The 115343-nt window shown below is 67.9% G+C and carries 94 protein-coding genes (2 of these 94 running past the window's edge); 58 read left to right on the forward strand and 36 right to left on the reverse strand.

Going from position 1 to position 115343, the window contains the following annotated elements; genetic code table 11:
- The 10 genes from E1J61_RS14740 to E1J61_RS14785 form a co-directional block, all read right to left on the reverse strand.
- On the reverse strand, positions 1-3780 hold the 5' portion of the coding sequence (locus E1J61_RS14740) for a cellulose synthase subunit BcsC-related outer membrane protein (RefSeq protein WP_133094800.1). The gene continues 72 nt to the left of window position 1, outside the view; 3780 of the gene's 3852 nt are visible here — the first part of the coding sequence; it begins with the start codon at positions 3778-3780; the stop codon falls past the left edge of the window.
- Entirely contained in the window at positions 3765-4979 is a 1215-nt protein-coding gene (bcsZ, locus tag E1J61_RS14745) for a cellulose synthase complex periplasmic endoglucanase BcsZ (RefSeq protein WP_133094801.1), read from the reverse strand. Before bcsZ ends, E1J61_RS14740 begins: the two co-directional genes overlap by 16 nt.
- Position 4980: 1 nt before the next feature.
- A complete protein-coding gene (gene bcsB / locus E1J61_RS14750) occupies positions 4981-7296 on the reverse strand; it encodes a cellulose biosynthesis cyclic di-GMP-binding regulatory protein BcsB (RefSeq protein WP_133094802.1) in 2316 nt (771 codons plus the stop codon).
- Between the two features lie 327 nt (positions 7297-7623).
- Complete coding sequence (locus tag E1J61_RS14755) at positions 7624-8286, reverse strand: hypothetical protein (protein WP_133094803.1); 663 nt, start codon at positions 8284-8286, stop codon at positions 7624-7626.
- Between the two features lie 22 nt (positions 8287-8308).
- On the reverse strand, positions 8309-9295 hold the full coding sequence (gene surE, locus E1J61_RS14760; protein ID WP_133094804.1) for a 5'/3'-nucleotidase SurE: 987 nt from the start codon (positions 9293-9295) through the stop codon (positions 8309-8311).
- Positions 9296-9385: 90 nt separating this feature from the next.
- On the reverse strand, positions 9386-10411 hold the full coding sequence (gene dmpG, locus E1J61_RS14765; RefSeq protein ID WP_133094805.1) for a 4-hydroxy-2-oxovalerate aldolase: 1026 nt from the start codon (positions 10409-10411) through the stop codon (positions 9386-9388).
- A gap of 11 nt (positions 10412-10422) precedes the next feature.
- On the reverse strand, positions 10423-11322 hold the full coding sequence (locus E1J61_RS14770) for an acetaldehyde dehydrogenase (acetylating) (RefSeq protein ID WP_133094806.1): 900 nt from the start codon (positions 11320-11322) through the stop codon (positions 10423-10425).
- Positions 11323-11381: 59 nt separating this feature from the next.
- Positions 11382-12164: a 2-oxopent-4-enoate hydratase gene (gene dmpE, locus E1J61_RS14775; protein WP_133094807.1), complete on the reverse strand. Its 783-nt coding sequence runs from the start codon at positions 12162-12164 to the stop codon at positions 11382-11384.
- 59 nt (positions 12165-12223) lie between these two features.
- Positions 12224-13792, reverse strand: a complete 1569-nt coding sequence (locus tag E1J61_RS14780) for a DUF1302 domain-containing protein (protein WP_133094808.1) — start codon at positions 13790-13792, stop codon at positions 12224-12226.
- A 122-nt stretch (positions 13793-13914) separates the two neighbouring features.
- On the reverse strand, positions 13915-14706 hold the full coding sequence (locus E1J61_RS14785) for an SDR family oxidoreductase (RefSeq protein WP_133094809.1): 792 nt from the start codon (positions 14704-14706) through the stop codon (positions 13915-13917).
- A gap of 129 nt (positions 14707-14835) precedes the next feature.
- On the opposite strand from E1J61_RS14785, the gene E1J61_RS14790 reads away from it, so the two are divergent.
- Genes E1J61_RS14790 through E1J61_RS14805 form a run of 4 tightly spaced genes read left to right on the forward strand, consistent with a single transcriptional unit; the run spans position 14836 to position 17593 of the window.
- The gene (locus E1J61_RS14790; protein WP_133094810.1) at positions 14836-15708 is read left to right on the forward strand and encodes an alpha/beta fold hydrolase; all 873 of its coding nucleotides are present in this window, start codon (positions 14836-14838) and stop codon (positions 15706-15708) included.
- Positions 15709-15748: 40 nt separating this feature from the next.
- Positions 15749-16534, forward strand: coding sequence for an SDR family NAD(P)-dependent oxidoreductase (locus E1J61_RS14795; protein WP_133094811.1), 786 nt, complete (start codon positions 15749-15751; stop codon positions 16532-16534).
- 18 nt (positions 16535-16552) lie between these two features.
- Positions 16553-16930, forward strand: a complete 378-nt coding sequence (locus tag E1J61_RS14800; RefSeq protein WP_133094812.1) for a nuclear transport factor 2 family protein — start codon at positions 16553-16555, stop codon at positions 16928-16930.
- A gap of 24 nt (positions 16931-16954) precedes the next feature.
- The gene (locus tag E1J61_RS14805) at positions 16955-17593 is read left to right on the forward strand and encodes a TetR/AcrR family transcriptional regulator (protein WP_133094813.1); all 639 of its coding nucleotides are present in this window, start codon (positions 16955-16957) and stop codon (positions 17591-17593) included.
- 335 nt (positions 17594-17928) lie between these two features.
- On the opposite strand, the gene E1J61_RS14815 is transcribed toward E1J61_RS14805, so the two are convergent.
- From E1J61_RS14815 to cysD, 4 genes are all read right to left on the reverse strand, one after another.
- Positions 17929-18399 carry an SRPBCC domain-containing protein gene (locus tag E1J61_RS14815; protein ID WP_133094815.1) on the reverse strand — a complete coding sequence of 157 codons (471 nt, stop codon included), beginning with the start codon at positions 18397-18399 and terminating at the stop codon, positions 17929-17931.
- Positions 18400-18662: 263 nt separating this feature from the next.
- Positions 18663-19802, reverse strand: coding sequence for a helix-turn-helix transcriptional regulator (locus tag E1J61_RS14820; protein WP_133094816.1), 1140 nt, complete (start codon positions 19800-19802; stop codon positions 18663-18665).
- A 175-nt stretch (positions 19803-19977) separates the two neighbouring features.
- Positions 19978-21900, reverse strand: coding sequence for a sulfate adenylyltransferase subunit CysN (gene cysN, locus E1J61_RS14825; RefSeq protein WP_133094817.1), 1923 nt, complete (start codon positions 21898-21900; stop codon positions 19978-19980).
- A complete protein-coding gene (gene cysD, locus E1J61_RS14830) occupies positions 21900-22796 on the reverse strand; it encodes a sulfate adenylyltransferase subunit CysD (protein WP_133094818.1) in 897 nt (298 codons plus the stop codon). The genes cysN and cysD overlap by 1 nt, the downstream gene beginning before the upstream one ends.
- Before the next feature lie 211 nt (positions 22797-23007).
- Between cysD and E1J61_RS14835 the strand changes: the two genes are divergently transcribed.
- The 4 genes from E1J61_RS14835 to E1J61_RS14850 are packed head-to-tail and all read left to right on the forward strand — an operon-like array spanning position 23008 to position 27142.
- A complete protein-coding gene (locus tag E1J61_RS14835) occupies positions 23008-24117 on the forward strand; it encodes a DUF1214 domain-containing protein (protein ID WP_133094819.1) in 1110 nt (369 codons plus the stop codon).
- Positions 24114-25283: a sulfotransferase gene (locus E1J61_RS14840; RefSeq protein WP_133094820.1), complete on the forward strand. Its 1170-nt coding sequence runs from the start codon at positions 24114-24116 to the stop codon at positions 25281-25283. Before E1J61_RS14835 ends, E1J61_RS14840 begins: the two co-directional genes overlap by 4 nt.
- 29 nt (positions 25284-25312) lie before the next feature.
- Complete coding sequence (locus tag E1J61_RS14845) at positions 25313-26104, forward strand: SDR family oxidoreductase (RefSeq protein ID WP_133094821.1); 792 nt, start codon at positions 25313-25315, stop codon at positions 26102-26104.
- 33 nt (positions 26105-26137) lie between these two features.
- On the forward strand, positions 26138-27142 hold the full coding sequence (locus E1J61_RS14850; protein WP_133094822.1) for an acetyltransferase: 1005 nt from the start codon (positions 26138-26140) through the stop codon (positions 27140-27142).
- Here the strand turns inward: E1J61_RS14850 and E1J61_RS14855 are convergent.
- Genes E1J61_RS14855 through E1J61_RS14865 form a run of 3 tightly spaced genes read right to left on the reverse strand, consistent with a single transcriptional unit; the run spans position 27108 to position 30034 of the window.
- Positions 27108-28229, reverse strand: coding sequence for a 3,4-dihydroxy-2-butanone-4-phosphate synthase (locus E1J61_RS14855; protein ID WP_133094823.1), 1122 nt, complete (start codon positions 28227-28229; stop codon positions 27108-27110). The two genes, E1J61_RS14850 and E1J61_RS14855, sit on opposite strands and share 35 nt — an antisense overlap.
- The gene (locus E1J61_RS14860) at positions 28226-29179 is read right to left on the reverse strand and encodes an alpha/beta hydrolase (RefSeq protein WP_133094824.1); all 954 of its coding nucleotides are present in this window, start codon (positions 29177-29179) and stop codon (positions 28226-28228) included. The genes E1J61_RS14855 and E1J61_RS14860 overlap by 4 nt, the downstream gene beginning before the upstream one ends.
- A gap of 45 nt (positions 29180-29224) precedes the next feature.
- On the reverse strand, positions 29225-30034 hold the full coding sequence (locus tag E1J61_RS14865; protein WP_133094825.1) for an SDR family oxidoreductase: 810 nt from the start codon (positions 30032-30034) through the stop codon (positions 29225-29227).
- Between the two features lie 449 nt (positions 30035-30483).
- Here E1J61_RS14865 and E1J61_RS14870 point away from each other — a divergent pair, with 449 nt between their 5' ends.
- Positions 30484-31671, forward strand: coding sequence for a LuxR family transcriptional regulator (locus E1J61_RS14870; protein ID WP_133094826.1), 1188 nt, complete (start codon positions 30484-30486; stop codon positions 31669-31671).
- Positions 31672-31679: 8 nt separating this feature from the next.
- On the opposite strand, the gene E1J61_RS14875 is transcribed toward E1J61_RS14870, so the two are convergent.
- Positions 31680-32024 carry a VOC family protein gene (locus tag E1J61_RS14875; RefSeq protein ID WP_133094827.1) on the reverse strand — a complete coding sequence of 115 codons (345 nt, stop codon included), beginning with the start codon at positions 32022-32024 and terminating at the stop codon, positions 31680-31682.
- A 215-nt stretch (positions 32025-32239) separates the two neighbouring features.
- On the opposite strand from E1J61_RS14875, the gene E1J61_RS14880 reads away from it, so the two are divergent.
- From E1J61_RS14880 to E1J61_RS14920, 9 genes are all read left to right on the forward strand, one after another.
- Positions 32240-33391, forward strand: a complete 1152-nt coding sequence (locus E1J61_RS14880; RefSeq protein WP_133094828.1) for an LLM class flavin-dependent oxidoreductase — start codon at positions 32240-32242, stop codon at positions 33389-33391.
- Positions 33392-33583: 192 nt separating this feature from the next.
- A complete protein-coding gene (locus E1J61_RS14885; protein ID WP_133094829.1) occupies positions 33584-34777 on the forward strand; it encodes a flavin-dependent monooxygenase in 1194 nt (397 codons plus the stop codon).
- 27 nt (positions 34778-34804) lie between these two features.
- Positions 34805-36559 (forward strand): FAD-dependent oxidoreductase, encoded by a 1755-nt coding sequence (locus E1J61_RS14890; protein WP_133094830.1) that lies wholly within the window; start codon positions 34805-34807, stop codon positions 36557-36559.
- Positions 36556-37080 (forward strand): flavin reductase family protein, encoded by a 525-nt coding sequence (locus E1J61_RS14895; RefSeq protein ID WP_133094831.1) that lies wholly within the window; start codon positions 36556-36558, stop codon positions 37078-37080. Before E1J61_RS14890 ends, E1J61_RS14895 begins: the two co-directional genes overlap by 4 nt.
- Before the next feature lie 17 nt (positions 37081-37097).
- Positions 37098-38798, forward strand: a complete 1701-nt coding sequence (locus E1J61_RS14900) for an FAD-binding protein (protein ID WP_133094832.1) — start codon at positions 37098-37100, stop codon at positions 38796-38798.
- Positions 38782-39546, forward strand: a complete 765-nt coding sequence (locus E1J61_RS14905; protein ID WP_133094833.1) for an SDR family oxidoreductase — start codon at positions 38782-38784, stop codon at positions 39544-39546. The genes E1J61_RS14900 and E1J61_RS14905 overlap by 17 nt, the downstream gene beginning before the upstream one ends.
- A gap of 28 nt (positions 39547-39574) precedes the next feature.
- Complete coding sequence (locus tag E1J61_RS14910) at positions 39575-40618, forward strand: ferredoxin--NADP reductase (protein WP_133094834.1); 1044 nt, start codon at positions 39575-39577, stop codon at positions 40616-40618.
- Between the two features lies 1 nt (position 40619).
- Complete coding sequence (locus E1J61_RS14915; protein ID WP_133094835.1) at positions 40620-42260, forward strand: FadD3 family acyl-CoA ligase; 1641 nt, start codon at positions 40620-40622, stop codon at positions 42258-42260.
- Positions 42261-42276: 16 nt separating this feature from the next.
- A complete protein-coding gene (locus E1J61_RS14920; RefSeq protein ID WP_133094836.1) occupies positions 42277-42723 on the forward strand; it encodes a nuclear transport factor 2 family protein in 447 nt (148 codons plus the stop codon).
- 77 nt (positions 42724-42800) lie between these two features.
- Here the strand turns inward: E1J61_RS14920 and E1J61_RS14925 are convergent, their stop codons facing one another.
- The gene (locus tag E1J61_RS14925; protein WP_133094837.1) at positions 42801-43667 is read right to left on the reverse strand and encodes an SDR family NAD(P)-dependent oxidoreductase; all 867 of its coding nucleotides are present in this window, start codon (positions 43665-43667) and stop codon (positions 42801-42803) included.
- A gap of 232 nt (positions 43668-43899) precedes the next feature.
- Between E1J61_RS14925 and E1J61_RS14930 the strand changes: the two genes are divergently transcribed.
- The 3 genes from E1J61_RS14930 to E1J61_RS14940 are packed head-to-tail and all read left to right on the forward strand — an operon-like array spanning position 43900 to position 45957.
- The gene (locus E1J61_RS14930; protein WP_133094838.1) at positions 43900-44319 is read left to right on the forward strand and encodes a nuclear transport factor 2 family protein; all 420 of its coding nucleotides are present in this window, start codon (positions 43900-43902) and stop codon (positions 44317-44319) included.
- Positions 44316-45173: an SDR family NAD(P)-dependent oxidoreductase gene (locus E1J61_RS14935; RefSeq protein WP_133094839.1), complete on the forward strand. Its 858-nt coding sequence runs from the start codon at positions 44316-44318 to the stop codon at positions 45171-45173. The genes E1J61_RS14930 and E1J61_RS14935 overlap by 4 nt, the downstream gene beginning before the upstream one ends.
- A 25-nt stretch (positions 45174-45198) precedes the next feature.
- Complete coding sequence (locus tag E1J61_RS14940) at positions 45199-45957, forward strand: SDR family oxidoreductase (protein WP_133094840.1); 759 nt, start codon at positions 45199-45201, stop codon at positions 45955-45957.
- A 42-nt stretch (positions 45958-45999) separates the two neighbouring features.
- Here E1J61_RS14940 and E1J61_RS14945 read toward each other — a convergent pair whose 3' ends face one another.
- Together E1J61_RS14945 and E1J61_RS14950 are read right to left on the reverse strand one after the other, a co-directional pair.
- Positions 46000-46899 carry an NAD(P)-dependent oxidoreductase gene (locus tag E1J61_RS14945; protein WP_133094841.1) on the reverse strand — a complete coding sequence of 300 codons (900 nt, stop codon included), beginning with the start codon at positions 46897-46899 and terminating at the stop codon, positions 46000-46002.
- 56 nt (positions 46900-46955) lie between these two features.
- On the reverse strand, positions 46956-47786 hold the full coding sequence (locus E1J61_RS14950) for an SDR family NAD(P)-dependent oxidoreductase (protein ID WP_133094842.1): 831 nt from the start codon (positions 47784-47786) through the stop codon (positions 46956-46958).
- Positions 47787-47997: 211 nt separating this feature from the next.
- Here E1J61_RS14950 and E1J61_RS14955 point away from each other — a divergent pair, with 211 nt between their 5' ends.
- The 22 genes from E1J61_RS14955 (at position 47998) to E1J61_RS15060 (ending at position 71750) form a co-directional block, all read left to right on the forward strand.
- Positions 47998-49185 carry a helix-turn-helix transcriptional regulator gene (locus E1J61_RS14955; RefSeq protein WP_133094843.1) on the forward strand — a complete coding sequence of 396 codons (1188 nt, stop codon included), beginning with the start codon at positions 47998-48000 and terminating at the stop codon, positions 49183-49185.
- A 205-nt stretch (positions 49186-49390) separates the two neighbouring features.
- Positions 49391-50107, forward strand: a complete 717-nt coding sequence (locus E1J61_RS14960; RefSeq protein WP_133094844.1) for an EthD domain-containing protein — start codon at positions 49391-49393, stop codon at positions 50105-50107.
- Between the two features lie 105 nt (positions 50108-50212).
- Entirely contained in the window at positions 50213-51109 is an 897-nt protein-coding gene (locus tag E1J61_RS14965; RefSeq protein WP_133094845.1) for a VOC family protein, read from the forward strand.
- A 5-nt stretch (positions 51110-51114) separates the two neighbouring features.
- Positions 51115-52008: a CoA transferase subunit A gene (locus E1J61_RS14970; protein ID WP_133094846.1), complete on the forward strand. Its 894-nt coding sequence runs from the start codon at positions 51115-51117 to the stop codon at positions 52006-52008.
- 35 nt (positions 52009-52043) lie between these two features.
- Positions 52044-52844, forward strand: a complete 801-nt coding sequence (locus E1J61_RS14975; RefSeq protein ID WP_133094847.1) for a CoA-transferase subunit beta — start codon at positions 52044-52046, stop codon at positions 52842-52844.
- Positions 52845-52851: 7 nt separating this feature from the next.
- Positions 52852-53742, forward strand: coding sequence for an enoyl-CoA hydratase (locus E1J61_RS14980; protein ID WP_133094848.1), 891 nt, complete (start codon positions 52852-52854; stop codon positions 53740-53742).
- A gap of 8 nt (positions 53743-53750) precedes the next feature.
- Positions 53751-54833, forward strand: a complete 1083-nt coding sequence (locus E1J61_RS14985; RefSeq protein ID WP_133094930.1) for a nitronate monooxygenase family protein — start codon at positions 53751-53753, stop codon at positions 54831-54833.
- 19 nt (positions 54834-54852) lie between these two features.
- Positions 54853-55644: an enoyl-CoA hydratase family protein gene (locus E1J61_RS14990; RefSeq protein WP_133094849.1), complete on the forward strand. Its 792-nt coding sequence runs from the start codon at positions 54853-54855 to the stop codon at positions 55642-55644.
- The gene (locus tag E1J61_RS14995) at positions 55634-56809 is read left to right on the forward strand and encodes an acyl-CoA dehydrogenase family protein (RefSeq protein WP_133094850.1); all 1176 of its coding nucleotides are present in this window, start codon (positions 55634-55636) and stop codon (positions 56807-56809) included. The genes E1J61_RS14990 and E1J61_RS14995 overlap by 11 nt, the downstream gene beginning before the upstream one ends.
- Before the next feature lie 20 nt (positions 56810-56829).
- On the forward strand, positions 56830-57909 hold the full coding sequence (locus E1J61_RS15000) for an acyl-CoA dehydrogenase family protein (RefSeq protein WP_133094851.1): 1080 nt from the start codon (positions 56830-56832) through the stop codon (positions 57907-57909).
- A 29-nt stretch (positions 57910-57938) separates the two neighbouring features.
- On the forward strand, positions 57939-59090 hold the full coding sequence (locus tag E1J61_RS15005; RefSeq protein WP_133094931.1) for an acetyl-CoA C-acetyltransferase: 1152 nt from the start codon (positions 57939-57941) through the stop codon (positions 59088-59090).
- Positions 59091-59100: 10 nt separating this feature from the next.
- Positions 59101-59976, forward strand: coding sequence for an SDR family oxidoreductase (locus E1J61_RS15010; protein ID WP_133094852.1), 876 nt, complete (start codon positions 59101-59103; stop codon positions 59974-59976).
- 11 nt (positions 59977-59987) lie between these two features.
- Positions 59988-61148 carry an acyl-CoA dehydrogenase family protein gene (locus tag E1J61_RS15015; RefSeq protein WP_133094853.1) on the forward strand — a complete coding sequence of 387 codons (1161 nt, stop codon included), beginning with the start codon at positions 59988-59990 and terminating at the stop codon, positions 61146-61148.
- Positions 61145-62347: an acyl-CoA dehydrogenase family protein gene (locus E1J61_RS15020; protein ID WP_133094854.1), complete on the forward strand. Its 1203-nt coding sequence runs from the start codon at positions 61145-61147 to the stop codon at positions 62345-62347. Before E1J61_RS15015 ends, E1J61_RS15020 begins: the two co-directional genes overlap by 4 nt.
- On the forward strand, positions 62344-63147 hold the full coding sequence (locus E1J61_RS15025; RefSeq protein WP_133094855.1) for an SDR family oxidoreductase: 804 nt from the start codon (positions 62344-62346) through the stop codon (positions 63145-63147). Before E1J61_RS15020 ends, E1J61_RS15025 begins: the two co-directional genes overlap by 4 nt.
- Positions 63148-63312: 165 nt before the next feature.
- The gene (locus E1J61_RS15030; RefSeq protein ID WP_133094856.1) at positions 63313-63768 is read left to right on the forward strand and encodes a MaoC family dehydratase; all 456 of its coding nucleotides are present in this window, start codon (positions 63313-63315) and stop codon (positions 63766-63768) included.
- A 14-nt stretch (positions 63769-63782) separates the two neighbouring features.
- Positions 63783-64985, forward strand: a complete 1203-nt coding sequence (locus E1J61_RS15035) for an acetyl-CoA C-acyltransferase (RefSeq protein WP_133094857.1) — start codon at positions 63783-63785, stop codon at positions 64983-64985.
- An 84-nt stretch (positions 64986-65069) separates the two neighbouring features.
- Complete coding sequence (locus E1J61_RS15040) at positions 65070-66041, forward strand: YCF48-related protein (RefSeq protein ID WP_133094858.1); 972 nt, start codon at positions 65070-65072, stop codon at positions 66039-66041.
- Between the two features lie 42 nt (positions 66042-66083).
- Entirely contained in the window at positions 66084-68528 is a 2445-nt protein-coding gene (locus E1J61_RS15045; RefSeq protein WP_133094859.1) for an RND family transporter, read from the forward strand.
- A 29-nt stretch (positions 68529-68557) separates the two neighbouring features.
- Positions 68558-69799 (forward strand): NADH:flavin oxidoreductase, encoded by a 1242-nt coding sequence (locus tag E1J61_RS15050; protein WP_133094860.1) that lies wholly within the window; start codon positions 68558-68560, stop codon positions 69797-69799.
- Between the two features lie 71 nt (positions 69800-69870).
- A complete protein-coding gene (locus E1J61_RS15055; RefSeq protein ID WP_133094861.1) occupies positions 69871-70956 on the forward strand; it encodes a Rieske 2Fe-2S domain-containing protein in 1086 nt (361 codons plus the stop codon).
- A gap of 2 nt (positions 70957-70958) precedes the next feature.
- A complete protein-coding gene (locus tag E1J61_RS15060; RefSeq protein ID WP_133094862.1) occupies positions 70959-71750 on the forward strand; it encodes an SDR family oxidoreductase in 792 nt (263 codons plus the stop codon).
- Positions 71751-71897: 147 nt separating this feature from the next.
- Here the strand turns inward: E1J61_RS15060 and E1J61_RS15065 are convergent, their stop codons facing one another.
- The 8 genes from E1J61_RS15065 to E1J61_RS15100 all read right to left on the reverse strand — a co-directional run bounded on the left by E1J61_RS15065 (position 71898) and on the right by E1J61_RS15100 (position 88070).
- Complete coding sequence (locus E1J61_RS15065) at positions 71898-73628, reverse strand: ShlB/FhaC/HecB family hemolysin secretion/activation protein (protein ID WP_133094863.1); 1731 nt, start codon at positions 73626-73628, stop codon at positions 71898-71900.
- 10 nt (positions 73629-73638) lie between these two features.
- The gene (locus tag E1J61_RS15070) at positions 73639-74100 is read right to left on the reverse strand and encodes a hypothetical protein (RefSeq protein WP_133094864.1); all 462 of its coding nucleotides are present in this window, start codon (positions 74098-74100) and stop codon (positions 73639-73641) included.
- 11 nt (positions 74101-74111) lie between these two features.
- Positions 74112-74399: a hypothetical protein gene (locus E1J61_RS15075; protein ID WP_133094865.1), complete on the reverse strand. Its 288-nt coding sequence runs from the start codon at positions 74397-74399 to the stop codon at positions 74112-74114.
- 740 nt (positions 74400-75139) lie between these two features.
- Positions 75140-75403 carry a hypothetical protein gene (locus E1J61_RS15080; protein WP_133094866.1) on the reverse strand — a complete coding sequence of 88 codons (264 nt, stop codon included), beginning with the start codon at positions 75401-75403 and terminating at the stop codon, positions 75140-75142.
- Positions 75400-83811, reverse strand: a complete 8412-nt coding sequence (locus E1J61_RS15085) for a hemagglutinin repeat-containing protein (protein ID WP_243736873.1) — start codon at positions 83809-83811, stop codon at positions 75400-75402. The genes E1J61_RS15080 and E1J61_RS15085 overlap by 4 nt, the downstream gene beginning before the upstream one ends.
- 350 nt (positions 83812-84161) lie before the next feature.
- On the reverse strand, positions 84162-85541 hold the full coding sequence (locus tag E1J61_RS15090; protein WP_133094867.1) for a DUF1329 domain-containing protein: 1380 nt from the start codon (positions 85539-85541) through the stop codon (positions 84162-84164).
- Positions 85542-85735: 194 nt separating this feature from the next.
- Complete coding sequence (locus E1J61_RS15095; protein ID WP_133094868.1) at positions 85736-86863, reverse strand: acyl-CoA dehydrogenase family protein; 1128 nt, start codon at positions 86861-86863, stop codon at positions 85736-85738.
- 13 nt (positions 86864-86876) lie between these two features.
- Positions 86877-88070 carry an acyl-CoA dehydrogenase family protein gene (locus E1J61_RS15100; RefSeq protein ID WP_133094869.1) on the reverse strand — a complete coding sequence of 398 codons (1194 nt, stop codon included), beginning with the start codon at positions 88068-88070 and terminating at the stop codon, positions 86877-86879.
- A 315-nt stretch (positions 88071-88385) separates the two neighbouring features.
- On the opposite strand from E1J61_RS15100, the gene E1J61_RS15105 reads away from it, so the two are divergent.
- Together E1J61_RS15105 and E1J61_RS15110 are read left to right on the forward strand one after the other, a co-directional pair.
- Entirely contained in the window at positions 88386-89906 is a 1521-nt protein-coding gene (locus E1J61_RS15105) for a class I adenylate-forming enzyme family protein (RefSeq protein WP_133094870.1), read from the forward strand.
- A gap of 72 nt (positions 89907-89978) precedes the next feature.
- Positions 89979-90950: a tripartite tricarboxylate transporter substrate binding protein gene (locus E1J61_RS15110; protein WP_133094871.1), complete on the forward strand. Its 972-nt coding sequence runs from the start codon at positions 89979-89981 to the stop codon at positions 90948-90950.
- A gap of 842 nt (positions 90951-91792) precedes the next feature.
- Here E1J61_RS15110 and E1J61_RS15115 read toward each other — a convergent pair.
- From E1J61_RS15115 to E1J61_RS15135, 5 genes are all read right to left on the reverse strand, one after another.
- Positions 91793-92659, reverse strand: a complete 867-nt coding sequence (locus tag E1J61_RS15115) for a MaoC family dehydratase N-terminal domain-containing protein (protein WP_133094872.1) — start codon at positions 92657-92659, stop codon at positions 91793-91795.
- A 38-nt stretch (positions 92660-92697) separates the two neighbouring features.
- Positions 92698-93522 (reverse strand): CoA ester lyase, encoded by an 825-nt coding sequence (locus E1J61_RS15120; RefSeq protein ID WP_133094873.1) that lies wholly within the window; start codon positions 93520-93522, stop codon positions 92698-92700.
- A gap of 10 nt (positions 93523-93532) precedes the next feature.
- Entirely contained in the window at positions 93533-94915 is a 1383-nt protein-coding gene (locus E1J61_RS15125) for an MmgE/PrpD family protein (RefSeq protein ID WP_133094874.1), read from the reverse strand.
- An 87-nt stretch (positions 94916-95002) separates the two neighbouring features.
- Positions 95003-96202 carry a CaiB/BaiF CoA-transferase family protein gene (locus E1J61_RS15130; protein ID WP_133094875.1) on the reverse strand — a complete coding sequence of 400 codons (1200 nt, stop codon included), beginning with the start codon at positions 96200-96202 and terminating at the stop codon, positions 95003-95005.
- Between the two features lie 12 nt (positions 96203-96214).
- Positions 96215-97384 (reverse strand): acyl-CoA dehydrogenase family protein, encoded by a 1170-nt coding sequence (locus E1J61_RS15135; RefSeq protein ID WP_133094876.1) that lies wholly within the window; start codon positions 97382-97384, stop codon positions 96215-96217.
- 490 nt (positions 97385-97874) lie between these two features.
- Here E1J61_RS15135 and E1J61_RS15140 point away from each other — a divergent pair, with 490 nt between their 5' ends.
- Positions 97875-98342, forward strand: coding sequence for an MgtC/SapB family protein (locus E1J61_RS15140; protein ID WP_133094877.1), 468 nt, complete (start codon positions 97875-97877; stop codon positions 98340-98342).
- Between the two features lie 151 nt (positions 98343-98493).
- Positions 98494-99003 (forward strand): DUF2628 domain-containing protein, encoded by a 510-nt coding sequence (locus E1J61_RS15145; RefSeq protein WP_133094878.1) that lies wholly within the window; start codon positions 98494-98496, stop codon positions 99001-99003.
- 34 nt (positions 99004-99037) lie between these two features.
- On the opposite strand, the gene E1J61_RS15150 is transcribed toward E1J61_RS15145, so the two are convergent.
- Positions 99038-99940 carry a LysR family transcriptional regulator gene (locus tag E1J61_RS15150; RefSeq protein ID WP_133094879.1) on the reverse strand — a complete coding sequence of 301 codons (903 nt, stop codon included), beginning with the start codon at positions 99938-99940 and terminating at the stop codon, positions 99038-99040.
- Between the two features lie 274 nt (positions 99941-100214).
- Between E1J61_RS15150 and E1J61_RS15155 the strand changes: the two genes are divergently transcribed.
- From E1J61_RS15155 to E1J61_RS15165, 3 genes are all read left to right on the forward strand, one after another.
- Positions 100215-101129 carry an SDR family NAD(P)-dependent oxidoreductase gene (locus E1J61_RS15155; RefSeq protein ID WP_133094880.1) on the forward strand — a complete coding sequence of 305 codons (915 nt, stop codon included), beginning with the start codon at positions 100215-100217 and terminating at the stop codon, positions 101127-101129.
- A gap of 1 nt (position 101130) precedes the next feature.
- Complete coding sequence (locus E1J61_RS15160; RefSeq protein WP_133094881.1) at positions 101131-102384, forward strand: CaiB/BaiF CoA-transferase family protein; 1254 nt, start codon at positions 101131-101133, stop codon at positions 102382-102384.
- A gap of 92 nt (positions 102385-102476) precedes the next feature.
- A complete protein-coding gene (locus tag E1J61_RS15165) occupies positions 102477-102683 on the forward strand; it encodes a DUF6494 family protein (RefSeq protein ID WP_133094882.1) in 207 nt (68 codons plus the stop codon).
- Positions 102684-102689: 6 nt separating this feature from the next.
- Here E1J61_RS15165 and E1J61_RS15170 read toward each other — a convergent pair whose 3' ends face one another.
- A complete protein-coding gene (locus E1J61_RS15170) occupies positions 102690-103886 on the reverse strand; it encodes an AraC family transcriptional regulator (RefSeq protein WP_133094883.1) in 1197 nt (398 codons plus the stop codon).
- Between the two features lie 278 nt (positions 103887-104164).
- Between E1J61_RS15170 and E1J61_RS15175 the strand changes: the two genes are divergently transcribed.
- The 8 genes from E1J61_RS15175 to E1J61_RS15210 all read left to right on the forward strand — a co-directional run.
- Complete coding sequence (locus E1J61_RS15175; RefSeq protein WP_133094884.1) at positions 104165-105178, forward strand: tripartite tricarboxylate transporter substrate binding protein; 1014 nt, start codon at positions 104165-104167, stop codon at positions 105176-105178.
- 49 nt (positions 105179-105227) lie between these two features.
- Entirely contained in the window at positions 105228-106940 is a 1713-nt protein-coding gene (locus tag E1J61_RS15180; RefSeq protein ID WP_133094885.1) for a long-chain fatty acid--CoA ligase, read from the forward strand.
- Between the two features lie 34 nt (positions 106941-106974).
- A complete protein-coding gene (locus tag E1J61_RS15185; protein WP_133094886.1) occupies positions 106975-107958 on the forward strand; it encodes a tripartite tricarboxylate transporter substrate binding protein in 984 nt (327 codons plus the stop codon).
- Positions 107959-107990: 32 nt separating this feature from the next.
- Positions 107991-108770, forward strand: coding sequence for an enoyl-CoA hydratase/isomerase family protein (locus tag E1J61_RS15190; RefSeq protein ID WP_133094887.1), 780 nt, complete (start codon positions 107991-107993; stop codon positions 108768-108770).
- 120 nt (positions 108771-108890) lie between these two features.
- A complete protein-coding gene (locus E1J61_RS15195; protein ID WP_133094888.1) occupies positions 108891-110078 on the forward strand; it encodes an acyl-CoA dehydrogenase family protein in 1188 nt (395 codons plus the stop codon).
- A gap of 456 nt (positions 110079-110534) precedes the next feature.
- Positions 110535-112457 (forward strand): PrkA family serine protein kinase, encoded by a 1923-nt coding sequence (locus E1J61_RS15200; RefSeq protein ID WP_133094889.1) that lies wholly within the window; start codon positions 110535-110537, stop codon positions 112455-112457.
- A gap of 37 nt (positions 112458-112494) precedes the next feature.
- Positions 112495-113757: a YeaH/YhbH family protein gene (locus tag E1J61_RS15205; RefSeq protein ID WP_133094890.1), complete on the forward strand. Its 1263-nt coding sequence runs from the start codon at positions 112495-112497 to the stop codon at positions 113755-113757.
- Between the two features lie 131 nt (positions 113758-113888).
- Positions 113889-115343: the 5' portion of a SpoVR family protein gene (locus E1J61_RS15210; protein ID WP_133094891.1), read on the forward strand. Its footprint extends 90 nt past the window's final position; the window shows 1455 of its 1545 coding nt (coding positions 1-1455); it begins with the start codon at positions 113889-113891; its stop codon lies off the right edge, out of view.

The raw sequence follows: 115343 nt of genomic DNA on the forward strand, positions 1-115343 counted from the left end.
GCGCACGTAGGCCTGCGCGCGGATTGGCGCGTAGTCGCGCGAGCGGTCGATCTCGAACACCGCGCCGGCGACCCAGTGCGGGGCAAGACGGTACTCGATCGCCGCGCCGATGGTATAGCTGAAGCCGCCGCCGGAGCCGCCGCCATAGGTGGCATTGCCGGAGAGTTCCTGCAGCCGGGAATCCGTCGGGTAGTACGGCATCGACTTCTCATACGTGCTCGACAGCCCCACCGAGCCGCGCACGCGCCACGACAGCTTGTCGCGGCGCCCGGTCCAGTCCAGCGGGATGCCGAACGACAGGTAGCGCTGCGGGCTGTAGTAGCCGCCGTGGCCGAAGCTGTAGTAGCGCTCGTTCTCGCTGTAGCGCCAGTAGTTCAGCACCAGGCCGCTGGTGAGGCGCTGGTCGCGCCGCACGAAGACGGGCACGTCGAAGCCGGTGCGCACGGTGAACTCGCGGTTGGTCAGGACATTGTGACCAGTGTAGATGCCGTATCCCAGATCGGCGAACAGGCCAAAGCGCCCCACGTCGCGCGCATAGCGCACATGCACGCCGTTGCGCACCACGCCGCCCCAGGTGGCCGCGGGCGAGACCACGCCGGTGGCCGGGTCGACATGGGCGGGATCGGTGGCGCCGGCGTACGACACCAGGCTGCTGGTGACGGCGCGGCGCGAGACGTCGATGGTGGTCGATGCCGGCCCCATCTCGCCGCGCCAGCGCAGCCCGCCGACGATGTTCTGCCGCAGGAAGCCCAGCGGCGTGGTGCCGATGTCGGCACGCCAGCTGTTGTAGGCGCCGTTGAACTCGTAGCCGGCCGCCAGCGCCACGCCGCGGTCGTTCTGGCCGATCGGGCCGAGGCCGGTGTTGCCGAGCGCGCGGATGCGCCCGAAGTCGCGCGAGGCGGACAGGTTGTCGGCGGGCAGCGTGCCGGCATCGAGCAGCACCGTGTCGGCATGGAAGAAGGTGTGGCCGGTGTAGCCGTGCGGAATGCGCACGTACAGCGGGATCTCGGTTGCCAGCAGGCGCGAGATGCCGGGATCGCCGGTCTTGTGCGAGAACAGCACCGCCGAGGCCACCTGGCCTTCGCGCCGGGCTTCGAGCGAGGCCAGCGCGCGGCCGGCCGCGGTGCCTTCGGCGCCCTCGGGGCCCGGGCTGACGCCCTCGCGCTGCTCCAGCACGCGCGCCTCGCGGTACAGCGCCGCGGCCTGGTCGAAATCGCCGCGCGACTGCGCGATGCGCCCGGCCTGCACCGCGATGTCGGCGCGCCCGGGATAGCGCTGGCGCAGCGGGCCGACCACCGCCACCGCCTCGTCCTCGCGCCGCATCGCCGTGAAGCGGCGCGCGATCGACAGGCGCGTGTCGATGTCGTCCTCCGGGGTATCGGCGAGCACCGCGCGCACGATCTCCAGCGCCTGGTTCTCGTCGCCCTGGCGCTCCAGCATGTTGGCCACCATCAGGCGCGCGCCGGCGTCCGTCGGGTTGGCCGCCAGCACCTGGCGCGCGGCGTCGGCGGCGCCGGCATAGTCGCCGCGGGCCTCGCGCAGGTCGGCCAGCGCCAGCAGCCAGCGGCGCTCGCGCTGCTGCGCTGCGGGCACGGCCATCAGCGTGCGCTGCGCCCCGGCGAAATCGCCCTCGGCAATCAGGCGGTCGCTCTCGCGCACCGCCAGCCGCAGCGACTGGTCGTCGAGATCGGCGCGCTGCGCGGCGTTCAGGCCGGGACGCGCGCGCACGTCGGCGATCCACGCGCGCAGCGCATCGTCGCGCCCGGCCGCGGCCAGCAGTTCGCCATAGCGGATGCGCACGTCGATGGCGGGGTCGTCCGGATGCGCGTCGAGCCAGTCCGTGACCAGCTTCAGGCCGGTGTCCGGCTGGCCCAGCGCGATCCATTCGCGCCCGACCGAGGCCAGCATCTGCGGATCGTCGGGCACCTCGGCTGCGGCCGCGCGCAGCCGGGCCATGGCTTCGTCTTCGCGGCCCTGCGCGGACAGCTGGCGCGCTTCGCGCAGCAGGCGCTGCGCGGCCAGGTTGCCGGACAGGCGGCGCATGCCGTCGGAGCGCTCGGCGTCCGGCACGCCAGCCAGCAGCGCACTGGCGGCGTCGATGTCGTCGACCGAATTCAGGTAGAGCGCCGCGGCATAGCGCATCTCGGCGTTGCCGGCGGCGGCCACGCCTTCGTCCATCACGCGCCGGGCCAGCACGGGCAGGCCCAGGTCGCGGTAGGCGCGTGCCAGCGTGAAGCGCGTCCAGGGATCCTGCGGCGCCAGCCGGATCGATTCTTCCAGCCGTGCCAGCGCCGGGCTCTGCTTGCGCTGCGCCAGCAGCTGTTCGCCCTGCAGCGCGAGCAGTTCGGCGCGCAGGCTGCGCAGCTCTTCGGCCGAGTCCTTGAGGCGGCTTGCGGTGCTGGCGATCAGTGGCCCGGTCTCGTCGCCACGCCCGCTTTCATTGAGCAGCCTGACCAGCGTGCGCAGGCTGCCGATATCCGGCTCGGGGCCGGCAAGGTTGGCGCGCAGCAGGCGTTCGGCCTCGGCCGGCTGGTCCTGCGCGATCAGCGCGTCGGCGAGGATGGCGCGGGCATTGGCGTTGTCCGGCTGCTGCTGCAGCGCCTGGCGCGCCAGCGCTTCGGCCTGCGCCGGCTTGCCCTGGGCATTGGCCTCGCGCGCGCGCGCCAGCGTGCCCCAGAACGTGGCGGTGCCCTGCAGGCTGCGCCATTTGCCGCGGTTGCCGGGATCGAGCTCGGCGGCGCGCGTGAACAGTTCGCGCGCTTCGTCGTGGCGTCCCTGGCGCAGGCGCACCAGCCCCAGGTTGCCAAGTGTCTCGCCTTCGTTGCGGCGCTTGCGGTTGGCGCTCTCCAGCGCGGTTTCGGCCTCGCGCACATTGCCGCGCGCCAGCTGCTTCTCGCCCTCGCGCCGCGCCTGGTAGGCCGGGCTGGCCTGCTCGCGCTGGCGCGCGGTGCCGTGCTTGCCCAGCTCGGCCAGCGTCTGGCGCGCGGCGGCGTCGTCCGGCACTTCCTGCAGGTAGGCCTCGTACCACTTGTAGTACGCGGGATCGTCGCTGACGTTGTAGAGCGTGCGCCGCCACATCTTCAGCGCGCCCTTGCGGTCGCCGTCGGGCCGCCGGGCAATGCGCTGCAGGATGCCGAGCCCTTCCTGGCGCGTCGCCTCGCGGTCGGTCAGCAGGCTGGCCAGTGCCATCTGCAGGCGCAGGTCGTCAGGGTTCTGGCGCACGCGCGTGCGCAGCTCGGCAATGGTGGCGGTGCGCCCGGCGGGCGTGCCGGCCAGGATGCGGTAGTAATCGATCGCCAGCTCGCCGCGCGGGGCGCCGTGCGGGAACAGCCTGTGCAGTCGGGCGATCGCTTCGTCGGACTTGCCGGCGCGCGCCAGCAGCCGGATGCGCGCCATCTCGGCCTTGTCGCGCGTGGCGATGCGCCAGGCGTCTTCCAGTTCGAGCGTGGCGGGATGGCCGGGGTTGGCCTGGCGCAGCCGGCGCAGGATCTTCTCGGCTTCGAGCGGGCGGTTGGAGCGCAGCTCGATCTGGCCCATCAGCATCAGCGCGTCGGGCTGGTTGGGATCGATCAGCAGCGCCTTGTCGAGGATGCCGCGGGCCACGTCGGTGCGGTTCTTGGCTTCCCACATGCGTGCCGCGGACAGCAGCTGCGCCAGTTCGGGCGAGGGCTTTGCGGCCTGCTGTGCCTGTTGGGCCAGCGCCGGCGCGGCCGCCATCGGTGCCACCGTGGCGGCGCCGAGCAGTGCCGGCAGCAGGATCGGGTTCAGCGCGCGGGGCATCCGGTCTTCCATGCGGGCAGCAGCGCGCCGTCTTGGGCGAAGCGGTACTGGCCGTCGAGATAGCCGAGCCCGAACAGCGTCAGCACCTGGGTGTAGTAGCCGGCCTGGCCGCCGGGCTCGCGCTGCGCCAGCTCGCGCGTGCGGCGCGCCTGCGCGGCGGCCTGCTCGGCGCGGCCGAGCGCGGCCAGGTAAGGCGCCACCGCGGCGCTGAAGCCGCCGTTGCCCGCGTTGGGGCCGGGCTGGCCGGTCTGGGTATCGATGCGCTCGGGCGGGTAGCCCCTGGCCGCGACATAGTCGGCCAGCGGCGTGAAGGTGCGCAGCAGCGCGGCGCGCTGGGGCTCGTCGGCCGGCAGCGTGCCGGCCCACAGGTAGACGCGGATCGCGTTGTAGGCGCTTTCGGCGCGGGTGGCCGCGTCGGGCAGGAAGCCGCGGCCGGCTTCGTATTCGACCCAGTCGGGTGAAAAGCCGCGCGGCGCGGTGTCCAGCATCAGCCGCGCCGACGTGCCGACCATCTGCTGCCACGCCGGCTCTTCCGGCAGCGCGGCGGCGAGCCGGCGCATCACCTGCAGCGGCACGTAGCTGGGGTTCAGGCGCCAGCGCTTGTCGCCCAGCCTGAAGCCCTGCGGTCCCGGCAGCACGGTGCGGCCCAGGCCGGGCAGCAGCGCGGTTTCCTCGCGCAGGATGCGGCGCGCCAGCAAGGTGCCGAGCGCGGTGAAGCGGCGCTCCTGCCACAGCCGGCCCGCTTCCAGCAGCGCGTAGGCGATCCACAGGTCAGCGTCGGATGCCGGGTTGCTGTCGATCACGCCCCAGCCGCTGCCCGGGTTGTCCACATGGCCGGCGCTGGCTGCCTGCGCGGGCGTGAGCTTGCCCCAGATCCACGCGGGCAGGCGCGAGGCCAGGTCGCCCTGCGCCAGGTTGTTCTCGGTCCAGGCCAGCAATTTCTCGAAGCTGGCGCGGTCATTGGCCACCAGCGCGAAGAACAGGCCATAGGCCTGGCCTTCGGACACGGTCGCCTGCTGGTCCGAGCTGCGGTCGATCACGCGCCCGTCGGCGCTCATGAGGTGCTGGCGGAAGGCATCCCAGTCGGCCCACTTGCAGGCCGGTGCGGGCGCGGCATTGGCCGCAATGGGGGCCAGCGCGGCACAGGCCAGCGCGCCGGCCGCCAGCCATCGGCCCAGCCCTGTCAGCGTGCGCCGCATGTCAGCTCCCGCCGCGCCGCGCCGCCAGCCTGCCCAATGTCCAGAACAGCGACAGCGCCACCACCAGTCCGGCCAGCAACCCGCCGATCGCCATCAGGCTCGGGAAGGCCGACACCCGCACCCAGATGCGCGCATACCACGGCAGGTCGCCGACGTAGTAGCGCTCGCCCAGGCGCAGGCCATCGACCTGGTCCTGCCGGATCACGGTCAGGTCGCCGCGCATCTGCGCCACCTTGCCGGGGTTCTCGAGGGCGTCCAGCACGTCGGCCACGCGGCGGTCCTCGGTGGCGGTCAGCGCGACCACGGTATTGCCGTCGGCCAGCGGCGATTCGAAGCCGACCAGCGCCGCCACCGGGCCATCGGCTGACAGGATGGCGCGCCCCACCGGCGTGACCGGGTCTTCGCGCACGCCGGCGAGCCAGTTCGACCGGATGCTGGTGCGCTGGTCGCGCAGCGAGATCTCGGTCTTGCCGCGCGCGATCAGCAGCGGCAGCGACTTGCCCCATTTTTCCAGCGTGGCGGCGCCGCTGCCGGTGCCGATCAGCAGCAGGTTATGGTCGCGCACGGTATCGATCTTTGCCGTCGGCACCACCGTCACGCGCAGCGACGGCAGGCCGGTCCACTTGCCCATGTGGCCCAGCAGCGACAGCAGCGCTTCCTGGTCCGTCGCGGTCGGCGCGTCGGGCACGACCACGGCGGTGTCGGCGAGATCGGCCAGCCGGGTGAAGGGATAGCCGCTGTTGGCGAAGTACGCCAGGTTGGGCAGGCCGGTGTAGTGGGAAAATTGGCTGAAGTCGATGGTCGAGTCGGGATCGATCGCCGCACGGGCCACGTCGGTCGCGGTGGAGCTGCACAGCGCCGTCTTCTGCGAATCGATATGGAACTGGAACTGCATCTGGTTGTTGCTGCCGACGCGGAACGCCGGGATGCCGACCCGCTGCGCCGCCGACGCGGTGGTGCCCGACAGCAGCGGCACGCTGACCACGTTGTGGTCGTCGGTGCTGGCCAGCGGGCGCAGCCGGTACGAGCGCACCAGCTGGTCGTTGATGTCGATGCTCAGTACCGAGTCGTTGTAGGTGGGCGGCGCGGTGTAGCGGTAGCGCAGGTTCAGCGGCACGTTGCTGCGGGTCCAGTCGTACAGGTCCGCCGGCACGCGCAGGTTGACGCGGATCGGGTTCGGGTTGCCGCCGGCGACCTGCAGGTCCCGCGGGTCCTCCACCAGTTCGCGTAACAGCACCGGGCGGTCGGTCGGCGCCCACGCCGGCGCGTCATAGGGCCGGCGCGGCTTGCCTATGTCGACCGACTCCACCCGCGCGCTGTTGCCGGCCATGGCCACCTTGCCCAGCACCAGGGCATTGACCGCGGTCTGCAGCTCCTGCGCATTGCGGCCGGCCACCACCAGCAGCTTGCGGTCCGGGCTGGCCGGGTTGGGCATGAGACTCACGGTGGGGCCGGCGATCGCCGGCAGGTTAAGGCCCGCCGGAATGGTCTGCGGCGTGACGAAGGCAATGGCATCGCTGCCGGCCGGCGCGGTCCGCGCCACGGGGAAGCGCGCCTCGCGCCAGGCGGCCAGCGCGCCCAGCCACGATGCCGCCACGCCGGCGGCGCGCAGCGTCGCGCTGTCGGCGCCGGCCGGCAGCACGAACGGCACGGTCACGCGGCGGTTGTCGCGGCGGTCGAAGAACGGTGCCGGCAGCAGCGCCAGGTTATCCGGCAGCGACACGCGCGAGGTATTGAGCGTCAGCGTGGTGGCCGGGCTGATGTCGGCCCACAGGCTCGAGTGCAGCGGGTCCTCGCAATGATCCAGCGTGTAGTGCGCGATCAGCCGCACCCGCAGGTGGTTGAAGTCGGTGAAGAAGCGCGGGTCGATATCGAGCTCGCGCGTGACCAGTCGCCCGGCTTCCTTCTCTTCCAGCGGCAAAGTCGCGATGACCTCGTCGTTCAGCGTCAGCTTGATATGCGACAGCGGGAACACCAGCGCCGGCGAATAGGTAAACGCCAGCTTGAGCCTGGCCGCCGTGACCACTTCATCGAGCCGCACGCCGATATCGAGCTGGCGCGCGTGGTCCACGCCGCGCAGCGCGATCGGGCCGTAGGCGCCCATCTGGCGCAGGGTGAGGACGTGGGTGGCGGAGTTGGCCGGCGCGGTTGCGGCAGGCGTGAGGAGCGTGGCTGACGGCCTTGCGGCAGGCACGGACGCGGCGCCCGCGGCCGGAGCTTGCGCGCCCGCCGGCCACGAGAGGCATGACAGGGCGAGCAGGCCGGCGGCGGCGTGTAGCGGGGGCCGGTGGAAGCGGGGCGGGACGGAGCGGGTCATGGGCAGGATGGCAGTTCCTTTGCATGCTTCCAGGGCGGACGGCCCACGCGGCGCGGGAACTTTGATACCCGCCGCGATGGCACGGCGCAATGTTGCGGCAACTGGTACGGCTTCTGGCTGATAACGGTCGCGCAAGTGTAGCTGCAAATGCACCCCGGGGCTCCACTTTGCGACAGCGCTCTAAAAAAGATTCAACGGCGAATAAAAAAGGCGGAAAAGCCACCCTCTTGCCAAAGGGGACATTTCCGCGCGGTTTGGTAGGAGAAGCACCGGCGCGGAAGCACGGCAAGTCGCCCGCGCTTCACTCCGTCCACTCCGGCGTGCCACTTACCCGCAGGAATCGTCTGCCCGGCAAACGCCGTGCAGCACCATCTCTCCCATCAGGTCCAGGGTTGGCTGGTCGGCGATCGCCTCGCGCATGGCATCCAGCGCGGCGTCGTGCGGATCGGCGGGGTTGCCGGCCGCAAGCGGCGTGTCATGCCAGCGGCGCGGCACGGCGGCGGGATCGATGCCGACACCGGCGCCCTCGGCCAGCGCGTCAAGCACCGCCTGCTCGGCCGCCGCGATGGCATCGGCGCTCAGGCGCGCCGCGTGCTGCGGGCCGAAGCTGTCGAAGGCTTGCGCCGGCGGCCCGTCCAGCAGCTTCCACAGTGCCAGTTCGGTCAACGGGGTGCAATTGACGGTTTGCCCGGCCAGCACCAGGCCGTGGAGCCGCTGCCGGTTGGCCTCGCCCTGTGCCTGCCCGCCGTCGCAACGCACCATCACCGCGCCGTCCGGCACGCTGTGCAGGCGGAAGGCGCCGCTGGCGTCGGCGGTGGCCTGGCGCACCTGGCCTTGCGTGTCGCGCAGCTGGACCGATGCGCCTGCCAGGGCCGCGCCGACCGCGGCGGTGCCGCCGATGTCGCGCGATTCGTCATCCCCGCATGCCGCCAGGGCCGCCACCGCGCCTGCGAGCACGAGGTGGCGCCAGTTTCCAGGTTGCTTGCCCATGATGTCTTCCTCAGTGTCGTCCTCAGGGCGCCAGCGCGGCCAGGTCGCGGTGCGAGCGGTTGAACAGGCCGCGCGCAAGCGGCGTCGGGCGGAAATCCACGTCGAGCGGCGAGATGGTGATGAACTTGGCCAGGAACGCCGGGGTCTCGGCGGTGCGGGCGAGCGCCTTCAACTCGGCATCCGCTGCGCCGGCTTCGATCGACACCGTGTTGTCGGCATTGCGCTTGTATGCGGTGGTGAACGAATCCACCGTGCCCGGCACGGTCAGGCGCACGCCGGCCGGGGCCTGGCCGCCCGCGGTGATCGGGTAGTTGATGCTGAGCGGATTGGCCACGGGCAGCAACGGCTGCCCCGCGCGCCGCGTGGCCTCCAGGCTGGCGATCACGCGGGCCAGGAAGGCCCCGGCCTTGGGAAAGGCTGCCAGCGTTGCCGGAAACCCGCTGCGCGCCTCGGCAAAGTCGACGCCGACGCTCAACGCGATGGCCGGCACGCCGCGCCGCGCGGCGAACAGCACGTTCATCACCGTCCCCGAATGCGGGATCGAGTCCGACAGGTTCTCGCCGAAGTTGGCGCCGGAGACGACGAGGTCGGGCGTGAAACCGCTTTCCGGGCCGACGATCTTCAGGCCCATGGCGGTGGCATCGACCGGCGAGCCGCTGCCGATGTAGTCGGCATTGGTGGCGTTGAGCGCGCCGCCGGCCACGTAGGTGGGCTTGACCCGGTGCACGCAGTACGTGTCGGCGCCGCCGGCCAGCGGTTCCACCACCAGCCGCGTGCGTCCGTCGGGCACGGCATAGGCGGCACCGGAGCCGCTCTGGTTGCTGGCCGGGCCAACCGTGATGACGCGGTGCCCGGCATCCTGCAAGGCCTTGCGCACCGCGGTGATACCGGGCGCGGCGCAGCCGTCGTCATTGGTCAGCAGCACATTGAGCGCCTGGGCGGGGGTGGCCACAGCGGCCAGGGCCGCGGCAGCGAGACTCAGCCGCAAAGCGGCGGGAAGTCGAAGCATGGAACCAGTTCCTCGTTCTGATGGTGTGGAAAGCGCTGCATGGCCGCGGCGCCGGGTAAAAGTAATGAAGCGAACCGATGAAGCGGCGCCCTACGCCGCGAGCAATCCCCGCGCGCGCGCCAGCGTGATCGCCGTGTCCTCGATCATGTCTTCCTGGCCGCCCACCAGGCGCTGCCGGCCCAGTTCGACCAGGATCTCGCGCGCGGGGATGCGGTACTTGGCCTCGGCGCGCTTGGCGAACAGCAGGAACGACGAATACACGCCGGCATAGCCCAGCGTCAGCGCGTCGCGGTCGATGCGGATGGGCTGGTCCATGATCGGCACGACCAGGTCTTCGGCCACGTCGGCGATGCGGAACACATCGACGCCGGTCTCGATGCCCATGCGCTCGCACACCGCCACCAGCACCTCCATCGGCGTGTTGCCCGCGCCGGCGCCCAGGCCCGCGGCGGCGGCGTCGATGCGGGTGGCGCCGGCGGCAATCGCGGCGAGCGAGTTGGCCACGCCCATGGCGAGGTTGTGGTGGCCGTGGAAGCCCAGTTCGGTTTCGGGACGCAGCGCCTGCCGGACCGCGGTCAGCTTTTCGGTGACGTCGTGCGGTAGCATGTGGCCGGCCGAGTCGGTGATGTACAGGCAGTTGGCGCCATAGCTTTCCATCAGCAGCGCCTGCTGCACCAGCACCTCTACGGGCGCCATGTGCGCCATCATCAGGAAGCCCACGGTATCCATGCCGAGCCGGCGCGCCATGCCGATATGCTGCTCGGACACGTCGGCCTCGGTGCAATGGGTGGCGACGCGGATGGTCTGCACGCCGATGTCGTGCGCCATGCGCAGGTGGTCGACGGTGCCGATGCCGGGCAGCAGCAGCGCGGACACGTGCGCGTTCTTCAGTTCGCCCAGCACCGCGCGCAAATACTCTTCATCGCTGTGCGCCGGAAAGCCGTAGTTGACCGAGGCGCCGCCCAGGCCATCGCCGTGGGTCACTTCGATCAGCGGCACGCCGGCGGCGTCCAGGCCGCGGGCGATGCCCTTCATCTGTTCCAGCGAGATCTGGTGGCGCTTCGGATGCATGCCGTCGCGCAGGGTCATGTCGTGCAGGGTGATGCGTTGGACCATGGCGTGGCTCCTCAGGCAGTGGTGGTGGCGGTGGACAGCATCGCGGCGGCGATGCACTCCGCGGTGCGGGCGGCGGAGGCGGTCATGATGTCTAGGTTGCCGGCGTACTTCGGCAGGTAGTCGCCCAGGCCCTCGACCTCCAGGAAGATCGAGACGCGCTTGCCGTCGAACACCGGGCCGTTCTTCAGCGTGTAGCCGGGCACGTACTTGCGCACCTCGGCGATCATGTCGTGCACCGACGCGGTAATCGCCGCGACGTCGGGCGCCTCGTCGGTCAGGCAGTGGATGGTGTCGCGCATGATCAGTGGCGGCTCGGCCGGGTTGATCACGATGATGGCCTTGCCCTGGCGCGCGCCGCCCACGGCTTCGATCGCGCCTGCCGTGGTGCGCGTGAATTCGTCGATATTGCGGCGCGTGCCGGGCCCGACCGAGCGCGACGACACCGTCGCCACGATCTCGCCATAGGCCACCGGCTGCACGCGCGACACCGCAAACACCATCGGAATGGTGGCCTGGCCGCCGCAGGTGACCATGTTCACGTTCATCTCGTTGCTGCCGATATGGGCCTCGAGGTTGACGGGCGGCACGCAGAACGGCCCGATCGCCGCCGGCGTCAGGTCGATCACGCGCACGCCGCGCGCGGTCAGCCTGGCCGAGTGCCCGGCGTGGACGTAGGCCGACGTGGCATCGAAGGCGATGCGGATATCGTCGGCCTCCAGGTGCGGCAGCAGGCCGTCGATGCCGTCGCTGGTAGTCTTCAGGCCGAGCTCGCGCGCGCGCGCCAGGCCCTCGGATGACGGCTCCACGCCGACCATCCAGACCGGTTCCAGGATGTCGCTGCGGCGCAGCTTGTAGAGCAGGTCGGTGCCGATATTGCCGGGCCCGATCAGGGCGCATCGGATCTTGTTCATGGTGTCTCGCGTGGCAAGTGGAAGGAATCAGGAAGTCAGCAAGGGAGTCAGCAAGGAAGTCAGCAAAACGCGGCGCTGCAGCCGCCGATGCCGGTGATGTGCATGGACAGCCGGTCGCCGGCCTGGACCGGGATCAGCGCCGCGAGCGAGCCCGACAGGATGGCCTCGCCGGCCAGCAGCGGGATGCCGAAGCTGCCCAGCGTGTTGGCCAGCCAGGCCACCGCATCGGCGGGATGGCCGAGCGCGGCGCTGCCCAGGCCCGTGGCTACGCATTCGCCGTTTTTCTCCAGCGTCATCGCGCAGGCGGCCAGGTCGAGTCCGTGCGGGCTGACGCGCTCGTCGCCGAGTACGTAGACGCCGCAGGATGCGTTGTCGGCGACGGTGTCCTCGATGCGGATGCGCCAGTCGCGGATGCGCGAGTCAACGATCTCGAAGCACGCCGCCACCGACTCGGTCGCGTCGAGCACGTCCTCGCGCGTCACGCCCGGCCCGCGCAGGTCGCGCCGCAGGAAAAAGGCGATTTCGCCCTCGGCGCGGGGCTGGATCAGCGTATCGGTCGGAATGGGCTGGCCCGCCGCGTAGTGCATGCTCTGCAGCAGGATGCCGAAGTCCGGCTGGTGCACGTCCAGCATCTGCTGCACGGGCTTGCTGGTCACGCCGATCTTCTTGCCGGCGACGCGGTCGCCCGCGGCGAGGCGGTGGGCAATGAAGCCTTGCTGGATGCGATAGGCGTCGTTCACATCCAGCGCCAGGCCGCGGCCGCTCAGTGGCGGCACCGGCGAGCGCGTGACGAGCGCGTGGTGGAGTTCTTGGCTGAGCGTGGCGATCTGGTCCGGGTGCATGGGGAGGAACGGGTTGCGCTGCCGCGGACCTGCCGCGGCAGCCAGGGACGAAGCAGGCGTCAGAACGAATACTTGGCGTTGAACGCCACGTAGTCGCGGTCAGCCAGCGGACGGTTGGTAATGCTCGGCCCGCCGATGAACGCCGCGTAGGTCAGGTTGAGCTCCAGGTTGTTCAGGTACTTGAAGGTCAGCCCCACGCTGGCGCGCCGGTCGCCATAGCCCATCAGCGTGCCGAAGGCGCCGGCCACCGCCGAGCGGCCGCTGAACTGGTGCGCGTAGGTGAGGGGCACGGTCAGGTCCCAGCCATCGAACACGTTGTTGTAGGTCAGCGACCAGCCGAGCTGGAACGCCGCCGAGTTGCGCGTGTTGGTCAGCTGGCTGAAGCCCATCACCGGATCGACGCTCAGCACATGCAGGTAGGCGACTTCACCGAGCAGCGACTGCGAGTTGGCGAGGAAGGTCGGCCCCACCGAGTAGATCGCGGACAGCTGTCCCTGCAGTGCCTTGCCGCGCGAGGCGGTGGGCGAGCCGGCCACGTCTACCAGCATCGGGATGCCGTCCTTGTAGCTGACTTCGCCGGCGATGTTGGCGCCGAGCACCTGGGTGGAGAAGCTGGCGCCGGTCAGGTTGATGCCGCCGAAGAACTTCTCCTGGTATTGCAGCGTGGGGAACAGCGAGGTCACGACGCTCGGGTTCTTGTCGTGGTAGCGCAGCTGGTAGAGCCCGAGCTCGGTGCCTTCGAACACGCGCCAGCGCGCGCCCACGCCCCACTGTCCCCAGTCGGACGGGCGCACGTCCGGCCCGCGCGGGATGCGGAAGCCGGGCCCGATGATGAACTCCGCACCCGGGCCGACCACGTCGCTGGTGCTGAAATAGCTGCCCGGCGCCGACAGCTGGTTCGGCTTGAAGGTGAACTGGTAATAGCCCATCAGGCTGAACGACGGCGTGACCTGCAGCTGCAGCGAGGCCTGCGGCACCGGCAGCAGGATGTCCTTGACCTCTGCGCCAGGCACGAACGCCTTGGTGGCGTCCGCTGGCCCCTGCGCGCCGGCGATATTGGCGAAGAACAGGCTCTCGCCCCATGCCACCACCTGGTTGCCCAGCTTGAAGCTCAACTGCGTGCCGCCGACCGGCGTGGCGCCGTAGACATAGGCATCGAGCAGCTGGGCGCGATGCTCGTGGTAGTCCTGCGCCGATTCCGTGAACTGGTTGAACGGGCCGCTGTGGTTGACCGTGAACGGCGCGTTGTTCGAGTTGGTGCCGCGGTAGGCCCAGTCGTAGAACACGCTGCCGCGCACCAGCGCGCCGAAGGCGCCGTGGCGCAGATGTGCCTCGCCCAGCAGCGACACGCGGTTGGCGATCATGTCGCCGGGCTTGAAGTTGCGGTCGCCGTCGTCGCCGTTGATATTCGCCGGGCTCAGCAGCGTGTCGCTGCGGTGGCCGGTGCGCACGGCGGCGCCGTAGGATGCGGTGACGCTGTAGTCGAGCGTGGTGCCGCGGCCGAATTCGATGGTGTCGCCGGCATGCGCGGCAGGCGCGAGCAGCGTGGCCAGCGTAGCCAGTGCCGCGGCGGCGATCGGCCGCAGCCGGCTGCGGCGCTTCACTGGGCCGCGTGGTGGTTGTTGCATGGTGGTCTCCCCTTGGTTTCGGTGGTGGTTCATGGCCTGGCACTTCGAATGGCGCGCATCTGGCCGCAAGCGTAGAGAGGGGGAGACCTGCACAAATCGGCAGAACGGACTAGGCGGTTTCCCTACGGCACGCGGTTGAGCGATGCCGCGTCGAGAAAGGCCGGGCGTTCGCCGCCGCCATCGATCACGAGGTTGGCGCCCGACACATACGACGCCTGCGGCGAAGCCAGGAACAGGCATGCATTGGCGATGTCATCAGGCTGTGCCAGGCGGCCCAGCGGCACTGTCGCGGCCATCGCGCGCAGTGCCCCGGGATCGCCGTAGTGCTGGTCGCGCGAGGTGTCGGTCAGCACCATGCCCGGACTGACCGCGGCAACGCGCACGCGCGGCGCCCATTCCACCGCGAGGGTGCGCACCGCGTTGAGGATGCCGGCCTTGGCGGCGCCATAGGCCGCGGTGCCGGGCGAGGGCCGCAGCGCGCTGACGCTGCCGACGAACAGTTGCGTGCCGCCGCCGGGCTGCCGCTGCATGCGGGCATTGACGCGCTGCGCCAGCTGCAGCGGTGCCACCAGATTCAGCCGGATCACCGATTCCAGCAGGCGTGGCGAGGCTTCGGCGAGCAGCGCGTACGGCGAGCCGCCGGCGTTGTGGATCACGACGTCCAGCGTGGGGCTGGCCTGCGCGATCTCGGCCAGCATGGCATCGGCCTGTTCGAGGTCGCGTATGTCCGCGGCGATAAAGCGGGCGCTGCGCCCGTCTGCGCTCGGCAGCTCGCCGTCGTGCGCGGGCGCGGTGCGTCCGCAGACGAAGACCTGCGCGCCCGCGCGCAGGAAAGCCTCGCTGATGGCGCGGCCGATGCCGCGCATGCCGCCGGTCACCAGCACGGCCTGGCCGGTGTAGTCGAATCCTGTCATGGGGTCCCCCCTGATGCATGGAGGGCCCATCGTAGGAGAAGTGGAAGGATCGCTCTTAGTCCGAATGAACGATGCCCGGCAGGCCGTGGCTGCGCAATATCGCTGCACGATTCCACGGGAGACGCCCTCATGTCCGCTACGCCACAGCAACCGCCTTCATCCCTGCATCCCAACCTGCCGGTCGGGCGCTTCGTCACCACGTCCGGGGGCCTGCGGCTGCACAGCCTGGACGCTGGCAGTGGCGAACCCGTGGTCTTTATCCACGGCAGCGGCCCGGGCGCGAGCGGGCACAGCAACTTCCGCTTCAACGTGCCGGCCTTCGCCGCGGCGGGCTTCCGTACCGTGGTGGTGGATCTGCCCGGCTATGGCTTGTCGTCCAAGCCGGATGACGTCGAATACACGCTGGATTTCTTCGTCGCCGCGCTACGGGAGCAGCTGGTGGCACTGGAGCTGCAGCGCTGCGTATTGGTCGGCAATTCGCTCGGCGGCGCGATTGCGCTGAAGTACGCGCTGGACTATCCCGAGCATGTGAGCCGGCTGGTCATGATGGCCCCGGGCGGCGTGGAAGAGCGCGAGACCTACTTCCAGATGGAAGGCATCCAGCGCATGGTGTCGCTGTTCACCGGCGGGCACATGAACCCGGACACCATGCGGCAGCTGCTGCAATTGCTGGTGCATGACGCCAGCCTGGTCACCGACGCGCTGGTGGACGAGCGTATGGCGGTGTGCCGCGAGCAGCCGCGCGAGGTGCTGGCCACCATGAGGGTGCCCAACCTGACGGAGCGGCTGGGCGAGATCCGCTGCCCGGTGCTCGGCTTCTGGGGCACGGAGGACCAGTTCAATCCTGCTTCGGGCGCGATGAAGTTCCTCGGCGGCTGCGCCGATGCCCGCTTTGTCATGATCAACCGCTGCGGGCACTGGGTGATGGTCGAGCACGCCGCGTATTTCAATCGCGAATGCCTAGGCTTCCTGGCCGATACCGCGCAGGCCGTGGCGGCATAATTGGCGCGCATATCCATACAACGACATCTCAGGAGACATCATGGAATACCCGTATAGCCTGTTCGACCTGCGCGGCAAGGTAGCCGCCATCACCGGCGCCGCGCGCGGCATCGGCGCGGAAACCGCCCGTGTGCTGGCGGCGGCAGGCGCGAAGGTGGCCGTGCTCGATGTGCTGGAAGCCGACGGCAAGGCCACCGCCGAGGCCATCTGCGGCGCAGGCGGCGAGGCCGCGTTCTGGCAGCTCGACGTCACCAGCGAAAGCGACGTGGCGCGCGTACTGGACGCGGTGGCGGCGCGCTTCGGCGGGCTCGACATCCTCGTCAACAACGCCGGCATCGAAGGCCCGAACGAACCGACCCACCAGGTGACGCTGGAGCAATGGCAGAAGGTGATGGCGGTGAATGTGACCGGCACCTTCCTGTGCACCAAGCATGCCATCGCGCACATGGAGCGCGCCGGCAGCGGGGCCATCGTCAACGTGTCGTCGATGTATGGCATTGCCGCGGGGCCGGACGTGCCGCCTTACCATGCGTCGAAGGCCGCGGTGCGGATGATGGCCAAGACCGATGCCATGCTCTATGCGGCCAAGGGGATTCGCGCCAACTCTATCCATCCCGGCTATATCCGCACGCCAATGCTCGAGCACGTGGCCCAGGCCTCGGGGCAGGGCGAGGCGCTGTTCGACTATCTCGGCGGCCTGACGCCGGTCGGCCAAGTCGGGCAGCCGCGCGACATCGCGGCGGGCATCCTGTACCTGGTCTCCGATGCCGGACGCTATGTCACCGGCGCCGAGCTGGTGATCGACGGCGGCTACACCGCGCGCTGACAGGACGAGGAGAGCACGATGCCCGATAGCGCCGCGATGAAAGCCACGCTGCTTGCCTATGTCGACCGCTTCAATGCCGGCGATGCCGAGGGCATCGCCGCGCTCTACGCGGACGATGCCACGGTGGAGGATCCGGTCGGCGCGCAGCCGCTTGCCGGCAAGCCGGCCATCCTTGCCTTCTACCAGCACGCCACTTCGCTCGGCGCGCGCCTGGAGATGGTGGCGCCGCCGCGCGGTTCGCACGGCAATGCCGCGGCGCTGACCTTTGCCGTGCATGCGCGGCTTGAAGGACGGGCGGCACGCATCGACGTGACCGACATCATGACGTTCGGCGCGGACGGGCGCATCCAGAGCATGCGCGCCCACTGGGCGCCGGACGACGTGCATTTCCTCTAAGACGACACCGCACCCACCGCACCGATGGTCCGGCGTAGCCGAGACGATGCCGTAGCCACGCGCGGGCGCATTCTTGCCAGCGCGCAGCAACTGATGCGCCAGCGGGGCGTGCATTGCGTCACGCTGGAGGATGTGGCCCGCGCCATCGGCATGACGCGCGGGGCGGTGTATGCCCATTTCCGTTCGCGCGCCGCATTGATGGGCGCGCTGCTGTCCTGTGCCGAAGCGGATCTTGCCGAACGGCTCGCACCGCTGGCCCGGCGCTCCGCCGGCGCGGCCACGGACCTGCTGGAGCCGGCGCTTGCCGCCTTGCTCGATGGCGATGATGGCGATGGCATGGCATGCCATGTCAGCCTGCTGGCGTTTCTGCTGCAGCACAAGTGCGGCACCGCCTGCGAGCTGTGTCCGCTGCGCGCGCGCGTGTTGCAGGGTGCCAATACCCTGCGCAACGCGCTGGCGGCCCGGATGGCCGAGCCAGCCCAGGCTGGCCTGCTGGTCGCGCACCTGTGGGGCTTGCTCAGCGCCCATGCGCTGCAGCTGGCGCCGTCCGGCTTGTCCGGGTGCGCGGCATCGCTGGCGCGGCTGTATGCGGCACCTGGTATGCAACGCGGTGCATGCCCGGACGGGGCCACCGGCCCGGCATTTCCTCGGGATACCCCCTAGTCTGCTCGGACGAAGAGACGGCGGCGAGCGCCGCCTACGATGCTGTCAAAGGACCCGGAAAGGGTGCGGAGGAGACAGCGATGAAGCGGCTCGGATTGCGTTGGGCGGCCGGGCTGGCCGCGGTAGGGGCCGGCCTGGGAGTGGCCTGGGTGCTTGCAGGCGGGAATGGGGTCGCCGTGGCATACGGCGGCCACGATGAAGCCCGTGCCGCCGGCACGGCGGGTCCGGATGGGTGCGATGCTGCCTGCGTGCGCAGCCGGGGCGTTGCGGCCATGGTGGTGCTCAGCCAGCGCCCGCCGCAATGACGGCGGCGGGGTGGTCTTCCACGCTATGGGTCAGCCCTGGCGCTGCGCGTGCAGCGCTTCGGCGCGCGCCTTGACATCCCTTGCCACCTGGTCGAAGCCCTGTTTTACCCAGGCGCCGTGTTCGCGCATGATGGTTTCGGCGTTCAGGCCCAGGAACAGGTCGGTGGTGAAGTAGCGGGTGCGGGCGGGTGCGATTGCTTCTATGTACTGGTCGCGGCGGGCGGCGTCCTTGTTTGCGTCGGTGGGGCGTTGCTCCCACGACAGCAGGCGTTCCGGTTCCCATGCCACGAGGTACTCATTGACCGGGATGATCTGGTCGGTGCCCGGGATGCGGACTTGCATGTGGACCATGTCGCCAAGCTTCGCAGTGGTTTCCAGGCCGGGGCAGAAGGTGTTCCATTCCGCGTAGCGGCGGAAGTCGGTCAGGACTTCCCATACCAGGGAAGCGGGGGCTTCGATTTCCACGGTGATTGAGGTGACCAGGTTTTCTGGCTTGGCCATTCTGTTGTCTCCTTTCATTTCTTTGTTTGGGAATCCAACACTAGGGCTGGGCTGTGCGGGGCGCATACCCTGAATGGACGAGTCTGGGTGGACGATGATGATTTGGTGTTGCTGGGGGATACTGGGGGTATGCTCCGCGAGTCTCCGGATGCTGTGAGCTTGGTGCCGGCCTTGGGGGTGATGGTCGGCATTTTTTTTATGGAATGTTGGCTTGCGGCTCGGCATTGACGCGATTGTTGAACGAGCCCAGAGCTGTGGGTGCCTCACCCCATCCCCACCACACTAGACAACAGCATCTTCACCAACACCGCCTGCCTTGTCGCCCCGGTCTTGGCAAAGATCCCCCGCAGGTGCGCGCGTACCGTGTTCTTCTTCACGCCGAGCCTGACGGCTGCTTCATCCAGCGTCAGGCCATCGACCATCAGCAAGGCCAGCTCGATCTCCGTTGGCGTCAGGTGGAACAGCTTGCGCAGGCTGGCGTGCGTGTTGCGCGGCGACCCGGCCGGGTCGCGGATGAATACCGCGACCGCGGGGCGGCGGGCCTTGTCTTCGGTGCGGTAGCTGAGGGGAATGGGCCGCACCAGCACGCTCAGCGGCGTGGCCGCCGCGGGGCGGCTGAGCAGCGTGACTTCGCTGCGCGAGGTGGCCAGTGCGTGGGCTTGCGCGGCGTCTTCGAGGATCTTGCGGAAGCGGCGGTTTTCCACCGGGCAGTGTGCGTGCAGCGTGCCGCCGGACAGATGGAGGCCGTCGCGCTCTTGCAGCAGGCGCCTGGCGACGTCGTTGCTGCGAATGGCCTTGCCGTGTTCGTCGAGGATGATGGTGCCGACCAGCAGCCGGTCCACGGCTTCCGCGTACAGGGCGCGCTCGGATTGCAGCAGGTCGAGCGCGGCATGCAGGTCGACCGCGCGCTTCAGGTGCGGCAGCAGGCCTTGCAGCAGCGCCCTCTCGGTGGCGCCGAAATCCTGGCCGGCCTCGCCGCGGCTGATGAACAGCGCGCATTCCACGCCGTCGGCGGTGACGAGGTTGGCGGCGAGGATATAGCGCAGGTCCAGCGGCGCGAGGTACTGGGTATAGAACGGGTGGGCCAGCCACCCGGCTTCGCCGAACAGTTCATCGGCGCTGAAGAGGCGGTCGGGATGGAGGTCGAGGAAGGGGCACAGCGCGTAGTACTGCTCGCTGTACGAGGGTTCACCGGGCAGGTGCGGGCCGTAGGCGGAGGCGTTGACGATCAGGCCGGGGCGGTCGGTGGCGGGGTGGCGCAGCACCAGCGTGACGAAGACGGCCTCGAGGCGCTGGCGCACGGTTTCGAGGAAGCCGGCCCAGGGGACGGCTTCGGTGGGGCCCTGGTAGAGCTGGGCGAGCAGGGCGCTGAGTTCGGCGGCCTGCAGGGAATGTGGCAGCATGGTCGAGGCGTGTGGGTTGATGGCCGGTGTGCTCCCTCTCCCGCAGGCGGGAGAGGGAGCAAGCAGTCGGCCATGCAAGCGCATTGGTCCCGGGTGGGCGCGGTCAGGATCTCCGGCAGAAACTCGGATTCACCCATCGTACCCACCCCCACCACGGCCTCATCGTCCATTCAGCCTAAGTCCTATCCCGCAGCCACGCCACGATCCGTTCCGCCGCCTGCTCAGCCGTGTCGGCGGTGGTGTCGATGCGCAGCTCGGGCCGGTCGGGCGCCTCGTACGGCGAATCGATGCCGGTGAAGTTCTTCAGCTCGCCGCGCCGCGCCTTGCGGTACAGGCCCTTGGGGTCACGCTGCTCGGCCACCGCCAGCGGGGTATCGATGAAGACCTCGACGAATTCGCCGTCGCCCGCCAGCGTGCGCGCCATCTCACGCTCGGAGCGGAGCGGCGAGATGAACGACACCAGCACGATCAGCCCCGCATCGAGCATCAGCCTTGCCACTTCAGCCACGCGCCGGATGTTCTCGACGCGGTCGGCTTCGGAGAAGCCCAGGTCCTTGTTCAGCCCATGGCGCACGTTGTCGCCATCGAGCAGGTAGGTGTGGTGGCCGAGCGCATGCAGACGTTTTTCCACCAGGTTGGCGATGGTGGACTTGCCCGCGCCGGACAGCCCGGTGAACCAGACGATGCGCGGCGACTGGTGCTTGAGCGCGGCGTGGGCGCGGCGGTCTACGTCGATCGCCTGCCAGTGGACGTTCTGCGCCCGGCGCAGCGCAAAATGCAGCATGCCGGCGCCGACGGTGTTGTTGGTCAGGCGGTCGATGACGATGAAGCCGCCCAGTTCGCGGCTGCGCGCATAGGGGTCGAACGCCACCGGCCGGTCCAGGTGCAGGTTGCACACGCCGATCTCGTTGAGCTCCAGCGTGCGCGCGGCCAGGTGTTCGAGCGTGTTGACGTTGACCTTGTACTTGGGCTGCGCGACCGTCACGCCCACGGTGCGCGTGCCGAGCTTGAGCAGGTAGGGGCGGCCGGGCAGCATCGCATCCTCGCTCATCCACACCAGCGTGGCTTCGAACTGGTCGGCCACCGCGGGCGGGTCTTCCGCGCACGCGAGCACATCGCCGCGGCTGATGTCGATCTCGTCGGCCAGCGTCAGCGTCACCGCCTGGCCGCGTGCCGCATGCTCGCATTCGCCATTGGAGCCGACGATGGCGGCAACGCGGCTTTCCCGGCCCGAGGGCAGCGCGCGCACCCGGTCGCCGCGGCGGATTTCGCCGGCGCTGACGGTGCCGGCGAAGCCGCGGAAATCCAGGTTGGGCCGGTTGACCCACTGCACCGGCAGCCGGAACGACTCGTCCTGCACGGGTGCGCTGTCGATCGGCACGGTTTCCAGGTGCTGCATCAGCGTCGGGCCCTGGTACCACGGCGTGCTGGCGCTGGGCGCGGTGATGTTGTCCCCACGCAGCGCGGACATCGGGATGCAGGTGATATCGGTCAGCCCGATCTGGCGTGCGAATTCGCGGTACTCGGTTTCGATGCGCGTATGGACCTCGCGCGAGTAGTCCACCATGTCGAGCTTGTTGACCGCCAGCACCACGCGCCGGATGCCCAGCGTTGACACCAGGTAGCTGTGCCGGCGCGTCTGCGTCTGCACGCCGCGGCGCGCGTCCACCAGCAGGATGGCCAGGTCGGCGGTGGATGCGCCCGTGACCATGTTGCGGGTGTATTGCTCGTGCCCCGGCGTGTCGGCGACGATGAACTTGCGCTTGTCGGTGGCAAAGAAGCGGTAGGCCACGTCGATGGTGATGCCCTGTTCGCGTTCGGCGGCCAGGCCATCCACCAGCAGCGCGAAGTCGAGGTTGTCGCCCTGCGTGCCCATCTTCCTCGAATCGGCTTCGAGCTGCGCCAGCTGGTCCTCGAACAGCATCTTCGACTCATACAGCAGCCGGCCGATCAGCGTGCTCTTGCCGTCGTCGACGCTGCCGCAGGTGATGAAGCGCAGCAGGCTCTTGCCTTGCTGGGCATGGAGGTAGTGGGCGATCTCGCTCTGCGTGCCCGCGGGCTGCGCCATCGGCGGCGCGGTGTCGATCAGCGTTGCCATCAGAAGTATCCCTCCTGCTTCTTCTTCTCCATCGAACCGGCCGAATCGCTGTCGATCAGCCGTCCCTGGCGCTCCGACGTGGTCGCCAGCAGCATTTCCTGGATGATGCCGCCGAGCGTGTCGGCCTCGCTCTCGATCGCGCCGGTGAGCGGGTAGCAGCCCAGCGTGCGGAAGCGGACCTTGCGCATCCGCGGCGTTTCGCCGGGGCGCAGCGGCAGGCGCTCGTCGTCGACCATGATCAGCGTGCCGTCGCGCTCGACTACCGGACGCTCCCTGGCAAAGTAGAGCGGCACGATCGGGATGTCGTTGAGGTAGATGTATTGCCAGATATCGAGCTCGGTCCAGTTCGACAGCGGAAACACGCGCAGGCTCTCGCCTTTGCGCTTGCGGGTGTTGTACTGGCGCCAGAGTTCGGGGCGCTGCATCTTCGGGTCCCAGCGGTGCTGGGCGGTGCGCACCGAGAACACCCGCTCCTTGGCGCGCGACTTTTCCTCGTCGCGGCGCGCGCCGCCGAAAGCGGCGTCAAAGCCGTAGTGGTCCAGCGCCTGCTTCAGGCCCTGCGTTTTCCATACGTCGGTGTGGACGGCCGAGCCGTGCTCGTGCGGGCTGATATTGCGCTCCACCCCTTCGGGGTTGATATGCACGCGCAGGTCCAGGCCGAGCCGGTCGACGGTCTGGTCGCGGAACGCGATCATCTCGCGGAATTTCCACGTGGTATCGACATGCAGCAGCGGGAACGGCGGCCGCGCGGGATGGAAGGCCTTCATCGCAAGGTGCAGCATCACGGCGCTGTCCTTGCCGATGGAATAGAGCATGACGGGGTTTTCGCATTCCGCCACCACCTCCCGCATGATGTGGATGCTCTCCGCCTCCAGTTGCTCCAGGTGGGTCAACATCGGGTTCTCCTCTTGGTTTGCCGGCCCATGCACGGATCTCGCGGTGGCCTGGCATGGCCACAAGGTAGCGAGCCGGGGCCCCGCGCCACTTCGTCCGGGCGGACTAGGAAATCTCGGGCCGCGGCATGCAATTCCTAGTCCGCCCGGACGAGGAAGCGCTGGGCCTGCACTGGGTATCGTTGCTTCGCCGACGAACCACGGGAGCAGGCAGATGGCGACCTCCGCCGAAGACCAATTGCTGAGCGGCCACACCTGGGCCGAGTTTTGCGAAGTGCTCAAGCGCAGCGGGCAGCAGATCCTGCGCCCCGAAGCGCCGACCGACGCGCTCACGCGCGCCGAGGGCTTCCGCTACCTGAGCCGCTTGCTGCGCATTGCGCTGGAGATGCATGTGGAGTTCGCCGATCCGGCGTTTCCCGGCTTCTTCTCGCCGTCGCACGAGACCGCCAAGATCGGCGCTGACAATCCGGACAACCTGTACCGCTACGCGCGCCTGGACGGCAATGCGGCGTACCGCATCCGCGGCCGGCGCGGCACGGTGGCGTACCTCAGCTTCGGCACGCAGAAGGGTGGCTACGAAACCGATGGACGCATGGTCCAGACCGGCTTTATCGACAGCAGCCAGCTGGCGGTGGCGGCGGACGGCAGCTTCGAGATCGTCCTCAGCGCTCAGCCGCAGCAGGGCAACTGGGTGCGCATGGAGCCGGCCACCAATGCGCTGGTGGTGCGCCAGACCTTCCTCGACCGCAAGGCAGAGACCCCGGCCGAACTGCATATCGAACGCGTTGACGGCAACGGCAAGCCGCCCGCGCTGAGCGCCGAGCGCCTGCACGGCGGCCTGCTGCGCGCCGCCGGCTTTGTCGAAAGCACCGCGCGCATCTTTGCCGACTGGGCCAGGGGCTACGGTGGCCACGTCAACGCCCTGCCGCCCGCGGACCAGGCCGTGTGCCAGGCGGCGGGCGGCGATCCCAACATCTTCTACTACCACTCCTGCTGGCAGCTCGCGGATGACGAGGCGCTGGTGGTCGAGGTCGACCGGGTGCCGGACTGCGAGTTCTGGAACTTCCAGATCAACAACTACTGGATGGAGTCGCTCGACTACCGCTACCACGACATCTGCATCAACAAGCACGGCGCCCGGCTCGATGCCGGTGGCGGCGTCACCGTCATCCTCAGTGCGGGCGATCCGGGTCTGTCCAACTGGCTTGAAACCGCCGGCCATCGCAACGGCACCATGTGCTGGCGCTGGGTGGGCGCGGCGCAGCCGGCGCATCCGCGCACGCGCGTGGTCAAGCTCGCATCGCTCAGGGAGAACAACGCATGAATGGCATCAACGTGAAGGGCCTGCTTGCGCAGGCGAGCGAGCAGGCCGGCGGCCTGGCCGACTTCGGCCCGGGCAACTACCGCGAGGCCCTGGACGTGCTGTCCGATTCGCTGGCACGCGAGGCCGGCCTCTCGCAGCAAGGCGAGCAACTGCTGCAAGCCAAGCTGCAGGCCCAGCTGGTGAACCGGCTGGTGATCCAGGACTACTGCCGGCGCCATCCGGGGATCCTGCAGGAGCGCGTGGAAGACCCGCTGGTCATCGTCGGGCTGCCGCGCACCGGCACCACGCTGCTGCAGCGCATGCTGGCTACCGACGCGCGCTTCTGCTCGGCGGCGTGGTGGGAAACCCGCTACCCCGCGCCGCTGCCCGGCGAGGACGTGCGCGATGCCAGCCGGCGCATTGCGCTGGCGCGCGACGAAGTGGCGCAGATGATCCGCTTCATCCCGGACATCCTCGCCATCCATCCGCTCGACGCCATGGCCGCCGACGAGGAATTCATGCTGATGGAGCATTCATTCCTGTGCGCCATGGACTCCTACGCCAACGTGCCCGGCTACACCGGCTGGCTGGCGTGCCAGGACCGCACCGAGGTCTACGACTACCTGAAGACCATGCTGCAGTTCCTGCAGTGGCAGAAGCGCCAGCGCGGCGAGGGGACCGCGCAGCGCTGGGTGCTGAAGACCCCGCAGCATTTGCATACGCTGGAAGTCCTGTTCCGGGTGTTCCCGGGCGCGCAGGTGGTGCTGACCCACCGCGATCCGGTCCAGACCATCCCGTCGATGGCCAGCATGGCGCATACGTTGTGGAGGATGTACGCCGATGCGCCGGATCCGGTCGCGGTAGGCCGCCAATGGAGCGAACAGATGCGGCGCGGCACCGATCACGCCATGGCCGTGCGCGACGCCATGCCCGCCGGCCGCTTCCTCGACGTGCGTTTCGAGGACACGGTGCGCGATCCCTTCGGCGTGGCGCAGGCGGTCTATCGCTTCGCCGGCATGCCGCTGACCGAGGCCGCGCGCGCCGGCATGTGGGCATGGATGGAAAGCAATCCGCGCAACCGGCGCGCGGCGCATGCCTATACGCCCGAGCAGTTCGGGCTGAGCCAGGCACAGCTGGCACGCGATTTCGCCGGCTATCGCGCACGCCATGTGCTGAGCCGCGACTGATACCGAAAACACACCGAGGAGACATCCACATGCTGCTGAAAGACAAGATCGTGATCGTATCGGGCATCGGCCCGGGTCTGGGCATCAAGCTGGCGGTAGAGGCCGCGCGCGAGGGCGCCCGCGCCGTTGCCATCGCCGCGCGCACCGCCGCGAAGCTGGACGAGGCCCAGGCCCGCATCGATGCACTGGGCGCCGACTGTGAAGTGCTGAAGGTGGTGACCGACATCACCGACCGCGCCCAGTCCCGCCATCTCGCCAGCGAGACCGTGCGCCGCTTCGGCCGCATCGACGCGCTGGTCAACAGCGCCTTCCAGCACGGCAATTTCCCCGAGCCGGTGGAAGCCGCCGACCTGGAAGTCTGGCGCCAGGTGTTCGACACCAATGTCTTCGGCACCATGACGCTGACGCAGGAGGTGGCCGCGCTGATGAAGCCGCAGGGCGGCGGCGCCATCGTGATGATCAACACCCAGGCCACGCGCAAGCCGATGCCCGGCGAATCGGGCTACGCCGCGTCCAAGGGCGCGCTGGCGGTGGCAGTCAAGTACCTGGCGCGCGAACTGGGGCCGCATGGCATCCGCGCCAACAGCATCTTCATGGGCTGGATGTGGGGCGCGCCGGTGCAGGGTTATGTGCGCCACGCCGCGGCCGAACAGGGGGTCGCCGAGGACGCTATCATCGCACCGGTGGCTTCCCAGATTGCGTTGGGCCGCATGCCGACGGACGACGACTGCGCGCGCGCGGCGCTGTTCCTGGTGTCGGACTACGCCCGTGCGATCACCGGGGCCTCGCTGGATGCCAACGGTGGCGACTTCATGCCCTGACCGGCCGGACCGACTGCTCTACTGCCAACTGCCATGACCCGCTACTTTGCCTTCAACGGCGACGCCGACGGCCTGTGTGCCCTGCAGCAGCTGCGCCTGGCCCGTCGTTTGCACCCCGGCGATGCGACGCTGGTCACCGGCGTCAAGCGCGATATCCGCCTGCTCGAGCGGATCGACGCCTGTGCCGGCGATACCGTGACGGCGCTGGACATCTCGCTCGAACAGAACCGCGACGGGCTGCTGCGGCTGCTCGCCGCCGGTGCGCAGGTGGACTACTTCGACCACCACCACGCCGGCGAGCTGCCGTCGCATGCCGGTCTGCGTGCGCATATCGACGAAAGCGCTGCGGTCTGCACCAGCATCCTGGTCGACCGCCACCTCGACGGGCTCCACCGGCGCTGGGCGATCACCGCCGCCTTTGGCGACAACCTCGGCGACGTGGCGCGCGCGATGGCGGCGCTGGCGCGGCTGGACGCGCGCGAAACCCTGATGCTGGAACGGCTCGGCACCTGCCTGAACTACAACGCGTATGGCGAGTGCGTGGCGGACCTGCATTGCGATCCCGCCGAGCTGGCGCAGCACATGCTGCCGTTCGCCGACCCGCTGGATTTCGCCGCGCAGTGCGCCACCTACGCGCTGCTGTGCGATGGCTACGAGGACGACATGGCCCAGGCGCGCCGCCTGTCGCCCGTGCATGAAGTCCCCGGCGCCGCGCTGCTGGTGATGCCGGACGCACCGTGGGCACGGCGCGCGATCGGTGTGCTGGCCAACGAGCTGGTGCGCGGACGTCCCGGCGATGCGATCGGCCTGCTGTCGCCCAAATCCGGCGGCGGCTTTGCGGTCAGCGTGCGCGTGCCGGCGCACAGCATCACCGGTGCGGCCGACTTCTGCCGCGCCTTCGAGACCGGAGGCGGCCGGCGCCTGGCCGGGGGCATCAACCACCTGCCCGACGCCGAAGTGGAGCGCTTCACGCGCAGCTTTGCCGACTGCTTCGGCGCGCCGTTCAACCAGGCTGGCCCGGCGGGACAAACTCCGTAACCTCCAGGTCGAAGCCGGTGACCGCGCGGTAAGGCACCGGATGGCTGAGCAGGCGCAGCTTGTGCGCGCCCACATCGCGCAGGATCTGCGCCCCGACCCCCAGCGCGCGCTGCGCGAAGGCCGGCGCCGGCGCGGCGGCAGGCGGCGCGGCCAGCCGCGCCAGCCGCTGCTGCGGCGATTCGCGCTCGTCCAGCAGCACCAGCACGCCGCAGCCCTCGGCGCCGATGCGGGCGAGCGAGCGTTCCAGGTTCCAGGCGGGCTGAGAGGTGGACTGCGCCGGCGTGCCGAAGGCCAGCACGTCGCGCTGCATTTCCACCGCCTGCACGCGCGTCAGTACCGGCCTGGACGGATCGGGCTCGCCCAGCACCAATGCCAGGTGCAGCGCGTCGGCAGGGGCGTCGTGGTACGCGTGCACGGTGAAGCGCCCGAACGGCGTATCCAGCCCGGTCGAGCGGGTACGGCGCAGCGCGCCTTCGGTCAGCAGCCGGTGGTGGATCAGCCCGCTGATCGAGACCGCGGCTAACCCGTGGCGTTGCGCAAACGCCAGCAGGCCGGGGCCGCGCAGCAGGTCGCCGTCGTCATCAAGCAGCATCGCATAGGCGCCGGCGGCGACACGCCCGGCCAGCCGCGGCAGGTCGGAGCAGGCCTCGGCAAAGCCGGCGCGGCGCAGCACGCCGTCGGCCTGCGCTACCACCGGAAAGATGTGTCCCGGCTGGACCAGGTCTGCCGGTTGGGCGCGCGCCGCTGCCGCCACGCGCAGCGTCAGCGCCCGGTCCGCCGCGGAAATGCCGGTGCTGACGCCGGTGGCCGCTTCGATCGACACCGTGTAGCGCTCGCGCTGGCGCTGGCTGGCGGCCATCGGCGGCAACTGCAGCCGGTCGCGGCGCGCCTCGGTGATGGCCATGCAGACCAGGCCGCGCGCCTCGGCGGCCATGAAGTTGACGTCGGCCTCGGTGGTGCGTTCGGCGGTAACCAGCACGCAGCCGGTGGCCTCGGTGGTCTCGTCCTCGATCACCACCACGCGCTGGCCAGCGGCCAGTGCGGCAAGCACGTCGGCCATCGGCGGCAAGGCGTTGGCCGTGCTCATGCTGCCTCCTGCCGGCTGCTGCCGAACGCGTGGCGCAGCGCCGCTGCGGCCGCATCCAGTGCGTCGCTGGCGGCATCGATCACGCCCTGCATGCTGATGAAGCCATGGAACTGCCCCGGCCAGCGGCGCACGGTGGCGCTGTTGCCCGCGCGCTGCAGCGCTTCGCCGTAGCCTTCGCCCTGGTCGCGCAGCGGGTCGTACTCGGCGGTGATGATGGTGGCCGGTGGCAAGCCATGCAGGTCGCGCTGGCACAGCGGGCTGGCGCGCACGTCCGCGGCATCGGCGCGATTGCCGAGATACTGGGCGCGATACCAGTCCAGTTCCGCCGCGCTCAGGAAGTAGCCGGTTGCGCATGCGCGGTAGCTGGCGCTGCCGGTCGCGGTATCGGTGCAGTCCAGGTAAGGGTAGAGCAGCAGCTGGTGCCGCAGGGCAATGCCGCTGCCGCGCACCTGCTGGCAGGCTACGGCGGCGAGGTTGCCACCGGCGCTGTCGCCCGCCACGGCGATCCGCGCCGGATCCGCACCCAGTTGCGCCGCATGCGCAGCCGCCCATCGCACCGCCGCGACCGCGTCTTCCGCGGCGGCCGGGAAGCGCGCTTCCGGCGCGAGCCGGTAGTCGACCGACAGCACCAGCGCGCCGCTGCGGCGCGCCAGGCTGCGGCAGATGTTGTCGTGCGAATCGAGGCCGCACAGCACGAAGCCGCCGCCGTGGAAATAGATCACCAGCGGCAGCGCGGCGCTGTCGTCCGGCCGGTACAGGCGCGCCCGCAGCGGGCCGGCCGCACCGTCCAGGATCAGGTCGTGCTGCGCGGCGATGGCATCGCCGGGTGCGAATCCCGGCATGGCCGCCAGCGCGGCACGGTAGTCGGCGGCGCGCAGCGTGGAGAAGTCGGGGCTGGGCAAGGCGGCCATGGCATCAAGCATGGCGCGGGCCTGGGGGTCGAGCGGCATGGTGTCTCCCGGTTGCGGTTGAGGATTCAAGTTCGGAGCGCGATCTCAGAGCGCGAAGGCCGGCTGGCTGCCGGCGGCAATGCCTTGCGCGCGCGCCAGCGCGGCGTGCGCCGCCTGCTCGTGCGGCAGGATCCAGAAGCGGCCGGCCGACACGCCGTCGAGGATCACGCGCGCGACCTCGTCCGGCGTCATGCCGGCGGCAATGCCGCTGCGCAGCGCGCCGTTCATCTGGTTCACCTCCTGCGGCCCGGCGCCGTCCAGGCCCGCGGCAATGCCGGTGGCGACCGGGCCGGGGCAGACCACCGACACCCGGATCGGCAGGCCGGCCGCCTGCAGCTCCAGCGCCAGTCCTTCGCTGAGCGCTACCACGCCCTGCTTGGACAGCGTGTAGGGCGCCAGCCAGGGGCCGACCGCGAGGCCGGCCATCGACGCCACGTTGACGATATGGCCCGAACCCTGCGCCGCCATGCGCGGCACGAAGCAGCGCAGTGCGTACAGCACGCTCCACAGGTTGATGCGCAGCACGCGCTCGAAGACCTCCGGCGCCAGCTCCCAGCAGCGGCCCGTGGCCAGCACCCCGGCGTTGTTGACCAGCAGGTCGACACGGCCCAGGCGCAGGAAGGCTTCAGCGCACAGGTGCTCCATCTGCCGCAAGTCGGACACGTCGGTCGGGACCGCGATCGCGATGGCGCCCTGGCCGGCAAGCGCCGCGCGCGTCGCTTCGAGCGCGTCGGCGTCGATGTCCGCCAGTGCCAGCGCATAGCCCTGCGCCGCCAATGCATGCGCCAGCGCGCGGCCGATGCCGCTGCCCGCACCGGTAATCACTGCGGCCTGCTGCCGCGGGTTTGCCGCCATGGTGATGGTTCTCCGTAGGAAAAAGACGTGGAAAAAGGCGGGGATTGCCGCCCATGCACGACTTGTAGCGGCGCCGCGGCGGCGCGGCATCGTCTGTTTGGGTGGGGCGGCGCCACCTGGCGTCATGCGGATTCACATGGCGTCACATGGCATCCCAATGACGCCTAGGGGTTTGCCCGCGGCCGGATGGCCATGGGTTGGTCCTTAGTCTGTTTGGAGTATGTGTTTGCGCCGCCGGCGCGTGAGGATTGGCCTGTCCCTCGGGACTAGTCCGGCATGCGTGCCATGCCGGCGTGGACTAGGGCAAACCATGAAGGCAGGGGGCAAGCCGCGACCCCTGCGCCGTCCCTATAATCGGGGCACAAAAAAAGGGCCACAGAGCCCGCACAGGAAGGCCAGCCGACCGGCACGTCCGGTGCGCTGCGCACGCCACAATGGAGACAGAGGAAATGCTGATGGAGGTGAGCCACAATCAGGCAGCCGCGCACCTGTTCGCGCAGACGACGGTGTCGCTGTCTGACTTCAGCGCGTTGCTGGGCAATATCTACCAGGGACCGATGGAGCAGGTGCCATGGGGCAAGGCGCTGGAGCAGATCCGCAGGCAGCTCGACGCCAACTACGTCACGCTGATCCTGCGCTCGCCGGCCACGGACCGGCGCGGGCTCATGATCAATGCCTCGGAGCATGGCGGTTCGACCCTGCCGGGCGAGACCTCCTACAACAACTACTATTACGCGCTCGATCCCTTCATCGGCCTGCCGTCGGACCGGGTGGTGACCATCGACGAGCATCTCGGGCCGGGCGTCTGGTGCCAGAGCGAGATCTACCTGCAGTTCCTCAAGGACGTCGGCATCCGCTACATCCTGGGCGCGGACCTGCGTACCGACGACGGCGTCGAATGCCGCTTCCGTGTCTGCCGCAAGCATGAGGGCCGCGATTTCTCGGCCGCGGACAAGGCGCTGTGCACCGCGCTGCTGCCGCACCTGAAGCGCGCGGTGGACCTGCATTCGCGCCTCGACGTCGTGGAGTCGGAGCGCACCGTCTATGCCAGCGCCATCGACCGCATGCTGGTCGGCATGGTGATCCTGGACGAGACCGGCACCATCATCAAGACCAACGCCGCGGCCGACGAGATCCTGGGCGCCAAGGACGGCATCCGGATTGCCAAGGGCGGGCTGGACGTCGAGTACGGCCAGGAGAACCGCAAGTTCCAGCGCCTGCTGCGCCAGGCGATGATGGGGCACCTGGGCACCGCGCCGGCGGTGATGGAGGCGATGTCGATCACGCGTCCGTCCGGCAGCGCCAGGCTGGGCGTGCTGATCCGCACCATCCCGCTCAGCGAGTGGTCGGAGGACAACCGCAAGCGCCCCGCCTGCGTGGTCTTTATCCGCGATCCGGAGCGGCGCTCGCAGGCCTCGCACGATGTGGTGCGCCAGCTGTTCGACTTCACGCCGGCGGAAACGCAACTGGCGCTGCAGCTGGCCAACGGGCTCACGCTCGACGAAGCTGCGGACGAGCTCGGCATCAGCAAGAACACGGCCCGCGCGCACCTGCGCGCAATCTTCTCCAAGACCGGCGTGACCCGGCAGGCCACGCTGGTGCGCATGCTGCTGAGCAGCGTGATTTCGCTGGGCTGATGTAAGCGTCAGGGCTTTGCGCTGAGCACCAGCGCAAAGCCCTGCGGGGTCTGCAGTACCGCGCGGGTCTCATGCGGGCCCTGCGCCGCGGGCAGCGTCACGCTGGCCCCCGCACCCACCAGCCGCGCAATCGCCGCGGCAAAGTCTTTCCCCTCATCCACCTTGAACGCGAGCGCGGGCTGGTCGACCAGCCGTTCTTCACCGGCCACCAGCGCCAGCGTCAGCGCGCCCGCGTCCAGCGCGCAATAGCGGTCGCCGTCGCGAAATTTCACGGCGAGTCCGAGTCCTTGCGTGAAGAACGGCAGCGCGGTGTCGATGTCCGCGACGGGGTAAAGCAGCAGTCTGGCTTGCATGTGTCCTGGTCCTTTCGAAGGTCAAAAGCGGGCATCGTTGCCCGCGAATCATGATAGGGATGGGCCAGGCACTGCTCATAATCCAATCAGACGATGTTGCAACGCCTTGCGCCGCCCACACTGCAAGCACACAGGCCGCTTCCGGCCCGAGGCGCGGCAACCGGCGGCGTCCCGGCAGCGGTCCTGAACCATCAATGCCAGGGAAGGGGACTGCAATGCGTTTTTCGCTGATCTATGAAGCACAGACCGTCGATGCCTCGCGCGCCGGCGACCACAAGGTGTTCGATGAAATCATGGAACAGGTGGTGCTGGCCGAGGACATGGGCTTCGACGTGGTCTGGGCGGTCGAGCACACCGCGCTGACCAACTACGCGCACATGAGCGCGCCGGAGACTTTCCTCGCCTTTGTCGCCGGGCGCACGCAGCGCATCGGCATCGGCCACGGCGTGGTGTGCCTGCCGCCGGCGATGAACCACCCGGTCAAGGTGGCCGAGCGCATCGCCACGCTCGACATCCTGTCCGGCGGCCGCGTGCACTTCGGCGTGGGCAAGGGCGGCACGCAGCAGGAGGCGGGCACGTTCGGCTACGACCTGAACAGCCTGCACCCGATGATCGACGAGTCGATGTACCTGATCCCGAAGATCATGACGCAGGACGAGATCGAGCACGATGGCGAGTTCATCAAGATCCCGCGCCGCCCGATCCACCCCAAGCCGCGCCAGGACCCGCATCCGCTGATGTACCTGGCCTGCACCAATGCCGACACGCTGCAGCGCGCCGGCGCGCGCGGCATGGGCGCGCTGGTGCTCGGCTTTGGCGGCCCCGAGGATGTGGCGAAGAAGAACGAGATCTATCGCGCCGCGTGGGAAAGCCGCAAGGCCGAGGACCAGGTGGGCTTCCGCCCGCACCAGCACCTGGCGGCGCTGTGCCCGACCATCGTGCTGGAAGACGGCCTGGCTGCGCGCAAGATCGGCATCAAGGGCCAGCGCTATTTCATGGAGTCGCTGTCGTACTGGTATGCCGGCGGCGAGCGCCCGGATCCGTCCGCGTGGGACGACGAGCATGTCACCGCCACCGACGCGCAGGGCAAGGCCGTCATCAATACCAGGTTCGCTTCCGAGAAGGTCTCGGTCGACTTCAGCGACCCCTCGATGATGATGCTGAACCCGAACCACGCCTACGGCACGGTGGAGGATTGCATCGGCTACGTGCAGCGGCTGATCGATGCCGGCGCCGACGAGATCCTGTTTATCTGCCAGATGGGCACGGTGCCGCAGTGGGCGCAGATGGAGACCATCCGCAATATCGGCGAGCACGTGATCCCGCATTTCCGCAAGCAGGGCCGCAAGCTGAGCGCGGTGGCGTGAACGTTTGCTGATCGATGGTTTGCTCCCCTCTCCCGCGAGCGGGAGAGGGGCCGGGGGAGAGGGGCCGGGGGAGAGGGCCGGCGCATCCACGAAGTGCCGCAGGAAACAGCTAGTCCCATCAGACGATGGCGCCACGCCCGCCCGATGCAAACATCAACGCCAGCCACAAGACAAAGCGAAAAGGAGACCGCGGTGCATCACGACAACAACCCCAAGGAACTGGCCGCACGCCTGATCGCGCGCGCCGAGCAGATGATCCCCGTGCTGGCGCAGCGCGCCGCGCAGGCAGAGTCCGAAGCGCGTATCCCCGCCGAAACTATCGCCGAGATGCAGGCCGCCGGCTTCTTCAAGGTGCTGCAGCCGCGCCGCTACGGTGGCTATGAACTCGACCCGCAGACCTTCTTCCGCATCCAGATGGCGCTGGCCAAAGGCTGCATGTCCACCGCCTGGGTCTACGGCGTGGTCGGCGTGCACAACTGGCAGCTCGCCCTGTTCGACGAACGCGCGCAGCAAGAGGTCTGGGGCAACGATCCCACCACGCTGATCGCCTCGACCTACATGCCGGTCGGCAAGGTCACCCCGGTCGAAGGCGGCTACCGTTTCTCAGGCCACTGGAAGTTCTCCAGCGGCAGCGAACTGTGCGACTGGATCTTCCTCGGAGGCCTGGTGCCGCCGTCCGAACCGGGCGGTGCCTACGATTACCGCACCTTCCTGCTGCCGCGCACCGACTACAAGATCGTGCGCAACTGGGATGTGCTGGGCCTGCGCGCCACCGGCAGCCACGATATCGTCGTCGATGACGTGTTCGTCCCCGACTACCGCACCCATCGCGCCGTCGATGGCGCCATGGGCACCAGCCCGGGCCTTGCCGTCAACGACGTGCCGCTATATCGCCTGCCGTTCGCGCAGATCTTCGTGCGTGCCGTGTGCACCGCGTGCATCGGCGCGCTGGAAGGCACCCTTGACGATTTCGTCGCCTACGCCGACGGCCGCGTCAGCAGCAACGGCGGCAGCAAGACCGCCGAGGACGGCGGTGCGCAACTGGCCTGCGCCAATGCCCAGGTGGCCGTCGACGAAATGCGCACCGTCCTCGAACGCAATTTCGACGAGCTGCTGGCCGTAGCGCGTGAAGGCGGCCAGGTGCAGACGCCGCGACGGCTGCATTTCCGCTACCAGTCGTCGCAGGTGGCCGAGCGCTGCGCGCAGCTCGCCAACAGCCTGCTGCGCTATGCCGGCGGCAACGGCATCTACCGCACCAACCCGATGGTGCGCCGCTTCCTCGACCTGCACGCGGCACGCGCCCACTACGCCAACAACCTGGACCGCTTCGGCCAGAACCTGGGCGGCGTGATGATGGGCCGCGCCAACACCGATTTCTTCATCTGAAGCCGCGCACCGGCAAGGGAACCCATCATGACCCAGAGCACAGCGCGCCTGCAGGCCAGGGAGTTTGACGTGGTGGTGGTCGGCTCGGGCGCCGGCGGCATGCTGGCCGCCTGCCGGGCCGCCGACCGCGGGCTGTCGGTGGTGGTGCTGGAGAAGAGCAGCCAGTACGGCGGCACCTCGGCGGTGTCCGGCGGCGGCATCTGGATCCCGCTCAACCATCATATCGCGCCGGCGGGCGGGCAGGACGACTACGCCAAGGCGCTCGAGTACATACTCGCCTGCACCGGCGACGACGGCGACCCGCGGCGGATCCGCGCCTACCTGGAGCAGGCGCCGCGCATGCTGCAATACCTGGAGCAGCAGGCCGGTGTGCGTTACTACACGCTGCCGCGCTACGCCGACTACTTCCAGAAGCTGCCCGGCGCGATGCCCGGCTACCGCGCGCTCGACCCGATGCCGTTCGACGGTGCGCGCCTGCGTGAGGAGTTCGACCGGCTGCGTCCGCCGTCACCCGGCACGCTGGTGGGCGGCCGCGTGGCCGTGACCTCCGGCGAGGCGCACGCGCTGCTGTGCCGCTCGCCCGGCTGGTTCGGACTGGCGGTGCGCCAGTTCGCCCGCTACTGGCTTGACTTCGGCTGGCGCCGCAAGACCCGGCGCGACCGCCGCCTTACGCTCGGCAACAGCCTGGCCGGCGGCCTGCGGCGGGCAATGATGGACCGCGCGATCCCGCTGTGGCTCGACACCGCGCTGCAAGACCTGGTCGTCGAAGACGGCTCGGTCCGCGGTGTGCGCGCCGTGCAGGACGGGCAGGTGGTGGAAATCCGCGCGCTGCATGGCGTGATCCTGGCCGCCGGCGGCTTCGAGCGCAGCCAGGCCATGCGCGAGCAATACCTGCCGCAGCCGACGCAGGCCGGCTGGAGCGCGACGCCGCCCAACAACACCGGCGACGCGATCCGCGCGGGGCAGGCCGCCGGCGCCGGCGTCGCCCTGATGTCGCATGTGTGGGGCGCGCCGACTGTGCAGGTGCAGGGCGAGGAAAAGCAGCGCGCGCTCTTTATCGAGCGCGCCATGCCGGGCTGCCTGGTGGTGAACGGGCAGGGCCGCCGCTTCGTCAACGAGGCCGCGCCGTATTCCGAGTTCGTGCCGGCCATGTACCGCGACCACGACAAGACCGGCTGCAGCGTGCCGGCGTGGATGGTGTTCGACGCCACCTTCCGCCACAAGTACCCGTGCGGGCCGATCCTGCCTGCCTCGGTGATGCCGGACCGCAGCATTCCGGCCGGCCTGTCCGGCATCCTGGTGCGCGCCGACACGCTGGCGCAGCTGGCGCAGCGGATCGGCGTGGACGCCGACGGGCTCGCCGGCAGCGTCGCCCGCATGAACCGCTACGCCGCCACCGGCGTGGACGAGGAATTCGGCAAGGGCGACAACCTGTTCGATACCTACTACAGCGACCCGGCGGTGCGCCCCAACCCGTGCCTGGCGCCGATCGGCAAGGCGCCGTTCTACGCCGTGCGGCTCGATGCCGGCGATATCGGCACCAAGGGCGGACTGGTGACCGACGCCAGCGCGCGCGTGCTGCGGGAGGATGGTAGCGCTATCGCCGGGCTGTTCGCCATCGGCAATACCAGTGCCTCGATGATGGGCACCAGCTATCCCGGCGCGGGCTCGACGCTCGGGCCCGCGATGACCTTCGGCTATATCGCTGCGGACGTGATCGCGCAGCAAGCGCGGCAGCCTGCCGCCGCGCCCCACGCTCAAACCGTACAGGAGGCCCTATGAGCACCAATCCGGAATCCAGCCAGACGCTGCGCGACGACATGCTGAAGGCGATGCGCCGCATGGCGCGCTCGGTGGCGGTCATCAGCTGCCGCGATGGCGAGCGCCGCTATTCGATGTCGGTGACGGCGGTCGATTCGCTGTCGGCGGATCCGCCATCGCTGCTGATCTGCATCAACCGCAACTCGTCGATCTATCCGCCGCTCGATGCCGGCACCGATTTCTGCATCAACCTGCTGGCCGCCGACCACCAGGACATCGCGGTCGATTGCAGCGGCCGCCTCAAGGGCGAGGAACGCTTCACCAGCGGCGAGTGGGAGGACGACCTGCTCGGCGTGCCGTGCCTGCGCAACGCCCAGGCCAACCTGGTGTGCCGGCAGGACGGCCGCTTCGACTATGGCACCCACGCTGTCTTCATCGGCCGGCTGCGCGAGGTGCGGCTGGCAGGCGAGGTGTCACCGCTGGTCTATGTCGACGGCGCCTATACCACCTCCGCGCCGCTGCGCGCGCTGTGTTCCGCCTGAGCCCCGGAGGCGCCAGCATGCATCCCGATTCCGTCACGCCGGTCTACGCACCGCTGCGGCTCGATGACCCGGACGCGCATCCGTGGCAGGCCGCCTGCGATGCCGTGGTAGTGGGCTTCGGCGCCGCGGGTGCCTGCGCGGCGCTGGAAGCGGCGCGCGGCGGGGCGCGCGTGATCGTCGCCGAGCGCTTCGAAGGCGGCGGCGCCAGCGCCAAGAGTGGCGGCGTGGTGTATGCCGGCGGCGGCACGTCCTACCAGGCCGCAGCGGGCTATGCCGATACGCCGCGGGCGATGGCGGATTACCTGCGCCAGGAGACCGGCGGCGTCGTCAGCGAAGGCACGCTGCAGTCCTTCTGCGAGCGCAGCCGCGACATGCTGGCCTGGCTGGAAGACGTGGGCGTGCGCTTTGCCGCCACCGTGCCGCCGCGCAAGACGTCGTACCCGGCGCAGCCGTATTACCTCTATTACTCCGGCAACGAAGCCGTGCCGGCGTACGCGCAGCATGCCGCACCGGCCCCGCGCGGGCACCGCGTGAAAGGCCCCGGCATGTCCGGGCGCACGCTGTACGGCGCGCTGCGCGGCGCCGTGGAAGCCCGGGCGGAAATCACGGTCATGCGCCAGGCCGCGGCGCGCCGGCTGATCGTCGACAAGGACGGCGCAGTCATCGGCATCGAGCTGTGGCAGGTGCCGCCGGGACGCCACCAGAAGCGCCACGCGCGCCTGGCGCGGCTGGCCGAGCGCCTGCACAACGCCATGCCGGGCGTTGCCGACCTGCTGCGCCAGCGTGTGCTGCAGCTCGAGCTGCGCCATGCGCAGCGCGTGGCAGTGCGCACCCGCGCCGTCGTGCTGGCCACCGGCGGCTTTATCTTCAACCGCGCCATGGTGGCGCGCCATGCCGGCAAGTACCTGCAGAACTGGCGCCTCGGCGCGACCGGGTGCGACGGCAGCGGCATCCGGCTCGGCGAATCGGCGGGCGCGGCCACGCGGCACCTGGAGCGCGTGTCGGCCTGGCGCTTTATCAATCCGCCGTTCGACTGGGCGCGCGGTTGCGTGGTCGACGCTCGGGGCGAGCGCATCGGCAACGAGGAAACCTATGGCGCCACGCTGGGCCACGCCATCTGCGAGCGGCATGGCGGGCGCGCCTGGCTGATCCTGGACCGCGCGCTGGCGCGCGCCGCACTGCGTGAATGCCTGGGCGGCCGCCTGTGGGCGTTCCAGGCCTTGCCCGCGGCGATGCTGTTGCTCGCCGGCGCCAGGCGTGCGTCCAGCATCGAGGCGCTGGCCGGCAAGCTGGGCATGCCGCCGGCCGCACTGCGCGCTACCGTCGACGCCTGCAGCGCCGCTGCCCGCGGAGAGATTCCCGACCCGGCCGGCAAGTCCGCGCCGATGTGCGCCTCGCTGGAGGCCGGGCCATGGCTCGCCATCGACATCTCGGCGAACTCCCGCGTCTTCCCCTGTCCGGCGATCACGCTCGGCGGCTTGTCCGTGGAAGAGTCGAGCGGCCGTGTGCTGGCCGTCGCAGGCGGCGCCCCCATTTCGGGCCTCTACGCCGTCGGCCGGACCGCGGTGGGCATCGCCTCCAACCATTACGTAAGCGGCCTGTCGCTTGCCGACTGCATCTGGTCGGGGCGCAATGCCGGCCGCCACCTGACACAACAGCCCGCCGGCGAGCGGCAGGCACACACCAACGAGGAGATTACCCATGAGCCGACGTACTGAAGGCAAGATCGCGATCGTCACCGGGGCCGCCAGCGGCGTCGGCAAGGAAGACGCCCTGCTGCTGGCCCGCGAAGGCGCGCGCGTGGTGCTGACCGACCTGAACGAGGAAGCGGGCCACGCGCTGGCGCGCGAGATCGGCGAGACCGCGCTGTTCGTGCCGCACGACATCGCCAGCGAAGCCGGCTGGCAGCAGGTGATGGCGCGCACCGAGCAGCGCTTCGGCGCGCCCGGCGTGCTGGTCAACAATGCCGCCATCCTGATGCTGGGGTCGGTCGAGGACGCGACGCTGGAGCAATGGCAGCGCGTGATGCGCATCAACGCCGACGGCTACTTCCTGGGCTGCAAGTACGGCGTGGCCGCGATGAAGGCGGGCGGCGGCAGCATCGTCAACATGTCGTCGGTGGCGGCACTGGGCGGCATGGGTGCGTTCTGCGCCTACAGCGCCAGCAAGGGCGCGGTGGCGGCGCTGACGCGTGCCGTCGCGGGCCATTGCAAGCAGAGCGGCTACCGCATCCGCTGCAACTCGATCCATCCGGACGGCATCCTCACGCCGATGACCGCTGCCTTCCTGCCGGGCGGCGCGGCGGCCCTGCCGGAAGAGGTGGGCGGCGCCGAGCCGATGCAGCGCATGTGCCATCCGCGCGACGTGGCCAACCTGGTGCTGTTCCTGGCGTCGGACGAATCGCGCTTCATCAACGGCGCGGAACTGCGCATCGACAACGCGCAGACCATCATGGGCGTGGCCTGACGCCACCCCCCGGCGAGAGAAGGAAATCATGGCGCCAGTGCAATTCCATCGGCTGCAGATCGCCGAAGTCATCACGGAAACGGAGCAGGCGCATTCGCTGGTCTTCGCGCTGCCTGACGGCTTGCGCGATGCCTTCGCCTATCGTCCCGGCCAGTTCCTGACGCTGCGCGTGCCCGTCGACGGCGTGCCGCTGCAGCGCTGCTATTCGCTGTCGAGCACGCCCGAGGTCGACCACGCCTTGCGCGTGACGATCAAGCGGGTGCAAAGCGGGCGCGTCTCCAACTGGATCTGCGACCACCTCGGCGCGGGCGATACGGTCGAGGTGATGCCGCCGGCCGGCGTCTTCACCCCGCCCACGCTGCATGGCGATTTCCTGCTGCTGGCCGGCGGCAGCGGCATCACGCCGGTGCTGTCGATCGCGAAGGCCGCACTGCGCCACGGGCGCGGCGCGGTGACGCTGGTTTATGCCAACCGCGACGAGCGCTCCGTCATCTTCCGCGAGGCGCTCGGCGAGCTGGCGGACAGCCACCCCGGCCGGCTGCGCGTGATCCACTGGCTGGACAGCGTGCAGGGGCCGCCGACGCAGCGCCAGGTCGAGGAACTGGTGCGGCCGTGGAGCCTGGCCGAGTGCTTTGTCTGCGGGCCTGGTCCATTCATGGACGCGGCGCAGGCGGCGCTGCAGCAGCTTGGCGTGCCGCGCGGCAAGCTGCATGTGGAGCGCTTCGTGTCCCTGCCGGATGTGGCAGCGGCCAAGACACCGGCGGCGCCTGTCCCGAACGAGCCCGCCGCCATGCGCGGCGCGGCGCTGACCGTGCAGCTCGACGGCGCAGCCCACCAGCTCAATGTCGCGCCCGACGAGACGGTGCTGGATGCGCTGCAGCGCGCCGGCGTCGCCGCCCCCAGTTCCTGCCGTGCGGGCCTGTGCGGCGCCTGCATGTGCCAGGTGACGCAGGGCGACGTGACGCTCGGCGAAAACCACGTGCTCGATCGCGCCGACCTCGACGCGGGCTGGACGCTGGCCTGCCAGGCGCGCCCCGCGAGCGACGAACTCCACCTGAAGTTCCCGGATTGACATGACCCCATCTGACACCATCGACGACATTGCGGTGCTGGCCGGCCAGGACGCCCAGGAAGCCGCCGCCAACGAGGATATCGCTGCCACCATTCCCGAGCTGGTGCGGCGCGCGGCGCTGCGCCACGGCGAGCGTATCGCCATCCAGGAGGACGGGCTGCGCCTGAGCTACGCCGCGCTGGATGCCTGCCGGACCGAAGCGGGCCGCGCGCTGATGGCGCTCGGCGTGCAGCCGGGCGACCGCGTTGCGGTATGGGCGCCGAACTTCTCGGAATGGATCATCGCGGCGCTGGCCACGCACAGCGTGGGCGCCGCGCTGGTGCCGCTCAATACGCGCATGAAGGGCGCCGAAGCGGGCGCCGTGCTGGCCGACAGCGGCGCTCGGCTGCTGGTCTGCGTCGACGACTTCCTCGGCGAAAGCTATCCGCAGATGCTGGCGCCGCATCGTCCCGCCACGCTGGAGCGGATGGTGATCCTGCGGCCGGGGCAGGGCAGGGCGCTGGGCGACGGCGAACTGGCGTGGGATGGCTTCCTTGCACAGGCGCAGCAGGTGGACATGGCGGCGTTCGCGCAGCGCGAGGCCGGCGTGCGCGGCGACACGCCGATGGACATCATGTTCACCTCGGGCACCACCGGGCGGCCCAAGGGCGTGATGACCGCGCACGCGCAGAACCTGCGCGCCATCGACGGCTGGGCGGCGATCACGGGCGTGCGCGCCGGGGACCGCTACCTGATCGTCAATCCCTTCTTCCATACCTTCGGCTACAAGGCGGGATGGCTTGCCGCCTTGTCGCGCGGCGCCACGGTGCTGCCGCACCTGGTGTTCGATGCCGAAGCCGTGATGACGCGCGTGGAGAACGAGCGCATTACGGTGCTGCCGGGGCCGCCGACGCTCTACCAGACGCTGCTCAACGCGCCGCGGCTGCGCGAGTTCGACCTGTCATCGCTGCGGGTTGCGGTGACCGGCGCCTCGGCGATCGCGCCGGTGCTGATCGAACGCATGCGCGAGGAACTGGGCTTTGACACCGTGATCACCGGCTATGGCCTGACCGAGTCGTGCGGCTTCGCCACGCTGACCCGCGCCGGCGACGATGCCGAAACGGTGGCCGGCACCTCCGGCCGCGCCATGCCGGGGATCGAGCTGCGCTGCGTCGACGCGCAGGGGCGGCCGGTCGCGACCGGCGAGCCGGGCGAGGTGCTGGTGCGCGGCTACAACGTGATGCAGGGCTACTTTGGCTTGCCGGAGGCGACCGCCGAAGCCATCGACGCCGACGGCTGGCTGCATACCGGCGATGTCGGCACGCTCGATGCGCGGGGCTACCTGCGCATTACCGACCGCATCAAGGACATGTTCATCGTCGGCGGCTTCAACTGCTATCCGGCGGAGGTGGAGAAGCTGCTGACGGCCCACCCGGCGGTGGCCCAGGTCGCGGTGGTGGGCATGCCGCATGAGCGGCTGGGCGAAGTGGGGCGCGCCTACGTGGTGCTGCGCCATGGCGCACGCCTGGATGCCGAGACCCTGATCGTCTGGGCGCGCAGGCACATGGCTAACTACAAGGTGCCGCGCGAGGTGCTGTTCGTCACATCGCTGCCGGTGAGCGCGGCGGGCAAGGTGCTGAAGTATCAGCTGCGTGAAGCCTGATCAACGGAGATTGAATATGACCGAGATTGCCGGCATTGCCGACCGCCTTTCACGGCTGGAAGCCGCGGATGCGATCCGGGCGCTTAAGCTGCGCTACCTGCGGGCGTGCGATGACAAGGATCCGCAAGCCATGCGGGCCTGCTTCGTGCCGGACAACGCGCATATCCACTATGACCGCATTGGCAGCTTTGCCGGGCGTGATGCGCTGGTGCAGTGTTTTGCGGAGCTGGCTTGCCGGCCTACGCTGCGGGAGATGCATTTTGCCGGGCAGTCGGAGATCCGGGTGCTGGATGAGGCGTCGGCGCAGGGTAGCTGGGATCTGGCGTATCTGGCGCTGGATGACGTCAACGGTTCGCGCACGTTCCTGACCGGGCGCTATGCGGATGAGTATGTGCGGATCGATGGGGTGTGGTTGATCCGGTCGACGGAGTTTACGACGGCGTTGCTGTCGCAGGGCAGCTAAAACCTCGCTTGTTTGCTCCCCTCTCCCACTGCGCGGGAGAGGGGAGCGTATGCGTGGGGCGTTGGCTAGCCCAGGCCCTACTCCACGATCGCAGGATGCACCGCCGGCGGACCGCCCAGCACCTCCCGGTACGAAGGCGGCTGCACCCCCTGCGCATCGACAATCCCATACCCCAGCGCGGCCTCCGCCGCGATCAGCACCTGGCCGGATTTCTCCATCAGCCCGGGATCGCGATACAGCGCCGCAATGACTTTCCCGGTGAATTCAGGGGTCTCCGCCACGGTGGCGAACGATGCGTACTTGTCGGGATGCTGTTCCCACACGCGCTGCGTGCGCGCGGTGCGCAACGGCCCCATCCACACCGAGACCGCCGCCACGCCGTGCGGGCGCAGGTCGACCGCCATGTCATGGGCAAACTTGTCGATGCCGGCCTTCTGCGCCCCATACGCCGGGCCATGCATATAGCAGTTGGCGCCAAACGACGACGTGAACACGATCAGCCCCCGCCCGCGCGCCGCCATCATCGGCGCCGCATGCCAGCTGGCCACGTAGCCCGAGCGCAGGCCAACGTCGAGAATCCCGGTCATCTCCAGCGGCTTCTGCCAGAAGGGGCCGGGCATGATGAGTTCGTCATGCAGGAAGGTGGCGTTGTTGACGAGGATATCGATCCGCCCGATCTCCTCGCGCACGCGCGCGAACAGCTGCGCCACCTGCGCATTGTCGCGATGATCGCAGGCGACCGCGATGCCGCGACCGCCCAGCGCATCGATCTCGCGCGCCGTGGCGTGGATGGTGCCGGGCAGCGGCGCGCTGCCTTCCTGCTCCGTACGCCCGGTCACGTACACCGTGGCACCGGCAGCGCCGAGCGCCAGCGCAATGCCCTTGCCGGCACCACGAGAGCCGCCCGTGACGACCGCGACGATGGGCTGTTCCGTCTGCTTCATTTCTGTCTCCTGTATCAGTGAAATGCGGGCGCCGTTGGGGCCGCCCGTCCTCGTCGAAAGCTTGGGGCGGGCGAGGCACCGCTACATCCTTCGTTCGGACTAAACGGCATCCGTACCGGTTACTACACGCGGACGATGGCCGGCTGCGCGGCAGGGTTGACGATAGTCGCCATCCCAACGACCGGTCGCGCATCCTGCCCCGGCCGGTCACAACCAAGGAGTGAGCCTGGCCATGTCCGATCTGGAGCACAAGCAAGCCATTCACGCGCTGACCTGCCGCTATGCGCAGGCGGTGGACCGGCGCGATTTCCCGCGCCTGGCGGATCTGTTCACCCCCGATGCGCGGCTCACCGGGCCAGGCTTCTGCATGGACGGACCGCAAGCGATTGCCGAGGGCATGTCGGCACTCGGCAAGTACAGCGCCACGCAGCACCACATGCACCAGCAATTGGTTGAGCTCGATGGCGATGCCGCCACCGGCGAAACCTATTGCGTCGCCAACCACTTGTATGAGCAGGACGGCGTGCAGCGCAAGCTGGACTGGGGCATCCGTTACCAGGACCGCTTCGAGCGATGGCAGGGCCGGTGGCGCATCGCAGCGCGCGAGCTGGTGGTCGACTGGACGCAGGACCTGCCGCTGCGGGGGGCATGATGACGACGAATCGTGTACTGGAAGGGAAGACCGCCCTCGTTACCGGCGGCGCGGGCGGCATCGGTGCGGCCAGCGCGCTGGCGCTGCTTCGCGACGGCGCGGCGGTAGTGCTGATGGGGCGGCGCCGCGAAGCGCTGGAAGCAGCACGGCGCGACCTGCTTGCGCAAGTGGCCGGCGCCGCGGTTGAAATCAACGTCGGCGACGCATGCCGCGAGGCGGATGTGCAGGCCGCGCTGCGGCAGGCCTGGGAGATGGAACGCCGCCTCGATATCGTGGTGGCGACGGTCGGCGGCGGCGGCTTCCGTCCCATGCTGATGCATGACACCGCGTCCCTGATGGCCGAACTGGAGCTGAATATCGCCAGCGCCTTCCTGGCGCTTCGTCACGCCTCGCCACTGATGGCGCCGCAAGGCGGCGCCATCGTCTGCATTTCGTCGAACGCGGCGCGCATGACCTGCCGCTGGCTGTCGGCGTACTGCGCCGCCAAGGCGGGCCTGGAAGCCTTCGTGCGCGCGGCGGCCGAGGAACTGGCCGGCTGCGGCATCCGCGTCAACGCGGTGCGCCCTGGACTGACCCGCTCCGGCGCGACCGGGCCGATGTTCGACAACCCGGCCATGCTCGACAAGTTCGTCGCGCAGATGCCGCTGGGACGTGCCGGCGAGCCGGACGACATTGCCAGCGCGGTGCGCTACCTGGCTGGGCCGGAATCGGGCTGGGTCACCGGCCAGAGCATCGCTGTCGACGGCGGCAGCGAGCTGCGCGGCAATCCCATCCTCGATGAAACCGTGGCGGCGGTGTATGGCGAAGCCGCGCTGCACGCGGTGCTGGCCGGCAGGATTCCCGACGCCGCGTGAAGCGGACCACACAAGGAGAGAGAAGATGGATCAGGTCAAGGGCAAGGTCGCGCTGGTCACCGGCGCGGCCAGTGGGGTAGGGCGCGCCGACGCGCTGCTGCTGGCTGCGCAAGGCGCGCGCGTGGTGCTCAGCGACGTCAATGAGGAAGCCGGGCAGGCGCTCGCCCGCGAGATCGGCGATGCGGCATTGTTTATACGCCACGACATCGCCAGCGAAGACGACTGGCGCAAGGCCGTGGCCGCGGCACAGGACCGCTTCGGGCGGCTCGATGTGCTGGTCAACAATGCGGCCATCTGCCCGCCGGGATCGATCGAGGAAACCTCGCTCGACTGCTGGCGGCAGGTCATGCGCGTCAATGCCGACGGGTATTTCCTCGGCTGCAAGTTCGGCGTGCAGGCGATGAAAGGCAATCCGGCCGGCGGCTCCATCATCGTGATGTCGTCCGTGGCAGCGCTGGGCGGCTTGCCGATGATGTGCGCGTACAGCGGCGCGAAAGGCGCCGTGACAGCGCTGGCGCGCAGCGTGGCCGTGCACTGCAAGCGCAACGGCTATCGCATCCGCTGCAACTCGATCCACCCCGACGGCATCTGGACACCGATGACGCAGGCGCTGGTGCCGGATCTTGACCCGGTGGCGCTGGGCATCGGCACGGACCCGATGGCACGCATGTGCCAGCCGGAGGATGTGGCCAACCTGGTGCTGTTCCTGGCTTCGGACGCATCGCGCTTCATCAATGGCGCGGAACTGCGCATCGACAACGCGCAACTGATCTCGGGGCTGTAAGACCCGCCGCGGCGGCCTGCGCGGGCCGCCGCGGTGCCGCCTTTAGCTGTACTGCGCCACGATTTCGCTCACCGTGCGCAGGATGTCGCGGCGGCGATAGCCGAGCAGGACAGTCTCGGCCGCGTCCGGCTCGTAGTAGAGCGTGTTGCCCCGGCCGAAGCAGATCGCCGAGTCAGGCAGCAACGGGTGCTCCTGGTCGATGACCGGCGGTACCGGGCGGCCGGCATCGCGGAAGAATGCGCCGAAGTATTCCTGGAAGGTCAGGTTCTCGTCGCCCACGAGGTAGGCCTTGCCATTCTCGCCGCGCAGCAAGGCACCTTCGATCGCTTCCGACAGCGACATGGCCGAGATGAAGTTGACGCCGCCCGGCGGCGCGAAGTCCGGCATCGGCGCAAAGCCGCCCCTGGCGTAGTCGGTATAGGCCTTGAACATCGGGACAGTCAGGCCCGGCACCGTGCCCACGACGAACGGCGCATTGACGCTGCTGACGCGGAAGGCATCCGTCGCCAGTGCGCGCACGCCTGCGTCGGCCAGCTTGCGCGAGCGGATATAGGCGTTGTCTTCGGCCAGTTGCGGTGCCGCCTGCGGATAGAAGCTGCCGACGTGCACCGCGACCCGGATGCCGGCATCGCGCGCGGCGCGGAAAAAACGCGGCACGCCTTCGACGTTGGCGCGTTCCCAGTGTGCCGCTTCGTCGCCGCCAGGCGGGACGTGGCGCACATCGTTGCCGGCGGCGAATACCAGCGCATCGAAGGCACCGAGCTGCGCCGCAGGCAGGTCGTTGGCGATGTAGTCGCAGCGCAGGAAGTCCAGCCCGCCCAGCGGCGTGCCGGGGGCGGGTCGGTTGCGGCCCGCGATGGTGACTTCGTGCCCGCGGCTGCGCAGGTGCAGGGCCGCGTGGCCCCCGATCATGCCGGCGCCGCCGACGATCAGTATCTTCATGCTTGTCTCCTTGGTTGGATGGTGTGGCCGGGTGGTGTGGCTGCGTGGCGCCGCCATCAGAGGTTCATGCCGTTGCCGCCGATGACCGGCATGTTGGTCCACGCGCCCTGCGGATCGCGGTACCAGCCGGCGGCGGCCAGCGCGCCGCCGTTGACATGCAGCGCCGTGCCGGTGATCCAGGCGGCGCGCGGGCTGGCCAGGAACAGGATGCCGTCGGCGATGTCCTGCGGCGTGCCGAAGCGGCCCAGCGGGATCCAGCGCGGGATATGGTGCTGGTGCTCCGCGGCGACCATCTGCGATACGGGGACCTGCGGCGTTTCGGTGGTTTCGGGGGCGATCAGGTTGACGCGGATGCCCGCGGGCGCCAGCTCCAGCGCCAGGCTCTGCGTGAAGCCGGTGATGGCAGCCTTGAAGGCGCCGTAGACGCTGCAGTACGGAATGCCGCGGAAGGCCTCGATCGACGACACGCTGACGATGCTGCCGGCTTCACTGCGCCGCAGCAGCGGCAGCATGGCGCGCGTGACGGTGAAGACGTGGCCGAGGTTGGCCGCGTAGAGGCTGGCAATCTCGGCGTCGTCATAGTGCTCGAACGGCTTGGCGATGCGCAGGAAGTCGCCGACGTTGTTGACCAGCACGTCGAGCCGCCCGAAACGCTGATCGATCTGCGCGGCCAGTTCGCGTACGGTGCCGGCGTCGGCGGCGTCTCCCTGTACCACCAGTACGTCGGCGCCGGCCTTGCCAAGCAGCGTGTGGGCATGGTCGGCGCGCTGCGCGTCGATCTCGATGATCGCCACGCGCGCGCCCTGGTCCAGAAAGGCTTGCGCGGTAGCGAGCCCGATGCCGGCGCCGCCGCCGGTGACCAGCACGGTCTTGTCGGTGAAATCCATCTCGGTTGCTCTCCTTCGGTTGCACTGCGGGAATGCGCGCATTTGATCCGCGGCTGGCGGGGCGAACATCGTCCGATTGCAGGTCAGGGAAAACACCGAGGGCTGCGCATTGGCGGGCAACGGGCGGGCAGCATCCCTATAATCTGCGCTGCCTCCAGGTGCCGCAGAGCGCCGGCAGGCACACACGTGGTGTGGAAACAGGAGACAAGGTATGTTGATGGCGACCGTTGAGGCGCAGGAAATGGCGTCGCCTTTGCTTGCGCAGTCAGGCCTGAGCGTCACGCAGTTCGGCGCGCTGCTGGCCGCGGTCTATGAAGGGCCGATGGAACCCGTGCCCTGGGGCCGCGCGCTCGAAATGCTGCGCAAGCAACTCGATGCCAGCTATGTGAGCTTTATCCTGCGCTCGCCCGCCAGCGACCGCAGCGGCCTGGCGGTGCATGCGTCGGCGCACGGCACCTCGCTGGAGGCAGAGGCTTCCTACAACAGCTACTACTACGCGATCGATCCGTTCATCAACCTGCCCACCGACCGCGCGGTGACGGTCGACGAGGCGCTGGGCGCGGGCAACTGGTGCCGCAGCGAGATCTACCGCCAGTTCCTGCAGCCGCTAGGCATCCGCTACCTGCTGGGCGCGGACATTCGTACCGAGGACGGTGTCGAGTGCCGCCTGCGCATCTGCCGGCAGGACGACACGCAGGATTTCTCCGAAGTGGACAAGGCGGCCTGTGGCGCCATCCTGCCGCACCTGAAGCGCGCGATCCGGCTGCATTCCCGGCTGGACGTGGTCGAATCCGAGCGCTCGCTCTATGCGGGGGCGATCGACCGCATGCTGGTGGGCATGGTGATCCTCGACGCCTCCGGCACGATCCTCAAGAAGAATCCCGAGGCCGACGAGATCCTGGCGGAGAACGACGGCATCCGCCTCAACGGGAACATCTTCGAGATTGCCTACGCCCAGGAGAGCCGCAAGTTCCAGTACCTGCTGCGCCGCGCGCAGATGGGACACCACGGCAGCGCGCCGGCACTGGCCGAAGCCATGTCCATCACCCGCCCGTCCGGGCGCGGCAAGCTCGGCGTGCTGATCCGCACCATCCCGCTCAGCGAATGGTCCGAAGAAAACCGGCACCGGCCAGCGTGCGCGGTCTTTATCCGCGATCCCGAGCGCAAGTCGCGCGCCTCGCACGAGGTGGTGCGCAAGCTGTTCGACCTCACCCCCGCCGAAACCGCGCTGGCACTGGTGCTTGCCGACGGCATGACCCTTGACGAAGCCGCGGAGGCATTGGGTACCAGCAAGAACACGGTACGCGCCCACCTGCGCGCGATCTTCTCCAAGACCGGGGTCACGCGGCAGGCCACGCTGGTGCGCATGCTGCTGAGCAGTGTCGTGACGCTCGGCTGAGCGCCAGCGTGTCGTCCTCCCTCTAGTCCGACTGGAGGATGATCGCCGCCATCCACGCGCCTAGCATGCACAGGACCAGCGGGCGCGGCAGCCGGATGGCACGTCATGCGGACGCAGCGAGGCATGGGTTCCGCAATCAATCCGGTTCCGCGCACGCTTCAACCTGTCCGGCCACGGCCGGCAACTTTACCAGGGAGCGTGGAGCATGGAAAAAGTCATCTATATCGTCTGGCGCGATCCGCGGAACGAGCCGGCGGAGTTCGCGCGCCGGTTGCGCACGACGCTGGCCGACAAGCTGCTGGCGCTGGGCGCGCGCGGATTGCAGGTCAACGTGGCGGATGACGCCGTGCTGCCTGCAGCGGGCCTGCGGCAGACGAACACCCGGCCGCAAATGGAAGGGCTGGTCTCGCTCTGGATCGACAGCGCCGTCGACCGCCTGCGCCAGCCGTTCGACCAGGCGGTCGAGGCCGCGGTCGGCCGCATGGCAGCGTACCTCGTCACGGAGTCCCAGCCGATCCGCAATACGCGTTTCCCCGTCGCGCCGGGGGAGCGCACCCCCGGCTTCGCGCAACTGGCCTTCCTGACGCGCCCGCCGCGGCTCACGCCGCAGGCGTGGCTGGATACCTGGCACAACCATCACACCCAGGTGGCGGTCGAGACCCAGGATAACTTCCTGTACGTGCAGAACGTGGTGGTGCGGCCGCTCAGCTACGCCGCGCCACCTTGCGACGCGATCGTCGAGGAATGCTTCCCCGACGCGGCAATGACCGACCCGCAGGCGTTCTTCGACGCCGTCGGCGATGAAGAGAAGTTCCAGCGCAACCTGCAGGCGATGATGGCCAGCTGCCAGCGCTTCATCGACTTCGACAGGATCGACGTAGTCCCCACCAGCCAGTACGTCGTCCGCCCCGCCAGCGCCTGAATCCGGCCCCGGATCGGCTAGTCCCACTGGACGATGTGCCGGGTGGCCGCGCACGGAAGAATAGGTCTCATCAGCCAGCAGTGGCAACGAACAGAGGAGACCGGCATGTTGGATATCCGTGCGCTTGGCTACATCGTGGTCGAGTCCACCGACCTGGGGCAATGGCGGCAGTATGCCGGGCAGGTGCTGGGCATGGCCTGTTCCGGCGCCCCGGGCGGCGCGCTGTACGTGAAGATGGATGAGCGCGACTACCGCTACCTGGTGGTGCCGGGCGCGCGAGACCGCTATCTCGCATCGGGTTGGGAGCTGGCCGACGAACTGGCCTATCGTCACGCGCTCGACACGCTGCGGCAGGCCGATGTCGAAGTCGTGCACGCCAGCCCCGCGGAGCTGGCGCAACGCCGGGTGCAGGCCATGGCCTGGTTCACCGATCCGTCTGGCAACCGCCACGAGGTCTCATGGGGCATGCGCTCGGACTTCCTGCGCTTTGTCTCGCCGGTCGGCGTGCCGCGCTTTATCACCGACCCCATGGGCGCCGGCCATACCGTGCTGCCCGCGCCGGCCTTCGACCAGACCTACGCCTTCCTGCGCGACGTGATGGGCTTCGGCCTGTCCGACATCTACCGCGTGCGCTTCAGCAGCGATCCCGATGAGCCGGAGAAGCGCATCCACTTCCTGCACTGCGCCAACGGCCGCCACCACAGCCTGGCGATCTTCGAGATGCCGTCGGAAGCCGGCTGCATCCACGTGATGGCCGAAGTGCCCGACATGGCCGAGGTGGGGCGCGCGCTCGACCGCGTGCACCAGCACGGCGTGAAGCTGTCCGCCACGCTGGGCCAGCACTGCAACGACCGCATGACTTCCTTCTACATGAAGACGCCGGGCGGCTTCGACCTCGAATACGGCCACGGCGGACTGGTGGTGGACTGGGGCCACCACGCCGCCTACGAAGCCACGCGCGTCAGCCTGTGGGGACACGACTTCAGCATCGGATACCGCTAGACACCATGACCAAGACAATCGACAAGACCATGAGCGCGGCCGACGTGGTCGGCCAGCTCGCCGATGGCATGACCATCGGCATCGGCGGCTGGGGCCCGCGCCGCAAACCGATGGCGCTGGTGCGCGAGATCCTGCGCTCGCCGCTGAAGGACCTGACCGTGGTCGCCTATGGCGGCCCCGAGGTCGGCATGCTGTGCGCGGCCGGCAAGGTGCGCCGGCTCGTGTTCGGCTTTGTCTCGCTCGACGTGATCCCGCTCGAGCCATATTTCCGCCAGGCGCGCGAGCGTGGCGCGCTGGAAGTGACCGAGCTTGACGAAGGCATGTTGCAGCTCGGCCTGCGCGCGGCGGCGGCGCGGCTGCCGTTCCTGCCGACGCGCGCATCGCTGGGCACCGACGTGCAGGCGAGGAATCCGCAGCTGAAGACCGTGCGCTCGCCCTATGCCGATGGCGAGGTGCTGCTGGCGATGCCGGCGATCGAACTCGACGCGGCGCTGCTGCATGTGAACGAGAGCGATGTGCTCGGCAACACCCGCATCGACGGCCCCGATCCGTTCTTCGATGAGTGGTTCGCCCGCGCCGCGCGGCGCTGCTATGTGAGCTGCGAAACGCTGCATCCGCGTCTTGAAGAGGAGGACCTGGCGCACGCCCGCAGCAACCCCTTCGAACGCTCGCTGGTGACGGGCGTGGTGCACGCGCCCGCCGGTGCTCATCCCACCTCGTGCGCACCCGCCTATGGCTGGGACCTGCCGGCGCTGAAGGCGTACTGTGCCAGCGCCGAGGCCGAGGATGACGGCTTCCGCGCGTACCGCGACGAGGTGGTGGGCGCCAGCGAAGCGGCCTACCTGGAGCGCATCGGCGGCCTCGGCCACGTGCATGACCTGCCGCTGCCCGTCCTTTGAACCGCCGTCTGAACCCGCCAACCCAAGGAGCGACCGTGAGCGCCACTTATGAATTCACCCGCGCCGAGCTGATGATCGCCGCCGCTGCCCGCGCCTGGCGCGACGACGGCGAGGTGCTGGCCACCGGCATCGGCACCGGCCCGCGCATCGCCGCCGGCCTGGCGCGGCTTGCGCACAACCCAGGGCTGCTGATGACCGACGGCGAGGCCTACCTGGTGGAGACGCCGGTGCCGCTGGGTCCGCGCGAGGCCGGCTACAAGGTCCGCGCCAGCGGCTGGATGGGCTATTCGCGCGTGTTCGACTGCCTGTGGGGCGGGCGCCGCCACGCGCTGGTGATGCCGACGCAGATCGACCGCTTCGGGCAGGCCAATATTTCCTGCCTGGGCGGCACCCATGCGCAGCCTAAGACGCAGCTGCTCGGCGCGCGCGGTTTCCCGGGCAACAGCATCCACCACGCAAACTCCTTCTTCGTGCCGGGGCACAGCACGCGCGCGTTTGTCGGCGGCGAAGTCGACATGGTCTGCAGCGCCGGCTACAACCCGGCGCGCCAGATCGAAGGCATGCGCAGTTTCGTCGACCTGCGCGTGATCGTCACCGACCTGTGCGTGATGGATTTCGGCGGGCCTGCCCATGCCATCCGCGTGCGCTCGCTGCACCCGGGCGTGAGCTTCGAGCAGGTGCAGGCGGCGACCGGCTTTGCGCTGGCAAACGCCCCCGGCGAAGCCTTGCCGGAAACGGAGCCACCGACGCCGGAAGAGCTGCGGCTGATGGCCCGGCTCGATCCGCACAACCTGCGCGCCACGATCGTGCGCGGCAACCCTTCCGGACGCGCGTGAAACTGACATGACATCGCCTGCCATCGAACCCATCAGCCTGGGCCCGAACGCCGAGGTGCTCTACCAGGTTACGGACGGCATCGCCACCGTGACCATGAACCGGCCGCAGTTCCACAACGCCCAGAACTCGAAGATGACGTATGCGCTGGACGAGGCCTACCGGCGCGCTTCCGCCGACGACGCGGTCAAGGTCATCGTGCTGCGCGGCGCCGGCAAGCACTTCTCCGCGGGGCACGACATCGGCACGCCGGGGCGCGACATCAACGAGTCGTTCGAGCGCGCCTCGCTCTGGTACGACCACGTCAACAAGCCCGGCGGCGAGTTCCTCTATGCGCGCGAGCAGGAGGTCTACCTGGGCATGTGCCGGCGCTGGCGCGAACTGCCCAAGCCGACCATTGCGATGGTGCACGGCGCCTGCATTGCCGGTGGCCTGATGCTGGCCTGGGTGTGCGACCTGATCGTGGCCTCGGACGATGCCTTCTTTGCCGATCCGGTGGTGCGCATGGGCATCCCGGGCGTGGAGTACTTCGCGCATGCCTACGAGCTGCACCCGCGCATCGCCAAGGAGTTCCTGTTCCTGGGCGAGCGCATGGGCGCGGAGCGCGCCGAGCGCATGGGCATGGTCAACCGCGTGGTGCCGCGGGATGCGCTGGAGGACACCGTCTACGGCATGGCCGCCAGGGTCGCGCAGATGCCGCGGCTGGGCCTGACGCTGACCAAGCAGGCGGTCAACCATGTGGAAGACCTGCAGGGCAAGCGTACGGCGATGGATGCGGTCTTTGCCTGGCACCACTTCGCGCATGCGCACAACGAGCTGGTCAGCGGCGACAAGCTCGGCGGCTATGACGCGCGCGCCATGGCGGCGTCGCAACGCAGCGGCGGCGAGGAGAAGGCATGAGCACCGGCATGAGCAACGCGAGCCTGCACACCGTGCTTTGCGACCTGCTGGGCTGCCGCTACCCCATCGTCCAGACCGCGATGGGCTGGGTGGCGGACGCGAAGCTGGTCGCCGCCAGCGGCAACGCCGGGGCCTTTGGCTTCCTGGCCGGCGCAACCATTCCGTCCGGCGAGGTCGAGCAGGAGATCCTGCGCGTCAAGGCGCTCAGCGACCGGCCCTTCGGCATCAACTTCCACATGTTCCAGCCGAACGCGGACGAAGTGATCGAAATGGCGATCCGCCACCGGCTGCGCGCGGTCAGCTACGGGCGCGGCCCTGACGCGAAGATGGTCGGCCGGCTCAAGGCGGCGGGGATCGTCTGCATGCCGACGGTCGGCGCCGGCAAGCATGCGGCCAAGGCCGTGGCGATGGGTGCGGACGTGGTCACCGTGCAGGGCGGCGAGGGTGGCGGCCATACCGGCGGCACGCCGACAACGCTGCTGCTGCCGCAGGTGCTGGACAGCGTCAGCGTGCCGGTGGTGGCCGCGGGCGGCTTCTTCGACGGCCGCGGGCTGGCCGCCGCGCTGGCCTATGGCGCGGCCGGCGTGGCCATGGGCACGCGCTTCCTGATGTCGGCCGAATCGCCGGTGCCGGCGCAGACGCTGGAGCGCTACGTCAAGGTGCGCGACCCGGGCCGGATCCGCGTGTCGCTGGCCATCGACGGGCTGCCGCAGCGGATGATCGACAACACGCTGCTGCTGGAACTGGAGAAAGCCGGCCCGTGGCGGCGCACCTGGCTGGCGCTGTCGGCCGCGCGCAAGTGGCAGGCGCGCACCGGCATGCGCAGCGCACAGATGCTGGCGACTGCCTGGCGCGCGATGCGCGAGCAGGACTACAGCGCCGCGCAGACGCTGATGGCCGCCAACGCGCCGGTGCTGATCCAGCGCGCGATGGTGGAAGGGTGTCCGGATGAAGGCGTGTTGCCCAGCGGGCAGGCAGCGGCGGTAATCGGCGCGATCGAATCGTGCGAGCAGATCGTTTCCGGCATGGCCGCGCAGGCGCAGGCACGGCTCGAGGCGCTGGCAGGAGCCGGACTGGCTGCAGCGGCCTGACCTACAGACAGAGGAGACCATGCAAATGAACCACAAGACCGGGCCGTTCCGCATCGACACCGCCGACGGCATCGCCGAACTGGTGATCGACCATCCGCCCGTCAACGCGCTCGACAACGCCGGCTGGCACGCGCTGGCGGCCGCCATTGATCGCCTGGGCGCGGACCCCGCCGTGCGCGTGATCGTACTGCGCGGCGAAGGGCGCGGCTTCTGCGCGGGCGTCGATATCAAGGAGCTGTCCGCACACCCCGAGCGCATCGTCGAGGTCAATGCCGGCAACTACGCCACCTTCCGCGCCGTGCACCGTAATCCCAAGCCGGTCATCGTGGCCGTGCACGGCTTTGTGCTCGGCGGCGGCATCGGCATCTGCGGCGCCGCCGACATCATCGTCGCGTCGGATTGCGCGCGCTTTGGCGTGCCCGAAATCGACCGCGGCGCCATGGGCGGCGGCGCGCACCTGCAGCGCATGTTCGGCGTGCAGAAGGTCAGGGCGATGTACTTCACCGGCGAGATGATCGATGCCGCCGAAGCGTACCGGCTCGGCGCGGTCGAGCGCGTGGTTTCGCGTGTCGAGCTGCGCGACGCGGCCATGACCCTGGCCCGCCAGATCGCCGCCAAGAGCCCTGCCATGCTGCAGCTCGCCAAGGAAGCGCTCAACGGCGTCGAAGACGGCAACCTGGAGGACAAGTACCGCTGGGAGCAGGGCTTCACGCTGCAGGCCTATATGAGTGCGGATTCCGGCGAGGCGCGCGCCGCGTTTGTCGAACGGCGCGAAGCCAGCTTTTCACAAGGGGCGCGCGATGCAGCTTGAATACACCGACGCCCAGCGCGCCTTCCGCGCCGAGGTGCGCGACTGGATGGCCGCGCACGTACCGCGTTCGCCGCTGGCCAGCTTCGACACCGGGGAAGGCTTTGCCCAGCACCGCGCCTGGGAAGCCACCCTCAACCAGGGCCGCTGGAGCATGGTCACGTGGCCGGCCGAACTGGGCGGGCGCGGCTGCGACCTGATCGAGTGGCTGATCTTCGAGGAGGAGTACTGGCGTGCCGGCGCGCCGATGCGCGTCAACCAGAACGGCATCTTCCTGCTCGGTCCGACGTTGATGGAGTTCGGCACCGCGGCGCAGAAGGCGCGCTTCCTGCCGCGCATGGCCTCCGGCGAGCATATCTGGGCGCAGGGCTGGTCCGAGCCAAACGCCGGCTCCGACATGGCCGCGATCCGCTGCAGCGCGATCCGCGATGGCGATGACTATGTGATCAACGGCCAGAAGATCTGGTCGACGCGGGCGGTTTGGGCGGACTGGCTGTTCGGGCTGTTCCGCACCGACCCGGCCTCGACGCGCCACCACGGGCTGACCTTCGTGCTGGTGCCGCTCGATACGCCGGGCATCACCGTGCGCCCGATCCGCCAGCTCAACGGCCAGACCGGCTTTGCCGAGATCTTCTTCGACGACGTGCGCGTGCCGGTGGAGAACCGGCTGGCCGCGGAAGGCGCCGGCTGGCAGGTGGCCATGGCCACTGCCGGCTTCGAGCGCGGACTGATGCTGCGTTCGCCCGCCCGCTTCCAGGAGACCGCCCGCGCGCTGGTCAGGCTGTACCAGGCCAACCGCGAGGCGGCTGACCGCGACCCCTCGCTGCGCGACGCGGTGCTGCGCGCATGGATGGATGCGGAGGCCTACACGCTCTCGACCTACGCCACCGCGAGCCGGCTGGTGCGGGGCGGCCCGAATGCTCATATCGGCGCGGAATCGAGCACGAACAAGGTGTTCTGGTCCGAGCTGGACATCCATATGCACGATACCGCGCTGGCCATCCTGGGGCAGGCCGCAGAAGTCGCGCCAGCGGGCCAGCCGCCGGGTTCTCTCGGCCACTGGCTGGATGGCTTCCTGTTCTCGCAGGCCGGGCCGATCTATGCCGGCACCAACGAGATCCAGCGCAACATCGTCGCCGAGCGCCTGCTTGGCATGCCGCGCGCATGACGGCACCCGGGGGAAACACCATGGATTTCGCATTGACCGAAGAGCAGGAACAGTTTGCCGAGGCGATCCGGCGCTTCCTGATGACCGAGATGACGCCCGAGCTGACGCGCGAGCTGTGGAGCACCGGGACCGGCCGCTCCGACGCGCTGTGGCGCCAGCTTGCCGACCAGGGACTGACCGCGCTGATGGTGCCGCAGGAGCAGGGCGGGCTGGGGCTGGGCGAGGTGGAATGGGCGCCGCTGGCGCAGGCATGCGGCTACTTCGCGCTGCCTGAGCCGCTGCTCGACACCGCGCTGGTGGCAACCGGCCTGCTGCGCGATGCACTGGCGCTCGGGCCACACCCGGCGCCCCACGCGGCGGCGCGCGAGCGCTGCGCCGCGCTGCTGGAGCGCATCGCCGGCGGCGATGCCCGCGTGGCGGTCGCGCATCCGCAGGAGCGGCTGGTGGCCGACGCCCATGTCGCCGACGCCATCCTCTGCGCGCAGGATGGCGCGGTCCACCTGCTGCGGCCAGACCAGGCCACGCTGACGGCGCGCACCGGCCTCGATCCTTCACGCCGGCTGTTCGAGCTGTCGTGGACGCCGGCCCCGGATACCGAGCTGATCCCCGCCGGCACTGGCCTGTGGGACATGGCACTGAACCGGGGCGCGCTCGGCGTGGCCGCGCAGCAGCTGGGCCTGACGCAGCGCATGCTGGACCTGGCGATCGACTACAGCGCGCAGCGCAAGCAGTTCGGCAAGGCCATCGGCGCCTACCAGGCGGTCAAGCACCTGCTGGCCGACGTGGCGATCCAGCTCGAGTTCGCCAAGCCGGTGCTGCTGCGCGCCGCCGCGGCGCTGGCGCATGGCTTGCCGCACGCAGGAATGCATGTCTCGCATGCCCGCGTCGCGGCCGCGCGCTGCGCATGGACCGCGGCACGCCAGGCCATCCAGGTGCATGGCGCGATGGGCTACACCTGGGAGCTGGACCTGCAGATCTTCACCAAGCGTGCCTGGGCCCTGGCGGGAAGCTGGGGCGACCGCGCCTTCCACAAGGCGCGCCTGGGCGCGCACATCCTGGACGGCGAGCATGCCCTCGGCGCCGGCGCCACGTTTGCCTGAATTGCCCGATCCCAAGGAGAACCATGACCATGAAAGACGCCTATATCGTTGATGCCCTGCGCACGCCCACCGGGCGCCGCAAGGGCGGACTGTCGCACGTGCACGGCGCCGACCTGGGCGGCTTCGTGCTGGCCGAGCTGGTGCGCCGCAACGGCATTCCCGCGGAAGACTACGACGACGTGGTGTTCGGCTGTGTCGACACCATCGGCCCGCTGGCCGGCAATATCGCGCGGAGCGCGTGGCTGGCCGCCGGCCTGCCGCTGACGGTGCCGGGCGTGACCGTGGACCGCCAGTGCGGCTCGTCGCAGCAGGCCGTGCACTTTGCCGCGCAGGCGGTCATGAGCGGCACGCAGGACGTGGTGATCGCCGGCGGCGTGCAGACCATGACGCAGATCCCGATCTCGTCGGCCATGCTGGCCGGGCAGGCGCTGGGCTTTGCCGACCCGTTCTCGGGCAGCAAGGGCTGGCAGGCGCGCTTCGGCGATGCGCCGGTGTCGCAGTTCCACGCCGCGCAGCGCATTGCCGAGCACTGGAAGCTGTCGCGCGAGGCGATGGAAGCCTATGCGCTGCAAAGCCACCAGCGCGCCGCGGCCGCGATCGAGGGCGGCCGCTTTGCCCGCGAGATCGTGCCGTGCGAGGGCGTGAAGCATGACGAGACGCCGCGCCCCGATACCACGCTGGCCAGGATGGCCGCGCTGGAGCCGCTGATGCCGGGCAGTGCGCTGACCGCCGCGGTGTCCAGCCAGACCGCCGACGCCGCCGCCGCGCTGCTGATCGTTTCCGAGGATGCGCTCAAGCGCTACCAACTCAAGCCGCGGGCGCGCATCGCGCATATGAGCGTGATGGGCGATGACCCGCGGTGGATGCTGACGGCGCCGATCCCCGCGACCAAGCGCGCGCTGGAGCGCAGCGGCTTGCGCCTGGCGGATATCGACGTGGTCGAGATCAACGAAGCCTTCGCCTCGGTGGCGATGGCCTGGCTGGCCGAGACCGGCTACGCGCCCGAGCGCACCAACCCCAACGGCGGCGCGATCGCGCTGGGCCACCCGCTGGGCGCCACCGGCGCGCGCCTGATGACCACGCTGCTGCACGAACTCGAACGCACCGGCGGCCGCTACGGCCTGCAGACCATGTGCGAGGGCGGCGGGCTGGCCAACGTCACCATCATTGAACGGCTGTAAGGAGACCGCCATGGGAATCTGCGACGGACGCACTGTCATCATCACCGGCGCCGGCGGCGGGCTGGGGCGCGCCTATGCACTGGCCTTCGGCGCCGAGGGCGCTAATGTGGTCGTCAACGACATCCGGCGCGAGGCGGCCGAGGCGGTCTGCGCGGAAATCCGCGCCGCTGGCGGCAGCGCCTTGGCCAGCGATGAAGACATCACGCAACTCGCCACCGCGCAGCGCATCGTCGATGCCGCGGTCGAGGCCTTCGGCGAGGTGCACGTGCTGGTCAACAACGCCGGCATCTGCCGCGACCGCATGTTCGTCAGCCTGACCGAGGCGGACTGGGACGACGTGATGCGTGTGCACCTGCGCGGCCACTTCTGCCTGGCCAACCTGCTGGCCAGGCGCTGGCGCGATGCGGCCAAGGCCGGCCGCGTTGTCGACGCGCGCATCATCAACACCAGCTCCGGCGCGGGCCTGCAGGGCTCGGTCGGACAGTCCAACTACGCCGCCGCCAAGGCCGGCATTGCCGCGCTGACGCTGGTGCAGGCCGCCGAGCTGGGCCGCTATGGCATCACCGCCAACGCGCTGGCGCCGGCCGCGCGCACCGGCATGACCGAGCAGGTCTTCGCCGACATGATGAAGGCGCCGGAAGGCGGCTTCGACTACTACGATCCGGCCAACGTCGCGCCGCTGGTGGTGTGGCTCGGCAGCGCGGACTCGGCGCAGGTCAACGGCCGCATGTTCGAGGCGGCCGGCGGCATGGTGTCGCTTGCCGATGGCTGGCGCACCGGGCCGAAAGCCGACAAGGGCGGGCGCTGGCAGCCTGCGGAAGTGGGCGCGGCGGTGGCCGGACTGCTGGCGCAGGCGCAGCCGCCCCAGGCGGTCTACGGCACCTGAGCGCGACGGCCATGGACTTCTCTCATTCCGTGGAATTTGGCGTCGAACACCAGATGGTCCGCGACAGCGCGCGCGACTACCTCGCCGTGCACAGCGATTCGGCGGCGGTGCGGCGCGCGACCGAGGCGGGTCCGGCGCACGATGACGCGCTGTGGCGCGCAATCGCGGGCGAGCTTGGCTGGTGCGGCATCGCGTTGCCCGAAGCGGTGGGCGGCGCCGGCCTGGGCGCACCGGGGCTGGTGTTGCTGCAGGAGCAACTGGGACAGCGCCTGGCTTGCGTGCCGTTCTGGTCCACCGCCTGCGTGGCCGCGCCGTGGCTGCAGGGCAGCATCGGCAATGGCGCGCAGTGGCTGGAACGCCTGGCCGCCGGCGAGTGCCGGGCCGCTGCAGTGCTCCCTGACGATGGCGGCTGGCACTACGACGGTGTCGCGATCACCGCGCTGGCAGGCGCGGACGGCTTCGTGCTGCGCGGCAGCGCCGGCCAGGTGGCCGATGCCGCTGGCGCCGACTGGTTGCTGGTGCCGGCACGGCTCGATGACGGCTCGCCCGCGCTGTTCCTGCTGGAACCCGCTGCGCTGGCGCAGGATGCGCGCTTCGTGCTGGCGCCGCTGGACACGCTCGACCGCACGCGGCCGCTGGCATCGCTGCGGCTGGACGGCCTGTCCGTTGCGCCAGGTGCCTGCCTGGTACGCGGGAACGACGCGGCGCAGGGCCTGGCCCGGGCCTGGTGGCACGGCAAGCTGATGTTGGCGGCGGAGCAGCTCGGCGCGGCCCAGCAGTGCCTGGACCTGACCGTCGCCTATGCGTCGGAGCGCATCCAGTTCGGCCGCGCCATCGCTTCGTTCCAGGCGGTCAAGCACCGCTGCGCGCAGATGATGGTGCTGGTCGAGGCCGCGCGCTCGGCGGTGTATGGCGCGGCGCAGGCGTGGGAATCGGAGCCTGCCGACCAGGCCCGCCTCGAAATCGCCGCCGCTTCCGTCGCGGCCGACGATGCCCTGCGCTTCTGTGCGCAGGAGGCCATCCAGCTGCATGGCGGCGTTGGCTTTACCTGGGAATATGACCCCCAGCTCTATTTCAAGCGCGCACAGGCTGCCGGCCACTGGCTGGGCGGCGCCCGGGCAGCGCTCGCATATCTCGCAGACCATGGCCCGCAAGCCTGGAGGACAGCATGAGCGCGCATGAAGAGCAGGCATTCCGCGCCGAGGTGGCGCAGTGGATGGTCGCCAACCTGGCCGGCGAGTTCGCCTGCCTGAAGCACCGCGGCGGCCCCGGCGACGAAGAGGCCTTCCCCAAACTGCGCAAGGCGTGGGAACGGCGCCTGGCCGAGGGCGGCTGGACCGGGCTGGGCTGGCCGCGCGCGCATGGCGGGCGCGAGCAGCCGGTGATGCAGCAGGTGATCTTCCACGAGGAATACGCGCGCGCCGGCGGCCCGGGCCGCATGGGTCATATCGGCGAAGGGCTGATTGGCCCGACCCTGATCGCCTTCGGCACCGCGGACCAGAAGGCGCGCCTGCTGCCCGGCATCCGCAACGGCACCACATTCTGGTGCCAGGGCTATTCAGAGCCCGGCGCGGGCTCGGACCTGGCCAATGTGCGCACGCGCGCGGTCCGCGATGCCGCCAGCGGCGACTGGCTGGTCAGCGGCCAGAAGGTGTGGACCTCGCTCGCGCACGACTCGGACTGGATTTTCGTGCTGGCGCGCTGCGAGCCCGGCTCGCGCGGCAGCAAGGGGCTGGTGTTCCTGATGCTGCCGCTGGACCAGCCCGGCATCGAGATCCGCCCGATCCGCCAGATGGGCGGCGGCGCGGAATTCAATGAGGTTTTTTTCGACGGCGCGCGCGCCGCGGCCGCCGACGTGCTGGGCGAGCCCGGCGACGGCTGGCGCATCGCCATGGCGCTGCTCGGCTTCGAGCGCGGCATCTCCACGCTCGGCCAGCAGATGCAGTTCACGCATGAGCTGGAATGGGTGGCGCAGGCCGCGCGCGACAACGGCAGCAGCCGCGACGCGCTGGTGCGCCAGCGCATCGCGCGCGCCTGGGCCGGCCTGCGCGTGATGCGCGCCAATGCGCTGCGCATGCTGGCCGGTGCGGCGCAGGCCGGGCAGGACGGCGGCACTGCCTTGCAGCGGGAGGCGCTGATCTACAAGTACTACTGGTCCAACTGGCACCGCGACCTTGGCCAGCTCGCGCTGGACGTGCTGGGCCCGCTCGCCAACGTGCTCGACCCCGGTGACACGCGCCGCACCCGGCTGCAGCAGATGGCGCTGTTCTCGCGCGCCGACACCATCTACGCCGGCACCAACGAAATCCAGCTCAACATCATCGCCGAACGCGGGCTGGGCATGCCGCGCGAGGCCCGAGGACAGTCATGACCCTGAACACCGAAGCTCCCGCAGTCCCGGCCTATGTGCCCGGCCACCAACTGCTCGCCGGCAAGAGCGTTCTGATTACCGCCGCGGCCGGCGCCGGCATCGGCTTTGCCGCCGCGCGCCGCTGTGCGGAGGAGGGCTGCCGCGCGCTAATGATTTCCGATATCCATCCGAAGCGGCTGGACGAGGCGGTCGAAAGCCTGCGCGCGGAAACCGGCCTGCAAGCCATTCACGGCCAGCTGTGCGATGTGTCCGACGAAGCGCAGGTACGCGCACTCGTGGCCGCCGCCGAGGAAGCGCTCGGCGGTACCGACGTGCTGATCAACAACGCCGGCCTGGGCGGCTCGCGCCGCCTAGTTGATATGGACGATGCCGAGTGGTCGCGCGTGATCGATATTTCCCTCACCGGCACCTTCCGCATGACGCGCGCGATGCTGCCGCATATGCAGGCGCGCCGGCGCGGCGCCATCGTCAACAACGCGTCGGTGCTCGGCTGGCGCGCGCAGAAGGAGCAGTCGCACTATGCCGCGGCCAAGGCCGGGGTGATGGCGCTGACGCGCTGCAGCGCGATGGAGGCCGCGGAATTTGGTGTGCGCATCAATGCCGTGGCGCCGAGCATCGCGCTGCACGACTTCCTGAAGAAGTCGGCGCCGGCGGACCTGCTGCGGCAACTCAGCGAACGCGAGGCGTTCGGGCGTGCGGCGGAGGTGTGGGAGGTGGCCAATGTGATGGTGTTTCTGGCTAGTGACTATGCGTCGTACATGACGGGGGAAGTGTTGCCGGTGAGCAGCCAGCGGGCCTGAAGGGCTGAAAGTTGGTGCCGGCGGTATGCGAAAGCGTTGGGGCTAGCCACCACCCCTCGCAGGCGCTCCCCTCTCCAGCGCGCGGGAGAGGGGAGCAAACCAGACGGGAGTGATGGACTCGTCGGCAAGTCAGGCCGCCATGGTGAAGAAACACAGGAAACAGCAATGTCAAGAATCTTCCGTTCAGCCGAAGACATCCACGCCGCCGTCGGCCAACCCCTCGGCGAAAGCGCCTGGACCCGCATCACCCAGGACCAGGTCACCCAGTTCGCCCACGCCACCGGCGACCACCAGTGGCTCCACGTCGACCCCGAACGCGCCGCGCAAGGTCCCTACGGCGCCTGCATCGCCCATGGCTACCTGACGCTAGCGCTGGTCAACCAGTTCCTGCCCGAGCTGGTCACCGTCGAAGGCATGAAGTTCGGCGTCAACTACGGCTGCGACAAGGTGCGCTTCCCGGCCCCGGTGAGGGTGGGCGCCCGCGTGCGCGGCGTGGGTGAGTTGATACGAGCCGAGCCGTTGCAGGGCGGCGTGCAGTCGGTGGTGCGCATGACGGTGGAGATTGAAGGCGAAGCCAAGCCCGCCTGCGTGGCCGAGACGATCAGCCGCTACTACTTCTGAAACAGGAATCCAGCATGAATGAAGCAGTCATTGTCGCCGTCGCGCGCACCCCCATCGGCAAGGCGTTCCGTGGCGCCTTCAACGATACCGAAGCCCCGGTGCTGGGCGGCCACGTGGTGCGCGCGGTGGTCGAGCGCGCCGGCGTGGACCCGGCCGAGGTGGACGACGTGCTGATCGGCGCGGCCGCGCAGCAGGGCACGCAGGGCTACAACCTGGGCCGCCTGTGCGCGGTCGCGGCCGGCATGCCGGACAGCGTGCCCGGCATGACCATGGACCGCATGTGCGGCTCGGGCCTGATGACGATCGCCGCGGGCGCCCGTGCGATCCAGTGCGGCGAGGCCGGCATCATCGTCGCCGGCGGCGCGGAGTCGATCTCGCTGACGCAGAACAAGCATAAGAACGGCTACCGCGCCCAGTCCGAAGCGGTGCTGGCGCGGCAGCCGGCCGCCTACATGGCGATGATCGAGACCGCCGAGGTGGTGGCGCGCCGCTACGGCATCAGCCGCGCCGAGCAGGATGCCTACGCCTGGCGCAGCCAGCAGCGCACCGCCGAGGCGCAGCGGCGCGGCGCCTTCGACGACGAGATCGTGCCGCTGGCAACGCGCCGCGCGCTGTTCGACAAGGCCGGCGCACTGGCCGGGCACGAGACCGTAACGCTGGCGCAGGACGAATGCAACCGGCCCGATACCACGGCTGCAAGCCTGGCTGCGCTCAAGCCGGTCTGGAGCGGCGGGCAGGCGGTGGCCGAGGGCGAGCACATCACCGCCGGCAATGCCTCGCAACTGTCTGACGGCGCCGCCGCGGTGCTGCTGATGAGCGCGGACGAGGCGCGCCGCCGCGGCCTGCGCCCGCTGGGCCGCTATCGCGGCATGGCGGTGGCGGGCTGTGCGCCGGACGAGATGGGCATCGGTCCGGTGTTTGCCGTGCCGAAGCTGCTCGCGCGCCATGGCATGACGGTGGCGGATGTGGGCCTGTGGGAGCTGAACGAGGCCTTTGCCTGCCAGGTGCTGTACTGCCAGCGGGAGCTGGGTATCCCGGATGCGCGGCTGAACGTGAATGGCGGCGCGATCTCGGTTGGGCATCCGTTCGGCATGTCGGGCGCGCGCATGACTGCGCATGCGCTGGTCGAAGGGCGTCGCCGCGGCGTGCAGCAGGCGGTGGTGACGATGTGCATTGGTGGCGGGATGGGTGCTGCGGCGCTGTTCGACGTCCTGTAGCAAACATTCAGCTTATGGAAGCAGCCCCGGCACGGACGGCCCGCCACGAGGCCACCTGCCACCGCTCCACACGGAGGACACATCATGAAACGACTGATCGGCCTTGCCATGTCGCTGGCGGTGCTGGCCACCGCGGTCTGGGCCTTCGCGCCGCGCCCGCTGCCGCCGTTCCCGGCCACCGCACTGCGCGCCGACGGCCTGCAGATCAACGGCATCGCCCGCGCCGGCGAGCGCCTGGTGGCCGTGGGCGAGCGCGGCAAGATCCTGTTCAGCGATGACCGGGGCGGCGACTGGCGCGTGGCCGCCGTGGACAAGCCCCAGGGCGCCACGCTGACGCAGGTGGCCTTTGCCGACAGCCGCCATGGCATCGCCGTCGGCCACAGCGGCCTGATCCTGCGCACGGAAGATGGCGGCACGCACTGGCAGCAGGTCGCCTTCGACGCGAAATCGTCCGACCCCTTGCTGGGTGCCCTGGCGCAACGCAACGGGCCGTGGTTCGCCGTGGGCAGCTTCGGGCGGTTCCTGGTCTCGCGCGACCAGGGCAGGCATTGGGAAGAGGCCGCCGGCAATGCCAACTCAGCCATGCAGGACCGCCATCTCAACGCCATCGCCGGCGACGGGAACGGAGGCCTGATGCTGGTCGGCGAAGCCGGGCTGGTGCTGCGCTCCACCGATGGCGGCAGCCGCTGGGAGCCAGTCAAGACCCCCTATGAAGGCTCGCTGTACGGCGTGCTGCCGCTGCGCGACGGCGCCTGGCTGGCCTTCGGCATGCGCGGCAATGCGCTGCGCAGCGACGACTTCGGCGCCACCTGGCAGGCCGCGGAAACCGGCTTGCGGACCTCGTTCTTCGGCGGCGCCGAATTGCCCGATGGCCGCATCGTGCTGGCCGGGCAGGGCGGCACGCTGGTGATGTCCGCGGATGGCGGACGCCACTTCGCGCCGTTGCCGGCCGGCAGCCCGCAGACGCTGGCCGCGCTGGTGCCTGCCGGCACGGACAAGCTGGCGCTGGGCGGCAGCAGCGGCCTGGCCGGCGCGACGCTCGCCGCAAATCGCTGAACCCCCGGTTGAACCCCCGCCTGACCGAACGCGAGAACGATCATGACCCGCCCCCAATCCTCCGGCCGCATGGGCCGCTTCGTCGATGCCTGCGCCAGCGTGCTGATGCACCGGCGCCGCCTGCTGCTGTTGCTGTGCCTGGCCGTGACCGTGGCGCTGGGCTTCTCGGCCACGCGCCTGCGGCTCGATCCCGGCTTCAACAAGATGATCCCGCTGCAGCACCCCTACATGCAGGTGTTCACCAAGTACGCGAGCACCTTCTCCGGTGCCAATACGGTGCTGGTAAGCCTGCGCTGGAAGGGCGACGGCGACATCTACAACGCCGCCTTCATGGACAAGCTGCGCCACGCCACCGATGAAGTGTTCTTCATCCCGGGCGTGGACCGCTCGCGCGTGTTCTCGCTGTTCACGCCCAACGTGCGCTACACCGAGGTGACGGAGGCCGGCTTCCGCGGCGACGTGGTGGTGCCGGGCCGTTTCTCCGGCGCGCCGGACGAGCTCGACAAGGTGCGGCGCAACGTGGCGCGCTCCGGGCAGATCGGCCGGCTGGTCAGCAATGACCTCAGGTCCGCGCTGATCCGCGCGGAACTGCGCGAGACCGATCCGGCCACCGGCAAGACCATCGACTACGGCTCCGTCGCGCGCCAGCTGGAGAAGATCCGCGCGCAATTCAGCGGGCAGGACGTGGAGGTCAATGTCGTCGGCTTTGCCAAGCTGGTGGGCGATGTCGAGGAGGGCATCGCCGGCGTGATGGCCTTCTTCGCGCTGGCATTCGCCGTCACGGCGCTGCTGCTGTGGCTGTACACGCGCTCGCTGCGCATCACCGTGCTGGCGCTGGTGGTGGCGCTGCTGCCGGTGGGCTGGCTGCTGGGGCTGCTGCCGCTGCTGGGCTATGGCATCGACCCGATGTCGATCCTGGTGCCGTTCCTGATCTTCTCGATCGGGGTTTCGCACGCGGTGCAGATGACCAATGCCTGGAAGCAGGAGGTGGTGCAGGGGCTCGATGCACTGGATAGCGCCGGCGCGGCCTTCCGCAAGCTGTTCATTCCCGGCACGGTGGCGCTGCTGACCAACGCGCTGGGCTTCATGGTCATCATGCGCATCGAGATCGATATCGTGCGCGAGCTTGGCATCACCGCCTGCCTGGGCGTGCTGCTGATGATCGTGACCAACAAGGTGTTCCTGCCGATCCTGCTGTCTTACACGCGGCTGGAGCCGTCGGCGCTGGCCCGGTCGCAGCCGCGGCGCGCGCACGGTGGCGGCGGGCTGTGGCACAAGTTCGGCGCGTTGGCGCGTCCGGCACCGGCACTCGGCGTTTTCGTCGCCGCGCTCGCCCTGCTGGCGGCGGGCGCGATCGAGTCGCGCGGCCTGAAGATCGGCGATGTCGGCAGCGGCGCGCCGGAGCTGCGCACGGATTCGCGCTACAACCGCGACAGCGCCAGCATCGTGAGCCAGTACAACATCGGTTCCGATGCGCTGACCGTGGTGGTGGAGCCGACCGGCTTCGACGACGGCTGCCTGCACTACCCGGTGATGAGCGCGGTGGAGCGGTTCGAGATGCATATGCGCGGCGTGTCCGGCGTGCAGTCGGTGGTCAGCGTGTCGTCGCTGGCCAAGGTGGTCATCGGCGCCTACAACGAGGGCAACCCGCGCTGGGAGGCGCTGCCGCGCAGCAGCGAGGGCCTGGGCCAGGGCGCCAAGGCCTACGACCCGGATAACGGCATGAACACTTCCAATTGCCAGGCTATCCAGGTGCTGATCTACACCGCCAACCACGAAGGCGCGACCATTGCCCACATCGTCCGCGAGATCCGCCGCTTTACCGCCGACGACAAGACGCCCAATGTCGCGTTCCGTCTGGCAGGCGGCAATATCGGCGTGATGGCCGCCACCAACGAGGCCGTGGAAGAGGCCGAGGTAGCAATGCTGCTGGCGATCTTCGGCGCGATCACGCTGCTGTGCCTGCTGACGTTCCGCTCGTGGCGCGCCGTGCTGTGCATCATCGTGCCGCTGACGCTGGTGTCGGTGCTGTGCAATGCGCTGATGGCGCGCCTCGGCATCGGCCTGAAGGTATCGACGCTGCCGGTCATCACGCTGGGCGTCGGCGTTGGCGTTGACTATGGCATCTACCTGTACGAGCGCATCCAGCACCAGATCCGCGAGGAAGGGCAGGCGTTGCCGCAGGCCTTCGCCGAGGCGATGCGCCAGCGCGGCTCGGCGGCGCTGTTCACGGCGCTGACCATGTGCATCGGAGTCGGCACCTGGGCCTTTGCCGCGCTCAAGTTCCAGGCCGACATGGGGATCCTGCTGGCCTTCATGTTCCTGGTGAACCTGTTCGGCGCAGTGTCGCTGCTGCCGGCGCTGGCCGCGTGGCTGGGTGTCGAGGAGGAGGAGCGCGCCCGCGTGAAGGCAGGCGTTGCGGCAGATATTGCGGCAGGCGGAGACACGACGCCGCCCGCGCGTGCCCTCAAGTCCGATGTGGCTTGAACGTCGCGGATAAAAAGCGGAGAGACAGCATGCACGACACCCAGGCATCCGCAGCAACGGCTTTCACGCCGCTGCGCATCGGTCCGCTCACGCTGCGCAACCGCTTCATCAAGGCGGGCGCCAATGAAGGCATGACGCCGCACGGCTTGCCGACGCAGGCGTTGGCCAGGCACCACCGAGATCTCGCCGCCGGCGGCGTGGGCATGACCACGGTGGCCTACGCCGCCGTGGCCGACGACGGACTGACCTTCGCGCACCAGCTCAGCATGCGCCCGGAGCAGGTGCCATACCTGCGCGTGCTGACCGACGCAGTGCATCGCGAAGGCGCGGCGGCCTGCCTGCAGATCACGCATGCGGGGTCGTTCACCACCATGCGCCACGGCGGCAGCCGCGCGCCGGGCAGCGCCTCATCCGGTCTCAATGCCTTCGGCATGATGCACGGCGTGTATTTCCAGCGCGCCATGCGCGAGGCGGACATGGCGCGCGTGGCCGGGCAGTTTGCCGCGTCGGCCAGGCTGGCGCGCGAAGCCGGCTTCGACGCGGTCGAGATCCATATGGGCCACGGCTACCTGCTCAACCAGTTCCTGTCGCCGCTGAGCAACCGGCGGCGCGACGCGTTCGGCGGCAGCGTGGAGAACCGCACCCGCTTCCCGGCCGCGGTGCTGCGGCAGGTCAAGGATGCCGTCGGCAACGGACTGGCCGTCTGCTGCAAGCTTAGCGTCAGCGACGGCGTGCCGGGCGGCAACCAGCCCGCGGACTCCGCCGTGACCGCGCGCATGCTGGAGGCGGAAGGCGCCGACCTGCTGACGCTCAGCGGCGGCCGCAACGTGGAAAGCCCATGGGTGCTGTTCGGCAGCCCGATGCCTACGGCGCAGATGAAGGAAGCCGCCCCGACCGCGCTGGCGCGCTTCGGCATCACCATGCTGGAGCGCAGCACGCCGCGCGACCTGGCGTTCCGCGAGCTGTATTTCCTCGAGGCATCGCGCGTGGTGCGGCAGGCGGTGCGCATGCCGCTGGCTTATGTCGGCGGCGTCAAGTCGCTCGACAACGTGGCGCAGCTGATGGCAGAGGGCTTCGACTGCATCGCGCTGGCACGCGCGCTGATCCACGATCCCGCGCTGGTCGCCAACTGGCGCAGCGGCGCGGTGCGGCGCTCGGCCTGCGACAGCTGCAATGGCTGCGTGGCCAGGATCTACGATCCCGCCGGCGTCAGCTGCGTGCATGGCCCGGGCAACGATCCGGCGCTGACGCGCATTGTCGCGCTGCAGTAGTCCGATGGGACGATGAGGCAGCGGCCGGAGGCTCTTATCTTGAAGTTCCCACGGGATTTCAAGGAGACACCATGAGCCAAACCGGCATCAGCGGCTACAAGATCGAATCACGCCCGCCCGAGGCCCGCTACGCGCGCGGCTGGCACTGCCTCGGCCTGGCCGACGCCTATCGCGACGGCAAGCCGCACACACTCGATATCTTTGGCAGGCGCCTGGCGGCGTTCGCCGACTCTACCGGCGCCATCCGCGTGATCGACGGCTTCTGCCCGCACATGGGCGCGGACCTCAGCACCGGCACAGTGCAGGGCGACAACCTGGTATGCCCGTTCCACGGCTGGCAGTGGGGCGGCGACGGCGGCTGCAAGTCGATCCCTTATTGCAAACGCGTGCCGCCCAAGGCGCGCGTCGGCGCGTGGCAGACCTGCGAGCAGAACCGGCTGCTGTTCATCTGGCACGATCCAGAGGGCCGTCCGGCGCCGCCGGAGGTGGCGATTCCGCGCATCGAGGCCTGCTTCTCGCCGGAGTGGTCGGAATGGGCCATGGACGAGATGGTGATCCGCACCAACTGCCGGGAGCTGGTAGACAATATCTCCGACATGGCGCATTTCGGCACCGTACACGGGTCGCCGGTCGACTATTTCGCCAATCTGTTCGAAGACCACAAGGCCACACAGCTGATGATCGGGCGCAGTGCCCGGCTGTCGGGCGATGCGCAGCTGACGGCGTTGTCGACTTACTTCGGTCCGGCGTACCACATCACCGACATGAGCGGCCGCATGGGCGACCAGGAGATCCACTCCGTCCTGCTCAACTGCCATGTGCCGATCGACCTGAACAGCTTCGTGCTGCGCTACGGCGTGCTGGTGAAGAAGATTCCGGGGCTGAGCGACGAGCAGAACCGCGCCATGGCGCAAGCCTACGTCGAGCAGGCGCGCCAGGCCTTCTATGAGGACGTGGCCATCTGGGACAGCAAGATCCGCATCGACAACCCGCTGCTGTGCGAAGGCGACGGGCCGATCTACCAGATGCGTGACTGGTACCAGCAGTTCTACACCGACATCGAGCAGGTGCGGCCGTCCAGCGTGGCGCGGCGTGTGATCGAGCTGAACCCGGGCAATATCGTGCCGCCGGCCCTGCGGCACGTGTTCGAGGACTGACCATGAAAACCGCAGTCATTACCGGTGCCGCGTCCGGCATGGGCGCGGCCGTGCGGGCGCGCATGCTGGCCGACGGTTGCCGGGTCATCGGCGTCGACCTGCGCGACGCGGACATTCTTGCCGATCTTTCCACCGGGCCAGGCCGCGCTGCGGCGATCGATGCTGTGCTGTCGCATTCGGACGGCCGCATCGACCAGTTGATCTGCTGCGCCGGCCTGGGCCCGCATGTCGATCCTGCAACACTGGTGGCGTCGGTCAACTACTTCGGCGTGGTGGCGTTGCTGGATGGCTTGTTCGATGCGCTGCGCCACGGGCGGGATCCGTGCGCCGTGGTGGTGTCTTCCAGTTCCGCCACGCTGCAGTGCTGGGAGGGCAGCTCTTTGCGCGATGCCTACCTCGCCGTCGATGAGGCCGGCGTGCGTGCCTTGCTCGAAGCTGCCGCGGCGGCGGAAGCGACGCGGGACCAGGCTGGCTATATCGCCTATGCCAGCTCCAAGCATGCGGTGACGGCAGCTGCGCGGCAACGTGCCGGAGCCTGGGGGCAGGCGGGTGTTCGCCTCAACGTGGTGGCGCCGGGTGCGGTGGAAACACCGCTGCTGCAGGCGGGGTTGAAGGATCCGCGCTACGGCGATGCCATACGCGATTTCCTGCCACCGCTGGGTCGCCGTGCGCAGCCCGAAGAGGTGGCAGCGCTGATCGCCTTCCTTTGCGGGCCGCGGGCGGCCTATTTGCATGGCAACGTGGTGTTCATCGATGGCGGCCTCGATGCCGCGCAGCGTCCGCTGACGTTCTGAAGCGGTGGCGGCATGTACCAGTGCCGCCTGGTCTGCTCTCACACCACCGGCCGGAAAGCCTTGCCGTGGCAATTTACGGAAGAATGGGGGCGGACCAGTCAAGGACGGCTCCGAGCATCGCGACCAGCAGGGGCGATGCAGGGACGATCAGAAATCGAGCCCGATCTGGGCGGCGACGTTGGGCGAGCGGGTGCGGAACAGTTCCGGCTTCTTGACCGGCCAGCCGAGCGTCACCTCGTAAGTCAGCGCCGCATAGCGGTGCATGGCCCAGCGTCCGCGCGCACCGATCACTGCTCCCATCAGCGTCTGGCCCACCAGAAATTGCGCCGAGGGGCCGCTCACGTGGCCGGCGTCGAAGCCGACGAACGCCTCGTGACCAGTGTTGCCAAGTTGCCAGGCGAGGTCGTTGCGCCACGTCACGCCGTTCTCGGCGGCCAGCGTGAGCTGCTCATCGAAACCGCGCACCGAATAGCGATTGCCGATGGTGAAGTAGTCAGACGGCATGATGCGCGTGCGTGCATACTGCATGCGGACATTGGTCTGGTAACGCAGGCGCTGTCCCACCACCTGGAACGGCACCATCAGGCCGGCATTCGCCAGCACAATCTCCGATTTGCCATCCCAGGCCGGATCGCCCAGCACGAAGCCCGGTGCCTTCGAGTGCGCGGGCAGTGACCGGTGCCACGCCGCGCCGACATCGAACACATTGGCACCGAAGAACTGGCGGTGCGCGGCGCCGAATTCCAAGCCGACGAAATCCCGGTGCTGCACGGCGATGTCGATGCCATCCAGCGTGGTGCTCGCGCTCTTGCGGAACACCTTGCCATACAGGCTGGTCTTGCCCGAGGCATTGCGAAACGGCACATAACCGAGGCCTGCTTCGATCTGCGTGCTGCGCCCGCCGTAGACGATATCGCCCTCGAAGCCCGCCACGGTCTGGTGGTACTTCGACCGGTTGGCGTTGAAGAAGGCGTTCCAGTAGTCGAACGGGACGCTGTAGTTGATGGCCGACGAGCGCGTGCCGGCGGCACCGTTGCCGACATTGGCGTTGGTGTTGCCAGAGATCGTCAGGCTGTCGTACAGGAGCAGTGGAGAGTCCACCGTCAGCGTGCCGCCCATCTGGTACTTGCCGGTGTTCTCCAACCCGCCGTTGTCGCCGGTGAGCAAGGCATGCCAGCGCTTGCCACTGCCGGGCTTGACCACCACTTCGGTGTCGCCCGGATTCTCGCCGGGCACGAGGTCAATGGTGGCATCGGCCTGGCCTTGCAGGCGGCGCATGTTCTCCATGCCCTGATCGAGGTCGCGCTGGTTCACCAGCCCGGCCGGACCCGTTGGCAGCACGGTGCGCCACCAGCCGGGCGTGCCATCGGCCTTGACGCCGGTGATGCGCCCGGCCACCACACGCAGGCGCAGCGTGCCGCTGGCGAGGTTCTGCTCGGGAATCAGCACGCGCGTGGTCACGTAGCCTTGAGAGACAAGCCGCGACGAAAAGTAATCCTGGATCGCTTCCAGTCCCTTGCCGCCCACGCACTGGCCCGGCAGGATGCCGGCCTCGTTGCGCAGCCACTCGAAGTCCTCGGCGCCTTCGCATTCCACGGTCCTGATGGGGAAGCATGGCGTCTCGGCGGGCAGGATCAGCGGCCCCGCGGTGGCGGGTTCGGCTGGCGCGGGCGTTAGCACATCCGGGCGGGCCATGGCACGTTCACGCGCTGCTTCCTGCTGCTGTTCCTGGCGGCGCTCGATGGCGTCGTTCGGGGTGACACCCGGGAGGAACGGCAGGGCCTGCGCGAAGGCCAGCGATGGCAACGACAGCAGGAATGGGACAAAAGGGGAGACACCGCGCGCCTTGCGGCGCGCGTAGGAAGGAAATGACAACATTGGGGCCTGCCTATTCTTCCAACTCACGGCCCCGGCACACTCCCTCATCCGCTGGTGAACTGTCCTTGCCAACGAGAAGGGAGCCAAGGCCAAAGATCGCGAGGGCAAGCGCCATTAGCGAAAGCGCGTTTGCACTGGCAATCATCTGCAGTATGGTGACAAGGATCTGCATCAACATGATGCCGATACACAACTTCCAGGCAAGTTCGCTTGGATCGTTCTGTAGCTTGTGCGACAGATAAATCATCCCGCAGGACCAGAAGAAATTCTGAATGGCTGGAGAGGCATACAGCAAAAGGCGATTTTCGCCAAAAGGAATCTGCGTTGCGGGAGTGGAAAGTGCGGCAACCATCTGGAATGCAGCGGTGACGCCGAGCACTAATGCAAAAATATAAAGCGCAACTTGTGAAAGTGCGTACCGGTCCGATGTCAGAGCTGAGGGAGGTCTGATTAGCTTGTTGAAGAGTTTCATGCGGTTTCCCTTTATTCCTCATCCCACAGCCCGCGCTTGGTGGGTGGATAAGGTTCCCCCCTTTCCTCGCGGCCCAGCGCTCGAAGTTCTTTTATTAGCTGATACGTAATGCTGGCAAAGATTGTCAGAATGACCGGCATACCAACCAATATTGGCTTCCAACCTGCTCCCTGAGCAAAGGAAAACAACGCGATGACGCCGGGGAGTCCTAGAAGGGCCGTATAGGCTATTGCGGCCCTCAACATCATCTTCTTTCTGCTCGCATTCATTGGGTTATTTCTGCTTGTTTGCTTTTCCATACGCCTCGATTGCAGTCTGTGCCAGGCCGGACATTACCTGAATTAACTGATTCATCGCGGCGCCCGCTGAACCCAGCATCGTCGCATTAATCACAGACCCAAGAGTCGATCCTGAGGAGGCAATGCCCCCAGTTAGACCAGCATTCTGTCCCGGACTGAATATCGAAGATGCACCATATGCTGCGGTTCCTGCTAATCCTGCATTGAAGGCCACCGACGTTACCCTTGCTCCCACTTACCAAATTGGCTTGCAGAAAGGCCAACCGGGGTAAATGCCGCAGTCACTCCACCAACACCGAAGGACTTGCCAAAGCTCGGAGAGTCCTTGCTCAGTCCGGATGTAGAGCTGCTTGTTGTGGGCCTGGTTAGGCTACTTCCAGAAGGACACTCTCATCAGCCCTCAACTTAGCTACCCACACAAATGCTACTGTCCCAAAAACTAGCGCAGCGCCGCTCCAATACGCATACTTGGCTCGACGTGACATCTTCTTGTATTGATCACCCGAGGGTCCTGGAATTCCTACCATAGCGCTGTGCTCACTTTTCGTTAGATTTGATTTGGGTCGAATGACTCCAGGGTGTCAACCCTCCAGAAACCGGCCCAGGCGTACCAGTGATACATCCACTAGCGGCAGGGCTGAACGGACTTTGCGGAGACGTTGATGCTTGAGGCGCGAGCTAGCAAGTCTCATCCGATGCCATTCAGGTAGCACTCACATCGTCCAACGGGTGGTTGGAACTTACTCCTTCGGTTTGTCATCTTCCGCGTAAGTACGCTTCGCTCTACGCCAGGGTGATTCGCCAAACGGACGTAGCCCAAGCGCCTTCGCTCGGCCCGAAAAGCCAGCGGCCGCAACTGCAGTCAGTCCTATAGAAAAGCATGCCAGCTTGCCGAGATAACTCTCGACCAAATTGACACTTGCATACAGAAGAAATAGGCCGGAGCCAAGAAGCAAGGCAATTGACATCCCATTGAGATTTCCATTTTTCAAAAACTTCATCATTTCCTCAGACTCTCATTGATCTTCTTTTGCGCATCTTTGGACCAGTCTGACCCTTTCCCTGCTTCCAAGGCTTCGTTTACCACTGGAGCAAGTAGCTTTCCGTAGCCAGGAATTGCATTTGCGGCTTCGCCAAAACCAGCGGATACTGTATCGGCAGCGAGTGATCCGGCGTTCGGACGTACCGTTTGTTGCAGTACAGTCAAGGCATAACTTGCGGCCGTCGCCATCACTGACACTCCGTTTGCCAAGGGCACATGCGCACCGGGTATTGCCGCCGCCGCAGTCGCAGTGGAAGCGATTCGGCCAGCCTGTTGACCAGCCCAGCTTGCACCGTCCGCAAAATTCTCACGCCTGTCATTGACTTCCTTCTCACCCATAGCCTTGGGGAGCCCAGCTGCGCAATCGCCTTGGCCCGTCCCGCACGTGGCAGTGGGAAATGATCCAGGCGAGCCGCTATATTTTGTGACGTTGCTATAGTCCTGTCGGCTGGTGTAGGGGACATCGCCCTGCATCGCTTTCTGTTGCGACTGAATATAGGCGATGATCTCCGCGTCTCCTTGAGCCTGCACCTCCCGGATTTGCGTCGTCTGTGCAACCGATATCCATTGAACGCCACTATCGTAGGGCTTCGTTGTGGCGGCGTTGATTTGATCGGGACCACCCGACTCCAGCACATTGCCGCTCATGTCAACCCGATCCGACAGGCGCATCTGCGCCTCGATTTGGTCGGCCGTGTATTTTCCCTTGCTGTTGGCTGCCATTTTTTTGGCGAGTTCCCGCTCGTCCGGATGTACCTGACGGTTGAAGCGATCCACATTCGCCGCCGTCGCCGCGCCGGAGCCTCCGCCTACCACTGCGCCAATCCCGCCAGCCACAATATTCGCGACAATATTGCCGATTGCCTCATCCAGGCTGGCATTTCCGGTGCCCAGGGAATTCTTGACGCCATTGCTGATGTCCTTGCTGATACCGGAAGCCATCGAGGCGGCGCCGGCACCAGCCGCACCGGCGATGGCACTGCCGCCACCCAGGCCCGCAACCAGCGCACCGCCTGCTGCATGCAAGGCGACTCGGTAGTCGCCATTTTCCCCCCAGTTCTCGGCATCGGCACGATATTGCGCTGCCAGCGCCGCATCGCCGCGCCTCTCGGCCGCCTCGGCCTTTGCCAGTGCTTCCTTCTGCTTGGCACCCGCGACGTCGCCCACCGTCTTCGCCACCGCCTCGCCCGCCGCCTGCGCCGCCGCCATCATGTCCGACTGCTTACCGAGCACGTTCTTCAGGTCGGGATTCTTGCCTACCGTGGTGTTGGTACCAGCGGTGTCACGCTTGAGGTCCGCAAGGTCCTGCTTCTGGCTCCTCGTGTCGCGGATGATGATCGTGCCGTTCGCCACCGCGCTGTGCGCCAGGCCGTCCTGCCTGCCGCTTTCGTGCTGCGGAATCATGGGGCTGATGCCGCCAGTGTTCTTGCCCGAGGTCTGGCCGCTGTTCTTCTCGCCGTTCTGCGGACCAGTGGTAATGCCCCCAGACACGCCGAACGAGGTCGCGCTGTAGTCCGAGTGGTTCTGGATGTCGCTGAAACTGAGCGTGCCGGTATCAAGGTGATTCTTGTCCTTGTCGCCCGCGCTGGCGATCACCGCGCCCTTGATGGCGGTATTGCCCTCCACGCGGATGTCGAAGCCGCCGTCGCCCGCCTGGATGCCCGATTGTTCGCTCACGTTCGCATAGCTGCCGCTGGCCTTGCCCTTGCTCGCCGAGAAGCTGGCCGAGCCGCCACCCTGGCTGATACTGAAGCCTCCACCCATGCTTTCCTGCTTGGCGCGCATCTCCTCGGTGTCCTGCCGGCTGGCGATATTCAGGTTGCCGCCCACGTCGCCCACCACCTTGCCGCCACTGACCGTGGCACCCAGGATATTAGTGTCGTTGCCCGACACAAACGTGACGGATTCCTTGCCAGTCACATGGCTGTTGACCTGGGTCGTACCCTTGCTATCCGCATTGCCTTTGGACTTGGAGGCCGAGGCCGCTACGCCGAATCCTTGCGCGCCATAGGAGACACCGACGCTGGCGCTGCTCGACTTGTTGATGCTGTGGCTATCGTTTGTATCCGTGGCCGACACGATGTTGATGTCGTTCTTCGCACCCAGCGCCACCTTGTTGGCATCGATGTTCGAGCCGATGAGGTTCAGGTTGCCGGCCGTCTTGTTGCCATTGGCATCGACGCCGGTGGCAATGAAGGCCGTGGTACCTCCCGCCGACACGTTGGATCCGTTGTGACTGCTGCTGTCCTCGGTGAGCGTCTGCTTGCTCTGGCTGGTGCCCCACGACAGCGTGACGGCAGCGCCGGCAAGCGGGTTGCCCCCGGCCTGCGCCAGCGCGGCGCCGGTATCGGCCACGTCGCGCGCCGCCGCGATGCTCCACAGCGCCGAGGCCCGTCCGTCCTGGCTCTGGCTGGCCGAGCTGACCTTGTTGGCCGCGTTGATCGCTGCGCCGATGGCGCCGCCCGACACGCCCAGCGTGAAGCCGCTTTGCTTGACCTCGTGCGACTCGTCGTGGTGCTGGCGGTTCTGCGCGGCTTCGATGGTGACATCCGCGCCAATCCCGGTGATGTCCTTCGCAGCGATCAGGTCGCTGCCCGTGACCGTGAGAATGCTGCCGGCTTTCATGTGTACGCTGCCGTCCGTGGAGCCGACGAGGCTGCCCACCTGCTGCGTCCCGTTGTCGTTGACGGTGTCTTTCTGCTCGCGCTTGCCGTAGGAGAGGCCGGAACCGGTGGCGCCAAATCCAGTCCTCTTCTCCTCCTTGAAGCCGTAGGCTGACGAGGTGGTTTCGGCAGTGCCAATGGTAATGTTGCGCCTGGCGTCGAGGTTCACGTCATGTGTGGCCGCAATCGTGCTGCCCGAGGTGGTGAGGTCCCGGCCTGCCACCATGTCCACCGCGTCCCCGGAGAAGGTACTGCCAAGCGCCTGCGTGCGGCTTGCCGCATCGATGGTATGGGTGGATTTCTTCGAGAGGAAGCCGCCGCTTTGCATGGACTGCTCATCGCGTACTGCGGTGCTGGCCTCACCGGCCTTCAGGTTGATATCACGTCTCGCGCTGACAACAAGGGCGTCATCGGCGCTCACGTATGCAGCCTTTGCATTGACGTCCTGGCCGGCGACGAGCGTCACGTCGCCACCTGTGATCTGCGTGCCGATATCCGCATGGCGCGCAACGCTGGAACGGTTCTTCGCGTCCGCGACGGCGTCGAAGCTCTCAGCCACCTTCACCGTGTCCAGGTTGATGTCCCGTCCGGCACGCATGCCGAGGTTGTCGGTTGCCGAGATGCTGGCCGCCTGGCTATTGATGTCGCGGCCCGCCACGAGGGCTGCGTTGTCCGCCTCCACACTGGCGATCCCGCTGATGACGGTGCGGCTGGCACCAGACTTGCCGGCCATGTTGGCGGCCGATGCCGTGGTGGTGGTCAGGTTGATGTCACGGCCTGCCTTGGCAGCCAGGTTGCCAGCGCTGATCCTGCCCCCGAGGTTGTCGATATCCTGCTTCGCGTTCAGCGCCATGGCACCGGCCGACAGCGTGCCGCGCTCATTGCGGATATTGCCCGCGTCGATCAGCATCACGTCGCGCGCTGCGATGGTGCCGCTGTTCTTTACGTCCCCGTCGGTCCGGATCGCCATGTTGCGCGCCGTGATCAGCGTGCCGTCACCCTTGAGGTCGCCCTCGCGCACCTTCAGGTACACCTGCGGCACCAGCACCTGCTGCGTGGAGCCGTCCGGCAGCGTGACGGTCTGTTCCACCAGCCAGACGATGTCGGCGGTCAGCGCCCGCATCTGCTCGGCGGTCAGTGCCGTGCCGACGTTCAGGGAAAACTGCCTGGCGAACTCAACACCTGACTGCATCAGCGCCTTGTACTGGGCCTCATTGTCGGTGTAGTCGCCGGCGAAGCGCTGGCCAGTGCCGAGCAGCACCGCGTCCGCGACCAGTCGCGCCTCGTAGAAGCCATCGCCCAGGCGCTTGAGAACCCTAGCCGGTTCCCGCTCCAACTGGGACAGCATGAAGTCGCTGGACAGCCACTGGCGTTGGTTAGTGAAGCGCGAATCGGTTTCGATCAGGTAGCGTGCGCCGGGATCGGTGCGCATGACGAACAGCGCGTTGTTAGGCATAGACAGCGACGGCGTGACAGTGCGGATCACCTCGCCGCCCAGGCGGCCGCCGGTCGTACTCCCGCCTGGGTTGAGCGACACCTGGGTCAAGGTTGGCGCGCCGGCAATCGGGCCGGTGCCGGCCTTCGGATCGATGTTCGCACCGCTGCCGGGCACGGTATGCAGGTTCTGCTTTGTGGTGCCCGTTGCCAGCACCAGCGGCAGCGTCAACGCCACCGGCGGGATTTCCGCGGTGGTAGAGCGCCGGTCCGGTGCATTGACACCGTGGTTGATGTAGTGCCACGCCTGCGTGCCGGTGACAGCCTCGAAGCGGGTGCCGATATACCCTTCGTTGCGCACCGGTGCCGGCACGCTCAGTTTGCCGCCGATGGCGATCTCGCTCTTGTCGTTGACCACGACTCCATTGAGCGTGGCATTGCCGCCGACCAGCAGCCGTGCGGGATCGGTGTGCAAAACCACCTCCTCGCGCACTTGCGTCTGCTTGTCAACGGCATAGAAGTTATCGACGGTGCGCGCGTGGAAATCCTTGTTGAAGGCGACGATCTTGCCGTTAAGCGCTTCATACTTCGCAACATTGGCGCCTTGCCAGTCCACGTACTTCTGCCGCGCGGCGATGCACGCCGGCGGGGTATCGACCTCGCAGGGCGAGGCATAGGGCGGAGGCGCACTGTCGGGGCGCGCCACCTTCAGCTTGTCCCAGATCGGGTGGTCGGGCGGGTAATTGTACTGCTGCGTCACCAGCACCGGGTCGCCGTTGACATCCTTCTCGTAATGCGAGGTGTAGGCCAGCCCCACCGGCGACCACTGGTTTTGCGGCAGGCCGCCATAGGAGTCCGGGTAATAAAGGCTCTGCCACGGCATAACCGGACCCGCCTCACCGTCGGGGCGTCGCGACCAATCGAACGGCGGCCCGAACTCGGCGAACGGATATTGCTCCGAGGGCAGCAGCAGCACGCGTGCAGCGCCTTTCTGGTTGCCATCGCGGTACAGCCAGCCCAGGTCCGTGCCAGGATGGAAGTAATCGTCCTTGCCGCTCCAGTCAAAGATGAGCGTCGTGGCCGGGTCGATATCGTCCAGGGACCCCTTGAGGCGATAGGCCAGAGTCCTTTGGACGCCCGTGTCCGTTACCTGCGTTTCGAAATGGCTGTTTTCGTTGCGGATGCTGGCCGCGTTGATGTTGGCGTTGCGCGCCACGTCAATGGTGGCTGAGGCGTTGGTGAGCGAGGTGGCCTGTCCCGTGGCCTTGCCTTCGGCGTCCAGCGCACCACCGACGTTCAGGTCCTGCGACGACAGGATGTGCCCGTGCTCGCGATTGACGATGGCCGGCGCTCCCAGGTTGACATCGCCGGTGCGCGAAGCGATCACGCCGCCCTGGCCGGTCGTGTCGCTCTGGTCGTTCAGGATCCGCACGCCGGCGCTAATGGCAACAGAGTCCCCGAAGATGCGATCGGTGTTGGTGACCGTCGTTCCGGCCTGCACGCGCAACGCGCCGCCATCGATCAGCCCGCTGTTGGTGACCGCCGCGTCGGCGCGGATGGTATTGCTGCGGGCGCCGAACAGTTCCCCGTGGTTGCTCACGTTCTGCCCGTGGAAGCTGGCGTCCCGTCCAGCCACCATCTTGCCATCGTTGGTGATGTCGCCAATGGCGTTGCCGTTGACATCCTCGATGAAGACCTTGAGGTCCTGCGCAGCGGCCACAGTCTTGATGTTATGGAACCCGGTTTGAAGCTTGACAGCGATGTCACCCGCATTCGACTGCAGCGTGCCATCGCCGGTAAGGCTGCTGCCCTCGATGCCAAGCAGGCTGTTGGCGGCCAGCAGTCCGTCGGCGTTGGTGGTGGCGCCGACATTGAGTTGCGCAGTGCCGCCCGAGGTCACTTCGCCCCGGCTGTTATCCAGCTTCGTCGCGCCAACGGTCATGGCCGTGTCAGCCCGCAGGACGCCGTCGATGTTGTCAATGGTGCTGGCAGCAATCCGAACGGTGCCGCCTTCTATTCCCTTGGGGGCCGCCTCTGTGCCGCCCAGCGTGCTGCGGTTCATCACCGTGCTGCGGTTCATCACCGTGCTCGCCTGCAAGTCGACCATGCCGCCCGCGTGAGTAAAGCCCGCCGTGTGGTCGTAGGCGCCGGTTAGCAGGATCTTTGCATCGCCGTTCGTGGCAAGATAGCCATCCTGATTGGCGAGGCTGTTGCCGGTCACCGTCAACGGTCCGCCCGCGACGAACTTGCCTCCGGTGTTGTCGAAGGTCGTTGCCGTCACCGTGGCCGACCGCTGCCCGGATAGCGTACCGGCCCGGTTGCTGAACGCTCCCGTGGTGAGGGTCATTGCCCCATTGGCGACTGTCACGCCACCATTGCTGTTGTCGTACAGTTGCCCGTGCGTGTCGATCATCAGGAGCCCGGTGGACTGCACCACGCCCGCGCGGTTGTCAAAGAGGCCCGTGTCGGCCTTGAGCGCCTGGCCCGCCGAAAGCTGTCCGTGGTCGTTGACGATGGCGCCGCCGGCAACGGTCAGGTCCCTGGCCGCCAGCGCCTTGCCGGCGGTGTTGTCCAGTGCGCCATTCAGTGACAGGCTGTCCTGCACGGAGCCGATTACGCCGCTGCGATTGACGATGGTCGCCCCCGCCACAGTGGTCGCGCCAGTGCCGGCGATGGTGCCGCCGGTGTTGTCCACGGCCTGCGTGCTGGAGACACCCAGTGCGCCGGCACTGGTGATGGCGCCGGTCTGGTTCAGGATGCTGGCACCGTTGACCTGGCCGCCATTGGCGCCGGCCACGATGGCGCCGCCCCGGTTGTCCACCGTGCCGCCGGCATTGACGTGGACGGCGTTGGCTTCGAGCCGCGCGTTCTGGTGGGTGATGTCACCCGAGGCCGACAGGCTGGCGGTGTTGTGCGAGATGACGGTGCCGTGGCTCAGATCAAGCGCCGGGGCCGACAGGTTCGTGTCTGCGCCAGCCACGATGGTGCCGCTGGACTGGATGGCGGTGCGCGCGGCAAGGTTGGCCGTGCCCGCGCCGGTGACATTGGCATTGGCGTCGACCCCGGCACCGATGGTGCCCGTGTTCATGATGCGTTCGGCCGTGCCCAGCAGGTCGGTGCCGGCTGCCAACGTGCCGCTGTTGGTGAGATCTCCCGGCGTGTTGGCAGTGATGCCGCCGCGCGTGGTGACCGTGCCTGCGTTGTCGATATTCGAACCGGCAACCGAGGCGCCGCCTTCGGCCTGCAGGCGGCCGCCGGGCACGATGCGCACATCGCCATTGTTGTCGACCACGATATCGCCCGCGCGGGCCGTGATGCCACCGCCGATATTGAAACCGACGCCTTTCTCGGTACCGATGAGGCGTACCGAATTCGCGTACATCGAACCCAGCGCCGCGGCGTCCAGGGCGAACCGCGGCGCGGCGCCCGTGCCCGCCTGCGGCGTGGCGTTGAGCGTGGCATGGTCGATCTGGTTGGCGCCGGTGATGGCGTTCAGGCGCTTGGCCCACAGTTCGGCGTTAATGCTGATTGAGCGCGCCAGCAGATCGACCTGCGCCTGCGGGCTGGACAGGCCTGGGCCATCAATCCCGATATGGCCTTCCCGCACATCGAACCCGGTCAGGCTGCCATCGGCCCCAAACACCGGGCGCCCCGTTGAAAGCGTGAAGCGGTCTGCATTGATCACGCCGCAGCCCGAGCAGGTGATGCCCGCGGGGTTGGCCAGGACCAGGTTGGCGCGATTGCCGGCGATTTCCTGCGCCCCTAGCAATTGTGACGGATTGGGTTGCGTCACCTGAACCACGATATTGCCGGCACTGCTGTTGCCCAGCTGCACGTTGCCCTGAACCCAGCCCGCAATCCGGGTCTGCGAGTTCTGGCCGCCGTTGTTCAGCACCACGCCGGACGGGCCTACGTTGTACTGGATGAAATTGTTGACGCTGGTTCCACCGTTGCGTTGGGGCGGGGCGATGTTCACGACCGGGACGCCATTGGACGCGGCCCCGACCACCGGACGTTGCCCTGGCACATTCCTGTCCGCCTGGATCGGCAGCGTCTGCGCCGCTACGGGGACGCCCATCATTGCCGTCGTCACAGCGGTGAGCCATAGCACCGGCACGAACGCCGTTGTCGCGCCGCCGCGCGTTCCGCCATGGCGGCCCTTGGCGCATCCCGTCGCGCTTTCGCGAACTGCCACCAGCATGCCGCGAACGGCATTGAATACCAGCCGATAGAGTCTTGTGTTCATGATGGCTCTTGTCTTGCACAGCTTCACCCGGCGAGAACACCGTCCCCGGGCACTGGCATCGCGCTGCCCTCGTTGATGTGCACCGGGCCTGGATCGCCAGCGGTCAAAGAAAAGGCGGACGGGTTGAGGTCACCGCCAGAGCAGCGGTGCACGGCAGGAGGCACGCACCGCAATGTGCAAGGGTATCGACGGCAGGCCGATAAGTTGCTGGGACGAATCCGACTTTGAGACGGGAATTTCTCAAAGGTGGGCTTGCGGCCAATCCACGAGGGGCTTATGGCGCATGGCTACGCCGGCGCAGTGGCGAGGGAGGAGGAAGGAAGGGGAGACGTGGCGCGGCCGGGCGAAGACTCGCCCGGCCGGATCATGCGATGTGGTCAGGTACCCGATCCGCGCGCGGCGTCCGGGGAGAAGAACGCTTCGGTGAACTCAGGGCTGTTGTTCAGCTGGAACATCGGGCCTTCGTTGGTCAGGCGGTCCGCAAAGTAAGCGCCGGAAATCAGGTCATGGTAGAACACCGCGGTCGGATGATAGCGGCGCGCATCGTAGGCGTAGACCGAGGCCTGCAGGTTGGTGCGCCACAGCTGGCCGCGGCCATCGTAGTTGTCGGCGGCGAGGGCTTGCCAGGTGTCTTCGTCGAGATACAGCACGCGCTTCGCATACTGGTGCCGGAAGCCGGACTTGAGCGTTGCTTCCAGGATCCATACGCGATGCAGCTCATAACGCATGACGTCAGGGCTGGCATGGCCGTTGGTCAGCAGGTCCTTGTACTTGATCGACGTGCTCAGCAGCTTGTAGTTGTGGTACGGGACATAGATCTCCTTCTTGCCGACGATCTTCCAGTTGTAGCGCTCGCCGGAGCCGTTGAAGAGGCGGTCGTCATCCACGGTGCGGAAGCCGCCGGGGCCCTGCGGCTGGTCGAAGCCGAATTCCGGCGCCTGGCGCACGCGCCGCGTGCCCGGGTTGTAGATCCAGGTGCGGTTGGTGTCGGAGCCTTCCTGGTCCCACACGGCATAACCCACGATCACCTGGCCCCGGTCGCGCAGCGGCAGGTCGGTTGCAGTGCGGAAGAAGGAGCGCTCGTTGAGCGTGTTGTGCGGGTCGAACTTGCCGTTGTTGCGCGGCGAGAGGATGCTGTACGAGACCCGTCCCCATGCGATCGAGCCATTCGGGTAGACCACGGCCTGGTCGTACTGCGCCTTCTCGGTGCCGACGGCCGACGAGAAGCGCTGGTTCCACAGGAGCTCCATGGCCGTCTTCGGGATCGGGTAGGGCACTTGCGGGCCCGCGTCCTTCAGGCCGTTGGCATCGCTCGTCATCTTGACGGTGGTGGCGTAGGTGCGGACGTCCTTGTAGACGGTGTCTTCGTAGCGGAAGTCGCGATGGCTGGCGTACACCGGCATCTTGAAGGTATCGGGGTACTTCTTGAACAGCGCCTTCTGGCCGTCGGTCAGGCGTTCGGCATACTGCGCCACGTTCTGCGCCGTGATGACGAACAGCGGTTTTTCGTCGGCGTACGGATCGGGATAGCGATCGCCGCGCTGGTATTTGACGCCTGGCGGCGTGCCCAGCCACTTGCCGGACCATGCGGGCACATCGCCGTCCTTGCTGGCGGCCCGCTCCGCGCCCATCGGCGTCAGGTTGCCGTCAAGCTGCTTGAGGTCTTCGGGGGTGACCTTCGCCCACGCTGCCGCGGCCAGTGCCATGCTGGTCACCAGCAGGCTGCCGCGCAGCAGTCTATGTGTAGTGGATGTCATTGCAGTCTCGCTCCTAGGGGAATGGCCGGCGACGCCCGTGCCTGTGGTCACAGGGTAGTGACGGCGCCGCGGCCGGGAATCGTTGGAACGGACTAGTGGATTTCCCTAGCCTGTCGGAGCGAGGTGTAAACAAGAAGAGGCCGGGTAACTACCCGGCCTCATAGCAACCTGGCGGCCAGCGGCCGCTGGCCGGATCAGGCTTCCATCACTTCGCCGAAGCGCTGCAGGTGATAGTCGCTGTCGCCCAGCAGCTGGTCCAGCATGGTCAGGCGCTTGAAGTAGTCGCCCACGGACAGCTCGTCGGTCATGCCCATGCCGCCGTGCAGTTGCACCGCCTGCTGGCCGACAAAGCGCCCGGCGCGGGCGACCGTCACCTTGGCGGCCGACAGCATGCGGCGGCGCGCGGCAGGATCGGTTTCATCCAGCGCCTGCGCCGCCACGTAGGCCATCGACAGCGCCAGTTCCTTCTGCACCAGCATGTCGGCCATGCGGTGCTGCAGTGCCTGGAAGCTGGCCAGCGGCTTGCCGAACTGCTGGCGCGTGCCCAGGTATTCGCCGGTGATCTGGATCAGCTTCTCCATGGCGCCCGCGCCTTCGGCGCACAGCGCGGCGATGCCGTGCTCGAGGCCGACACCCAGCGCCGCCAGGCCGTCTGCGGCCTGGCCCACCAGTGCGCTGGCCGGCACGGTGACGTTCTGCAGCGACAGGTCGGCGGCGCGCAGGCCGTCGATGGTGGGATAGGCGGTCACGCCAAGGCCCTTGCTGTCGCGCGGCACCAGGAACAGTGCGATCTCGTTGCTGCCGGATACCCGTGCGGTCAGCAGGTAGGCGTCGGCGGCGGCGCCGTGCCAGACCACGCTCTTGGTGCCGCTGATCACGTAGCCGTCGCCGCTGCGCTCGGCGCTGGCGCGGGCCGATTCTGGGCGGTAGCGCGTGGTTGGCTCCAGGTAGGCCAGCGTGACGATGCGCTCGCCAGAGGCGATCGCGGGCAGCCATTCCTGCTTCTGCGCGTCGCTGCCGCAGGCGTTGAGGATGGAGGCGGCCATCACGCCGCTGGGCGTGACCGGCTCCAGCACCAGGCCGCGGCCCAGCTCGCGCTGCACCACTAGCTGGCTGGCGGCGCCTTCGCCGAAGCCGCCGAAGTCCGCCGGCACGGTCAGGCCCAGCACGCCCATCTCGGCGAGCTTGTTCCACACGCCGCGATCCAGGCTTTCGCCCTGGCGCGCGCTCTTGCGGCGGGCCTCGAAGGTGTATTCGGTATCGATGAAGCGACGCAGGCTGTCCGCCAGCATCTGTTGCTCTTCGCTGTAGGTGAAGTCCATGTCAGCTATCCCTTCAGAAACCCAGGATCATCTTGGAGATGATGTTCTTCTGCACTTCGGTCGCGCCGCCGTAGATGGAGGTCTTGCGCATGTCGTAGTACGTAGAGGAGGCGGGGGCGGCCCACTCGGGGCCGGACACCGGCTGCGTGGCGCCCGGCTCGAGCCACTCCGGCGAATACGGCCAGGCGTTGGGGCCGGCCACTTCCATCATCAGCATGCCCAGGTCCTGCTGCACTTCCGAGCCGCGGATCTTGACGATCGACGCTTCCGGTCCGGGCGTGCCGGCGGCCTGCGTGGCGACGCGCAGCAGCAGCATTTCCAGCGCCATGATGTCCATCTCGACGCGGGCGATCTTGTCGCGCATGCGCACGTCCTCGATCAGCGGGCGGCCGGCGCCATCGGTGGCCTGGCTGGCGTAGTGCTTGAGCTGGCGCAGCTCGCGGTGGCAGTGGCCGATGCCGGCAATGCCGGTGCGCTCGTGGCCGAGCAGGTATTTGGCGTAGGTCCAGGCGCGGTTCTCTTCGCCGACCAGGTTCTCCACGGGCACTTCCACGTCTTCGAACCAGGTCTCGTTCACGTCGTGGCCGCCGTCGAGCGTCTTGATCGGGCGTACGGTCACGCCGGGCGATTTCATGTCGATCAGCAGCATGGAGATGCCTTCCTGCGCCTTGGCATCGGGATCGGTGCGCACCAGGCAGAAGATCCAGTCGGCGAAGTGGGCCATCGTGGTCCAGGTCTTCTGGCCGTTGACGATGTACTTGTCACCCTTGCGCACGGCGCGGGTCTTCAGAGAGGCCAGGTCGGAACCGGAGCCCGGCTCGGAATAGCCCTGGCACCAGAAGTCTTCCACGCCCGGGATGCGCGGCAGGAAGCGCTGCTGCATCTCGGGGCTGGCGTATTTCATCAGCACCGGGCCGATCATGGTCAGGCCGAACGGCAGCAGGCGCGGCGCGCCGGCCCGGAACGTCTCGATTTCAAAGATCAGGCGCTGCAGCGCGGTCCAGCCGGTTCCGCCCCATTGCGTGGGCCAGGTGGGAGCGCCCCAGCCGTGGGCCTGCAGGATGCGGTGCCAGCGGACGTAATCGTCCTTCTCGACGCGCTGGTGGTTGAGCACCTTGTTGCGGATGTCTTCCGGCAGGCTGGCCTGCACGAAAGCGCGGACTTCCTCGCGGAAGGCCTGTTCCTCGGCGGTGAAACGCAAATCCATCTGAATGTCCCCTCGTTACGCGGGCGTCCGCTGCTGGCAAGCAACCGGTGCAGCCCTAGGTGTGCCGGCCGATTGTAGGGCGCGGGGCGTTCTCCATTGCTTTATCAATCATAAAGTCGCCCTTCGTGCCGGCGGAACCACCTGAGCCGGGTGGTGGCGGCGTGGACGAACACGGCCTTAGCCAATTCCAAATACCGCGACAGGCAGCCTTGGCGCAAACTGGCGCGGCCTGCTCAAGTGCGTCGGGGTGCATTCCGGCGCATTTGCCGCCGGCAAGCATCGCCAACCCAGCCGTATCCCGAACGAGCCAGCCGCATGTCTTCCTTCCGCCCCGAATACATCCACGATATCCCCCGCCACTGGGCCGCGCAGACGCCCGCCGCGCCTTGCCTGTTCGAAAGCGGCGCCGTGATCAGCTATGGCGAACTGTGGCAGCGCATCGAAGCGGCGCGCGACTGGCTGGCGGCGCAGGGCGTGGGCGAAGGCGACCGGGTCATGATGGTCGGCGAGAACTGCAACGAGATGGTGGTGACGCTGTTCGCCAGCAGCCTGCTGCATGCCTGGCCGATCCAGGTCAACGCGCGCTTGTCCGCGCGCGAAATCGACAATATCCGCGACCACGCCCAGCCGGCGCTGGTGCTGTTCACCGGCCATGTGTCCGACGTGGCCGCCGCGCACGGTGCGCGGCTCGGCGCGCAGGCCAGCGCCTGCCCCGTCTTTGCCGACGGCATGCTCGCACTGCGCGCAGCCAGCGCGCCGGAACGCGTGGCCAGCGAGCAGGCGCGCCAGGTCGCCACGCTGATCTATACCTCCGGCACCACCGGCGCGCCCAAGGGCGTGATGGTGCCGCATGTCGGCCTGACGCACTTTGCCCGCATCTCCGCCACCTCGCGCGACATGGGGCAGGCGGACGTGGCCTACGGGGCACTGCCGATGTCGCATATCTTCGGCATCGCCACGGTGCTGATGGCTACCCTTTACGCCGGTGCCAGCCTGTTCCTGCGCCCGCGCTTCGACGGCAACGACGTGTTCGAGGCGCTGGCATCGCCGGGCGTCACCATCCTGCAGGGCGTGCCGACCATGTTTACGCGCATCCTGGCGGTGGCGGCGCAGCACGGCGCAGGCCCGGGCAAGTATCCGCGCCTGCGCTACCTCTACACCGGCGGCGCGCCGCTCGATCCAACGCTCAAGCGCGACGTCGAGACGCTGTTCGGCCAGCCGCTGCACCATGGGTACGGCATCACCGAATATGCCGGCTCGCTGTTCATCACGCGCATGGACGCGCCGCGCGCCGATTGCTCGGCCGGGCACATCGTCGAAGGCGTCGAGATCGAGATCACCCACGATGCCGGCACGCCGCTGCCCGCGGGCGAGCGCGGCCAGATCCGCGTGCGCGGCCCGGGCGTGATGCTCGGCTACTACCGCAACCCCGAGCAGACCGCCGAGGCGCTGCTGCCCGGCGGCTGGCTCAATACCGGCGACCTTGGCTACCTGGATGCTGACGGGGCGCTGTTTATCTCCGGCCGCTCCAAGGACCTGATCATCCGCTCGGGCTTCAACGTCTATCCGATCGAAGTCGAGTCGGTGATCAACGCCTTCCCCGGCGTGCGCCAGTCGGCGGTAGTCGGGCGTCCCGCCAGCGACGGCAACGAGGAGGTGGTTGCCTTTATCGAGACGCAGGAAGGCGCCAGCGTCGATCCCAAGGCGCTCGACGCCTACCTGCGCGAAAGCCTGGCCCCGTACAAGCGCCCGGCAGAGATCCGCACCGTCGACGTCATTCCCACGACTGCCAGCGGCAAGCTGCTCAAGCAGCCGCTGCGTGCGCTGCTGGACTGAGCCCGAATCCTTTTACCGGGCTGGCGTGATACGCCGGCCCGGGCATTTCAGCCCTACCTGGAGGAGACAACAATGAAAACCTGGACCACACTGGCGGCACTGACCACGACCCTGCTGCTGCAGGGCGCGGCCTGGGCGTCGGACGCCTACCCGTCGCGGCCGGTCAAGCTGCTGGTGGGCTATGCCCCCGGCGGCCCGGTCGACACCGCCGCGCGCATCTACGCCGAGCAGCTGGGCCGCGTGCTCAAGCAGCCGGTGGTGGTGGACAACCGCGCCGGCGCCAGCGGTGCCATCGCGGCCGACATGACCGCCAAGGCGACGCCGGATGGCTATACGCTGTACTTTGTCGCCAGCCCCACCATGACCATGACTCCGCTGATCCAGCGTTCGGTCAACTTCAACCCGGTCAAGGATTTCACCTACATCGGCCTGATCACCGACTACACCAACGTGCTGCTGGTGAACAAGGATTTCCCGGCAAAGAACGTCGGGGAGCTGGTCGACTACGCGCGCAAGCATCCGCAGGATGTCTCGTTCGGCTCGGCCGGCGTAGGCGCATCGAACCACCTGTCGGCGGAACTGCTGGCGCAGATGAATGGCGTGAAGATGCTGCACGTGCCGTACAAGGGCAACTCGCCGGCGATGGCTGACGTGATGAGCGGCAAGGTGACCTTCATGTTCGATATCACCGGCACCGCCATCGGCCATATCAACGGCGGCAAGGTGCGCGCGCTGGCGGTCACGTCGAAGACGCGCAATCCGGCGCTGCCCACGGTGCCGACCATGATCGAGTCGGGGCAGAAGGACTATGACCTGACTGGATGGTATGCGCTGGTGGGGCCGCAGAAGCTGCCGGCGGATGTGGTCGACAAGCTGGTCAAGGCGCAGAAGGCGATTGGGGACGATCCGGCGTATCGCCAGCGCATGGCGGCGGGTGGGTATGACGTGAATGTCAGCACGCCGAAGGCGCTTGGCGACCGCATTCAGCGGGAGTTGGCGTTGTGGGGTGGGGTGGTGAAGAAGGCGGGGATTCAGGCGGATTGAGGGGGATTTTGGGGGCGCTACGGTTAGCTCGGCGTCCTTTCGCCGTGCCCGTGCATGGCGCCTTTGATTTGATGTTGTCGGCCGTTGAACCGCCTGGTTCCGCCCTCCTGGGCGGGTCACTTTTTGGCCGAGCGCCAAAAAGTAACCAAAAAACGCGTCGCCTGGGCGGCTGGCCATCAATTTGGCGGCGCGGGTGGTTCAGGCGATGGTGATTTCCGTTTGGCTTGGGTGCCCGTTCGAGCCTGCTAACGCCAGGTGAGTTAGGGATAGTGCCTGGCGTTAACCGGCTATTGAACAATCCCCATGCCGGGCGTAGGCCGCCTGCTGCATGCCATATTGGTGGGACGCCTTCGGCTGCGCTACGCGCGGGCCCAAGGCGGCAGCGCGACCGATCTCGTCCTGGCCATTGCCGCCACGCCCAGCGAGCGAAGCGATGCGGGTTCGTGCCATGGCACTTCACCCGCGAGACTGAGCCGCGCGCAGCGCAGCCGTAGGCGATGATGCGATACCGCGGGGAGCAGGCGGCCTACACCCGTCCTGGGGATAGTTCAAAAGTGGGTCTTCGTCAGGCACCCACACTCACTCACCTGGCGTAGCAGGGTAGAACCGCGACCACGCCTCACTGAGACCAACGCCGCCCATATGACCAGAAGCGCCAAATTGGCTCAGCCAGCCGCAGGCGACGCGCTTTTTGGTTACTTTTTGGCGCTCGGCCAAAAAGTGACCCGCCCAGGAGGGCGGAACCAGGCGGTTCAACGGCCGACAGCATGTCATCAACAGCGATAGCAGGCGCTAAAACGGCCGACAGCATGTCATCAACAGCGCCGCCCCCGCCTCTACCTTTACCCTTCTATCTCCACCCACCCCTGCATCGCCTGCCCACCAGCATCATCGCCCGTCCAAAGCACCAGCCGGCCAGCCTGCTCCGGATCGGCCGCGCCGCCAACGGTGATGGTGTCCTGATCAAACAGCGGCGCCAGCCCCCGGAACCCAAAACGCTTCACGCGCGCCTGCGGCTGCTCGCGTGCCACCAGGTCCAGCATCAGCATGGCCTGCATCGGCCCATGCACCACCAGGCCGGGATACCCTTCAACATCGCGGGTATAGCTGCGATCGTAGTGAATACGGTGGCCGTTGAAGGTCAGCGCCGAATAGCGGAACAGCATGACCGGGTCGGCCTGCAGCGTGCGCTGCCATTGCGCGGTGTGTTCCAGGCGCGGGCGCGGCGGCTGCGGTTTGGACGGGTCCGGCATGGCGCGGTAGACGATGTCGTGACGCTCGTTGATCGCAGTCTTGCCGTTGACGGTCAGTTCATGGTCGACCGCGACGAACCACAGTTCGCCGCTGCGGCCGGTCTTGTACTGCACGTCTGCGATGGTGGAGGTGCGCGTGACGGTATCGCCGATATGCAGCGGATGGCTGAAAGTCAGTTCGCTGCCGGCCCACATGCGGCGCGGCAGCGGCACCGGCGGCATGAAGCCGCCGAGGTGCGGGTGGCCGTCGCGGCCGATGTCGCGTTGCTGCGCGCGCGGCAGGAAATACAGCCAGTGCCACAGCGGCGGCAGCGGGCCGGCGGCGACGGCCTCGGGGTCGAGGTCGAAGGTCGCGGCCAGGCCGATCACCGGTTCGGGCGACAGCGTTTCGGTGCGCGATTCGCTGCGGCCGATCCAGCCGCGCAGGCGTTCGAGTTCGGAAGTGGCGTCAGTCATGGGCTTGCAGGTTCGGGTTGGACAGGAACGGCGGGGCGCTATTGCGCCAGCGCCAGCATGCGTTTCGCCTGCTCGATCACGGGCCGGTCGACCATCTTGCCGTCGACCTGCACGGCATGGCTGCCGCTGGCGGTGGCCTCGAGGACGCGGCGGGCCCAGTCGAGCTGTTCTGCGCTGGGCAGGAAGCCTGCGCGCACCGCGCCCAGCTGCGCCGGGTGGATGCACAGCTTGCCGGCAAAGCCGAGTTCGCGCGCGTAGGCGACGTCGCTGGCCAGCACGGCTTCATCCTTCAGCGCGGTGGTGACGCCGTCCACCGGCGGCGGCAGCCCGGCCACGCGCGAAGCCAGCACGATGCGGGCGCGCGCGAACGCCAGCGCGTCGCGGGTGTGGCTGCAGCCGAGGTCCACCGCATAGTCGAGCGAACCGAACGCCAGCCGTGCCACGCCGCTGGCCGTGGCCACCGTGTCGACCTGGTGCAGGCCGAGAGCGGTCTCGATGATGGCGACCAGCTCACCTTGCGGATTGATGGCGTGCAGCGCCTGCGCGATCTGTGCCAGCGCGGCGGCGTCTTCGGCCTTGGGCACCATCAGCCCGGCCAGCGCCGTGCCGGCCGGCAGCGAGCGCAGCCAGGCCAGGTCGGCGGGAAACGCGGGCGAGGCGCTGTCGTTGATGCGGACCATGGCGCGCGCGGCGGGCTTGCCCGCCAGCCACGCGCCGATCGCCTCGCGCGCGGCGGGCTTGGCGTCGGGGTGCACGGCGTCCTCGAGGTCGAGGATCATCACGTCGGGGCCCGCGGCGGCGGCCTTGTCAAAACGCTCCGGCCGGTCGCCGGGGACGAACAGGTAGGTGACGGCAGTAGTCATGCAGCGTTCCTCAGCGTGCGGCGGGCAGCCAGTCGTTGACGTTGGGCGCCTGCTCCAGTGCCCACACGCGCGCGATGATGGCGCGCATCTCGGCCTCGCTGGCACCGTTGCGGAACGCGCCCAGCTGCAGCGCCTTGGCTTCCAGCTCGGGGCGCGACAGGGTGTTGTCCGGGTCGCCCTTGGGCACGTCCACGCGTGCGGCCAGCGTGCGGCCGTCGGTGGTCTTCACCGTGACGCGGCCGATCCACTGGCGCGGGTAGGCGGCGTTGATCTCCGGGTCGAGTTCCATCGTGACCTTCTCCCGGAAGTCGACGACCTTGGCATCGCGCAGCGCGTGCTGCTCGAATTCCGCCAGGCCGGCGTGGCCGTGCACGGCGACCAGGCCCAGCACCGTGCCCATCGAGAACTTGGCCTGGTGGATGGTGACCGGGTTGACCACCGGGCCGAGCACGTCGATCGCGCCCTGGTGCACATGGGTGGTGACGCTGGCGACCTGGTCGGCGCTGAGGCCTTCGCGCTGCATCAGCACCTTGAGTGCATCGGCTGCCGGATGCGTGTGGCGGCACGAGGCAAAGAACTTGAACGAGGTCTCGGCGGTGGCCCAGCGCGTGCCCAGGCCGTCGGTCAGCGCGGCGGGATCGGCGTCGCTCGACATGCCGGCGGCCATGCCTTGCCTGCCTTCCAGGATCTGCTTCGCGCCGGTGAAGCCCGCGCGCGCCAGCCACGCCGATTGCAGGCCGTCGGCCGCGGCCTTGGCGGTGTGCAGCTGCTTGGAGTCGGCGGCGTCGCGCAGGAATTCCCACAGGCCTGCGGCCTGCGTACCGGCCGAGCCCAGCGCCTGGTTGATGCCTTCGGCATCCAGGTTGTAGAGCTTGGCCACGGCGGCAGCGGCGGCCAGCGTGCCGACGGTGCCGGTGGTGTGGAACACGGTGTAGTGCGAGCGGCCCATGAACTCGCCAATGCGGATGCCGGCCTCATAGCCGGCGATCGACGCCAGCAGCACTTCGGCCCCGGTCTTGCCTTCGGCCTGCGCCGCGGCCACCACGGCCGGGAACACCACCGCGGCCGGGTGCAGCACCGAGCCGTTGTGCACGTCGTCCTGCTCGACCACGTGCGACGAAGCGCCGTTGATCAGCGCGGCGAAGTAGGGCGAGGTGCGGCGGCGGTCGACCAGCACTTCGGCGTCGCCCTGGCCCGGACCCATGGCGGCCGCGAATTCCTGCAGGCGGCGCACGGCCGGTGCGTCCTTGCCGGCGATGGCCGAGGCGATCCAGTCAAGGAACAGGTCCTTGGTGCGCTCGATCACGGGCGCGGGCACGTCCGCCAGCTTGAAGTCGGCCAGGAACTGGCACAGCTGGCGGGTCGGGTAGTTGGTGTCTGCGGCTTGGCTCATGCAGGCTCCGATGCGGAATTGGATTTCGTGGAAATGGAAAAAGCCCGGGGCTCAGTTGCGAGATGGCCGGGCGTGGTGTGTTCGATTTCAGATGGTCTGCTTGTCGGCCAGCGCGGCGATGTCGCCATCGGCATAGCCGAGCTCGGCCAGGATCTGCCGGCTGTGCGCGCCCAGTGCCGGCACGTCGCCCATGACAGGTTCCACGCCCGACAGGTTGGCGGGCGGCAGCAGCGCGCCGATCGGACCGCCCGGGGTGGCCACTTCGCGCCAGCGCTGGCGTGCCTGCAACTGCGGATGGTTCCATACGCCCTCGATGTCGTTCATCGGGGCATTGGCGATCTGCGCCTCGTCCAGCAGTGCCTCGGCCTGCGCCACGGTCATCGACGCGAAGCGCGCTTCGATGATGGCGGTGAGCTCGGGGCGATTGCGCACGCGGGCCGTATTGCTGGAGAAGCGTTCGTCCTGCGCCAGTTCCCGGTTGCCGAGCACGATCTCGCAGAAGCTGGCGAACTCGCGTTCGTTCTGCACGCTGAAGATCACGCTGCCGTTGCCGGTGCGATGCACGCCATACGGGGCGATGGTCGGATGCGAAGCGCCGAAGCGCGCCGGCGGCTTGCCGCCGTAGTGGCCGAAGTAGAGGACCTGGTTCATCCACTCGGCCATCGCCTCGAGCATGGTCACCTGCACGCGCAGGCCCTTGCCGGTGCGGCCACGCTGCAGCAGCGCCGAAAGGATGCCGCTGTAGGCGTACATGCCGGCCGAGATGTCGGCGATCGAAACGCCGGCGCGCGACGGCTCGTTGGGGCCGCCGGTGAGGCCCACCAGGCCGGCGGCGGCCTGGATCAGCAGATCGTAGGCCTTCTTGTCGCGATAGGGGCCGGAGTCGCCATAGCCCGAGATGTCGCAGACGATGAGCTTGTCGTACTTGCCGTGCAGGCTGTCGAAGTCCAGGCCCATGCGCGCGGCCGCGCCGGGGGCCAGGTTCTGCACCAGTACATCGGCATCAGCCAGCAGCCGGTGCAGGATGGCCTGCGCCTCCTGATCCTTCAGGTCCAGGGTCAGGCTTTCCTTGCCCCGGTTGAGCCACACAAAGTACGAGGCCTGGCCGTGCACGGACTGGTCATAGCCGCGCGCAAAGTCGCCCACGCCGGGACGCTCGATCTTGATGACGCGGGCACCAAGGTCGGCAAGCTGGCGCGTGGCGAAGGGGGCCGCAACCGCGTGCTCCAGCGAAACCACGCGGATGCCGTCGAGCGGGCGGATGCCCTTGGAGTTATTGGGGGACATGCGAAAAAAACCTCAGAACGAACGCGGCAGTTCGAGCACGTGCTCGGCCACGTAGGACAGGATCAGGTTGGTGGAGATCGGCGCGACCTGGTACAGGCGCGTTTCGCGGAACTTGCGCTCGATGTCGTATTCGGCGGCAAAGCCGAAGCCGCCGTGCGTCTGCAGGCAGGCGTTGGCCGCTTCCCACGAGGCATCGGCGGCCAGCAGCTTGGCGATATTGGCTTCCTTGCCGCACGCCTTGCCGGCATCGAATAGCCGCGCCGCCTTGTAGCGCATCAGGCTGGCGGCCTCGACATTGACGTACGAGCGCGCGATCGGGAACTGCACGGCCTGGTTCTGGCCGATCGGGCGGTCGAACACGATGCGGTCGCGCGCATAGTTGCTGGCGCGCCCGACGAACCAGTAGCCGTCGCCGATGCACTCGGCGGCGATCAGGATGCGCTCGGCGTTGAGGCCGTCGAGGATGTATTTCAGGCCCTTGCCTTCCTCGCCGATCAGGTTCGCGGCCGGCACTTCGAGGTTATCGAAGAACAGCTCGTTGGTCTCGTGGTTGACCATATTGCGGATCGGCTTGACCGTCAGGCCCTTGCCGATGGCGTCGCGCAGGTCGACCACGAACACCGACAGCCCGTCGGACTTGCGCTTGACCTGGTCCAGCGGCGTGGTGCGCGCCAGCAGCAGCATCAGGTCGGAGTGCTGCACGCGCGAAATCCATACCTTCTGGCCATTGACGATGTACTTGTCGCCCTGGCGCACCGCGGTGGTCTTGAGTTTGGTGGTGTCGGTGCCGGTGGTGGGCTCGGTCACGGCCATCGACTGCATGCGCAGTTCGCCCGAGGCGATGCCGGGCAGCCAGCGGCGCTTCTGTCCCTCGGAGCCGTGGCGCAGCAGGCAGCCCATCACGTACATCTGGCCATGGCAGGCGCCGGAATTGCCGCCGCTGCGGTTGATTTCTTCCATGATGACCGAGGCCGCGGTCAGCGACAGGCCCGAGCCGCCGTAGGCCTCGGGAATCAGGGCCGACAGCCAGCCGGCCTGGGTCAGCGCCTGCACGAACCGCTCGGGAAAGGCTTCCTGCTCTTCCACGCGCTGCCAGTATGCCGAATCGAAGCCGGCGCAAAGGTCGCGCACGGCCTCGCGGATTTCGGGATACAGCAGTTCCGGATCCTGTTCTGCAAGCATGGGAGGCCCCGTCTATTTCGAATGGGGCCATTATTCCCGACCCCCCTGCCCGCCGAAATTCGGATTTGCGAAAGAGCGGCTTAGGGCCGCCGGAAGCGCTTGCGGCGCGCTGTGCACCTGGTTGCATAGCGCAAGACGCCCGGCTGTGCCGGGCGTCCGGGGGCGCTTCAGGGGCGCTTCAAAGGCAGACGCGCGGGCCTGCGGGTGGGTATCAGTGTACGAACAGCCAGATCAGGATCAGGACAAAGGCCGGGACACCAAGTAGCCAGGCAAGGATGTAGGGCATGGTGTAGCTCCTGTTTTGCACTAGTCGTGGTGATTCCAATATAGGGTCGGGCCCGTGGCGGCACTGTCGGGGAGGTTCCGCTTGCCGTGTAGGACGCCGCCGCACGGCCAGGTAAGGCGTAGCCGCATTCGGCTGCGGCCAGCGCCGGAGGCCAGCGGTGCGTGCTAGGCTCAGGTCTGTACCAAAGCACCTTGGGGGCGAGCGATGGACGGGGTCTGGTCGGAAATCTACGGCGCCCTTCGCGCCGAATTCAGCGATTTGCCCGACGCCGGCGAAGCCACCCGCCTGCTGGTGCGGCTGACCATGGCGGTGGTGCTGGGCGGGCTGATCGGCTATGAGCGGGAGGCCTCGGGCAAGGCCGCGGGGCTGCGCACCCATATGCTGGTGGCGCTGGGCTCGGCGCTGTTCGTGCTGGTGCCGCTGCAGGCGGGCGTGCCGCTGGCGGACATCAGCCGTGTGCTGCAGGGGCTGACCGCCGGGATCGGCTTCCTGGGCGCGGGTGCGATTCTGAAACACGGCAGCGAATCCGATATCAAGGGCCTGACCACGGCAGCCAGCATCTGGATGGTGGCGGCAATCGGCGTGGCGGCCGGCCTCGGGCGCGAAACCACGGCAGTCATCGCCACGGTTTTCACGCTGGTCATCCTGCAGCTCCTGCTGCGCTTGAAATAGCGCTTCGGGACACTACAGGCCGGTTCTCCCACCAGACTCCGCCAATCTCCTTTCAATGCGCGCCAGCGCACGCTGCGCCGGCGCGTACCGGCCTATGCTGTGCAAACGCTGTTCCGCGATGACGGGGCAGGCAGCAGGCAGGGGAGGGGGCATGAAATCATCGATCCGTGACGATGCGGCGCTGGCCGCTTTCGTGGGCCCGCGCTACGCGTATTACAGCGGCCGCTGGGCCCTGGCCGAGGCGCGCGGCGGCATGTCGTGGAACTGGGCGGCGTGCCTGTTCGGCCCGTTCTGGATGGCCTACCGGCGCATGTACTGGCAAGTCGGCGTCTATGCGCTGATCGTCTGCATGGAGCCGGTGCTGCACGCGCTATTCCGCGTCGACATGCCGCTGGCGCTGTCCCGGCCGCTGCTCTATGCGCTGGCGCTGCTGCTGGGCATGTATGGCAACCAGCTATACCGCTGGCACGCCGAAGCCACCATCCGGCGCCTGCGCGAGTACCACTGGTCGCCGGAACTGGTCCACGATTCGCTGGCGCGCTGCGGCCGCACGAGCTGGCCGGGAGTCTTCGCCATGGGGCTGCTGCTGGCGGTAATGGTGGTCTCGCTGCGCCCGCTGGCCGGGCTGGTGGCGCACTCCACCGGGCTGGTGGCCGGCTAGGACGCCGCGCTGATGCGGCCTCTGACACCCGCGCTTAGACCGGCTCGCGCGACGCGTCGACCAGGTACTGGATCAGGGTCTCGGCGAACTGGGGCAGCTCGCGTCCGGGGCGCCGGACCAGGCGCAGCTCGCGCTTGGCCCATTCGTCTTCCAGCTGGATAAAGCGCAGCACCTTGCGGCTGGCGTAGCGCCGCGCGCAGCTGTTGGGCACGATGGCAATGCCGGCGCCGGCCTCGACCATGCGGCACACCGCGTCGAAGCTGCCGACCTGGATGCGCAGGCTGATGCGCTTGCCCATGCCGCTGGCGATGCGGTCCAGGAACGACTGGATCGCGCTGAACTGGTTCAGCCCGACAAAGCGGCAGGTATCGAGCAGGTCGGCGAAATGCAGCCGCTTGAACGCCGGCAGCGGGTGGTTCACCGGTGCGATCACGATCAGCTCGTCGCTGCACAGGTGCATCACGTCCAGGTCCTGGGTCGCGACTTCACCCGCCACGATGCCGAGGTCGGCTGCGCCCGCGCTGATGGCCGACACGATTTCCTGCGACAGGTGCTCTTCCAGTTCGATATCGATGTCGGGATTCTCGGTCAGGAAACGCGACACGCCTGCGGCGAGGAAGGAATTGGTGGCGGTGGTATTGGCCAGCAGCCGCACGCGCCCCTTGATGCCCTTGGCGTAGGGCCGCAGGTCGGCGTGCAGGCATTCCAGCTCGCGGAAGACCTCGCGCGCATGGCGCAGCAGCGCATCGCCCGCGGGGGTAAGGCGCACGCCCTTGACCTGGCGGATCAGCAATTGTGTCTGGAACGCCTCTTCCAGCTGCTTGATCCGGGTGCTGGCCGCCGGCAGCGACAGGAAGCTGCGCTCGGCGGCGCGGGTCAGGTTTTCCGTCTCGCCGACGTTCAGGAAAAGGCGCAGATCGGTCAGGTCGTAATGCATGGGCTTCCGTCAGGCCAAAGGCCACTTTTGTGATTCGTGAATTCCAAAGACGCGGGTGCCAATTTATCGTATCCCACGTGGCATTGACATCCGGAATGACAGCACTCGGGCGTCGCCGGTCGCGCCGTGCCGATAATCGCACCGGAATTTGGACCGGACCGGCATGTGAACGGCGAATCCGGACGATCATCGCGCCGTACGCACGGTGATCACCCCGCCCACGGCGGCAGTGACCGGACGACAGGATTTCAGAAGATTTCAGAGGAGCAAGGCAATGAGCGGTTTGATGGCAGGCAAGGTCGCGCTGGTGACGGGCGCGGGTGGCGGGATCGGGCGCGGCATCGCGCTGGCAATGGCCGCCGCCGGGGCCAAGGTGGTGGTCAATGACCTGGGCGTGTCGATGACCGGCGAGGGCGGCGACACCGGCCCCGCGCAGCGCGTGGTGGAAGAAATCCGCGCCGCCGGCGGCGAGGCCGTGGCCAACACCGACAGCGTCTCGACCTGGAACGGCGCCAACGCCATCGTGCAGTGCGCGCTGGACAATTTCGGCCGCATCGACGCGGTGGTCAACAACGCGGGCAACCTGCGCGACCGCATGTTCTTCAAGATGAATGAAGAAGAGTGGCGCTCGGTGATCGACGTGCACCTGCATGGCACCTTCTTCGTCAGCCGCGCCGCTGCCAGCTACTTCAAGGACCAGGAGAGCGGTGCCTACGTGCACATGACCTCGACCTCGGGCCTGATCGGCAACCTGGGCCAGGCCAACTACTCGGCGGCCAAGCTGGGCATCGCCGCGCTGTCGAAGTCGATCGCGCTGGACATGCAGCGTTTCAACGTGCGCTCGAACTGCATCGCGCCGTTCGCGTGGAGCCGCATGACCAGCTCGATCCCCGCTGAAACGCCGGAAGAGAAGGCCCGTGTCGCCAAGCTGCAGAAGATGGAAGCCGGCAAGATCGCCCCGGTGGCGGTGTACCTGGCCAGCGACGCCGCGTCCGAAGTCAACGCCCAGATCTTCGCGGTGCGCGCCAACGAGATCATGCTGATGAGCCAGCCGCGCCCGGTGCGCTCGGTGCACATGAGCGAAGGCTGGACCCCGGAGAGCGTGGCCGAGATCGCCATGCCGGCGATGCGCAACAGCTTCTTCAAGCTGGAGCGCTCGCCCGACGTGATCGGCTGGGACCCGATCTGAGATGGCGGGGGCGCAATCCCTGCCCGGCACCGCCCGCGGCGCCCTCCAGGGCGTGCGGGTGCTTGACCTGTCGCGCATCCTGGCCGGACCGTGGTGCGCGCAGAACCTGGCCGACCTGGGGGCCGAGGTCATCAAGGTGGAGCGCCCCGGCGCCGGCGACGACACCCGTTCGTGGGGGCCGCCCTGGCTGCCCGATGCGAACGGCCAGCCGTCGCGCGACGCCACCTACTTTGCCGGCGCCAACCGCGGCAAGCAGTCGGTGACGCTGGATATCGCCAGCCCGCAAGGGCAGGCGATCGTGCGCGAACTGGCGGCGAAGTCGCAGATCGTGCTGGAGAACTACAAGGTCGGCGACCTGAAGCGCTACGGGCTGGACTATGACAGCCTGAAGGCGGTCAACCCGGCGATTGTCTATTGCTCGATCACGGGCTACGGCCAGACCGGGCCGAGCGCGCACAAGCCCGGCTACGACTTCATCTTCCAGGGCCTCGGCGGCCTGATGAGCGTCACCGGCGAGCGCGACGACTTGCCCGGCGGCGGGCCGCAGAAGGTCGGCGTCGCGGTGGTCGACATGCTGACCGGCATGTATGCCACGGTGGCGGTGCTGGCCGCGCTGCGCCATGCCGAACGTACCGGCGAGGGCCAGCATATCGACATGGCGCTGCTCGACGCGGTGGTGGCGGTCGGTGCCACGCCGATCATCGCCTGGCGCGTGACCGGCAAGGCCATGCCGCGCTTTGGCAACGCGCACGCCAACATGGTGCCCTACCATGTGTTCGCCACCGCCGACGGCTACATGATCGTGGCGGCGGGCAACGACGGGCAGTGGCAGGCCTACTGCCGCGGCATCGAACGCCCTGACCTGGCGGCCGACGAGCGCTTTGCCACCGGCCCCGGCCGCATCGTCCACCGCGAGACGCTGGTGCCGATGCTGGAGGCGCACATGCGCACGCGCGAGACCGCCCACTGGGTCCAGGCGCTGGAGGCGCAGGGCATCCCGTGCGGGCCGATCAACGACTACGGCCAGGTGCTGGAAGACCCGCAGGTGCGGCACCGCGAGCTGCAGGTCGACCTGGTGCGCGACGACGGCAGCCTGTGCCCGACGGTCAAGAGCCCGTTGCGGCTGTCGGCAACGCCGGTGCAGTACGATGCGCCGCCGCCGCGGCTGGGACAGCATACCGGGCGCGTGCTGGAAGACGTGCTGGGTTTGTCCGCCGCACGCATTGCCGCGCTGCGGGAGCAGGGCGTCATTTGAAGCACAGGTCCCCGGGGGCGCCTGCACAAGGCCCCCGCATCGCCTAGGCTGTTTCCAGGGCGCACCGAGCGCCTAACTCCCGGAGACAGCACATGGATGAGGAAACCTTCAACCTCAGCATCCGCAAGTTCCTCAAGGTCGTCGGCGTCAGTTCCCAGCGCGAGATCGAGCAGGCGATCGCCCAGGCCATTGCCGATGGCACCATCTCCGCCACCGGACGCTTTCCGGTGACGATGACGCTGGAACTGCCGGCGGCAAAGCTCAAGGCGAAATTCGACGGCGAGATCCAGCTTGAATAGCGCGGCTCAGGCGGGCTCCAGCTCGCCGCGCATCCCCCGCAACCGGTACTCGCCTGGCGCCACCCCGGTCCACTTCTTGAACGCGCGATGGAAGGTGCTCGGCTCCGAGAAGCCGAGCCGCAGCGCCACTTCCTGCAGCGTCATGCCGGGGTGTTCCAGCATACCGATGGCGACATCGCGGCGCAGGCTGTCCTTGATGCTCTGGTAGCCGCGGCCCTCGTCGCGCAGCCGGCGGCGCAGCGTCTGCGGCGTCAGCCGCAGCATCTGCGCCATCTGCTCGAGCGATGGCAGTTCGTCGCTCAGATGCGAGCGCAGGTGCTGGCGGATGCGTTCGGCCAGGCAGCAGCTGTCGCGGTAGCGGATCAGCAGGTTGCGCGGCGCTTCCTGCAGGAAGGCGCGCAGGCTGTCGCCGTCCTGCATCACCGGCAGGCGCAGGCAGGCGGCATCGAAATGCAGCGCCGTGAACGGCTGGCCGTAGTGCACGGCGGTCTTGAACACGCGTTCGGTGTCGCTGCCGCCCTGCGGGCGTTCGTTGGCCAGGTCGACGCGCAGCAGCGGGATATGCTGCGCCACCAGCCAGCTCACCAGCGCATAGCCCTGGAACACGAAGGTCGATTCCGCGAAGCTGCGGCAGGCGGAGGTCTGTGCGCGCCGCTGCAGCCGGATGGAGGCAACCCTGCCGTCGGCGCTGACATGCAGGCGCGGTGTAAAGGCATCGAGATGCAGCCGGTACAGGCGCATGGCGGCGTGGATTGCGTCTTCCAGCGTGGCGCAATGGATCATGGCCCGCGCCGCCTGGGCAAACGTGCCGGGCGGGACCGGCCGCTCCAGCAGCCCCCACAGCTCGTCGCGCATGACGCGGCGCAGCGTGCGGATCAGCGCCGCGTACTGCCCCTGTGTCACGCGCGCGCTGGGCGAGGCCAGCAGCGCCGGCGAAACGCCGGCGCGGCGCAGCAATGCGTCGACGTCGTGACCGAGGCGGCGCGCACCCTGCAGGATGCGGTGCACGTGCTGGATCGCGACAGTGTGGCGTGCCGGGGCCTGGGCAGTCGTGGCTGCCACGGCTCCCTTGGCGCCCTGGGCTTGTGCCGCGCCGGTCAGGCGCGCGGCGCTGCCGGGCAGCGGACCCTGCGTCAGGGCGCCGGCGAAGTGCAGCTTGCCCGGTACTGGCGGGCGCAGCGATGGCAGGACAGCGGTGTGCATGGGTCTCCTCGTCACGTGACGCGCCGGCGCGGACATTTCCGGTCTTTGCGCCACCTTATCAAGCGCCTGCAGCACCGCACAATCGGGATTTGCCAAAGCCTGCCTTTTGCCTGAACGATTCGGCCAATCATTTTGGCCCGTCTGGTCATTGTCCACGCACCGCAGCATCGCGCACTCTCCGGCTAATACAAAAGAACCGGCCCGCCAGCGCGGCCAGTACCGGGTGAACCGGGGCCAGGCGCCCCAACCGCCCCGGAAAAAACCAAAGGAGACAACACATGCAGGCAAATCGTCGTGGTGCGGATCTTCGTCATGCATCGAGGCGCTTCGGTGCAGGGCTGCTGGCGGCGGTGGGCGTGGGCCTGCTGACTTCGGGCACCGCCTGGGCCGAGGCAGCCTTCCCGAGCAAGGCCGTGCGCCTGGTGGTGCCATATCCGGCCGGCGGCGCCACCGACGTGCTGGGGCGCGCGGTGGCGGATGGCCTGGGCAAGGCCTGGAAGCGCCCGGTGGTGGTGGAGAACCGCCCCGGTGCCAGCAGCATGATCGGCTCCGAAGCGGTGGCCCGTGCCGAGGCCGACGGCCATACCGCGCTGCTGACGATTACCACGCTGGTGCAGGCGCCCAGCCTCTACGCCAAGCCGCCGTTCGACCCGGTCAAGGACTTCGTGCCGGTGTCGGAGCTTGCCACCACCAACCTCGTCTTTGCCGTGCACAGCTCGGTGCCGGCCAACAACCTGAAGGAATTCATCGAACTGGTCCGCGCCAAGCCGAAGCAGTTCTCCTACGGCTCGTACGGCACCGGCTCGAGCGGCCACCTGTACGGCGAGATCTTCAAGGAGTCGGCCAGGCTCGACATGGTGCACGTCTCGTACAAGGGCGAGGCGCCGGAGCTGAACGACCTGCTTGGCGGCCAGGTGCCGGCCGCCGTCATTTCCGTGATGGGCGCCAAGCCGCACAACGCCTCGGGCCGCTTGCGCGCGCTCGCCGTGACCGGCGCGGCGCGCTCGCCGCAACTCCCGGATGTGCCGACCTTCCGCGAAGCCGGCGTGGCCGGCATGGATGGCCAGGGCTGGTTCGGCCTGTTCCTGCCGGCGGCGACGCCGCGCGCGGTGGTCGACAAGTACGCCGCCGAGGTCAACCGCATCCTGGCCCAGCCCGAGCTGCGCAAGCGCATGGGCGAAATGGGGATCGTGCTGACCGGCAGCACGCCAGACGCCTTCGCGCAGACCGTGCAGGCCGACTACGCCCGCTGGGGCAAGGTGATCCGTATCAACAACATCCGGCTGGACTGATTTTCCATTGTTTGAATTGAACCGCTTGAACCGCTCACCCCTGCTGCAAATGAAGCCTGCTACAAGTACCAACCTGCCGTTCCGCTCTCCGGCCTGGCCGCCGGGCCTGCCCGCCATGCTGCACACGCCGCGCACCAGCCTGTACTACAACGTCGAGGCCGCCGCGCGCCGCTATCCGGACAAGGCCGCGATCCGGTACTTCGGCACCGCGATCTCGTACGCGCAGCTGCAGGACGAGATCGAGCGCATGGCCGGCTACCTGCAGCAGGCCTGCGGCATCCAGCCCGGCGACCGCGTGCTGCTGTTCAGCCAGAACTGCCCGCAGTTCATCATTGCCTACTACGCGATCCTGCGCGCCGAAGGCGTGGTGGTGCCCGCCAACCCGATGTGGCTGGAGGCCGAGCTGGCGCACGTGGTCTCCGACAGCGGCGCGGTTGCCGCCTTTGCCGGCAGCGAGCTGTACCAGTGCCTGTCGCCGCTGCATGGCCAGGCTTTGCGCCACGTGATCGTGCACGACTACGCCGGCATGCTGCGCGACGACGGCGGCCTGCCGGTGCCGGCATGGCTGCGCGAGCCCGCGCCGGCGCTGCGGGCGGCGCCGTCCGGCGCGATGCCGGTGGCATGGGAGACCGCCAGCGCGGCCGGGCATCGCCCGCTGCCGCACCAGGCCGGCTTCGACACGCTGTGCATGCTGGCCTACACCTCGGGCACCACCGGCAATCCCAAGGGCTGCATGCATACGCACGGCACCATGATGACCGCCGCGGTCGGCTCGCAGATCTGGCGCAGCAGCACGCCCGAATCGGTGGTGCTGGCGGTGGCGCCGATGTTCCACCTGCTGGGCATGCAGAACTGCATGAATTCGCCGATCTACCTCGGCGCCACCGTGGTGCTGATGCCGCGCTGGGACCGTGCGCTCGCCGCCGACCTGATCGAGCGCTACCGCGTCTCGGTGTGGGGCGCGCCGCCGGCGATGATGGTGGACTTCTTCTCGCAGCCCGGCATCGCGCAGCGCGACCTGTCGAGCCTGGCCTTCCTCGGCGGCGGCGGTGCGGCCATGCCCGACGCGGTCGCGAACATGCTGCAGGAACGCTTCGGCCTGCCTTACGTGGAAGCCTACGGCATGACCGAGACCGCCTCGTTCCTCTTGTCCAACCCGCGCAACAAGCCCAAGCGCGAATGCCTGGGCATCGCCACCTTCGGGGTCGACGCGCGCGTGATCGACCCGCAGACGCTGCAGGAACTGCCGCAAGGCCAGACCGGCGAGATCGTCGCCCACGGCGGCCAGGTGATGCAGGGCTACTGGCGCAACCCCGAAGCCAACGAGGCCTCGTTCGTCGAGCTCGACGGCAAGCGTTTCCTGCGCACCGGCGACCTGGGCTTCATGGACGAAGAGGGCTACTTCTTCATGCGCGACCGCCTCAAGCGCATGATCAACGCCTCGGGCTTCAAGGTCTGGCCGGCGGAGGTGGAAAACCTGCTGTATGGCCACCCGGCCATCCACGAGGCCTGCGTGATCGCCGCGCGCGACAAGCGCCGCGGCGAGACCGTCAAGGCGGTGATCGCGCTGCGCCCCGAGGCGCGCGGCACCGCCGAGGCCGATCCCGAACGCATCATGGCCTGGTGCCGTGAGCGGCTGGCTGCCTACAAGGTGCCGCGCATCGTCGAGTTCGTCGAGGCGCTGCCCAAGTCGGGCACCGGCAAGATCCAGTGGCGCGCCCTGCAGGAACGCGAGATGCAGGCCGAAGCCCCGCGCGCCTGAGGGCGGCGAAACCCGGAACAAAGAGAGACACAGCATGCAGCAAAGCAGACGCAACTGGCTGGCGCAGGCCGGCACCCTGGCCGGCGCGGCCATCCTCGGCAGCACCGGCCAGGCCTTCGCCCAGCAACCGTATCCGAGCAAGCCGATCCGCCTGATCGTGCCGTATCCCGCCGGTGGCGGCACCGATACCGTCGGCCGCCTGGTCGGCCAGCGCCTGGCCGAGATCCTGGGCCAGCCGGTGGTGGTGGAGAACAAGCCCGGTGCCAGCGGCATGCTCGGCAACGACACCGTCGCCAAGGCGCCGGCCGACGGCTACACGCTGCTGCTGGCCATCACCGCGATGATCCAGTCGCCCAGCCTATACAAGCGCATGCCGTACGACGTGGCCAGGGACTTCACGCCGGTGTCGCTGATCGCCAAGTCCTCGGACCTGTTCGTCGTGCCCAACCGCGTGCCGGCCAGCAACATGCGCGAGTTCCTGGCGCTGGCCAAGGCAGGCAAGCTCAGCTACGGCTCCTACGGCAACGGCACCTCGTCGCACCTGCATGGCGAGCTGCTGCGCCAGCAGGCCGGCATCGACATGGCCCATATCCCGTACAAGGGCGCCGCGCCGCTGATGAGCGACGTGCTTGGCGGGCAGGTGGATTCGGCCTTTGTCGACGTGACGTCGGCCAATCCCTACCTGGGCAGCAACAAGTTCAGGATCCTCGGCATCACCGGCAGCCAGCGCTACAAGGCGCTGCCCAATGTGCCGACCTTTGCCGAGCTGGGTTTGAAGGGCTTCGAGCCGAACGGCTGGTTCGCGCTGTTCCTGCCGTCCGGCGCGCCCAAGGACGTGACCGCCAGGCTGGCGGCCGAGACCGCGCGCATCGTGAAGCTGCCCGAGGTCTCGCAGAAGCTGGCCGGCATGGGCCTGCAGCCGGTCGGCTCGACCCCGCACGAGCTGGCCGAGGTGGTCAGCGGCGACATGCCCAAGTGGGCCAAGATCGTGCGCGACGCCAACATCCAGCTGGACTGAGCGCCCACGGCACCGCATACCGGAGTCTATCCATGGAAACCATCCGCTTTGCCATCGAAGACGGCATCGCCACCCTGACCCTGAACTACCCCGAGCGCAAGAACGCGCTGTCGATCCCGATGCGCGGCGAAATCGGCGAAGCCATCCGCCAGGTGCGTGCCGACGAGAGCGTGCGCGCGCTGATCCTGACCGGCGCCGGCACCGACTTCTGCTCGGGCGGCGACATCAGCTCGATGCAGGTCGAGATCGACGCGCCGCGGGGCCGCCGCCGGCTGCAGCAGGCGCACGGCTGGCTGGAAGACCTGATCCAGCTGGACGTGCCGGTCATTGCCGCCGTCAACGGCGCGGCCTACGGTGCCGGCTTCAGCCTGGCGCTGACCGCCGACATCATCCTGGCCACGCCGCGGGCGCGCTTCGGGCTGCCGTTCCTGCGCATGGGCCTGATTCCCGACTGTGGCGTCTTCTACACCTTGCCGCGGATGATCGGGCTGCAGCGCGCCAAGGCGCTGATGTTCTCGATGCGCGAGCTCAATGCCGAGGCCGCGCAAGACCTTGGCATCGTCATGGAAATCGTGCCGGAAGAAAGCCTGGCCGGGCGCGCGCAAGCGCTGGCTCGCGCCTTCACCGAGGCCTCGCCGGTCGCGGTGGGCCTGACCAAGCAGGCGCTGAACGCGTCGCTCAACCAGGACCTGCACACCATGCTGGCGATGGAAGCGGACGGACAGGGCATCGCCTTTTCCACCGGCTATCGCCGCGAGGCCGCAGACCGCTTCATGGCCAGGCAGCCGCTGCGCTACCGCTGGCCCGACTGAGCGCCGCTGCCATGTTGCTCCGCAGCATGGCGACTCACAGTTGTTTACGTATACAGGCAGGCCGCGCGAGACGCCGCTTGCCCCTGTCGATCATCCGTCTATCCCCGTATCCGAATACTTATGGCAACCCAACACCACCATGCGGCGCCCGCCGCACGCCAGACTCCCTGGATGACCGAAGACCTGGAAATGTTCCAGGACACCGTACGCCGCTTTATCGAGCGCGAACTGGCACCGAATGAAGCGCGCTGGGCCGAGCAGGGCTATATCGACCGCGACGTGTGGCGCCGCGCCGGCCAGGCCGGCCTGCTGTGCGCCAGCATCCCCGAAGAGTACGGCGGCGGCGGCGGCAACTTCGCGCATGAAGCCGTGATCACGCGCGAGATGGCGCGCGCCATCTTCACCAGCCTGGGCAACAACGTGCACAGCGGCATCGTGGCACATTACCTGCTCAACTACGGCACCGAAGCGCAGAAGAAGAAGTGGCTGCCGCAGATGGCCAGCGGCGAGATGGTCGCGGCCATCGCCATGTCGGAACCTGGCGCCGGCTCGGACCTCAAATCGGTACGCACCCGCGCGGTGCGCGAACAGACCGCAAACGGAGACTGCTATCGCATAAACGGTGCAAAGACGTTTATTACGAACGGTTACCACGCCGACCTCGTGTGCCTGGTCGCCAAGACCGATCCGGAAGCCGGCTCGCGTGGCGTCTCGCTGATCATGATCGAGACGCGCGACCTCGAAGGCTTCCGCCGCGGCCGCATCCTCGAGAAGATCGGACAGAAGGGCCAGGACACCGCCGAGCTGTTCTTCGACGACGTGCTGGTGCCGTGCGAGAACCTGCTCGGCGAGCAGGAAGGGCAGGGTTTTTACCAACTGATGCAGCAGCTGCCGCAGGAGCGGATGATCATCGCGCTGGGCGCGACCGCTTCGATGCATCGCGCGATCGAGCTCACCACCGAATACGTGCGCGAGCGCAAGGTCTTCGGGCAGGCGCTGGCCGACCTGCAGAACACCCGCTTCCGCCTGGCCGAGTGCAAGACCGAGGCCACCATCGCCTCCACCTTCGTCGACGACTGCATGATGCGCCTGATGGCGGGTACGCTGGATGCCGCGACCGCCGCGATGGCCAAGTGGTGGTGCACGCAAAAGAATTGCGAGATCATCGACGAGTGCCTGCAGTTCCACGGCGGCTACGGCTACATGCTGGAATATCCGATCGCGCGCATGTACGCCAACGCACGCGTCGGCAAGATCTACGGCGGCTCCAATGAAATCATGAAGGAGCTGGTGGCACGCACGCTCTGATGGCCGCGTGCAGTGCCATTGCTATCAGCACTCGTCGTATGCTGATGCGCGTCTGAGCTAATTCAGAAACCAACATAAACGCCGGCACCTTGTGCCGGCTTTTGTGTTTCCGGTTACAAAAGCGGCTGTGCACGGATCTGCGGAAAGGTGTAAGGTGTGTCACAAGCATGGTCAATGGCCCGTCGCGCGCGGGGTGCGGCACCGAGATGAAATATCAGCCAAAAGCTGACAGCGTCATCAGCCGAATCAGGCGATAACGCAGCGTGGAACCAAGCGTTGCGTCGATGCAAGATTCGTCAACTCGGACTCCACCATCGCCGTTATTTGACTATGATGAAGTAAAGTCTTCGCAACATTCACCGGTCGTCAAGCCGGGGTGGCGAACCACGGAACTTGCGAAGTCTTGAAGGGTAGAACTACCTTCGCCTCGGATGTGAACTCTGACGGGAGTGAGGTATGGACATTTTCGGCCATTACGCTACGCGCTTCGAAGCCCGCAAGGAAGAGGAATACAGCATCCAGGAGTACCTGGAGATCTGCAAGAAGGATCCGACTGCCTACGCGACCGCCGCAGAACGCATGCTCGCCGCGATCGGCCAGCCTGAACTGGTGGACACCCACCACGATCCGAGGCTGTCCCGGCTCTTCTTCAACAAGGTCATCCGCATCTATCCGGCCTTCCGCGACTTCTATGGCATGGAGGACACGATCGAGCAGATCGTCTCGTTCTTCAAGCACGCCGCGCAGGGCCTGGAAGAGCGCAAGCAGATCCTGTATCTGCTCGGGCCTCCCGGCGGCGGCAAGTCCTCGCTCGCGGAGAAGCTCAAGGCGTTGATGGAACAGATCCCCATCTACGCGCTGAAGGGTTCGCCGATCCACGAGTCGCCACTGGGCCTGTTCTCGCCGGAAGAAGACGGCAAGATCCTGGAAGAGGACTACGGCATCCCGATCCGCTACCTGAACACGATTGCCTCGCCATGGGCAGTCAAGCGCCTGCACGAGTTCAACGGCGACATCACCAAGTTCAAGGTGGTGAAGCTGCGCCCGTCGGTGCTGTCGCAGATCGCGATCTCGAAGACCGAGCCGGGCGACGAGAACAACCAGGACATCTCGTCGCTGGTGGGCAAGGTGGACATCCGCAAGCTCGAGGACTTCCCGCAGGACGATCCGGATGCGTACTCGTATTCCGGCGGCCTGTGCCTGGCCAACCGCGGCCTGCTCGAGTTCGTCGAAATGTTCAAGGCGCCGATCAAGGTGCTGCACCCGCTGCTGACCGCGACCCAGGAAGGCAACTACAAGGGCACGGAAGGCTTCGGCGCGATTCCGTTCGACGGCATCATCCTGGCGCACTCGAACGAGGCGGAGTGGACCACCTTCAAGTCGGACAAGAACAACGAGGCATTCCTGGACCGTATCTATATCGTCAAGGTGCCGTACGTGCTGCGCGTGTCCGACGAGGTGAAGATCTACGACAAGCTGCTGCGCTGCAGTTCGCTGTCGGCCGCGCCGTGCGCGCCGAACACGCTGAAGATGATGGCGCAGTTCGCGGTGCTGACCCGGATCAAGGAGCCCGAGAACTCCAACGTCTTCTCGAAGATGCGCGTCTATGACGGCGAAAGCCTGAAGGACGTGGACCCGAAGGCGAAGTCGTACCAGGAGTACCGCGACTACGCCGGCATCGACGAGGGCATGAACGGGCTGTCGACGCGCTTTGCGTTCAAGGTCCTGTCCAAGGTCTTCAACTTCGACAATACCGAAGTTGCGGCCAACCCGGTGCACCTGCTGTATGTGCTCGAGCAGCAGATCGAGCGCGAGCAGTTCCCGCCGGAGCAGGAAGCCAAGCTGCTGTCGTACATCAAGGAGTACCTGACCACGCCGTTCGTGGAGTTCATCGGCAAGGAGATCCAGACCGCTTACCTGGAGTCGTACTCCGAATATGGCCAGAACATCTTCGACCGCTATGTGGTGTTCGCCGACCTGTGGATCCAGGACCAGGAGTACCGTGATCCCAACACCGGCGAAATCCTCGACCGCAACGCGCTGAACGACGAGCTGGAGAAAGTGGAAAAACCAGCGGGTATCTCGAACCCGAAGGACTTCCGCAACGAGATCGTCAACTTCGTGCTGCGGGCGCGGGCCAACAACAGTGGCAAGAACCCGGTCTGGACCAGCTATGAAAAGCTGCGGATGGTGATCGAGAAGCGCATGTTCTCCACCACGGAGGACCTGCTGCCGGTGATCTCGTTCAACGCCAAGTCTTCTCGCGAAGACCAGGACAAGCACGAGAACTTCGTCAACCGCATGGTCGAGAAGGGGTACACGCCCAAGCAAGTGAGACTTCTGGTGGAGTGGTATCTGCGCGTAAGAAAATCATCGTAACGGCGCCGCGGAAGCAGTCTCTCAACGAGGGCAACATATGGCTACGGTCATCGATCGGCGCGAGAACGGCGGCAACAAGAGTGCCGTCAACCAGCAACGCTTCATCAAGCGCTACCGCGAACAGATTCGGCAGGCGGTGGCAAAGGCGGTGTCCGGCCGGAAGATCATGGACATCGAGCAGAGCGGCCAGGTGTCCATTCCGGTCAAGGACATCACCGAACCGATCTTCCACCACGGCCCGGGCGGCCGGCGCGAGTGGATCCACCCTGGCAACAAGAAGTTCGTCAAGGGCGATTCCTTCGACCGGCAGCAGCAGGGCGGTGGCGGGAGCGGTTCGCGGGCCAGCGACAGCGGCGAAGGCGAGGACGATTTCGTCTTCACGCTGTCGCGCGAGGATTTCCTCAATTTCTTCTTCGAGGACATGGCGCTGCCGGACCTGGCCAAGCGCCACCTTGCCAAGATCGCCGAAGTGCGCAAGGTGCGCGCCGGCTATTCCATCGACGGCACCCCGTCCAACCTGTCGATCCTGCGCACCATGCGCAGCTCGATCGGGCGGCGCATCGCCTTGTCCAGCCCTTACCAGAAGCGCCTGCGCGACCTGGAGCTGGAGTACGCCGAGGCGCTGGACAAGGACGGCCCCTACGCCGAAGGCACGCTCGAACTGATGGAGAAGATGCGGCACCTGCGCGCCTGCATCGATCGCGTGCCCTTTATCGAGAAGCTCGACCTGCGCTACAACAACCGCGTGCTCAAGAAGCGCCCGCAGGCCCAGGCGGTGATGTTCTGCCTGATGGACGTGTCCGGCTCCATGGACGAGAGCCGCAAGGACCTGGCCAAGCGCTTCTTCATGCTGCTGTACCTGTTCCTGAAGCGCAACTACGAGCGTATCGACGTGGTGTTCATCCGGCATCACACGGTGGCCAAGGAAGTCGAAGAGGAAGACTTCTTCCACTCGCGCGAGTCCGGTGGTACCGTGGTGTCCAGTGCGCTGAAGCTGATGGTGGAGGTGGTCCATGACCGTTATCCGCCAAGCCAGTGGAACATTTACTGCGCGCAGGCCTCCGACGGCGACAACTGGGCTGGCGATTCCGAACTGTGCGGACGCCTGCTGCGCGAGTCGATCCTGCCGCTGGTGCAGTACTACGCATACGTGGAAGTGGCGTCCGAGGAACCACAGAACCTCTGGGAAGAGTATCTGACGGTCAAGGGCCAGTTCGAGCACTTTGCGATGCAGCGCATCATCGGCGCGGACGAAATCTACCCGGTGCTGCACGACCTGTTCCAGAAGCGGGCGGCTTAGTTGGGGCCTGCTGCCGGGGCAACCGGCAGCGAAGGCCGCAGTGAAGTCTGGTGGCAAGGCAACGCGGACCACGCGGCGCGCCAGCGCGCGCGCCTGCGCGGTTGGCGCCTTGCCCGCAACAAGGGGCGAAGATGGCTTATCTGTCCACGGGTTCGGAATGGACCTTCGAGCTGGTCAACCGGTATGACCGCGAGATCGCCCGCATCGCCGGCGAGTTCGGGCTGGATACCTATCCCAACCAGATCGAGATCATCACGGCCGAGCAGATGCTGGACGCCTACGCGTCGGCGGGGCTGCCGGTGGGCTACAACCACTGGTCCTATGGCAAGCACTTCCTGGCGTCGGAGCGCAGCTACCAGCGCGGCCACATGGGCCTGGCTTACGAGATCGTCATCAACTCCAACCCCTGCATCGCCTACCTGATGGAGGAGAACACCATGCCGATGCAGGCGCTGACGATCGCGCATGCCTGCTACGGCCACAACTCCTTCTTCAAGGGCAACTACCTGTTCCGCACCTGGACCAACGCGGACGCCATCGTCGATTACCTGCTGTTCGCCAAGAACTACGTGGCCGAGTGCGAACAGCGCTACGGCGAACAGGAAGTGGAACTGCTGCTCGACTCCTGCCATGCCTTGCAGAACTACGGCGTGGACCGCTACAAGCGGCCCAAGAAGCTCTCCATCACCGAAGAGAAGGCGCGCCAGGCCGATCGCGAGAACTACTTGCAGATGCAGGTCAACGATCTGTGGCGCACGCTGCCCAAGCACCGCCCGCACGCGCTGACGGCCGACGAAGAGACGCCGGAAATGACGTTCCCGCCCGAGCCGCAGGAGAACCTGCTGTACTTCATCGAGAAGAACGCGCCCAAGCTGGCGCCGTGGCAGCGCGAGATCGTGCGCATCGTGCGCAAGATCGCGCAGTACTTCTACCCGCAGCGCCAGACCAAGGTGATGAACGAAGGGTGGGCAACGTTCTGGCACTACACCATCATCCACCAGCTCTACGAAGAAAAGCTGGTCAACGATGCCTTCATGATGGAGCTGCTGCAGGCGCACACCAACGTGATTTACCAGCCGCCGTACCACAGCCCGTATTACAGCGGGTTGAACCCGTACACGGTGGGCTTCCTGATCTTCCAGGACCTGCGCCGCATGTGCGAGAACCCGACCGACGAGGACTACCGCTGGGCGCCGGAGATCGCCGGCAGCGACTGGCGCACGACGCTGGACTTTGCGATGCGCAATTTCAAGGATGAGAGCTTCCTGCTGCAGTTCCTGTCGCCGCGCGTGATCCGCGAACTGAAGCTGTTCTCGGTGCTGGACGACGACCGCGAGGGCAAGCTGCGCGTCACCGCCATCCACGACGACGAGGGCTATCGCGCGATCCGCCAGCTGATGGCGGCGCAGTATGACCTGTCGACCATGGAGCCCAATATCCAGGTCACCAATGTCGATATCGGCGGCGACCGTTCGCTGACGCTGCGCCACCTGCAGAATGACCGCCGGCCGCTGGCGCACAATTTCGACGAAGTGGTGCGGCACGTGACGCGGCTGTGGGGCTTTACCGTGCGCCTGGAAGTGGCC

Origin of the sequence: Cupriavidus sp. L7L (assembly GCF_004353535.1) — a bacterium.
In the GTDB taxonomy this organism is placed as follows: Bacteria; Pseudomonadota; Gammaproteobacteria; order Burkholderiales; family Burkholderiaceae; genus Cupriavidus; species Cupriavidus oxalaticus_A.

Excerpts from the sequence above, each read along its gene's own strand:
- E1J61_RS15080 (WP_133094866.1), bottom strand. The coding sequence starts at position 75,403 with ATGATGAAGTTTTTGAAAAATGGAAATCTCAATGGGATGTCAATTGCC.
- E1J61_RS15050 (WP_133094860.1), top strand. The coding sequence starts at position 68,558 with ATGCACGACACCCAGGCATCCGCAGCAACGGCTTTCACGCCGCTGCGC.
- E1J61_RS15065 (WP_133094863.1), bottom strand. The coding sequence starts at position 73,628 with ATGTTGTCATTTCCTTCCTACGCGCGCCGCAAGGCGCGCGGTGTCTCC.
- E1J61_RS15000 (WP_133094851.1), top strand. The coding sequence starts at position 56,830 with ATGGATTTCGCATTGACCGAAGAGCAGGAACAGTTTGCCGAGGCGATC.
- E1J61_RS14820 (WP_133094816.1), bottom strand. The coding sequence starts at position 19,802 with ATGCTGCCACATTCCCTGCAGGCCGCCGAACTCAGCGCCCTGCTCGCC.
- E1J61_RS14850 (WP_133094822.1), top strand. The coding sequence starts at position 26,138 with ATGACCCGCTACTTTGCCTTCAACGGCGACGCCGACGGCCTGTGTGCC.
- E1J61_RS15140 (WP_133094877.1), top strand. The coding sequence starts at position 97,875 with ATGGACGGGGTCTGGTCGGAAATCTACGGCGCCCTTCGCGCCGAATTC.
- E1J61_RS15095 (WP_133094868.1), bottom strand. The coding sequence starts at position 86,863 with ATGGACTTCACCTACAGCGAAGAGCAACAGATGCTGGCGGACAGCCTG.
- E1J61_RS14980 (WP_133094848.1), top strand. The coding sequence starts at position 52,852 with ATGACATCGCCTGCCATCGAACCCATCAGCCTGGGCCCGAACGCCGAG.
- E1J61_RS15010 (WP_133094852.1), top strand. The coding sequence starts at position 59,101 with ATGGGAATCTGCGACGGACGCACTGTCATCATCACCGGCGCCGGCGGC.
- E1J61_RS14935 (WP_133094839.1), top strand. The coding sequence starts at position 44,316 with ATGATGACGACGAATCGTGTACTGGAAGGGAAGACCGCCCTCGTTACC.
- E1J61_RS15135 (WP_133094876.1), bottom strand. The coding sequence starts at position 97,384 with ATGCTTGCAGAACAGGATCCGGAACTGCTGTATCCCGAAATCCGCGAG.
- E1J61_RS14950 (WP_133094842.1), bottom strand. The coding sequence starts at position 47,786 with ATGGATTTCACCGACAAGACCGTGCTGGTCACCGGCGGCGGCGCCGGC.
- E1J61_RS14900 (WP_133094832.1), top strand. The coding sequence starts at position 37,098 with ATGCATCCCGATTCCGTCACGCCGGTCTACGCACCGCTGCGGCTCGAT.
- bcsB (WP_133094802.1), bottom strand. The coding sequence starts at position 7,296 with ATGACCCGCTCCGTCCCGCCCCGCTTCCACCGGCCCCCGCTACACGCC.
- E1J61_RS14945 (WP_133094841.1), bottom strand. The coding sequence starts at position 46,899 with ATGAAGATACTGATCGTCGGCGGCGCCGGCATGATCGGGGGCCACGCG.
- E1J61_RS14940 (WP_133094840.1), top strand. The coding sequence starts at position 45,199 with ATGGATCAGGTCAAGGGCAAGGTCGCGCTGGTCACCGGCGCGGCCAGT.
- E1J61_RS15115 (WP_133094872.1), bottom strand. The coding sequence starts at position 92,659 with ATGACTGACGCCACTTCCGAACTCGAACGCCTGCGCGGCTGGATCGGC.
- E1J61_RS14770 (WP_133094806.1), bottom strand. The coding sequence starts at position 11,322 with ATGAACAAGATCCGATGCGCCCTGATCGGGCCCGGCAATATCGGCACC.
- E1J61_RS14875 (WP_133094827.1), bottom strand. The coding sequence starts at position 32,024 with ATGCAAGCCAGACTGCTGCTTTACCCCGTCGCGGACATCGACACCGCG.
- E1J61_RS14905 (WP_133094833.1), top strand. The coding sequence starts at position 38,782 with ATGAGCCGACGTACTGAAGGCAAGATCGCGATCGTCACCGGGGCCGCC.
- E1J61_RS14800 (WP_133094812.1), top strand. The coding sequence starts at position 16,553 with ATGCCCGATAGCGCCGCGATGAAAGCCACGCTGCTTGCCTATGTCGAC.
- bcsZ (WP_133094801.1), bottom strand. The coding sequence starts at position 4,979 with ATGCGGCGCACGCTGACAGGGCTGGGCCGATGGCTGGCGGCCGGCGCG.
- E1J61_RS15120 (WP_133094873.1), bottom strand. The coding sequence starts at position 93,522 with ATGACTACTGCCGTCACCTACCTGTTCGTCCCCGGCGACCGGCCGGAG.
- E1J61_RS15070 (WP_133094864.1), bottom strand. The coding sequence starts at position 74,100 with ATGAAACTCTTCAACAAGCTAATCAGACCTCCCTCAGCTCTGACATCG.
- E1J61_RS15185 (WP_133094886.1), top strand. The coding sequence starts at position 106,975 with ATGCAGCAAAGCAGACGCAACTGGCTGGCGCAGGCCGGCACCCTGGCC.
- E1J61_RS15105 (WP_133094870.1), top strand. The coding sequence starts at position 88,386 with ATGTCTTCCTTCCGCCCCGAATACATCCACGATATCCCCCGCCACTGG.
- E1J61_RS15165 (WP_133094882.1), top strand. The coding sequence starts at position 102,477 with ATGGATGAGGAAACCTTCAACCTCAGCATCCGCAAGTTCCTCAAGGTC.
- E1J61_RS14845 (WP_133094821.1), top strand. The coding sequence starts at position 25,313 with ATGCTGCTGAAAGACAAGATCGTGATCGTATCGGGCATCGGCCCGGGT.
- surE (WP_133094804.1), bottom strand. The coding sequence starts at position 9,295 with ATGCTTCGACTTCCCGCCGCTTTGCGGCTGAGTCTCGCTGCCGCGGCC.
- E1J61_RS15130 (WP_133094875.1), bottom strand. The coding sequence starts at position 96,202 with ATGTCCCCCAATAACTCCAAGGGCATCCGCCCGCTCGACGGCATCCGC.
- E1J61_RS15035 (WP_133094857.1), top strand. The coding sequence starts at position 63,783 with ATGAATGAAGCAGTCATTGTCGCCGTCGCGCGCACCCCCATCGGCAAG.
- E1J61_RS14915 (WP_133094835.1), top strand. The coding sequence starts at position 40,620 with ATGACCCCATCTGACACCATCGACGACATTGCGGTGCTGGCCGGCCAG.
- E1J61_RS14835 (WP_133094819.1), top strand. The coding sequence starts at position 23,008 with ATGGCGACCTCCGCCGAAGACCAATTGCTGAGCGGCCACACCTGGGCC.
- E1J61_RS15195 (WP_133094888.1), top strand. The coding sequence starts at position 108,891 with ATGGCAACCCAACACCACCATGCGGCGCCCGCCGCACGCCAGACTCCC.
- E1J61_RS14985 (WP_133094930.1), top strand. The coding sequence starts at position 53,751 with ATGAGCAACGCGAGCCTGCACACCGTGCTTTGCGACCTGCTGGGCTGC.
- E1J61_RS15100 (WP_133094869.1), bottom strand. The coding sequence starts at position 88,070 with ATGGATTTGCGTTTCACCGCCGAGGAACAGGCCTTCCGCGAGGAAGTC.
- E1J61_RS14855 (WP_133094823.1), bottom strand. The coding sequence starts at position 28,229 with ATGAGCACGGCCAACGCCTTGCCGCCGATGGCCGACGTGCTTGCCGCA.
- E1J61_RS14895 (WP_133094831.1), top strand. The coding sequence starts at position 36,556 with ATGAGCACCAATCCGGAATCCAGCCAGACGCTGCGCGACGACATGCTG.
- E1J61_RS15200 (WP_133094889.1), top strand. The coding sequence starts at position 110,535 with ATGGACATTTTCGGCCATTACGCTACGCGCTTCGAAGCCCGCAAGGAA.
- E1J61_RS14755 (WP_133094803.1), bottom strand. The coding sequence starts at position 8,286 with ATGGGCAAGCAACCTGGAAACTGGCGCCACCTCGTGCTCGCAGGCGCG.
- E1J61_RS15145 (WP_133094878.1), top strand. The coding sequence starts at position 98,494 with ATGAAATCATCGATCCGTGACGATGCGGCGCTGGCCGCTTTCGTGGGC.
- E1J61_RS14965 (WP_133094845.1), top strand. The coding sequence starts at position 50,213 with ATGTTGGATATCCGTGCGCTTGGCTACATCGTGGTCGAGTCCACCGAC.
- E1J61_RS14865 (WP_133094825.1), bottom strand. The coding sequence starts at position 30,034 with ATGGCGGCAAACCCGCGGCAGCAGGCCGCAGTGATTACCGGTGCGGGC.
- E1J61_RS15040 (WP_133094858.1), top strand. The coding sequence starts at position 65,070 with ATGAAACGACTGATCGGCCTTGCCATGTCGCTGGCGGTGCTGGCCACC.
- E1J61_RS15045 (WP_133094859.1), top strand. The coding sequence starts at position 66,084 with ATGACCCGCCCCCAATCCTCCGGCCGCATGGGCCGCTTCGTCGATGCC.
- E1J61_RS14815 (WP_133094815.1), bottom strand. The coding sequence starts at position 18,399 with ATGGCCAAGCCAGAAAACCTGGTCACCTCAATCACCGTGGAAATCGAA.
- E1J61_RS15025 (WP_133094855.1), top strand. The coding sequence starts at position 62,344 with ATGACCCTGAACACCGAAGCTCCCGCAGTCCCGGCCTATGTGCCCGGC.
- E1J61_RS14920 (WP_133094836.1), top strand. The coding sequence starts at position 42,277 with ATGACCGAGATTGCCGGCATTGCCGACCGCCTTTCACGGCTGGAAGCC.
- E1J61_RS15190 (WP_133094887.1), top strand. The coding sequence starts at position 107,991 with ATGGAAACCATCCGCTTTGCCATCGAAGACGGCATCGCCACCCTGACC.
- E1J61_RS15125 (WP_133094874.1), bottom strand. The coding sequence starts at position 94,915 with ATGAGCCAAGCCGCAGACACCAACTACCCGACCCGCCAGCTGTGCCAG.
- E1J61_RS14785 (WP_133094809.1), bottom strand. The coding sequence starts at position 14,706 with ATGACAGGATTCGACTACACCGGCCAGGCCGTGCTGGTGACCGGCGGC.
- E1J61_RS15155 (WP_133094880.1), top strand. The coding sequence starts at position 100,215 with ATGAGCGGTTTGATGGCAGGCAAGGTCGCGCTGGTGACGGGCGCGGGT.
- E1J61_RS15150 (WP_133094879.1), bottom strand. The coding sequence starts at position 99,940 with ATGCATTACGACCTGACCGATCTGCGCCTTTTCCTGAACGTCGGCGAG.
- E1J61_RS14930 (WP_133094838.1), top strand. The coding sequence starts at position 43,900 with ATGTCCGATCTGGAGCACAAGCAAGCCATTCACGCGCTGACCTGCCGC.
- E1J61_RS15175 (WP_133094884.1), top strand. The coding sequence starts at position 104,165 with ATGCAGGCAAATCGTCGTGGTGCGGATCTTCGTCATGCATCGAGGCGC.
- dmpG (WP_133094805.1), bottom strand. The coding sequence starts at position 10,411 with ATGGTCCAACGCATCACCCTGCACGACATGACCCTGCGCGACGGCATG.
- E1J61_RS14995 (WP_133094850.1), top strand. The coding sequence starts at position 55,634 with ATGCAGCTTGAATACACCGACGCCCAGCGCGCCTTCCGCGCCGAGGTG.
- E1J61_RS14925 (WP_133094837.1), bottom strand. The coding sequence starts at position 43,667 with ATGAAGCAGACGGAACAGCCCATCGTCGCGGTCGTCACGGGCGGCTCT.
- E1J61_RS14910 (WP_133094834.1), top strand. The coding sequence starts at position 39,575 with ATGGCGCCAGTGCAATTCCATCGGCTGCAGATCGCCGAAGTCATCACG.
- E1J61_RS14790 (WP_133094810.1), top strand. The coding sequence starts at position 14,836 with ATGTCCGCTACGCCACAGCAACCGCCTTCATCCCTGCATCCCAACCTG.
- cysN (WP_133094817.1), bottom strand. The coding sequence starts at position 21,900 with ATGGCAACGCTGATCGACACCGCGCCGCCGATGGCGCAGCCCGCGGGC.
- E1J61_RS15075 (WP_133094865.1), bottom strand. The coding sequence starts at position 74,399 with ATGGAAAAGCAAACAAGCAGAAATAACCCAATGAATGCGAGCAGAAAG.
- E1J61_RS14890 (WP_133094830.1), top strand. The coding sequence starts at position 34,805 with ATGACCCAGAGCACAGCGCGCCTGCAGGCCAGGGAGTTTGACGTGGTG.
- E1J61_RS15160 (WP_133094881.1), top strand. The coding sequence starts at position 101,131 with ATGGCGGGGGCGCAATCCCTGCCCGGCACCGCCCGCGGCGCCCTCCAG.
- E1J61_RS14990 (WP_133094849.1), top strand. The coding sequence starts at position 54,853 with ATGCAAATGAACCACAAGACCGGGCCGTTCCGCATCGACACCGCCGAC.
- E1J61_RS15110 (WP_133094871.1), top strand. The coding sequence starts at position 89,979 with ATGAAAACCTGGACCACACTGGCGGCACTGACCACGACCCTGCTGCTG.
- E1J61_RS15020 (WP_133094854.1), top strand. The coding sequence starts at position 61,145 with ATGAGCGCGCATGAAGAGCAGGCATTCCGCGCCGAGGTGGCGCAGTGG.
- dmpE (WP_133094807.1), bottom strand. The coding sequence starts at position 12,164 with ATGCACCCGGACCAGATCGCCACGCTCAGCCAAGAACTCCACCACGCG.
- E1J61_RS14780 (WP_133094808.1), bottom strand. The coding sequence starts at position 13,792 with ATGCAACAACCACCACGCGGCCCAGTGAAGCGCCGCAGCCGGCTGCGG.
- E1J61_RS15090 (WP_133094867.1), bottom strand. The coding sequence starts at position 85,541 with ATGACATCCACTACACATAGACTGCTGCGCGGCAGCCTGCTGGTGACC.
- E1J61_RS14795 (WP_133094811.1), top strand. The coding sequence starts at position 15,749 with ATGGAATACCCGTATAGCCTGTTCGACCTGCGCGGCAAGGTAGCCGCC.
- E1J61_RS15180 (WP_133094885.1), top strand. The coding sequence starts at position 105,228 with ATGAAGCCTGCTACAAGTACCAACCTGCCGTTCCGCTCTCCGGCCTGG.
- E1J61_RS14840 (WP_133094820.1), top strand. The coding sequence starts at position 24,114 with ATGAATGGCATCAACGTGAAGGGCCTGCTTGCGCAGGCGAGCGAGCAG.
- E1J61_RS15015 (WP_133094853.1), top strand. The coding sequence starts at position 59,988 with ATGGACTTCTCTCATTCCGTGGAATTTGGCGTCGAACACCAGATGGTC.
- E1J61_RS14960 (WP_133094844.1), top strand. The coding sequence starts at position 49,391 with ATGGAAAAAGTCATCTATATCGTCTGGCGCGATCCGCGGAACGAGCCG.
- E1J61_RS15030 (WP_133094856.1), top strand. The coding sequence starts at position 63,313 with ATGTCAAGAATCTTCCGTTCAGCCGAAGACATCCACGCCGCCGTCGGC.
- E1J61_RS14860 (WP_133094824.1), bottom strand. The coding sequence starts at position 29,179 with ATGCCGCTCGACCCCCAGGCCCGCGCCATGCTTGATGCCATGGCCGCC.
- cysD (WP_133094818.1), bottom strand. The coding sequence starts at position 22,796 with ATGTTGACCCACCTGGAGCAACTGGAGGCGGAGAGCATCCACATCATG.
- E1J61_RS14870 (WP_133094826.1), top strand. The coding sequence starts at position 30,484 with ATGCTGATGGAGGTGAGCCACAATCAGGCAGCCGCGCACCTGTTCGCG.
- E1J61_RS14970 (WP_133094846.1), top strand. The coding sequence starts at position 51,115 with ATGACCAAGACAATCGACAAGACCATGAGCGCGGCCGACGTGGTCGGC.
- E1J61_RS14805 (WP_133094813.1), top strand. The coding sequence starts at position 16,955 with ATGGTCCGGCGTAGCCGAGACGATGCCGTAGCCACGCGCGGGCGCATT.
- E1J61_RS14880 (WP_133094828.1), top strand. The coding sequence starts at position 32,240 with ATGCGTTTTTCGCTGATCTATGAAGCACAGACCGTCGATGCCTCGCGC.
- E1J61_RS15170 (WP_133094883.1), bottom strand. The coding sequence starts at position 103,886 with ATGCACACCGCTGTCCTGCCATCGCTGCGCCCGCCAGTACCGGGCAAG.
- E1J61_RS15055 (WP_133094861.1), top strand. The coding sequence starts at position 69,871 with ATGAGCCAAACCGGCATCAGCGGCTACAAGATCGAATCACGCCCGCCC.
- E1J61_RS15005 (WP_133094931.1), top strand. The coding sequence starts at position 57,939 with ATGAAAGACGCCTATATCGTTGATGCCCTGCGCACGCCCACCGGGCGC.
- E1J61_RS15205 (WP_133094890.1), top strand. The coding sequence starts at position 112,495 with ATGGCTACGGTCATCGATCGGCGCGAGAACGGCGGCAACAAGAGTGCC.
- E1J61_RS14955 (WP_133094843.1), top strand. The coding sequence starts at position 47,998 with ATGTTGATGGCGACCGTTGAGGCGCAGGAAATGGCGTCGCCTTTGCTT.
- E1J61_RS15060 (WP_133094862.1), top strand. The coding sequence starts at position 70,959 with ATGAAAACCGCAGTCATTACCGGTGCCGCGTCCGGCATGGGCGCGGCC.